The organism is Nonomuraea sp. NPDC049419 (assembly GCF_040676995.1).
Classification (GTDB): domain Bacteria; phylum Actinomycetota; class Actinomycetes; order Streptosporangiales; family Streptosporangiaceae; genus Nonomuraea; species Nonomuraea salmonea.
Genome location: NZ_JBFAQB010000002.1, coordinates 1 through 115343, shown reverse-complemented (window position 1 = coordinate 115343; position 115343 = coordinate 1). Strand labels below are relative to the sequence as shown.

Sequence of the window (115343 nt, the reverse complement as noted above, 5' to 3'; positions counted from 1 at the left end):
GTCCAGGCGGGGTGCTTCTTCGCCGGGTGCCCGGCGGGCAGCTTGGCGATGCTGTCGTCGTAGGAGGCGCGGTAGGGGTTGAACCAGGCGTGGAACTCCATGCCGCGCTTGTGCGCCTCGTCGATGAGGAACGGCAGCGGGTCCCAGCCGGGGTCCTTGCCCGCGGTGCCGGTCAGGTATTGCGACCAGGGCTCCAGCGAGGACTTGTAGAGCGCGTCGGAGGCGGGCCGCACCTGCACGAAGACCGCGTTGAAGTTGCGCTTGGCGGCGCTGTCGAGGATCTTCACGTATTCGGCCTGCTGCCTGGCCTTGCTCAGCCCGGTCTTCGACGGCCAGTCGATGTTGGTCGTCGTGGCGATCCACACCCCGCGCAGCTCGCGCTTGGGATAGCGGGCGTCGGGCTTGCAGGCGGCCGCGGGCGCGGCGGCGGTGGCCGTCTTCTTCGAGCTCGCCGCGTTGCCCGGCTTGGCGTCGGGGCCGAAGGCGTAGGCGGCGCCGGTGGTGGCGATCGCGAGGGCGGCGGCGGCTAGGAGTGGGCGTCCAGTTCGCATAGTGCCACCCAGTGTGACAGCTTCGCGGGCATGCTCGGGACGGAAACCGCAATCAAAGCGTGATACGTTTGTGACAAAAGTAAAAAGCTGTGCCGGGAGGGACGAACGCCCTCCCGGCACAGCCAACGGCTCAATCCGCGGCGGCCACCTTGCTAGCGAGGTTCGGCGGCAGCGGTTCGTAGCGCAGGAACGTCCTGGTGAACGTGCCCGTGCCGTGTGACATGGATCGCAGGTCGATGGCGTACCGCGTGATCTCCAGCTCGGGCACCTCGGCCTTGACGAGCGTACGTCCGGTGCCCACGGGCTCGGTGCCGAGCACGCGCCCGCGCCGCGACGACAGGTCCGACATCACCGAGCCCACATAGTCGTCGGCCACCAGCACCGAGATCTCGTCCACCGGCTCCAGCAGCAGCGTCGGCACCTTGGACGCGGCCTCCTTCAGCGCGAGCTGGCCCGCGATCTGGAAGGCCATGTCGGAGGAGTCGACCGAGTGGGCCTTGCCGTCGTACAGGGTGACGCGCACGTCCACCATGGGATAGCCGGCGACGACGCCGCGCTCCATCTGCGCGCGCACGCCCTTCTCCACCGACGGGATGAACTGCCGCGGCACCACGCCGCCCACGATCTTGTCGACGAACTCGAAGCCCCCGCCCGACGGCAGCGGCTCTACCTCCAGGTGGCAGATGGCGTACTGGCCGTGGCCGCCGGTCTGCTTGACGTTGCGGCCCATCGCCTGGCACTTGCCGCCGAACGTCTCGCGCAGCGGCACCCGCAGCTCGACGCGCTCGACCTCGACGCCGTGCCGCTTGGCCAGCCGGTCGAGCAGCACGTCGGTGTGGGCCTCGCCCATGCACCACAGGACGAGCTGGCGGGTCTCTGCGTTGTTCTCCAGGCGCAGCGTCGGGTCCTCGGCCACCAGCCTGCCGAGGGCCTGCGACAGCTTGTCCTCGTCGGCCTTCGACCTGGCCCTGATCGCCACCGGCAGCAGCGGCTCCGGCATGCTCCACGACGTCATCAGCAGCGGGTTGTCGACCTCGGAGAGCGTGTCGCCGGTCTCGGCGCGCGACAGCTTGGCCACGGCCACGATGTCGCCCGCCATCGCCTTGGCGGCGGCGCGCTGGTGCTTGCCCAGCGGGCAGGTGAGGGTGCCGATGCGCTCGTCCACGTCATGGTCCTCGTGCCCGCGGTCGGCCAGGCCGTGGCCGGAGACGTGCACGGTCATGTCGGGGCGCAGCGTGCCGGAGAAGACGCGGACGAGGCTGATGCGGCCCACGTACGGGTCGCTGGTGGTCTTGACGACCTCCGCCACGAGCGGCCCGTCGGGGTCGCACGTGATGCCCTTGACCGGCTTGCCCGACAGGTCGGTGATCTCCGGCATCGGGTGTTCGAGCGGCGAGGGGAAGCCCTGCGTCATCAGCTCCAGGATCTCCTGGGCGCCCACGCCGAGCCCGCTGCACAGCACCGGGTAGAAGCTGCCGCGCGCGACGGCCTTCTCCAGGTCCTCGATGAGGACCTTGGTGTCGATGGGCTCACCCTCGAGGTAGCGCTCCATGAGCGACTCGTCCTCGCTCTCCTGGATGATGCCCTCGATCAGGGTGCCGCGGTACTCCTCGATCTGCGTCTCGTACTCGGCGCCCGGGTCCTTCTCCGCGCGGGTGCCGGTGGCGTAGTTGTAGTACTTCTGGGTGAGCAGCCCGATGAGTCCGTTGACGTGGCCGTTGGTGATGACCGGGAGGTAGAGCGGTGCCACGCCGTCACCGAAGACGTCCTGGCAGGTGGTCAGCACCTCGTCGAAGTCCGCGCGCTGGTGGTCGATCTTGGTGATGACGACCGCCCGCGGCATGCCCACCTGCGAGCACTCCTCCCAGAGCATCTGGGTGAGGCCGTCCACGCCTTCGGACGCCGAGACCACGAAGAGCGCCGCGTCGGCCGCGCGCAGCCCGGCGCGCAGGTCGCCCACGAAGTCGGCGTATCCGGGGGTGTCGAGAAGGTTGATCTTGATGCCGTTGTGCACCAGCGGCGCCACGGCGAGGTTGACGGACCGCTGCTGCCGGACCTCGACCTCGTCGAAGTCGCTGACCGTGTTGCCGTCCTCGACCCGTCCAGGGCGCTGGATGGTGCCCGTCGCGGCCAGCAGCTGTTCGACGAGGGTCGTCTTACCCGCTCCTGAGTGGCCGACCAGCACGACATTGCGTATCGCGTCGCACCTGTCGGCCGCGGGTGCCCTGCCCGCGGCTCCTACGGCGCCGCCAGAGTTCCTTTCCGCCACATCGCCTCCCGCTACGCTTCCCGTCTCATCGCGTGAGACGGCTCGGTCGATGGGGGGACGCCGTCCAGCCGCGTCCGGCAGCTCGCTCCCGTCGCTCCTCGGCCCAGGCGGCGTCGCTCCCTTCGCGTTGGTCCGTCTGCCAACGCCGCGCCCGCGCGGAGGGTGTCGGAAACCGCATGGACGCGGTGTGTTCACCAAATACCCCTGTGGCGGATATCACAAGGGGTCCGGGGCAAAGAAAGTTGTCAGGCCCTTCATGGCCTACGATCGGACCGCGATGCTCAAACTCCTGCGCCCGGCCATGACCCGGATACTCACCCCGCTGGGCAGGGCACTCGCCGGCCGCGGAATAGGCCCGAACGCCGTCACGGCGGTCGGCACCCTCGGCACGGTCGTGTCGGCCCTGCTCTTCTTCCCCCTGGGCCAGCTCGCCTGGGGGGCACTCGTGATCACCGTCTTCGTGCTGTTCGACCTGCTCGACGGCGTGGTCGCCCGGCTCGGCGGAAAGGGGGGCAGCACCTGGGGGGCCTTCCTCGACTCCACCTTCGACCGGGTCGCCGACGCCGCCATCTTCGCCGGCCTGATCCTCTACTTCGTCGGCCGCGACGACGTCGTGTCGGCCTCGGTGACGCTCGCCTGCCTGATCCTCGGCACCCTGGTGTCCTACGCCAAGGCCAGGGCCGAGGGGCTCGGGCTGACGGCCGACGTCGGGCTCGCCGAGCGCCCCGAGCGGCTGGTGGTGGCGCTGGTCGCGGCCTTCCTCGCCGGGCTCGGCGTCCCCTACGTCCTGCCGGCCGGCATGTGGCTGCTCGCCCTGGCCAGCCTGATCACGGTGGGCCAGCGCGTGATGATCGTGTACCAGCAGACGAGACAACAGACCGGCCACCAGACGGGCCATCAGACTGGGGAGAGATGAGCGACAAGGCATCGTTCGCCGACCGGGTCGTGGCCGCCGGGTTCGCGGCCGGGTGGAAGCTCGTGCCGCTGCTGCCCGAGCGCCCGACGGCCGCGGTCTTCCGGTTCCTCGCGGACCGGGTCCACGCCAGGCGCGGCAAGTCCGTACGCCGGCTGGAGTCCAACCTGGCCAGGGTGACCGGCCTCGACCCCGGCGGCCGCGAGCTGCGCGCGCTGACCAGGGCCGGCATGCGCTCCTACTTCCGCTACTTCCACGAGATCTTCCGCCTGCCCACGATGGACCGCGCCGAGGTGGTGCGGCGCACCCACGTCATCGGCGCCGAGCACATCCACGGCAACGTGGCGGCCGGGCGCGGCGTGGTGCTGGCGCTGCCGCACATGGGCAACTGGGACCAGGCGGGCGCCTGGCTGGTGGGCGTCGGCCACCCGTTCACCACCGTCGCGGAAAGGCTGCGTCCCGAGTCGCTGTTCCGCCGCTACGTCGCCTTCCGCGAGGGCCTCGGCATGGAGGTGCTGCCGCTGACCGGCGGCGACGGCCACAACTTCGGCACCCTCGCCATGCGGGTGCGCAAGGGCGGCGTGGTCTGCCTGCCGGCCGAGCGCGACCTCACCAAGAGCGGCGTGGAGGTGCGCTTCTTCGGCGCGGCCACCAAGATGCCCGCGGGGCCGCCGCTGCTGGCCGTGCAGACGGGGGCGGCGCTGCTGCCCGCCACCGTCTACTTCGTGGGCGACGACTGGGGCATCCACATTCACGAGGAGCTGCCCGTGCCCGCCGAGGGCACCCGGCAGGAGAAGGTCGCGGCGCTGGCCCAGGGCCTGGCCGACGTGTTCGAGAAGGGCATCTCCGAGCATCCCGAGGACTGGCACATGATGCAGCGGCTCTGGCTGGACGACCTGGACCCCCGATGAGGGTCGGCATCGTCTGCCCCTACTCCTGGGACATGCCGGGCGGGGTCAAGCAGCACATCGACGACCTGGCACAGGCGCTCATGGCGCAGGGCCACGACGTCTCCGTGATCGCGCCGGCGGCCGACGACGACGAGCTGCCCCCCTACGTGACCGGCGCGGGCCGGGCCATCCCCGTGCCGTACAACGGGTCGGTGGCGAGGATGTCGTTCGGGTTCCTGTCGGCCGCGCGGGTGCGGCGCTGGGTGCGTACGGGCGGCTTCGACGTGCTGCACATCCACGAGCCGCTGATCCCGAGCCTCGGCGTGCTGGCCTGCTGGGCGGCCAAGGGGCCGATCGTGGCCACCTTCCACGCCTCCTTCACCCGCTCGCGGGCGATCGCGGTGGCCGAGCCCTTGCTGCGCAGCGCGCTGGAGAAGCTGAGCGGCCGCATCGCGGTCTCCGACGCGGCCCGCAAGAGCCTGGTCGAGCAGTTCGGCGGCGACACCGTGCTCATCCCCAACGGCGTCACCGTCGCCCGCTACACCGACGCCGAGCCGCTCGACGGCTGGGGCCCCGACGGCGCCACGATCGGCTTCCTCGGCCGCATGGACGAAGAGCGCAAGGGCCTGCCGATCCTGCTCGACGCGTTCGCCGTGCTGGCGGCGCAGCGGCCCGACGTGAAGCTGCTGATCGCCGGTCCCGGCGACGAGAAGGACGTCTACGAGCGGGTGCCGAAGCAGTTCAGGGACCGCGTGACGGTGCTCGGCATGGTGAGCGAGGCCGACAAGATCCGCGCGTACCACTCGGTCGACGTGTTCTGCGCGCCCAACACCCGCGGCGAGAGCTTCGGCATCGTGCTGGCCGAGGCCATGGCGTCGGGGGCGACGGTGCTGGCCAGCGACATCCCGGCCTTCCGCAGGGTGCTGGGCGACGGGCAGGCGGGCGCGCTGTTCGCCAACGGCGACCCCGCCTCGCTCGCGCGCGAGGCCGGGTCGCTGCTCGACGCGCCGGAGCGGCGGGCCAAACTGGCGGCCGAGGCGCTGGTGGCGGTCAGGAAGTACGACTGGTCGACGGTGGCGCGCGACGTCGTACGCGTCTACGAGACCGTCACCACGAGCGGCGCGGGCCGCGTGGAGGAGGACCTGTGACGCGCATCGCGGGTGATGCGGCGCGGGTGGAGGAGGACCTGTGACGTCCACCATGATCGTGCTGATCGTGGGCATCGTGGTGGTGCTCACGGCCGTCTACATCTCCTGGCGGGCCGGCCGCCTAGACCGGCTGCACATCCGCCTTGAGCTGGCCCAGGAGTCGCTGGACGCCGCGCTCATGCGGCGCCGCGCGGTGGTGCTGGAGCTGGCGGGCTCCCGCCTGCTCGACCCGGCGACGTCGCTGGTGCTGGCCGCGGCGGCGCACGAGGCCCGCTCGGCGGGCCCCGACGAGCGCGAGCACGCCGAGAGCGACCTGTCGCGCACGCTGCGCGCGGTGGTGGACCAGGAGCGTTTCAGGGAGAAGCTGGCGGAGTCGCCCGGCGGCCGCGAGCTGCTGGAGGAGCTCGACGCGGCGGTGGCGAAGGTCGTCTACTCGCGCCGGTTCTACAACAACGCGGTCGGGGTCACGCGTACGGCGCAGCGCCGCTGGCTGGCCAGGACCCTGCGGCTGGCCGGGCACACCGAATACCCCCAATTCTTCGAGATTGATGACAATCCGCCCGCAGCTATGGCAACCGAATGACCTGATTTGGGGAAGCCAGTAAGCTTCATCCCGTTTTCGGGCTGAAGCGAGGAGAAGTGCACGTGCGGCTACCCCGGTTGATCACCCTCTGGCTGGCGGGAGCGGCCGTCCTGCTGCCCGTCGCGGCCTGTTCGTCCGACGAGCCGGCCGCCGGTTCCGCGCCGCAGGCCACGACGGACGCGCCGGCCGAGGCGCCGCAGGAGGAGGAGGTCAACGCCCACCCCTTCACCGGCAAGCCGTACGAGAAGCTGAGGCCGGTGCTCGCGGTGAAGATCGAGAACACCGCGGCGGGCAAGCCGCAGCTCGGGCTCAAGAGCGCCGACATCGTCTACATCGAGCAGGTCGAGGCCGGGCTGACCCGCCTCATGGCGATCTTCTCCTCGAAGCTGCCGGCCAAGGTGGGCCCTGTGCGCAGCGCGCGCATCTCCGACCTGCACATCGCCCCGCAGTTCGGCAAGCCGGCCTTCTCCTACTCGGGCGCGCAGACCAAGATGCTGCCGCTCATCGCCGAGGCGTCGCTGTTCGACGTGGGCGACTCGCACAACCCGGGCGCGTACTTCCGCCAGCCGGGCCGCTTCGCCCCCTACAACCTGTTCGCCAACACCAAGCAGCTGCTGGCCAAGGCGCCCAAGGCGAGCAAGGCCAAGGACATCGGCTTCACCTTCGGCGACGCGCCCGAGGGCGGGACGCCGCGCAAGTCGTACACGGTCAAGTGGCCCGCCGCGCGCTTCACCTTCGCCTGGTCGGAGGCCAAGCAGCAGTGGCTGATCTGGCAGGACGGCAAGAAGGACATGGCGGCCGAGGGCGGCCAGCTCAGCGCGCCCACGATCGTCGTGCAGTACACCAAGACCGAGCGCTCGCAGTTCCACGACAAGAACCAGAGCTACACGCCGCTCGTGCACACCACGGGCAAGGGCTCGGCGATCGTGCTGCGGGACGGCAAGGCGTTCAAGGCGAAGTGGGAGCGGGAATCAGAGGACAGCGGCACGACGTTCACCACTGAGAGCGGCGAGCCGATGAACTTCGCCCCCGGCCAGGTCTGGGTGGCCCTCGCCAGCCGCAAGCCCGTCATTCCGTAGCCGCCGTACCTTGACGAACCTGTATAGGTATGGCGCTAAATCCTGACATCTTGGCATGTCGGGGGAGGGGTCGTTCAGGACCTACGATGGGCTTGATAACTTACAGATTCGCCGTTGAGAGCCCGTGAGGATGACCGTGTCCAGCAGCACGCCAGAAAGCACCCCCGTCACCGGAACCGCCCGCGTCAAGCGCGGCATGGCCGAGATGCTCAAGGGCGGCGTCATCATGGACGTCGTCACCCCCGAGCAGGCCAAGATCGCTGAGGACGCCGGCGCGGTCGCCGTCATGGCCCTCGAGCGCGTGCCCGCCGACATCCGCGCGCAGGGTGGCGTCTCCAGGATGAGCGACCCCGACATGATCGACGGCATCATCAACGCCGTCTCGATCCCCGTGATGGCCAAGGCCCGCATCGGCCACTTCGTCGAGGCCAAGGTGCTGCAGTCGCTCGGCGTCGACTACGTCGACGAGTCCGAGGTGCTCACCCCGGCCGACTACGCCAACCACATCGACAAGTGGCAGTTCACCGTGCCGTTCGTGTGCGGCGCCACCAACCTCGGCGAGGCCCTGCGCCGCATCACCGAGGGCGCGGCCATGATCCGCTCCAAGGGCGAGGCCGGCACCGGCGACGTCTCCAACGCCGTCACCCACATGCGCACGATCCGCGCCGAGATCAAGCGGCTCACCTCCCTGCCGGAGGACGAGCTCTACGTCGCGGCCAAGGAGCTGCAGGCGCCGTACGAGCTGGTCGCCGAGGTCGCCCGCACCGGCAAGCTGCCGGTCGTGCTGTTCACGGCGGGCGGCATCGCCACCCCGGCCGACGCCGCGATGATGATGCAGCTCGGCGCCGAGGGCGTGTTCGTGGGCTCCGGCATCTTCAAGTCGGGCGACCCGGCCAAGCGCGCGGCGGCCATCGTCAAGGCCACCACGTTCTACGACGACCCCGACGTCATCGCCAAGGTCTCGCGTGGCCTGGGCGAGGCCATGGTCGGCCTCAACGTCGACGAGATCCCGCAGCCGCACCGCCTGGCCGAGCGCGGCTGGTAAGCGCCGGCGTGTCGGCGCAGGTCAGCGGCCTGCGGGCGTGAAACGATCACTTCCGGGTGAACGTCACGCGACGACGGATATTTCCGGAAAAGGCGGCATCCGTGAAGGATGTCGCCTTTTTCATGTCTGACGTTCACCGCGAAGTCATGCTGCTGAGTCAGGCTACGGGGGTCCTCGCCCTTGATCGTCACAGGGAGCTCCCAGGTGTCCAAGCTGAACCGCAGACACTTCCTCGTCACAGGGTTAGCGGCAGGCGCCGCATCGGCCATCCCCGCCGTCGTCCCCGCTGTCGTCCCGGCAGCCGCGCACGCCGACCCCGACCATGAAACGGCTTCGCGCGGGCTGCGTACCGACCCCTTCACGCTCGGCGTCGCGTGCGGCGACCCCGACCACGAGGGGTTCGTGCTATGGACCAGGCTCGCCCAGCAGCCGCTGGCCGAGGACGGTCTCGGCGGCATGCCGCAGCGGCCCTTCCCCGTGCAGTGGCAGATCTACGCCGACGAGCGGGCCCGCCGCGTCGTGCGCTCCGGCGTCACCGTCGCCGCCCCCGAGTGGGGCCACAGCGTGCACGTCGAGGTGCAGGGGCTGAGCTCCGACCGGGACTACTGGTACCGCTTCCGCGTCGGCCCGTACGTCTCCCCGCTCGGCCGCGCCCGCACCGCCCCGCACCCCCTGTCGTACGGCGGCGCCCTGGCCATGGCGTTCGTCTCCTGCGCCCAGTACGAGCACGGCCACTTCACCGCCTACCGCCGCCTCGCGGAGGAGCACCCCGACCTGGTGCTGCACCTCGGCGACTACCAGTACGAGTACACCAGGGACACCTACACGATCCCCGGCGGCAACATCCGCCACCACGAGGGCCCGGAGACCGAGACCCTCGCGAACTACCGCCAGCGTCACGCCCAGTACAAGGCCGACCCCGACCTGCAGGCCGCGCACGCCGCCGCGCCCTGGCTGGTCGTGTGGGACGACCACGAGCTGGACAACAACTGGGCCGGCGAGGTGCCCGAGAAGCCCGAGGTGCCGCAGCCGAACTTCCGCGAGCGGCGCGCCGCGGCCTTCCGCGCGTACTACGAGAACATGCCGCTGCGCCGCACCTCGATCCCGCGCGGCATCGACATGCAGCTCTACCGGCGCATCCGCTGGGGCAGGATGGCCACCTTCCACATGCTCGACACCCGCCAGTACCGCGACGACCAGGGCTGCGGCGACGGCTACAAGGACTGCCCCGCCGCCGTCGACCCCGCCCGCTCGATCACCGGCGCCGAGCAGGAGGAGTGGCTGCTGCGCGGCTTCCACCAGTCGCGCGCGCAGTGGGACATCCTGGGCCAGCAGGTCTTCTTCGGCCAGCGCGACAACAATGCCGGGCCCGCCAAGATCACCTCCCAGGACGCATGGGACGGCTACGCCGCCTCCCGCCGCCGCATCACCCAGGGCTGGATCGACGCCGGGGTGCGCAACCCCGTGGTGCTGACCGGCGACGTGCACGCCCACTGGGCCGGCGACCTCAAGCTCGACTACGACGACCCGACAGGGCCCAGCGTGGGCTCCGAGCTGGTGACCACGTCGATCTCGACGGGCGGCGACGGGGGCGACTCCGACCCCGCGCAGCACCCGTTCCTGCAGATCAACCCGCACCTGAAGTTCTACAACAACCAGCGCGGATACGTGCTCACCACGATCGAGCGCGACCAGATGACGGCCGACTTCAAGGTCGTGCCCCGGGTCCAGACGCCCGATGCCGAGGTCTACACCCGGGCCACGTTCGTCGTTGAGGACCGGGTGCCGGGGGTGCAGCAGACGTACCTGCGGCCGCTCGACCCGGCGCGCCGGCTCCAGCAGATCACGATCGAGGACACCGTCCGCCTGGAGACCGAACGCCCGTAGCGGCTCTCATCGCAGCCCTTGTCCGCGAGCCCGGCCCCTGATCAGGGGCCGGGCTCGTCGCGGTCAGCGCGTGATCGACGGGCCCCCGTCGGAAGACGACGGGGTGTTCTGGTGTTGAATTGTCGGAAACCCGTACTCGGACGGAAGGATCGCCCGTGCCCACGATCGGTGTACTCGCCCTCCAGGGAGACGTGCGCGAACATCAGCGCATGCTTCAGGAGGCGGGCGCGACGGCCGTCGCCGTACGCCGCCCCGCCGAGCTGGACGCGGTCGACGCCCTGGTCATCCCCGGCGGCGAATCGACCACCATGTGGAAGCTCGCCGACACCTTCGACCTGCTGCAACCTCTGCGCGTCCGGGTCAAGGAAGGCATGCCCGCCTACGGCTCGTGCGCCGGCATGATCATGCTGGCCGACCGCATCGAGGACGGCATCGCCGGCCAGCAGACCATCGGCGGCATCGACATGGTGGTCAGGCGCAACGCGTTCGGCCGCCAGGTCGACTCCTTCGAATCCGACCTCGACTTCGCCGGACAGCAGGTGCACGCGGTGTTCATCCGCGCTCCCTGGGTCGAATCCGTCGGCGCGGACGTCGAAGTGCTGGGCAGGTGCGAGCCTGGGGATAGGATCGTCGCGGTCCGTCAAGGTCCTTTGCTCGCTACGTCGTTCCACCCCGAGCTCACCGGGGACGTACGCGTGCACCGTTACTTCGTAGACATGGTGAGGGAGCTCTAGGTAATGTCCGGCCACTCCAAATGGGCGACGACGAAGCACAAGAAGGCCGCACTCGACGCCAAGCGCGGCAAGCTGTTCGCCAAGCTCATCAAGAACATCGAGGTGGCGGCACGGACCGGTGGCCCTGACCCGGACGCCAACCCCACGCTCTTCGACGCCATCTTCAAGGCGAAGAAGAACTCCGTGCCCAACGACAACATCGAGCGGGCGCGCAAGCGCGGCGGCGGCCTCGAAGCCGGCGGCGCCGACTACCAGACGATCATGTACGAGGGCTACGCGCCCGGCGGCGTCGCGGTGCTCATCGAGTGCCTCACCGACAACCGCAACCGCGCCGCCTCCGAGGTCAGGGTCGCGCTCACCCGCAACGGCGGCTCTCTGGCCGACCCCGGGTCCGTCTCCTACATGTTCAACCGCAAGGGCGTCGTGATCGTGCCCAAGAACGGGCTCGACGAGGACACCGTGCTCATGGCCGTCCTCGACGCCGGCGCCGAGGAGGTCAACGACCTCGGCGACTCCTTCGAGGTCGTCTCCGAGGCCGGTGACCTGGTGCCGGTCCGCAAGGCCCTCCAGGACGCCGGCATCGACTACGACTCGGCCGAGTCCAGCTTCCTGCCGACGATGAGCGTGCCGCTCGACGAGGAGGGGGCCAAGAAGGTGTTCCGGCTCATCGAGGCGCTGGAGGACAGCGACGACGTCCAGAACGTCTTCGCCAACTTCGACGTCTCCGACGACGTCCTCGCCGCCCTCGACTGACCTTCGTCAGGGCCTGGGCGTCGGTGTCCGGGCCCTGCCCTTTCCGCGGGTCCACCCGGCTCGCAGGGGTGTACCGGCGATCCCCCACCCGTCCTGTCGGCTTCGGGATCGTCCAGCCCAGACGGCCACTGCCGCGCTCCTCCGCGTCGCGTCCGGCGACGGCGAATCCTTCGGGGGACGGTCTGTCGGCGTGCGGGGGAGGGGGCCGGCCGCGTAGGGTCGGGCGACGTGACTTCCCCCAACCCCCCAGGATCCGGCACCCGGCTGGTCGGCCTGCTGCTCGCCGTACCGGCGCTGGTCGGCACCCTCATCACGCTGGTGCTGCCGACCGCGCAGACGATCTGGCTCAGCTTCCAGAGCGGCGGCGTGCTGCGGAAGAGCACGTACGCGGGGACCGCGAACTACGCCGAGCTGCTCGGTGACGACGCCTCCTGGCGGGCGCTGGGGTTCACGGTGTCGCTGGTCGGGTTCCCGCTGCTGGTGGCGTTGGTGGTGGGCCCGCTGCTGGCCCTGGCACTCGACCGGGCGGGCCCGTGGCCGCGGCGGGCCGGGCGCGTCCTGCTGTCGCTGGCCGTCGTCACGTTCTCGCCGGTGGCCGTGGCGGCGTCCTGGCTGCGCGGCCTGATGCCCGAGGAGTCGGGCCTGGTCGCCCTCGCCGAGGGGCTGCGCGACCCGGCCACCGCGCCTGGAACGCTCCGGCTCATCGTGGCCGCCGGCACGTTCGGGCTGGTGTGCGCGCTGGCCGTCGTCGCGTTCCTGCCCGCCCTGCGCGGTCACACCCCGGGCCCGGCGACCGTGGTGGTGGGCGTCCTCGTAGCGTTCGCCGTCGTGGCGGCCGGGCTGCAGACGTTCGCCCTCAGCCAGGTGCTCACCGGCGGAGGCCCTCAGCGCGCCACACAGACGCTCGCGGGCCTCCAGTACGACTACGCCTTCAGAACGGCCGAATTCGGCCTCGGTGCGGCCGTGGCGACGCTCACGGGGGCGGTCCTGGGCGTGCTGGGCATCGCCGCCACGATCATCGCCGCCGCCTCCGGCCTCCGCATCACCCTCACCCCCGAAGCCGGCCTCCCCGACCCACCCGCCTTCGCCCCGGAAAACGCACCCGCCCAACCCGGACCGCCCGCCTTCGGCTCGCAGGGACCCATGGCTTTCGGCCCGCAGGGCGGCGGCGCCCACGGCTCTCAGCCGCCCTCTGGGCACGCCCAGGAGGGTGCCGCGGCGGTCCACGTCGGTGGGGCGGGTGGGGTGACGTCGCCGTACCTGCCTGGGAGCGGGCAGCCCGAGAAGGCGCGGCAGGCCCCCGCCAGGCGCGCGGCCACACCGGCGGGCGTGGCGATCGGGATCGCCGCGTCAGCGGTGGTCGTGGTGGCCGCGTTCATGCTCGCCTGGCCGTGGATGGACGGCGTGCTGGCCTCCAGGGCGGGCGCGGCGAGCAGCCTCAGAGCCCAGGTCAACACCTGGATCCCGGCCGTCATCGGCGCAGTGGTCTCGGTAGGGGTGGCGTACCTGGCCGCCCTCGGCATCGGCGGCCTGCGCCCGCTCGGCCGCGCCAGCGAGTGGCTGCTGCTGATCTTCGCCCCCTGGCTGTTCGTCGGCGCAGGCCCGTTCAGCGTCGCCAACTGGCAGAACGTCCGCAACCTCGGCCTCATCGACACCTTCCCCGCCCTCATCCCGCCGCTGCTGGTGAGCGTCCCCGCGCTGCTGGTGCTGACCCTCCTGTGCAAGGGCCTGGCCGGACGCACCGACAGGGACTTCTTCTCGGGCGTGTTCCTGCCGTCGCTGCCCATGGCGGGCATCCTGGCCGGCGCCGTCACGCTGGTGAACGCCCACGACGTCCAGTGGCCGCTCCTGGTCGTCCAGCACACCGACCTGTTCACCGCCCCGGTCGCTCAGATGGCCCAGGTGGGCGGCTTCTCCCGGGCCGCCGCCGACGTCGGCGCCGCGACGCCGCTGGTCGTGGTGGCCGTCGCGCTGGCCGTCCTGGTGACGGCCCAGCTCCTCTACCTCGACAGGCTCGTCATCGCGACAAAGGATTCGCGGGTACGTACACCGGTTTCATAGGTTTGCTGCTTGTGGAAATACGCGACATAACGCCCGACGACCTCAACGACGTCCTCGACCTGCGCCGGCGGGCGTTCGGCCCGATGAGCCCGAGCAGCAAGGAGAAGTGGCGCAAGTCCGTGCTGCCCGCGCTGGCCGAGGGGCGCTACCTCGGGATGTTCGACGGCGGCAGGATCGCGGCGGCCGCCCGGCTGCGCCGCTTCACCCAGTGGTGGCACGGCCGGCCGCAGCCGATGGCGGCGATCGCGGGCGTCACGGTCAGCCCCGAGGACCGCGGGCGCGGCGTCGGCACCGGCATCATGCGGGCCGTCCTCGACCGCGCCACCGAACTGGGCGACGCGGTCTCCGCGCTCTATCCGGCCACCACGGCCATCTACCGCAACCTCGGCTACGAGCACGCGGGCGCGCAGCACATCATCCGCCTGCCCGCCGAGTCGCTGCGCGGCATCCGCCCGTCCGGCCAGGTCAAGCTGCGCAGGATGGGTCCCGGCGACGCCCCCCAGCTGATCTCCGTGCTGCACCGCGTGCACGGCGCGGCCCGCGCCAGCGGCCCGATCTCGTACGACGAGGACACCTGGAACCTGTGGCTGGCCAACGAGGACGACTTCCTCTACCTGGCCGACGACGGCTACGCGGTCTACCGCTGGCGGGGTGACGACATGGAGGTCGAGAACGTCGTCGCCGCCTCCTCCGGCACCCTGCGGGCACTGTGGGGGCTGGTCGGCAGCGCCTCCTCGGTGGCCCGCGAGGTCGTCGCCGCCGTGGCGCCCGACGACCCGGTGCTGTGGATGCTGCGCGAGCGTACGAAGGAGCAGGTCACGCGGGTGCGGTGGATGTTCAGGGTGCTGGACGTGGCCGCCGCCGTCGAGCGCAGGGGCTATCCGGCGCACGCGAGCTGCGAGGCCGTCGTGACCGTGGACGACCCGGTCAGGGGCGGGGGCACGTGGCGCCTGGACATCTCCGGCGGAACGGGCACAGCGACCCCCGCCTCCGGGACCGGCGTCACGCTCCCGGTGAACGGCCTGTCCGCTTTGTATGCCGGGATCCCCACCTCGACGCTGCGGCTCAGCGGTCTCATGTCCGGAGATGACCGATACGACGAGGCACTCGACGCCGCCTTCGCCGCCAAGTCGTACATGCTCGACTACTTCTAGCCGCCGCTTCCCGGTGCGCGCCCTCCCCGGCCACGGTAAAGTCTCGTGCCGAACAGATGTTCGGCGGCGCGGTCTCGGGAGGGCATGCCGGTGCGGGTGATGGGCGTCGATCCGGGGCTGACCCGGTGCGGGCTGGGCGCGGTCGAAGGGCGCCCAGGAGCGCCGCTGTCACTCGTGGCCGTCGGGGTGGTGCGCACGGGGGCCGACGAAGAGCTCGGCGCCCGGCTCGTGGGCATCGAGGCCGGCATCGAGCGCTGGCTCGACGAGGTGCGCCCCGACGCGGTGGCCGTCGAGCGCGTCTTCAGCCAGCACAACGTCCGCACGGTGATGGGCACGGCGCAGGCCGCCGGCATCGCCGTCCTGTGCGCCGCCCGGCGTGGCCTCCCGGTGGCGCTGCACACGCCGTCCGAGGTCAAGGCCGCCATCACGGGCAGCGGCACGGCCGACAAGAAACAGATCGGCGCCATGGTCACCCGCCTCCTGCGCCTCACCGAGATGCCCAAGCCCGCCGACGCCGCCGACGCCCTCGCCCTGGCCATCTGCCACGTCTGGCGCGGCGGCGCCCAACACCGCCTCGCCACCGCCCTGGCCAAAGCCAGAAACCCCCACCGATGACCTCCACCTCCCCAAACCCGCCCCGCACCCCCGGCCCCCAGCCCGCCGGCACACGAGCCGGCCACAGCCCGGCCCTGGGGCTGAGCGGCGTAGCGACGCCAAGCATGGTGGCTCCGGGCGTGGCGGTGGTGGGTGCGGGGGTGGATCTGCGCTATGACAGGGGACCAGGTGTGACAGTGGTGACGGAGACGGGAGGCCGAGCGTGATCGCGTCGGTGACGGGCAAGGTGACGGCGATCGCCCCTGACGGGGCCGTGATCGAGGTCGGCGGCGTCGGCATCCTCACCCACTGCACGCCGGGCACGCTCGCCACGCTCCGGCTGGGCGAGGAGGCCAGGCTGGCCACGTCCCTCGTGGTGCGGGAGGAGTCGCTCACCCTGTACGGCTTCGCCACCGACGATGAGCGGGCCGTCTTCGAGCTGCTCCAGACGGCCAGCGGCGTCGGCCCCAAGCTGGCGCTGGCGATGCTCGCCGTCCACACGCCCAACGCGCTCCGCATGGCCGTGGCCTCGGCCGACCTCAAGGCGCTCACCCAGGTGCCGGGCATCGGGCAGAAGGGCGCCCAGCGCATCGTCCTGGAGCTCAAGGACCGGCTCGGCACCCCTGAGGAGACCGTCAACGCCGCGCTCAACGGCGACCGCCGCGCGGCCGTGTGGCGCGAGCAGGTCCACTCCGGTCTCGTGGGGCTCGGCTACTCCAGCAAGGACGCCGACGACGCCATCGCCGCCGTCGAGCCCGAGGCGGAGGCCGACCTCGCCGCCGGCCGCCAGCCCCAGGTCGCCGCCCTCCTGAAGGCCGCACTCCGCTCTCTGAGCATCCGATGACCCACCACCGCCCCGACACCCCCAAGCCGCCGCGCCCCGCACATCTCGGCGCCGTGCATGACGCGCGGATGCATGGCGCGCCCACGCACCGCGCAGGGCAGGGAAGTGGGGGTTCGGCTGAACTCCGGGTGAGGGTGCCGAGGAGTGTCCTGGGGTGGGGCGAGGGTGTGTGGTGGCGGGGGAGAGGGGTGGCGTGATACGTGAGGGCGGGGTGGGCCATGACGGCCGCCCGGGCGGGCGTTCGGTGACTGAGGAGAGGAGGCGCTGGGATGGGATATGAGCGGGACGAGATCCTGTCGGCCGCCGCCGGTGGCGACGAGCTGCAGATCGAGGCCGCACTCAGGCCCAAGCGCCTCAGCGAGTTCATCGGCCAGGGACGCGTCCGCGAGCAGCTGTCGCTGGTGCTGGAGAGCGCGTTGCGGCGGCAGCGGCCGCCGGATCACGTGCTGATGAGCGGCTCGCCCGGCCTGGGCAAGACGACGCTGGCGATGATCATCGCGGCGGAGCTGAACGCGCCGCTGCGCATCACGTCGGGGCCGGCGCTGGAGCGGGCGGGCGACCTGGCGGCGATCCTGTCGACGCTGACCGAGGGCGAGGTGCTGTTCATCGACGAGATCCACCGGATGGCCAGGCCCGCCGAGGAGATGCTCTACCTCGCGATGGAGGACTTCCGGGTCGACATCGTCGTCGGCAAGGGGCCGGGGGCGACCGCGATTCCGCTGGAGATCGCGCCGTTCACGCTGGTGGGCGCCACCACCAGGGCCGGGCTGCTGCCCGCGCCGCTGCGCGACAGGTTCGGCTTCACCGCCCACATGGACTTCTACGAGGTCCCCGAGCTGGAGCAGGTGCTGCACAGGTCGGCGCAGCTGCTCGGCGTCGGGCTGCCGGACGAGGGCGCCCATGAGATCGCCCGCCGCTCCAGGGGCACCCCGCGCATCGCGAACCGGCTGCTGCGCCGGGTGCGTGACTTCGCCGACGTGCGCGCGGGCGGCGTGATCGACCGCGACGTCGCCTCGGCGGCGCTCAACCTCTACGAGGTCGACGGCGAAGGGCTCGACCGGCTCGACCGGGCGGTGCTCGGCGTGCTGCTGCGCAAGTTCGGCGGCGGCCCGGTGGGGTTGTCCACGCTCGCGGTGGCCGTGGGGGAGGAGCCCGAGACGGTCGAGGTGGTGGCCGAGCCGTTCCTCGTACGCCAAGGACTGCTGGCCAGGACCCCGCGCGGCCGGGTGGCGACCGCGGCGGCGTGGACCCATCTCGGGATGACGCCACCGCCGGATGCGTTCGGAGCGTCGCTTTTCGACTGATCACAGATCGGTTGCAACCGTTTCAATATGGGAACTTCCCCGCGCGCCGAAACGCTGCTTCGTTGCCGCGTTTCGCAACAAGCGCCTACACTCCGTGGCTTGGCTGGCTGTGTAGGCTGACGGGCTGAGCGGCGCGGCCCGGAGCAACGCACGGAATTTCCGGCGCGAGGCCGGTGTCAACTCGTTGTACGACTATGGAAGGTCGCCCCTTATGGACATGGGACAACTCGGAAGCATCCTGCCGCTGATTCTTCTGGTGGTGGTGTTCTACTTCCTGCTGATCCGCCCCCAGCGCAAGCGCCAGCAAGAGGCGATCCAGATGCAGAACTCCCTGACGCCGGGCACCCGGGTCATGACCACGACCGGGCTGTTCGCCACCGTCGTCGCGATAGACAATGAGGACGTCGTCCTCGAGATCGCGCCAGGGATCGAGACCCGCTGGGTGAAGGCCGCCATCGGCCGCGTCGTCACCCCCGGCGACGCTCCGGCGAGTGACGAGCCGGCCGCTGACCAGGCCGAGCTCGGCGAGGAGGGCAAGACGGAGTCCGAGGCCACCGTGGAGCGCAACGGCGACCAGGACTCCAGCACGAAGAAGTCCTGACTAAGCTCTGCCACAAACCTCTATCTGAAAGAACTGACGACCAGTGGCCCGACCGACCAGCCGCCACAGCCGACCGGGGCGTACGCTCCTGGTGCTGCTGGCGCTCATCCTCGCCCTGGGCGGGACGATGTTCCTGCAAAAGGCGTTCACGCCCAAGCTGGGCCTCGACCTAGCGGGCGGCACGACGGTGACGTTGTCCCCGGTGACCCAGAACAACGCGGCGCCGCCCGAGGAGATCCTCGACCGGGCGGTCAACATCATCCGCGACCGGGTCAACGGCACGGGCATCTCCGACGCCGAGGTCGCCAAGTCCGGCGACAACATCATCATCTCCATCCCGGGCGTGGGCCAGAACGAGGCCATCAAGCTGGTCGCGACCACCGCGGAGCTGCGTTTCCGTCAGGTGCTTGCCATGGAGGCCACGCAGGCCCCCGCCGACCTGGCCACCAACGCGCCGACGCCCGGCCCGTCGGGCAGCCCGTCGGCCCAGCCGTCCACCCGGCCCTCCCAGTCGGCAGCGACGCCGAGCGCGTCCCCGACCGGCAAGGCGCTCTCGTCCGCGCTGACCTCCCCGACCGCCCCGCCCTCCGCGGGCGCGCCGCGGTCGGCCACCGAGACCGGTGACGGGCAGAAGAGCCAGGGCGACGGACAGGCCCGGCAACAGGACCCCGATGGGCAAGGCGACGGTGACGGCAAGGCCCGCACCGGCACCCAGAACAACCAGACCGGCCAGAACAACCAGGACAACACCAAGGGCCAGAACGCCAAGGCGTCGCCGTCGGGCGCGCCCACGGCCAGCACGCCGCCCGTGCAGCCCCCGCAGCAGAACCCCGACATCAACACCGCCGGCATCGACCCCAAGGTGCTCGAGCAGTTCAACAAGCTCGACTGCGCCGACCCGGCCAACCGCGGCCAGGGCGTCCAGGACGACCCGAACAAGCAGTACGCCGCCTGCGAGACCGACGGCAGCTTCAAGTACGTCCTCGACGTCGCCAAGGTCGTCGGCACCGACATCGACACCGCCTCGGCCGGCGTCCGCCAGGGCACCACCGAGTGGATCGTCCAGCTCGACTTCAAGAGCAAGGGCGCCGGCGAGTGGAGCAAGCTCACCACCGCCGCCTACAACTCGCCCGAGCCGCGCAACAAGGTCGCGGTCGTGCTCGACGGCGTCGTCATCACCGCCCCCAACATCATCAGCCCGATCCCCGGCGGGCGGGCTGAGATCACCGGCGGCTTCGACCAGATCAGCGCCACCAACCTGGCCGACCAGCTCAAGTACGGCGCGCTGCCGCTGAAGTTCAACCGCAGCTCGGTCGACACGGTCTCCTCGACGCTCGGCCAGGACCAGCTGCAGGGCGGTCTCATCGCCGGCCTCATCGGCCTGGCGCTGGTGGTCGTCTACTGCATGCTCTACTACCGGGGCCTCGGCATCGTCGCGGTGCTGAGCCTCGTGGTGGCGACGGTCCTGACGTACACCGCGGTGGTCGTGCTCGGCCACAACGCCAACTTCCGGCTCTCGCTGCCGCACATCATCGGCCTGGTGGTCTCGATCGGCATCACCGCCGACTCCTTCATCGTCTACTTCGAACGCATACGTGACGAGATGAAGGAGGGCAGGCGCTCGCTGCGGGCGGCCGTCGAGGTGGCCTGGGTCCGGGCCCGGCGCACGATCCTGATCGCCGACGCCGTCATGTTCATCGCCGCCATCGTGCTGTACTTCCTGGCGGTGGGCGGTGTCGCCGGCTTCGCGTTCGCGATGGGCCTGACCACGCTGATCGACGTCGTGGTGGTGTTCCTGTTCACCAAGCCGTTCATCGCCATGCTGGCGAAGCTCAAGTTCTTCGCCAAGGGGCATCCGCTGTCGGGGCTCGACTCCGAGCGCATGAGCGAGGCGGCCGGCCACAAGACCACTCCGCAGGAGGCCTGAGATGGGACTGGGGCGTCGCCTCTATCGCGGCGAGATCGACGTCGACTTCGTCGGCAAATGGCGGCTGTGGTACAGCCTGTCCGGCCTGCTGCTGCTGGTGTCGCTGGCCGGGCTGATCATCCACGGGCTCAACCTGGGTGTGGAGTTCAAGGGCGGCACGATCTTCTCGTTCAAGGCCCAGCACGCCACCGTCGAGCAGGTGCGTACGTCCGTCCAGGAGGAGGGCGTGCACCAGGTGATCGTCCAGCAGGCCGGCACCGACGGCTGGCGGGCGACCACCGAGAGCCTGCCGGAGGACACCAGGTCGCAGGTGCAGAGCGCCATCGCGAAGGACTTCAGCGTCCCGGCCGACCAGGTGAGCATCCAGGCCATCGGCCCGTCCTGGGGCGGTGAGGTGTCGCAGAAGGCGTGGATCGGCCTGGGCGTGTTCATGCTGGCGATCATCCTGTACCTGTCGATGGCGTTCGAGCCGAAGATGGCGCTGGCGGCGATCGTCGCGCTCATCCACGACCTCGTCATCACGGCCGGCATCTACGCCTGGTCGGGCTTCGAGGTCACGCCGGCCACGCTGCTGGGCTTCCTGACCATCCTCGGTTATTCGCTCTACGACGCGGTCGTGGTGTTCGACATGATCAAGGAGGTCACGGCCAAGCTGGGCCACACCTCGAAGCAGACCTACTCGATGGCGGCCAACAACGCGCTCAACCACACGCTGATCAGGTCGCTGAACACCTCGCTCGTCGCGATCCTGCCGGTGGCGGCGATCCTGTTCATCGGCACCACGCTGCTCGGCGCGGGCACGCTGAAGGACCTGTCGCTGGCGCTGTTCGTCGGCATGATCGTCGGTACGTACTCCTCGCTGTGCGTCGCCACGCCGCTGCTGGTGACGCTGAAGGAGCGCGAGCCGAAGTACCAGGCCATCGCCAAGAGGCTGGCCTCCACCGGAGGCGGCAACAAGAAAGGCCCCAAAAGCGCGGCCGTAGCCAAGGGCTGACCCGCTCGTACGACGGGCTCAACAGGCGCCCTCGCCCCGGCAAGGGGCGGGGGCGCCTCTGCCTGTGCGCCACGAGGCCGCGAGGGCCTCACAGGGCCGCTGAGAGCTCCGCGTACGGGTCAGGGCCCGATATGCACCATCATGGAGCCCGGCACACGGCCGGCGGAGAAGGGATGACCATGAGCGAGCTGAGCACGACGATCCTCGACCGGATCAGGGACGTGCCCGACTACCCCAAGCCGGGGGTCATGTTCAAGGACATCACCCCGCTGCTGGCCGACCCGGTGGCGATGGCCGCCGTGGTGGACGAGCTGGCCGGGCTGCACCAGGCGGACAAGATCGTGGGCATCGAGGCGCGCGGTTTCATCCTGGCGGCGCCGGTGGCCTACCGGGCGGGCGCGGGATTCGTACCGGTGCGCAAGAAGGGGAAACTGCCCGCCGCCACGCTGGAGGAGTCCTACGATCTGGAGTACGGCTCCGCGACGATCGAGGTGCACCGCGACGCGTTCGCGCCCGGCGACCGGGTGCTCGTGGTCGACGACGTGCTGGCCACGGGCGGCACCGCGAAGGCGGCCGTCGAGTTGGTGAAGAGGGCGGGCGCCGAGGTCGTCGGCATCGCCGTGCTGATGGAGCTGGCCTTCCTGAAGGGACGTGAGCGCCTCGGGGGAGAGCGGTTGCACTCCCTTGTGATCGTCTGAGCCCGCCCGCGGCGGCCCAGGTTTCCTGCCTGGATACACTGGGGGGATCTGGACTCGAACGTGAGGAGCCACTGCGTGAGGAGTCTGTGTGCCCCGTGATGTGGTCGCGCCCGACGTAACCGACTCCGGCAATGCGGAGACGCCCGGTGTACCGTCGGTGCGCCGCAGGCGTTTTGGGGGTGGGGCGATGAATCCCGTGCTGGAGCCGCTGTTCCGTACGGTCCGCGCCACCCACCCCAAGGCCGACCTGCGGGTGATCGAGCGCGCCTACGACGTGGCCGCCTACCACCACCGCGACCAGAAGCGGAAGTCGGGCGACCCCTACATCACCCACCCGCTGGCCGTCGCGACGATCCTGGCCGAGCTCGGCACCGACGACGAGACGCTGTGCGCAGCGCTGCTGCACGACACGGTCGAGGACACCGCCTACTCGCTCGACGAGCTGCGGGGCGACTTCGGCGACACGATCGCGTCGCTGGTCGACGGCGTCACCAAGCTCGACAAGGTGAAGTTCGGCGACGCGGCGCAGGCCGAGACCGTGCGCAAGATGGTCGTGGCGATGTCGCGCGACATCCGGGTGCTGATCATCAAGCTGGCCGACCGGCTGCACAACATGCGCACGATGCGCTACCTCCCCGAGCACAAGCGCCACCAGAAGTCGCGCGAGACGCTGGAGATCTTCGCCCCGCTGGCCCACCGCCTGGGCATGAACACGATCAAGTGGGAGCTTGAGGACCTCGCGTTCGCCATGCTCTACCCCAAGCGCTACGACGAGATCGCGCGCATGGTCTCGGAGCGGGCGCCGCGCCGTGACCTGTTCCTGCAGGAGGTCATCGAGAAGGTCTCGGGCGACCTGCGCGAGGCGAAGATCCGCGCGGTGGTCAAGGGCCGGCCGAAGCACTACTACTCGGTCTACCAGAAGATGATCGCCCGCGACGTCGCGTTCGACGACATCTACGACCTGGTGGGCATCCGCGTGCTGGTCGACTCCGTACGCGACTGCTATGCCGCGCTCGGTACCATCCACGCGAGGTGGAACCCGGTGCCAGGGCGGTTCAAAGACTACATAGCGATGCCCAAGTTCAACATGTACCAGTCGCTGCACACCACGGTGATCGGTCCCGAGGGCAAGCCGGTCGAGCTGCAGATCCGCACCCACGCGATGCACCACAGGGCCGAATACGGCGTCGCCGCGCACTGGAAGTACAAAGAGGAGGTCGGCAGCCCGGGCCCCACGGGCAAGGTCAAGCCGGGCAGCGACATGGCCTGGCTGCGCCAGCTCCTCGACTGGCAGAAGGAGACTTCCGACCCGGGCGAGTTCCTCGAGTCGCTGCGCTTCGACCTGTCGGTCTCCGAGGTCTACGTCTTCACCCCCAAGGGCCAGGTCATCGCGCTGCCCGAGGGCGCCACGCCGGTCGACTTCGCCTACGCGGTGCACACCGAGGTGGGCCACCGCTGCATCGGCGCCCGGGTCAACGGCCGGCTGGTGCCGCTGGAGTCGCGGCTCGGCAACGGCGACACGGTGGAGATCTTCACCTCCAAGTCGCCCGACGCGGGGCCGTCGCGCGACTGGCTGAAGTTCGTCAAGTCGGGCAGGGCCCGCAACAAGATCCGGCAGTGGTTCTCGAAGGAGCGCCGCGAGACCGCGATCGAGGCGGGCAAGGAGGCCATCGGCCGGGCGATGCGCAAGCAGGGCCTGCCGCTGCAGCGCCTGATGTCCGGCGAGGCGCTGCTGGCGCTGGCCCGCGACCTGCGATATCCCGACGTCTCCGCGCTCTACGCGGCGGTCGGCGAGGGCCACATCGCGGCCCAGTCGGTGGTGCAGAAGCTGGTGGCCTCGATCGGCGGGGTCGACAGCGCCGAGGAGGACATCGCCGAGACCTCGCTGCCGACCCGGCTGCGCGGCCGCCCGCGCGGCGGTGGCGGCGCCGGCGTGGTGGTGGCGGGCGACGCCGACGTCTGGGTACGCCTGTCGAAGTGCTGCACCCCCGTGCCGGGCGACGAGATCGTCGGTTTCGTCACCCGTGGCCACGGCGTCTCGGTGCACCGGGCCGACTGCACGAACGTGCAGCAGCTGCGGGAGCAGCCCGACCGGCTGGTCGAGGTGAGCTGGTCGCCGAGCGACGACAGCGTGTTCCTGGTGGCCATCCAGGTCGAGGCGCTCGACCGGCCCCGGCTGTTGTCCGACGTCACCCGCACGCTCTCCGACCAGCACGTCAACATCCTGAGCGCGTCGGTCACGACCTCGCGCGACCGGGTGGCGATCAGCAAGTTCACCTTCGAGATGGGCGACCCCAAGCACCTCGGCCACGTGCTCAAGGCCGTGCGCAGCATCCAGGGCGTCTTCGACGTCTACCGGGTCAGCGGCGCGGGCAACTGACGGCTCGGCGTTGACGGCTCGGCGTTGACGGCTCAGCGTTGGCGGCTCGGCGTTGGCGGCTCAGCGGCGCAGGCCCGGCAGGTTGACCACGATGGCCTCCTGCGTGCTGCGCGCGATCACCACGACCGCTTCCCGCGAGGGGTCGGGATTCTCCTCTCGGTGCGGCACGTAAGGCGGCACGAACACGTAGTCGCCGGGCCGCGCGTCGATGCGGGTCTCCCTGTCGTCCTCCAGGAACACGAACGACGGCGTGCCGCTGACGACGTAGATGGCGGTCTCCGAGGCGCCGTGGTGGTGGTCGGAGGAGCGGGTGGCGGGCGCGACGTGCGTCTGGCCCATCCACAGCCGTGAGGAGCCGGTGGTGGCGCCGCTGACGGCGGCCAGGCGCCGCATGCCTGAGCTCTGCGCCGTCTCACCGGAGAGCTCTCCTGCGGCCACGTGACGCAGGGTCTGGTGGAAGGGGTCACCCTGGTCCCGGTAGCCCTCCCAGAGGCGTCCTCCGGCCCGTTCGAGCACACGCGTGGCGACGGCGGTCAGGCGTACGGGGTCGTCGTGCACCTTCAGCAGCTCGTCGGCCAGCTCGGGGTCGTGGGCGCGCAGCTCGCGCAGCAGCCACTTGCCGGTGCCCTGCCACCTGCCGCCCGCGCCGAGCGCCGCCCTGGCGGTGGCCTGCACGACCTCCCAGCCGATGAACGCCGCCTCGCCCGGGTCGGTGGCGCCGGCCAGGTCGTCGAGCAGGTCGGACAGCACGTAGCGGGCCCGCTCCGACTGCCCGGCGGGCTGACCGCCGGGACCGGCCGAGACCCGCTCGCCCAGGGCCGCCTGCAGGTCGCTGGCCCGGCCGCCGGTCCTGTCGGTCAGCACCGCGCCCTCGGAGCAGATGCGGGCCAGCGTCGGCCTGCGGGCCGCGAAGTCGCGCTCGATGTAGGCCGCCAGGCTGGTCTCGCTGTGCGCGAACAGCTCGATCGGCCAGGCACGCCAGCGCAGGCTCTCGCGGTAGGGGCGGTCGAGACCGTCGAGCACCACGATGATGTCGAGATCGGAGGTGCTGGTGCGGCGCTCGGTGAGCACGCTGCCGCCGACGAAGGCGTACAGGGCTCCCGGGAACGTCTCTTCGACGAAGGCGCGCGCGGCGGTGACGGGATCCATGCCGCACAGCCTAGATCGCGGGCCCCGTCGCACGCCGCCCGATTCGGCGACGGCGGCCCGCATGGCGACCGGCGAGGGGCCCTCGTGAGCAGGGACCCCGCGCCGGATCAGCTGAACTCGGCCAGCGTGCGCTCCGCCTCCGCCAGCCAGGAACGGCGGGCGGTGAGCGCCTCCTCGGCCTCCTTGACGTCCTTCGCCCGGCCCGCGGCCTGCGCCTTGTCCAGGCGCTTCTCCAGCTGCTCGATGGAGGTGCGCAGCTGGTCGACGGTGCTCTGGGCGCGCGCCCTCGCCTCGGGGTTGGAGCGCTTCCACTCGGCGTCCTCGGCCTTGCGCACGGCCTCGTCCACCCGGCGCAGCCCGCCCTCCAGGCGGTCGCGCTGGTCGCGCGGCACGGGGCCCGCGGCCTCCCAGCGCTCCAGGATGCTGCGCAGCGCGGCCCTGGCGGTGCGCGCGTCGGTCACCGGCAGGATCTTCTCGGCCTCGGCCAGCAGTTCCTCCTTGACCACCGCGTTGGCCGCCAGCGAGGCGTCGCGCTCGGCGAACACCGCCGAGCGCGCCTGGAAGAACTGGTCCTGGGCGGCCTTGAAGCGGGCCCACAGCTCGTCCTCGGCCTCGCGCGAGGCCCGCCCGGCGTTCTTCCACTGCTGCATGAGCTCGCGGTAGACCGCCGCCGTGGGGCCCCAGTCGGTGGAGCCGGCCAGCGCCTCGGCCTCGGCGACGATGCGCTCCTTCTCCGCGCGCACGCCTTCGCGCTGCTCGTCGAGCCCCGCGAAGTACGCCTTGCGCCGCTTGGCGAACGCCGTGCGCGCCGCCGACAGCCGCTTCCACAGCGTGGCCTCGGTGGCGCGGTCGATGCGGTCGGCCGCCTTCCACTCCTCCACGAGCTGGCGCAGCCGTTCGCCGCCCGACTTCCAGTGGGTGGTCTCCTCGGCGATGCGCTCCGCCTCGCCGACGATCCGCTCCTTGACCGCCCTGGCCTCGGCCCGTGCCTGCTCGCGCGCCGCCTTGACCTCCTCGCGGCGCTGGGCCACCAGCTCGGTCAGCCCGTCGAGCCTGGCCGTCAGCGCGGCCAGGTCGCCGACGGCGTGGGCGTCGGCCACGGCTTCGCGCAGCTTGGCGATGCCGGACTCGGCCTGGGCCGGAGCGAGGTCGGTGCCCCTGACGCGCTGTTCGAGGAGCTGGACCTGACCGGCCAGCTCGTCGTACTTGCGATGGAAGTAGGCCAGTGCCTCTTCGGGTTCACCGGCCTGCCAGGAGCCGACGGCCCGCTCTCCCTCAGCCGTACGCACGTAGACGGTGCCGTCGTCGTCTACCCGGCCCCACGGGTCGGTGCTCACCGTGTCCTCCCGCACTATCCATCAGACCCTTCGGGACTACTTCGTCCCTAGTTTGTATTACGTCAGCTCTTGCCGGCGATTGTCACGTCTTTGATTTCGACGGTTTGCTTAGGTGCTCCTGTCCCATCTCCCGCGTCGGCGATCACGCCTGCTTTGTTCACCTTGTCCAGGATGTCGAGCCCCTTGGTGATCGTACCCACCGGCGTGTAATCCGGGGTGAGGCCGATGTCGCCGTAAACGAGGAAGAACTGGCTGCCCGTGCTGCCCGGCGCGGAGGTTTTGGCCATCGCCATCACGCCGCGCTTGTACTGGGCGCCCTGGAGGTTCTCCTCGGCCATGACGTAACCGGGGCCGCCCGAGCCGTCCTGGCTCTTGCCGTCGGCCTTGGCGGTCGGGTCGCCGCACTGCAGCATGGGGAACTTGTCGCTGCCGAGCCGGTGACACTTGCTGCCGTCGTAGTACTTCTTCTTCGCCAGGAACTCCAGCGAGTTGGTGGTGCAGGGAGCCTTGGCGTTGTTCAGTTCGACGACGATCTCACCGAGGTTGGTGTCGATCGTCATCTTCTTCGTGGCGGGCTCGGTCGTGACCTTGGCCGGCGGCATGCCGACGTCCTTGACCTGACCGCCTGAGGTGTCCTTGACGTAGTCGCACGTGCCCGTCGCCGCGTCGTAGGGCTTCGGCCCCGTGTTCTCCGACGCCGGTGCGGTCTCCGCGGCCGTCGCGGACGGCGAGGCGGCCGCCTCGGTGCCCGGGTCGTTGCCCCCGAGCAGCGCGACCGCGGCCACGATGCCGCCGACCACGACCACCACGCCCGCGGTGGAGCCGATGATCGCCGTGCGCTTGGCCTTCTGCTCGCGCTCGATGCGGCGCTGCATCTGCCGCTCGTAGTGCTCGCGTGCCAGCTGCTTCTGCCGGTCCTTCCCCGTGGCCACCGCTTTGCCTCCCATAGTCAATCAACTGAGGTGGGCGAATCGTATCGGCCAACGGGTAATGATTCGCAGCCCGGCGACCCGCACCGGTACCCTTCGGTTACATTCCCATTGGCTTTTCGACGAGATCACCTGAGGCAGATGCTCATCGCCGGCTTCCCCGCAGGGGCCTTCCAGACCAATTGTTACGTAGTCGCGCCCGCGGCCGGCGAGGAGTGCGTCATCGTCGATCCTGGTCAGGACGCCGTCGAGGGGCTCGACGAGCTGCTGCGCGAGCACCGGCTCAAGCCCGTCGCCGTCCTGCTCACCCACGGCCACCTCGATCACGTCTGGTCGGTGGCCCCCGTCTGCGGCGCGCGCGACGTGCCCGCCTGGATCCACCCCGACGACCGCCACCTGCTGAGCGACCCGGCCGCGGGCTGGTCCGACACCAGCGCGTCGCTGTTCGGCGGCCTCACGCTGAGCGAGCCCGACGACGTGCGCGAGCTGTCCGACGGCGCCGTGCTGCCGCTCGCGGGGCTGGAGCTCGTGGTCGATCACACGCCAGGCCATACCAGGGGGTCGGTGAGCTTCCGGCTGCCCGGCGACGAGATCATGTTCTCGGGCGACCTGCTGTTCGCCGGCTCCATCGGCCGCACCGATCTTCCCGGCGGCGACTACACGACCATCCTGAGCAGCCTGGCTACCAAGTGTCTGCCGCTGCCGGACGATACGGTCGTCCTGCCGGGCCACGGACCACAGACCACGATCGGCCGCGAGCGCGCGACCAACCCATATCTCAAGGAAGCAGCGCCGCACGCCGGTCCCACACGAGGGATCTAATGAGCTTCCAAGCACCGAAAGGCACCTTCGACTGGCTGCCACCCCGCTCCGAGCGGGTCCTCGCCGTACGCGAGGCGCTGGCCGCGCCGCTGCGCCTCGCCGGCTACGGCTACATCGAGACGCCGGTCTTCGAAGACACCCAGCTGTTCGCCAGGGGCGTAGGCGAGTCGACCGACATCGTCTCCAAGGAGATGTACACCTTCCCCGACAAGGCGGGCCGCTCGCTGACGCTGCGCCCCGAGGGCACCGCCTCGGTGGTCCGTGCGGTGCTCCAGCACAACCTGCACACCGGGCAGCTGCCGGTGAAGTTGTGGTACTCCGGCAGCCAGTTCCGCTACGAGCGCGCCCAGAAGGGCCGCTACCGTCACTTCTGGCAGGTCGGCGCGGAGGCGCTGGGCGCCGAGGACCCCGCGCTCGACGCCGAGCTGATCGTGCTCGGCGCGCGCGGCTTCGCCTCGCTCGGGCTGCGCGACGTGCGGCTGCTGCTCAACTCGCTCGGCGACAAGAACTGCCGGCCCGCCTACCGCGCAGCGCTGCAGGAGTTCCTGCGCGGGCTCGACCTCGACGCCGACACCAGGGCCCGCATCGAGATCAACCCGCTGCGGGTGCTCGACGACAAGCGGCCCGAGGTGCAGGCCCAGCTGGCCGGCGCGCCGCTGGTGGTCGACCACCTGTGCGCCGAGTGCCGGGCGTACCACGAGGAGGTGCGCGCCCTGCTGAGCGCCTCCGGCGTCGCCTTCGAGGACGACCCGCGCCTGGTGCGCGGCCTCGACTACTACACCCGCACCACGTTCGAGTTCGTCCACGACGGGCTCGGCTCGCAGTCGGCCGTCGGCGGCGGCGGCCGCTACGACGGGCTCAGCGAGATGCTCGACGGGCCGCCGCTGCCCAGCGTCGGCTGGGCGCTCGGCGTCGACCGCACGTTCCTGGCCATGGAGGCCGAGGGCCTGCTCGGCGACGACGCGGCACACGAGCGCGTGCAGGTGTACGGTGTCCCGCTGGGTGACGACGCCCGGCGCCGCATGTTCCTGCTCATCGACGAGCTGCGCGCGGCCGGGCTCAGCGCCGACATGGCCTTCGGCGGCAAGGGGCTCAAGGGCGCGATGAAGGGCGCCGGCCGCTCGGGCGCCGCGTTCGCGCTGATCCTGGGCGAGCGTGACCTGGCCGCCGAGGCCGTGCAAGTGAAGGACCTGGCCACCGCCGAGCAGACCGAGGTGCCGCTGGCCAAGGTCGTCGACGTCTTGAAGGGGAAGGTGCAGTGACCGGCGAGCCAGGGCCGCTGCCTCCCCTCACTCATCCGCATGAAGGGAAAGTGCAGTGATCCGCACGCATACCGCCGGGTCGCTCCGCGAGGAGCACGCCGGGCAGCAGGTGACGCTCGCAGGATGGGTGGCGCGCCGCCGTGACCACGGCGGTGTCGTCTTCATCGACCTGCGCGACGCCTCGGGCTCGGCGCAGGTGGTCTTCCGCGAGGAGGACCACGCCCACGACCTGCGCGCCGAATACTGCGTGCAGGTCGTCGGCAAGGTCAGGGTGCGGCCCGAGGGCAACGAGAACCCCGAGCTGCCCACCGGCGCCATCGAGGTGGTGGCCGACACGGTCGAGGTGCTGAGCGAGTCGGCGCCGCTGCCGTTCCCGATCGAGGGCAACGTGGGGGTGTCGGAGGAGGCGCGGCTCAAATACCGCTACCTCGACATCCGCCGGCAGCAGGTGGCCAAGGCGATGCGCACCCGCTCCAAGGCGACCTACCTCGCCAACGAGGTGATGCACGAGCTCGGCTTCGTCTACGTCGAGACGCCCACCCTGACCCGCTCCACGCCCGAGGGCGCGCGCGACTTCCTGGTGCCGGTGCGCCTGCAGCCGGGCAACTGGTACGCCCTGCCGCAGTCGCCGCAGCTGTTCAAGCAGCTGCTGCAGGTGGCCGGCCTCGAGCGCTACTACCAGCTGGCCAAGTGCTACCGCGACGAGGACCTGCGGGCCGACCGGCAGCCGGAGTTCACCCAGATCGACGTCGAGATGTCGTTCGTCGACCAGGAGGACGTCATCGAGGTCGGCGAGAAGCTGATCGGCCGGCTGTGGAAGGAGATCGCCGGCTACGAGCTGCCGACCCCGCTGCCGCGCATGACGTACGCCGACGCGATGGCCCGCTACGGCTCCGACAAGCCCGACCTGCGCTTCGGCCAGGAGCTCGTCGAGATGACCGACTACTTCTCCGGCACCTCGTTCCGCGTCTTCCAGGCCGACTACGTCGGCGCCGTCGTCATGCCCGGCGGGGCCTCGCAGACCCGCAAGGAGCTCGACGGCTGGCAGGAGTGGGCCCGCTCGCGCGGCGCCAAGGGCCTGGCCTACGTGCTCGTCCAGGAGGACGGCACGCTCGGCGGCCCGGTCGCGAAGAACCTGTCGGAGCAGGAGCTGTCCGGGCTGGCCGGCAAGGTCGGCGCGCAGCCGGGCGACGCCATCTTCTTCGCCGCCGGCGCCAAGAACGCCGCCCGCGACCTGCTCGGCGCGGCCCGGCTGGAGATCGGCCGGCGCTGCGACCTGATCGACGAGTCGCAGTGGTCGTTCCTGTGGGTCGTCGACGCGCCCATGTTCGAGGAGGACGGCGAGGGCGGCTGGACGGCCGTGCACCACCCGTTCACCGGGCCGAAGCCGGAGTGGGCCGACAACTTCCAGGACCACCCTGGCGAGGCGCTGGCCTACGCCTACGACATGGTCTGCAACGGCATGGAGATCGGCGGCGGCTCGATCCGTATCCACCGGGCCGAGATGCAGCAGCGCGTCTTCGACGTGCTCGGCATCTCCAAGGAGGAGGCGGAGAGCAAGTTCGGCTTCCTGCTCGAGGCGTTCAAGTACGGCCCGCCCCCGCACGGCGGCATCGCCTACGGCTGGGACCGCATCTGCATGCTGCTGTCGGGCGGCGACTCGATCCGCGACGTGATCGCGTTCCCGAAGACGGCCTCCGGCTTCGACCCGCTGACCGGCGCGCCCACGCCGATCACGACGGAGCAGCGCAAGGAGGCGGGCGTGGACGCCGCGCCCAAGCAGGCGTAGTCCCGCGAATGAGGACGGCCCGGGCGCCCCGCGAAGGGGCGCCCGGGCCGTTTTCCCATGCGGGCGAGGACCGCGCGTCAGGAGAAGGTGATGCGCTTGATGATGACCGGCTTGCGCGGTGCGGTGGTGCCGCCGTCGCCGGTGATGTCGGCCTCGTTGACGATCAGGTCCTTGGGGCTGGTGGCCAGGCCCTCCAGCATCTCCATGCCCTCGCTGACCATGCCGACGACCGAGTAGCCCGAGCCGATCTGCATGTTCTCGTTGGACAGCGAGATCGCGAACTGGCTGTTGTTCTGCCCGGCCGCGTCACCCGGCTGGGTCATGAACACCACGCCCTTGCCGACCGGGATCTCGAAGTTCTCGTCGCCGTAGACGTAGCCCGCGGTGCCCTGGCCGTCGGTCGGGTTCTTGCCGTCGGCCTTGGCCAGCGGGTCACCGCACTGCAGCATGTGCACGCCGGACACCTCGGGCGTCACCAGCCGGTGGCACTTCATGTCGTTGTAGAACTTCTTCCGCGACAGGAAGTTCAGCGAGTTGACCGCGCACGGCGCCTCGTTCGTCATCAGGTCGACGACGACGGTGCCGCGGTTCAGCTCGATCGTCATCTTCTTGAGCTTCAAGTTCGGCTTCTTGGGCGGCAGGCCCACGAACTTGTTGGGCACCGACTTGTCCCGCTTGTACGTGCACGTCACGGGGCCGGTCCTGGTCGGAGTGGGCGTCTCGGGCGTCGCCGGAGTGCTGGCGCTGGCCGAGGGGCTCGCCTGCGCCGAAGCCTCGTCGGGCTCGTTGTCGACCAAGGTGGTCGCCGCGAAGATGCCGCCCGCGACCACGACGACAGCCACGGCCGCGCCGATGAAGGTGTTCCGCCTCGCCTTGGCGGTCGTCGCGGCGGCGCGCTTCGCCTGCCGTTCCTTGTGCTCCCGCGCCAGCTCTTTCTGGCGGTCCTCTTCGCTCTGGCGGTCGTCGCCGCTCACCGCTATGTCCTCTCGTCTTTGCCAAGGTATGACCAAACAACTCCGCGAATGCTACCGGCCTTCGATATGTGACGGACGTAAGTGGCGAAAGCCGAGCGAAGCGACCGCTGAGGCCGCGAACCAGCAGGCGGCGCGGACCGTAAGTGAAGGAGAACCAAGGAGTCCCCATGTTCGACGAGATCCTCGGCCTTCCGGCCCACCCCCTGATCGTCCACTTCGCCGTCGTGCTCACGCCGCTGCTCGTCGTCGTCGCGCTCGCGTACGCGCTCGTGCCCCGCTGGCGTCCCTCCACCGCGTGGGCCGTCGTGCTGCTCTCCCTGGCGGCGCCCGCTGCCGTGTTCGTCGCCAGGCAGAGCGGCGAGAGCCTCAAGGAGGCCAGGTTCGGCGAGGTCGAGGGCGAGATGGCGGCGCGCATCTCCGCGCACGAGGGCTTCGCCCTGCCGCTGCTGCTGTCCGTGCTCGGGCTCGGCGCGTCCGCGCTGCTCCTCGTGTACGCCTCCCGCCCCGCCCGCGCCTCCCTGTCGGGCGACCGCTTCGGCCGGCCCGTCACGATCGTCCTCGCGGCGCTGACGATCGTGCTGGCCGCCGTGGCCGCCTCCTACGTCTTCCAGGCCGGGGACTCGGGAGCCAGGGCCGTGTGGTCCTAGCGGGCCTGCCGCAGCGTGTAATCTCGCGTTGTGGATAGCCTGTTCGATTCGGCGGCCGAGGAGGCCACCCCGCAGCCGCTCGCCGTGCGCATGCGTCCGCGCACGCTCGACGAGGTGATCGGCCAGCGGCATCTGCTCGGGTCGGGCACCCCGCTGCGGCGCCTGGTCGAGAGCGAGGCTCCTATGTCGCTGTTCCTGTGGGGGCCGCCCGGCACCGGCAAGACCACGCTCGCCTACGTGGTCTCCAATGTCACCGAGCGCCGCTTCGTCGAGGTCTCGGCCGTCTCCGCCGGGGTGAAGGACGTCCGCGCCGCCATCGACTCGGCGCGCCGCGAGCTCGGCATGACCGGCCGCCAGACCGTGCTGTTCGTCGACGAGGTGCACCGCTTCAACAAGGCCCAGCAGGACGCCCTGCTGCCGGCCGTGGAGAACCGCTGGGTCACCTTCATCGGCGCCACCACGGAAAACCCGTTCTTCTCGGTCATCTCGCCGCTGCTGTCCCGCTCGCTGCTGCTCACGCTGGAGTCGCTGACCGACGACGACGTGCGGACGGTGCTGAAGCGGGCCGTGTCAGACCCGCGCGGGCTCGGCGGGCGCAACACGCTCGCGCCCGAGGCGCTCGACCACCTCGTGCGCCTGGCGGGCGGCGACGCGCGGCGCTCGCTCACCTACCTGGAGGCGGCGGCGCTGCTGGCCGACGACATCACCGTGGAGGTGGTGGAGAAGGCCGTCGACAAGGCCGCCGTACGCTATGACCGGCAGGGCGACCAGCACTACGACGTCATCAGCGCGTTCATCAAGTCGATGCGCGGCTCCGACGCCGACGCGGCGCTCCACTACCTCGCCCGCATGATCGAGGCCGGCGAGGACCCGCGCTTCATCGCCCGCCGCATCGTCATCTTCGCCTCCGAGGACGTCGGCCTGGCCGATCCCACCTGCCTGCAGACCGCCGTGGCCGCCGCGCAGGCGGTGCAGCTCATCGGGCTGCCCGAGGGGCAGATCAACCTGGCCCACGCGGTCATCCACTGCGCCACCGCGCCCAAGTCCAACGCCGTCGTCAAGGCCATCGGGGCGGCGATCGGCGACGTCCGCAAGGGGCTGATCGGCCAGGTGCCCGGCCACCTGCGCGACGCCCACTACGCCGGGGCCGCCAAGCTGGGCCACGGCGACGGCTACCGTTACCCCCACGACTACGACCATGGGCTCGTGCGCCAGGACTACGCGCCCGAGCAGGTGCGCGAGCGGCGCTACTACCAGCCGACCCGCCACGGGGCCGAGGCGCCGGTGGCCGAGCGGTGGGCGAAGATCCGCGACTTCCTCAGGGGGTCGTGACACCTTCGCCGGCGAATCGTCCAAAGTGGTACTAAGTCTGGCGATCACGGGGAATCACGATCGTTGTGAAGCCGACCGTGACCCCCGGCGGCGGCCTGTTCGGCCCCCGATCGATCACCTGGCGTGTCCACGCCGAGACGCCCACCTGGCCGGCGGCCGTACGCGCCTTCCAGCTCCAGGCCCTGCACCCGCGCACGATCCGCGGCGTCGTCCAGAACCACCTGCTCGACGACGCCGAGGCGGTCAGGGCGCACCTGCGGCGGCGGCTCGGCTTCGTCGCCCTGCGCACGTTCGGGACGCGTGAGCAGGCCGAGGAGGCGTACGAGCGGGCCCGCGAGGTGCACGCCCGCCTCGTCGGGCTCGACACCGCGACGGGCACGCTGTTCCGGCTGGACGAGCCGGAGAACCTGCGCTGGGTGCACTGCGCCGAAGTGGCGTCCCACCTGCAGGTCGCCCGGCTGTCGGGGGTGGCGCTGACGGCGGGGGAGCGGGACGCGTACGTGGCCGAGCAGCGCCGCGCCGCGTCCCTCGCCGGCCTCACCGACGTGCCGGGCACCGCAGGCGAGCTGGACGACCACCTCACCGGGATGCGCGCCCACCTGTCCGCCACCGACGAGGCACGCGAGCTGCTGCGCCTCGTCGTCACCCCGCCGCTCTCGCTGCGGCCCGGCACCCTGCCCGCCGTCGGCGCGCTCGCGTTCGCCACGCTGCCCGGCTGGGCCAGGAGCATGTACGGCTGCCCCGGCGACGCGGCCGCCGGATATGCGGCGGGCGCGGCGCTCAGGGCGCTGCGCGCGGCGGCCATGGCGATGCCGGAACGGCTGGTGGCGCCCGAGATCCGGGCCGCGCGCGCCCTCATGCGAGCGGCGGCGCGGACCCGGGGAGCCGACGTGGCTGCCTGATCGGGGGAGCTTTCCGCACTAACGTTGTCACCCGAACGCGATAGGGTCTTGACGTTCCGGCCCAGCGTACGTAGGGAGATGCGCGGATGCTTACCGCTGGAGAGGTCGCCGGGCTGATCGCCGCCACGGGCTGGGTGGTCCTGGTGTGCGTCATGGCCATGGTGCTCGTCAAGCTCGCCCGGCTGCTCAACGAGACCACCAAGGCGGTCTCCGACCTGAACAAGCGCCTGGCGCCGCTGCTCGACGACGTCAGCGTGACGGTCAACGAGACCAACAGGCAGCTCGTCGCCGTCGAGGCCATCGCCAAGGACGTCAAGCAGGTCAGCGGCCACGCGGCCAAGCTGAGCGCGGTCACGCAGACCATCTTCACCGGTCCGCTGATCAAGGTGTCCTCCCTGAGCTACGGCCTGCGCAGGGCCATCGAGGCCCGCCGGCCGCGCCGCCCCGTGCGGACGAGCAGGAGCCGGGTTCAGGAGCGCGCACGATGATCAGACGCATGTTCTACGTCTCGCTGGGCGCGTTCCTCGCCTTCTGGGTGATGCGCCGCCTGCAGGCCCTCCACCCCGACCACGTCGCCCGGCGGACGGCCGACGGCGCCGCGGGCATGCTCCGGCAGGTGAGAGACTTTACTCACGACGCGCTCGGCGAGGCCGCGGAGCGCGAAACCGAGTTGCGCGCCCGGTTCGGCCTCGACAAGGCTGAAAACGCCGGATGACGCTCGCCCGCCGACGGCGGGCGGCTCGACGAACACGACAACACGACTGACTACAGCAAAGGATGGCCACCATGGAGTCGGCAGAGATCGCGCGCCGCTTCCTGCGCTTCTTCGAGGAGCGTGGGCACACCATCGTGCCCTCGGCCAGCCTGATCGCTGAGGACCCGACGCTTCTCCTGGTCAACGCGGGTATGGTGCCGTTCAAGCCGTACTTCCTGGGGCAGCGCAGGCCTCCGGGGTCACGGCTTGCCACCGCCCAGAAGTGCGTCCGCACGCCCGACATCGACGAGGTCGGCAAGACCACCAGGCACGCGACGTTCTTCCAGATGCTGGGCAACTTCTCCTTCGGCGACTACTTCAAGGCCGAGGTGATCCCCTACGCGTGGGAGCTGCTCACCAGGTCCGAGTCCGACGGCGGCTTCGGCTTCCCCGAGGACAAGCTGTGGGCGACGGTCTACCTCGAGGACGACGAGGCGTACGACATCTGGCGCAACAAGGTCGGCCTGCCCGAGCACCGCATCCAGCGCCGCGACCTCGAGGACAACTACTGGCACATGGGCGTGCCCGGCCCGGGCGGCCCGTGCTCGGAGATCTACTACGACCGCGGCCCCGAATACGGCAAGGAGGGCGGCCCCGTCGCCGACGAGGACCGCTACCTCGAGGTCTGGAACCTCGTGTTCATGCAATACCAGCTGAGCGCGGTCCGGGCCAAGACCGACTTCGACATCTCCGGCGAGCTGCCGAGCAAGAACATCGACACCGGCATGGGCCTCGAGCGCATGGCGGCGATCCTGCAGGGCGTCGACAACATCTACGAGATCGACACCACCTACAAGATCCTCGACAAGGCGGCCGAGCTCACCAAGACCCGCTACGGGCGCGACCAGCGCGCCGACGTGAGCCTGCGGGTCATCGCCGACCACGTGCGCACCGGCACCATGCTGGTCGCCGACGGCGTGCTGCCCGGCAACGAGGGCCGCGGCTACGTCCTGCGCCGCATCCTGCGCCGCTCGATCCGCAACCTGCGCCTGCTCGGCTCCGGCGACGAGCGCTACATGCACGAGCTGACCGACGTCGCGATCAACGTGATGGGCGAGCAGTACGACCAGCTCAAGGCCGACGCGCCGCAGATCCACGCGGTCATCGACGCCGAGGAGGCGTCGTTCCTCGGCACGCTGCGCACCGGCACCGCGATCTTCGACGTCGCCGTCGAGGAGACCAAGCGCAAGTCGGGCACCACGATCCCCGGCGACCAGGCGTTCAAGCTCCACGACACCTACGGCTTCCCCATCGACCTGACGCTGGAGATGGCGGCCGAGCACGGTCTCAAGGTCGACGAAGAGGGCTTCCGCCGGCTCATGAAGGAGCAGCGGGCGGCGGCCAAGGCCGACGCGGCGGCGAAGAAGACCGGCAACGCCGACATCTCCGTGTTCGGCCAGATGCTGGAGTCCGCCGGCAAGGTCGACTTCCTCGGCTACGACGAGACCGAGGCCGACACCCGCATCGTCGGCATCCTCGTCGACGGCCTGCCCGTCCCCGCGGCGGGCGCGGGCAGCACGGTCGAGGTCGTGCTGCAGCGCACCCCGTTCTACGCCGAGGGCGGTGGCCAGCTCGCCGACCAGGGCGTCATCCGTACGAGCGGGGCCGAGGTCGAGGTCGTCGACGTGCAGTCGCCGCTCAAGGGCCTCATCGTGCACCGCGGCAAGATCCGCAGCGGCGAGCTGCGGGTCGGCGACGAGGCGCAGGCGGAGATCGACATCGAGCGGCGCCGCGCGATCTCGCGCAGCCACAGCGCCACCCACCTCGTCCACCGCGGCTTCAAGAACGCGCTCGGCGAGACGGCGGCGCAGGCCGGCTCTGAGAACTCACCCGGCCGCTTCCGCTTCGACTTCACCGCGGCGGGCGCGGTGCCGCCGAGCGTGCTGCGCGACGTCGAGGACGAAGTCAACGCCGTGCTCATCAACGACCTCAAGGTCAACGCCTTCTACACCTCCCAGGCGGAGGCGCGGGCGATGGGCGCGCTGGCCATGTTCGGCGAGAAGTACGGCGACGAGGTCCGCGTGGTCGAGATCGGCGACTACTCCCGCGAGCTGTGCGGCGGCACCCACGTCCACAGCTCCGGCCAGCTCGGCCTGGTCAAGGTGCTGGGCGAGCAGTCGGTCGGCGCGGGCGTGCGCCGCGTCGAGGCCCTCGTCGGCATCGACGCCTTCCGCTTCCTCGCCCGCGAGAGCGTGCTGGTCAACCAGCTCAGCGAGCAGCTCAAGGCGCGCCGCGAAGAGCTGCCCGAGCGCATCGAGGGCATCGTCACCCGGTTGCGCACCGCCGAGAAGGAGCTGGAGCGGCTGCGCTCCGCCCAGGTGCTCCAGGTGGCGGGCGAGCTGGTGTCGCAGGCCCGTGACCTGGGCGGCGTCTCCGTCGTGACACACCGCGCGCCTGATGGCACCGGCGCCGATGACCTGCGTAAGCTCGCGCTTGATGTACGAGGCAGGTTCCCGGCCGACCGGCCGGCGGTCATCGTGATCGTCGGCGTCCCCTCCGACCGGCCCGTGGTGGTTGCCGCGGTCAATGAGGCGGGGCGCGAGCGGGGGCTCAAGGCCGGACGGCTGGTCGGCGTCGCCGCCAAGGCTCTTGGGGGTGGCGGTGGCGGCAAGGACGATGTCGCGCAGGGCGGCGGCACACGACCGGAGGCGATCGGCGACGCGCTGCGCCTGGTTGACGACGCGATCGTGGGGCAGCTCGGCTGACATGAGGTTCGGTTCACGGATCGGCGTCGACGTCGGTTCTGTACGCATCGGCGTGGCGCGCAGCGACCCGTCCGGGTTGCTGGCCACGCCGGTCGAGACCGTGCGGCGGGGCAAGGGCGACCTCGACCGCATCGCCGCGATCGCCGCCGAGCACGAGGCGATCGAGGTCGTGGTGGGGTTGCCCACCTCGCTGTCCGGGCGTGAGGGGCAGGCCGCGGGGCTGGCGCGCGAGTTCGCCGCCAGGCTCGCCGCGCGGCTGGCGCCCACGCCCGTCCGCCTGTTCGACGAGCGGCTGACCACGGTCACCGCGCAGCAGGGCCTGCGGGCCAGCGGCGTGCGGGCGAAGAAACAGCGCGGCGTCGTCGACCAGGCGGCGGCCGTCGTGCTGCTGCAGGACGCGCTCGACTCCGAGCGCGCCACGGAGAGACCACCAGGCAGGCCCGTCGAACCGCCCCGCGCGGCCGACGGACCTGCCTCATGAGCGCGCCCACGCCCACATCCCGTGACGGGTGGCCCGCTGCTCGGGCCATCACTTTCGCGCTGCCCTCTTCCGAGCACGCCCGCCACTCCTTCCGAGACGCACACCGGGCCTCCGGGAACGCGCGGCGCCGCGTGGCGAGTGACTCTGCCGGGACGTGCCGTCCCGAGGCCGCTGTTCGCGGCTCTTTGGAGCGTTCCGATCGGGTGTCCGATGAGGTGGTCGCATGAACAGGACACCGGGCGACGAGGACGACCTCGGCGACATGATCCCCTTCCAGGACGGCGAAGACCTGCCCGAGGGCACAGAGCCAGAGCCCGAGGCCCGAACCGCGCCCGAGGAGCGGCCCGGCTACGAGGAGCGGCGCGCGGCCGAGGCCGGTCGAGACGGGATGGCCGAGCCCGATCGGCAGGTCGCAGCCGCGGCGCAGCCGGACCCCGAGGAGCGGGTTGCCGCTGGGGCGGAGGCGGCGTCTGAGCCGGATCCCGAGGAGCGGGTTGCCGCTGCGGCGGAGCCGGGGGCTGAGCGGTGGGCGGCTGCTGGGGCGGAGCCGGGGGCCGAGCGGGGGAGCGCCTCTGATGAGCAGCCTCCTTCCCAGCCCTCTTCTCGGCCTCCTTCTCGTTCCCCTTCCGAGGAGGCCGCTGGGGACGATGTGGCTGCGGGGCGGCGGAAGGCTTGGCGGAAGGCGGGGGTGCTGTCGGCTGGGTTGCTGGCCGGGGTGCTGGCGCTTGGTGTGGGGGCCATCACGGTCGTGAAGCCGTACCTGAGCCCTGATGACTTCGAGGGGCCGGGCAACGGCGCGGTGACGGTGCGGATCACGCCGGGGTCGAGCGCGTACGCGATCGGGGCCGCGCTGGCCGAGGCCGGGGTGGTGGCGAGCGCGCAGTCGTTCGTGAACGTGACCGAGCAGCGCGCGGTGAGCGACCGGCTGCGGCCGGGACACTACCGGCTGCGCAAGGGCATGGCCGCGGCGGCGGCGCTCGACCTGCTGCTCAAGCCCGCCTCGCGGGTGGTGCGGCGGGTGACCGTGCCCGAGGGGCTGCGGGTCCAGGAGGTGTTCAGCCGGCTGGCCAAGCTGGCCGGGCTGCCGGTAGAGGAGCTGCGCAAGGTGGACAAGGCCCTCGTCGGCCTGCCCAAGTACGCTCCCGGGCTTGAGGGCTTCCTGTTCCCCGCCACGTACGAGATCGAGCCCGGCGACACCGCCGTGGACGTGCTGGCGGCGATGGCCGAGCGGTTCGAGGCCGCGGCCCGTCACGTGGGCCTGGAGGAGCAGGCCGCGCAGGTGAACCTGACGCCGCTCGAAGTGGTCACGGTGGCGAGCATGATCCAGGCCGAGGGCGGCACTGACGAGGACTACCCGAAGATCGCTAGGGTGATCTACAACCGGTTGGCGAAGGGCACCCCGTTGGAGATCGACAGCACGGTGCTGTACGCGCAGAACCGGCGGACGCTGAAAGTCACGGAGAGCGACACCAAGGTGAACTCTCCCTACAACACCTACCGGCACAAAGGGCTGCCCCCAGGCCCCATCGCCAATCCGGGCGAGAAGGCACTGATGGCGGCCCTGAACCCGGCTGAAGGCGATTGGCACTGGTTTGTTACCACGGATCCCGCGCATAGAATCACCAAATTCACCAACGAAGAGAGCGAGTTCGTGAGATACCGGGAAGAGTTGAACAAGAACCTCGGGACACGCTGATGTTCGTTGGGACCCGCACTGTCCCCGCGCAAAAGCCCCAAAACGGGGCATGCGTCCTCTTTCCGTCCCCTAGCATGGCTACCCAGAGTGATCCCCGTCGGCCGGAGTGGTGCGTCCGGCGGATTCCCCCGTTTCGCTCGGTGACTCCAGCCGGTTGGGCAGTTCCGCTTGACGCCTGGCGGGCAGTGCCGGGAGATTGGCCAGCGCATCTATGAACGATCTCGATCTGAACACTCTGCTCGGCCCCGAGGATGACGAAGGCTCGCCTCGGCGCCGCTCCCGGGGCGCCGGCAAACGCGGCGGCGGCCGCCGCCGTCGCCGGCGCCGCAACCGGGGCGGCTTCCTCGCGCCGATGCTCGCCTTCATCGTCTTGGCCGGCATCCTCGGCGGCGGTGGCTACTTCGCCTACACGCGGATCGGCGACGCGCTCACTCCCGATGACTACTCCGGCGCCGGCTCCGGCGAGGTCGTCATCGAGATCAAGGACGGCCAGAGCGCCTCCGACGTGGCGCAGGAGCTGGAGCGGCGGGGGGTCGTGGCCAGCGCCAGAGCGTTCACCAACGCCATCGCCAACGCGAAGAAGAGCGGCTCGCTGCAGCCGGGTGAGTACAAGCTGCGCAAGAAGATGTCCGCCGCCCGCGCCGTCGAGATGCTCGACCACGACAAGCGGCTGCGCGACACCTTCACCATCGCCGAGGGCCTGCGGCTGTCGCAGACGCTCTCCCAGCTCGCGGAGAAGACCGGCAAGCCGCTTGAGGAGTTCAACGCGGCGGCCAAGGACGTCGGGAGCCTCGACCTGCCGAAGTACGCCAGGGGCAAGCTGGAGGGGTACGCCTTCCCGGCCACGTACGAGTTCCAGCCCAACTCGACGCCGAAGCAGATCCTGACGGCCATGGTCAAGCGCTACAACCAGACGGCCGAGAAGTACGACATCGAGTCGGGCGCCAAGGACCTCGGCTTCACGCCGCACGAGCTCATCACCATCGCGAGCATCGTGCAGGCGGAGGCGGGCCGGCAGGAGGACATGGCGAAGATCGCCCGCGTCATCTACAACCGGCTCAAGCTGCCGATGAACCTGGCGATGGACAGCACGGTCATGTACGCGCTGAAGAAGCATGGCACGTACGCGACCTTCGCCGAGACGCGGAACACCAAGTCCCGGTACAACACGTACAAGTACGCTGGGCTTCCGCCGGGGCCCATCGCCAACCCCGGCGACCACGCCATCGAGGCGGCGCTCAACCCCGCCAAGGGGCCGTGGCTGTTCTTCGTCGCCACCGACCCCAAGAGCCAGGTCACCGAGTTCGCCACCACGGAGGCCGAGCACAACGCGCTGGTGGCCAAGTGCAAGGCGAACGGCGGCTGCGGCGGCTGACCGTCTAAGGCGCCCGCGCACGCAACGCGCTGCGCGGGCGCCGCAAGCGGATGCGCCCCGGGCCGATGGGTCGTGAGCTGGTGGGGCTGGAGGACGTTTCCCCCGTGCGCCCGTGGCGCGTCCGTGTGGCGTGGTGGGCGGCGGTAGGGTGCTGCGTGGTTGGAAAGGACGTGCGTGATGCGAGCTGCCGTGATGGGGTCGCCCATCGGCCATTCGCTCTCGCCCCACCTGCACCGGGCCGCCTACCGGGCGATGGGGCTCGACGGGTGGAGCTACGAGGCGTTCGAGTGTGACGAGGCCCGGTTGCCCGGCCTGCTGGCCGAGCTGACCCCCGTACGCGGGCAGGGCGGCGACGACGGCCGCGCCTGGGCGGGGCTGTCGCTCACGATGCCGCTCAAGCGGGCCGTGCTGCCCCTCCTCGACACGGTCTCCGACCTGGCCGTCGAGGTCGGCGGCGCCAACACGGTGGTCTTCCGCGACGGGCGGCGCCACGGCGACAACACCGACGTCTACGGCATCGAGCGGGCCCTGGCCGAGGCGGGGGTGCCCGCGCCGCGCTCGGCGACCGTGCTGGGCGGCGGCGCCACGGCGGCCTCCGCGCTGGCGGCGCTGCGCGGCCTCGGGCTCTACTCCGCGACGCTGCTCGTCCGCGACCCCGCCAGAGCGGGGGAGACAGCCGCGGTGGCCGAGCGGCTGGGCGTGGCGCTGGCGGTGGAGACGTTCGCCAAACTCGACGCCCGCATCGACGTCGACCTGGTGATCTCCACGCTGCCGAGCGGCGCCGCCGACGCCTTCGCCGGCCGGCTGGCGCGCGTGCCGGCCCTGTTCGACGTGATCTACGCGCCCTGGCCGACCGCCGCGGCGACGGCCGTGCGGGCCGCGGGCGGCATCGTGGTCGGCGGGTTCGAGATGCTGCTGCACCAGGCGGTACGCCAGGTGCAGCTGATGACCGCCGTGACGGACGTGCCCGTCGAGGCCATGCGCGCCGCCGGCGAGGCGGAGCTGCTCCGCCGCTGAATGCCCGCGTCATGGGAGTGATGCCCGCCGCAGGTAAGGTGAGCTGCTCCGACGCTGAATCTCCGTGTCATGGGAGTGTTGCCCGCTGCCGGCGAGGTGAGCTGCTCCGGCGCTGAGTCTCCGCGTGGCGGGGATGATTCGAGCAGGCTTCGGTGTTGTGGTAATGTAGCTCTCTGATCGGTCCGGCATGCCTTGCTGGACGCGCAAGCGGAGGTCTCCCTCCCACCTGAGTCGCCGCGAGGTGGCCGGGTCCAGGATCACGCCGGACTACTCCGGGGAGCTCGAGGCCACGAAAGCCACAGAGCTCAGTGGCCCCGCATGCGCGACGTGCGGGGCTTTTCGCGTTCATGTGAGAAGCCCCGATACGACGAGCACGTAGGGATCGCAAACCTAGGAGGCCCCATCAGCACTGAGCCCCGCATCAACGAGCGTATCCGAGTTCCCGAGGTTCGCCTCGTGGGCCCGAACGGCGAGCAGGTAGGCATCGTCTCCATTCATGACGCGCTGAAGCTCGCCCAGGAGGCCGACCTCGACCTCGTCGAGGTCGCGGCCACGGCTCGACCGCCCGTGTGCAAGCTCATGGACTACGGCAAGTTCAAGTACGAGTCCGCGATGAAGGCGCGCGAGGCGCGCAAGAATCAGGCGCACACGATCATCAAGGAGATCAAGCTCCGGCCGAAGATCGACCCGCACGACTACGAGACCAAGAAGGGTCACGTGGTGCGGTTCCTCAAGGCGGGGGACAAGGTCAAAGTCACGATCATGTTCCGCGGACGCGAGCAGTCCCGGCCGGAGCTCGGTTTCCGGCTGCTGCAGCGGCTGGCGGACGACGTCCAGGAGCTCGGCTTCGTGGAGTCCCACGCCAAGCAGGACGGCCGTAACATGATCATGGTGATCGGTCCGCACAAGAAGAAGGCCGAGGCAAAGGCCGAAAAGGCCGCAGCCAAGGCGCAGCGTGGCGGCGAGGAGCCTTCCCCACCGGAAGCGTGACCCGCAGTTGGGGTTAGCCTTACAGCACCCCAGCAGCCACCGGCAGACGAAGACGCCGCGACCGGGCCGGACACGCACCGGCCCGGCCACCGGCACGACCGAAACGAGGAGAGACGGCGACATGCCGAAGATGAAGACGCACAGCGGTGCGAAGAAGCGGTTCCGGCTCACCGGCACCGGCAAGATCAAGCGTCGCCGTGCCAACCGCGCGCACTACAACGAGTGGAAGTCGTCCACGCTGACGCGCCGTCTCAAGAACGAGGTCGTCCTTTCCGACGCCGATTCCAAGAAGATCAAGAAGCTGCTCGCCAAGTAGCGCGAACCCCCGGGGAGAAGAAACATGGCACGCGTGAAGCGGGCGCTCAACGCCAAGAAGAAGCGCAAGGTCGTCCTCGATAGGGCGAGCGGTTACCGTGGCCAGCGGTCGCGGCTCTACCGCAAGGCCAAGGAGCAGATGCTCCACTCGATGACGTACGCCTACCGGGACCGCAAGGACCGCAAGGGCGCTTTCCGTCGTCTGTGGATCCAGCGCATCAACGCCGCGGCCCGGCAGAACGGCATCACCTACAACCGCCTGATCCAGGGTCTGCGCCTGGCCAACATCGAGGTCGACAGGAAGATCCTGGCCGACCTCGCGGTCAACGACAGCCAGACCTTCGCCACGCTCGTCGAGGCCGCCAAGAAGGCGCTCCCGGCGAACGTGAACGCTCCGGCCGCGAGCTGAAGCGCTCGATTTGAACGAGGGGCCCACCGATGACGGTGGGCCCTTTGCTGTCTGCACGCACTGGCCGGTGGCTGCAGGCGTCCGTACGACTGGGGGAGACGATGGCCGGGTCCGAGCTGACCAACGTGAGATCGCCGCGGGTCAAGGCCGCGCGGCGGCTCACCAAGCGGGCCTTCCGCGAGCAGGACAGGAAGTTCCTGGCCGAGGGGCCGCAGGCGGTGCGCGAGGCGCTCAAGCTCGACGGCGTGACCCTGGAGCTGTTCAGCACGGCCGAGGCCGAGCTGCGCCACCCCGAGCTGATCACCGAGGCCACGCTCAAGGGCGTCCCCGTCCACCGGGCGAGCGGCGAGGTCATGTCCGAGCTGTCACAGACCGTGACGCCGCAGGGGCTGGTGGCCGTCTGCCGGCTGGTGCACGTGCCCCTGGAGGAGGCGCTGGCGGGCGAGCCGCGGCTGGTGGCGGTGCTGGCGCATGTCCGCGATCCCGGCAACGCGGGGACCGTCATGCGGGCGGCCGACGCGGCGGGGGCGGACGCGGTGGTGTTCACGGACGCGTCGGTGGACCCGTACAACGGCAAGTGCGTACGCGCCAGCGTCGGCAGTCTTTTCCATCTTCCCGTCACGATCGGTGCACCGGTGGGCTCCGCCGTGCGTCAACTCAGGGAGCGGGGCCTGCGCGTGCTGGCGGCCGACGGCGCGGGCAAGCACACGCTCGACGACGTCGATCTCTCGGGACCGACGGCGTGGATCTTCGGAAACGAGGCCTGGGGACTGCCGGAGGAAATACTCACCGAAGCGGATGATGTGGTCAGAGTGCCCATCTACGGACAGGCTGAAAGTCTGAACCTGGCCACCGCCGCGGCGGTATGCCTTTACTCCTCGGCCAGGGCGCAGCGGGTGCCCTAGGCGACGGGAAACCCGCTATTGTCGGCGTTGTAGGCGGAGGAGGCGAGGCGTGCACGGCGCAGACACCGACGGGCGAGTGGTCGCGGCCGCGTGCACGATAGCCATCGACGATCTCCCCGACGGCCTCATCATGACCGACCGATATGGGCGCGTGCTGGCCGTCAACCGGGCCGCCGCGCGGCTCACCGGCATCGCGGCGGAGCGCGCCGTCGGCCGGCACATGAACGACGTCTACCCGTTCCGCGACCACGACGGGCGCGACTGGTGGAAGGCGCTCGACCCCGAGGGCGGGCTGCGCACCCGCACCCGCGTGCCGGAGCGGCCGCTGCACCTGCCGGGCGGGCAGGAGCTCTACGTCGCGGCCAGGCTCGTCCGCGAGCCTGAGCGCGGCGGCGAGGTCGAGCGCGTCGCGATCACGCTGCGTGACGGCGGCGCCCGCTCCCGGCTCGAGCGCAGCCGCGCCGACCTGGTCTCCACCGTCGCCCACGAGCTGCGCTCGCCGCTGACCAGCGTCAAGGGGTTCACCGCCACGCTGCTGGCGAAGTGGACCCGCTTCACCGACGAGCAGAAGCTCGTCATGCTCGAGACGGTCAACAACGACGCCGACCGCGTCACCCGGCTCATCACCGAGCTGCTCGACGTCTCCCGCATCGAGTCGGGGCGCCTCGAGGTGCGCCGCCAGGTCGTCGATCTGCCCGCCAGGGCGCGCCGCCTCATCGCGGGCCGGGTCGCGGCCGGCGAGGGCGAAGGCCGCTTCCGGCTGATCGCCGACGACGAGCTGCCCGAGATGTGGCTCGACCAGGACAAGATCGACCAGATCCTGGGTAACCTGGTGGAAAACGCGCTGCGCCACGGGCGCGGCACTGTGACGATCGAGATCGAGTCCATCGAATGGGGAGTGGCCGTGTCGGTGCGCGACGAGGGCGAGGGCATCGAGCCCGAGCTGGCTCCGCGCGTCTTCAGGCAGTTCTGGCGGGGCGGCAACAGCCGCCGCCGGGGCGGCACGGGGCTCGGCCTGTTCATCGTCAAGGGCCTGGTCGAGGCGCACGGCGGCACGATCACGGTGCAGCGCGCGCCCGAGGGCGGGGCTGAGTTCCGATTTACCTTGCCCACCGGCACCCCCGACTTCGCCGGCGTCTAGTCGCCGCGTTCGGGCCCGGTGGGCGGGTCCCACTAGACTCTTTTCCGCTCAAGCCCTGGATACGGAGCTCACTCTTGTCTGACTACGATCCCGTCGAGGTGACACCGTTGCATGCCGACGAGGTGTCCCGGATGGAGGCCGACGCCATCGAGGCGATCAAGGCGGCCGGCGACCTCGACGCACTCAAGCAGGCCAGGCTGGCGCACGCGGGTGACCGCTCGCCCATCGCCCTGGCCAACCGCGAGATCGGCGCCCTGCCGCCGGCCGCCCGCGCCGAGGCCGGCAAGCGCGTCGGCGCGGCCCGCAAGGCCATCAACGAGGCGCTCGCCGCCCGCCAGGCCGAGCTGGAGGCCGAACGCGACGCCCGCGTCCTCATCGAGGAGGCCGTCGACGTCACCCTGCCGTGGGACCGCCGGCCGCGCGGCGCCCGCCACCCGCTCACCACGCTGCAGGAGCGCATCGCCGACGCCTTCGTCGCCATGGGCTACGAAGTGGCCGAGGGGCCTGAGCTCGAAGGTGAGTGGTTCAACTTCGACGCTCTCAACATCGCCAAGGACCACCCGGCGCGCTCCGACCACGACACGTTCTTCGTCGGCTCCACCGACTCCGGCATGGTGCTGCGCACGCAGACCTCGCCGGTGCAGATCAGGGCGCTGCTCCAGCGCGAGCTGCCGGTCTACGTCATCTCGCCGGGCAAGACGTTCCGCACCGACGAGCTCGACGCCACGCACACCCCGGTCTTCCACCAGACCGAGGGCCTGGCCGTCGACGAGGGCCTGACCATGGCACACCTCAAGGGCACGCTCGACCGGTTCGCCGAGGTCATGTTCGGCAAGGGCATCACGACGCGGTTCCGGCCCAACTACTTCCCGTTCACCGAGCCGTCCGCGGAGATGGACCTCAAGTGCTTCGTCTGCCGCGGCGCCTCCGCGGTGCCCGGCAACCCGCCCTGCCGCACCTGCAAGTCGGAGGGCTGGATCGAGTGGGGCGGCTGCGGCATGGTCAACCCGCGCGTGCTCATCGCGTGCGGCGTCGACCCGTCGCGTTACTCCGGGTTCGCCTTCGGCATGGGCATCGAGCGGACGCTGATGTTCCGCCACAACGCCGAGGACATGCGTGACATGGTCGAGGGAGACGTGCGCTTCACGCTCCCGTTCGGAATGGAGATCTGATGAGGGTCCCGCTTTCCTGGCTGCGGGAGTATGTCGATCTCCCGGCGGTCACCGCCCACGAGGTGGCCGACAAGCTCACGGCCGCCGGGCTCAAGCTCGAGTCGATCACCTCGCACGGCCACGACGTCAAGAACGTCGTCGTCGGCGAGGTGCTCGAGGTCGAAGAGCTGACCGGCTTCAAGAAGCCGATCAGGCACTGCAAGGTCGAGGTGGGCGAGGCGACGCCGCGCGAGATCGTCTGCGGCGCCACGAACTTCGCCGCCGGCGACCGGGTGCCCGTCGTGCTGCCCGGCGGCGTGCTGCCCGGCGGGTTCGAGGTCGGGGCGCGCAAGACGTACGGGCGGATGTCCGAGGGCATGATCTGCTCCGAGCGTGAGCTGGGGCTGGGCGACGACCACAGCGGCATCATGGTGCTGCCCGAGGGCACGCCCATCGGCACCGACGTGGTCGAGCTGCTCGGGCTGCGCGACGACGTCATCGAGCTGGAGATCACCCCCGACATCGGCTACGCGCTGTCGATCCGCGGCGTGGCCCGCGAGGTGGCCACGGCGTTCGGGGTGGCCTTCCGCGACCCCGCCGACGTCGAGGTGCCCGCCGAGACCGCGCCGTCGTGGCCGGCCTCCATCGCCGACCCGACCGCCTGCGACCGGTTCGTGCTGCGCGAGGCGCACGGCTTCGACCCGGAGGCGCAGACGCCGCTGTGGATGCGCGTACGCCTGCACCGGGCCGGCATGCGCCCGGTCTCGCTGGCCGTCGACATCACCAACTACCTGATGCTGGAGCTCGGGCAGCCGCTGCACGCCTTCGACCGCGGCAAGCTCACCGGCGAGATCGTCGTCCGCAGGGCCGCGGCGGGCGAGCGGCTGGAGACGCTCGACCACGTCGTACGCGACCTCGACCCCGACGACATCCTCATCACCGACCAGTCGGGGCCGATCTCCATGGCCGGCACCATGGGCGGCCTGGAGACCGAGATCTCCGGCTCCTCGACCGACATCGTCATCGAGGCCGCCCACTTCTCCGCCACCGGCATCTCCCGCGAGTCCCGGCGGCACGGGCTGGTCTCCGAGGCGTCCAAGCGGTTCGAGCGCGGCGTCGACCGCGAGCTGCCGCTCGTCGCCTCGTGGCGGGCCGTGCGGCTGCTGGCCGAGCTGGGCGGCGCCACCGTGCAGCCCGGCGTCACGCACGCCGAGGTCGAGGTGTCGCCGGCGCGCATCGCGATCCCGGCCGGCTATCCGGGCCGGGTGGCCGGCGTCCCCTACTCCAAGGAGACCGTGGTCACCCGCCTGCGGCAGGTCGGCTGCGTCGTCACCGACGGCGCCGACCCGGCCGTGCGGCAGGGCGGCGTCGCCCCGACCGGCGTGGTGACCGGCGGCGAGCTGGCCGCCAGGCTGGCGGTGACCGGCGACGACATGATCACCGTGACCCCGCCGTCCTGGCGGCCCGACCTGACCGACCCCAACGACCTGGCGGAAGAGGTCATCCGGCTGGAGGGCTACGCGAACCTCCCGTCGGTGCTGCCCTCCGCCCCGGCCGGCGCCGGGCTCACCGAGGGCCAGCGGCTGCGCCGGCGGGTCGGGCGGGCGCTGGCCGAAGGCGGCTACGTCGAGGTGCTCAGCTACCCGTTCATCAGCCCCGACGACTTCGACCGCATGCAGCTGCCCGCCGACGACGCGCGCCGTCGCGCCGCGCGGCTGGCCAACCCGCTGTCGGAGGACGAGCCGCTGATGCGGACGACGCTGCTGCCGGGGCTGCTGAAGACCCTCGTACGCAACGTCGGGCGCGGCTTCACCGACGTCGCGCTGTTCGAGTCCGGCGCCGTCTACCGGCCCCGCGAGGACGCGCCCGAGGTCGCTCCGGTGCTCGGCGTCGAGCGGCGGCCCACCGCCGACGAGCTGGCCACCATCGAGTCGGCGCTGCCCGACCAGCCGCTGCGGGTCGCGGTCGTGCTGGCCGGCGAGTTCGAGCGGTCCGGCTGGTGGGGCGCGGGGCGGGCGGCCTCGTGGGCCGACGCCGTGCAGGCGGCCCGGCTGGTCGCCGCCGAGGCGCGGCTCGAGCTGTCCATCAGCGCCGACCAGCACGAGCCCTGGCATCCCGGCCGGTGCGCCGCCCTCTACGTGGGCGACACGCTGGTGGGGCACGCCGGTGAGCTGCACCCGCGGGTCATCGAGGCGTACGGGCTGCCGGCCCGCACCGCGGCGATGGAGCTGGAGCTGTCGCGGCTGGAGGCGGCCATGCCGGGGCCTGTCGACACGCCCGCCGTGTCCGCCTACCCGGTGGCCACCCAGGACGTCGCGCTGATCGTGCCCGACTTCACGCCGGTCGCCGACGTCGAGGCGGCGCTGCGCGACGGGGCGGGGGAGCTGCTGGAGTCGATCAGGCTGTTCGACGTCTACGCGGGTGAGCAGGTGGGCGAGGGGAACAAGTCGCTCGCGTACTCGATGAGGTTCCGCGCGGCCGACCGTACGCTGACCGTCGAGGAGACGACGGCGGCCCGCGACGCGGCGGTGGCCATGGCCGCCGACCGGGTGGGCGCCCAGCTCCGCGGCTGACCCGGTCGTTTCAGAGGGCCGGTGCGCTGCCGCACCGGCCCTTTCTGGCGTCAGGGTTCGTAGAGTGTGGTGACGTCGAAGTCGATGGGGAACGGGACCGAGAGTTTGAGCCGGTCGTGGTGGATGCCGGTGACGACGTAGGACCTGGTGGTCGGGCTCAGCTCGTGGACGACGACGGTGGCCTTGCCCTGGGTCTCCTCCACCAGCCAGAAGTGGGGGATGCCTGCCTCGGCGTAGAGGACGGGCTTGCGCTTCGTGTCCCGCAATGCGGACTCCGGTGAGATCACTTCGACGGCGAGGACCACGTCTGCGGCATCGAAGTAGGTGACCTCGCTGCCGGTGAAGGTGCCGGGTGCGAGGACGATGAGGTCAGGCTCGGGGCGCTGCCTGGGGCCGAGCTTGACGCTCATCTCCTGGCGCACTTTGTGATCTGCAGGTGCGAACCTGTCCAGCTCGACGTGTAGCCGGTAGAGGACCAACGAATGGAAGTCGCGCTGGGGGGCCACGAAGACCAAGCTTCCATCGATCAACTCTGTGTGCGCAGGCAAATCCGGAAGGTGATCGAGATCTTCTGCTGCGAAGCCCTGTGGCGGAGGAAAAACCCAGTCCGGGAGCGAGGATGACGTCATCTCGGCGATCACCGCTTCGGCAGTCATGGTTGAACGCTACCAACCTATTGTGATCACGCTAGGTGAAAGTCAAGACACCGTTAAGAGCCTGAGAGGGATGGGAGATGGCGGAGCTGCTGGTGTTCGGGGAGCGGGAGGACGCCGAGGAGGTGGCGGAGACGCTGGGGGAGTGGTTTCCGGAGGTGGGGGTGCCGCGGGTGGTGCGGGAGACCTTGGCGGGGGAGGACGATGCCGAGGATGCTCAGTGGGTGGTCGTGGTCGAAGGGCTCGACGGCGCGGCCTTGAGCAAGGTCGATGAGCTGGTCGAGCGGTATGACGGGTGGCGGGAGGCGGGCTGACGGCCTCGGTCGGCCCCCTCGGTCGGCCCCCTCGGTCGGCCCCCTCGGACGGCCCCCCTCGGACGGCCCTCTCGGGCGGCCCCCTCGGACGGCCGTCTTCCGGTCAGGCGAGGGTGGCGGCTTCGCGGCGGGTTTTCTCCGCCAGGGCATGTTCGTCGGTTGTGGCGTCGTAGCGGCGGAACTTCGGCAGGGCGGTGGCCAGGCTCAGTACGGCGGCCACGCACAGCACGCCGCCCGCGCCGAGTGCGAAGCGGGTGCCGCCGAGCTGGGCCATCATGCCGGCCCGCGCGTTGCCCAGCATGGGGCCGCTGGCGTACGAGAGGAGCTCGATGCCGGCCAGGCGGCCGCGCAGCTCCGGCGGGATGGTCTGGTTCCACATCGTCATGCGGAAGATGCCGCTGATCATGTCGGCGGCGCCCGCGAACGCGATGCAGACGACGATGAGCCAGATGTTCGGGGCCACGGCGGTCAGCGCCACGGCGACGCCCCACAAGGCGGCGGCCACGATCACGCCGAGGCCGTGGCGGCGTACGCGGGCCGTCCAGCGGCCGGTGAGCGAGGCGATCAGCGCGCCGACCGCGGAGGCGGAGTAGAGCAGCCCGAGCGCCTGCGGCGCCCGCAGCTCCTCGGCGAGGAACGGGAACAGCGCGTTCGCCATCGCGAACACCATGGCGGCCATGTCCACCAGGTACGTGCCCACCAGGTCCTTGCGGCTCATCGCGTACCGCATGCCCTCGACCAGCGACGTGATCGAGGCGGGCGCCGCGTCCTCGGCAGGGGGCAGCGACCTGACCCGCCAGAGCAGGAACATCGACAGCAGGAAGGTCAGCGTGTCGAGGACGTACGCGGAGGTGACGCCCCACGACGCGACCATCAGGCCGCCCAGGGCGGGGGCCACGATGGCGCCGAAGTTCCAGCGCAGGCTCGACAGGACGGCGGCGGCGGCCTGCTGGTCGTGCTTGACGACCTGCTGCATCACCGCCTCCAGGCTGGGGCGCTGGAGTGAGCCGATGCCGGTGGAGACCGCGCCCACGACGTACAGGACCCAGATCTGCGGACTCGGCAGCATCGCGTTGATCATGAGCGCGGCGGAGGTGACCAGCAGGCCCAGCTCGCTCATCGCGATGATCTTGCGGCGGTCGAGCGCGTCGGCGATCGCGCCGCCCCACAGCCCGCACACCACCATCGGCACGAACTCCGCCAGGCTCACCAGGCCCACCGCGAGGTAGGAGTCGGTCAGCTGCTTCATCTGGTACGGCACCGCGACCATCGTGATCAGCGTGCCGAACATGGTGATGACGCCGGACCCGAAGAGCAACCGGTAGTCGCGGGAGTCGCGGAGCGGGCTGAGGTCGAGCGCGAGGTGGCGGAGCAGGCGCTTCAATGCTGATGGCACGAGTGGCAATTGTCCGTGATGGCGGCTGGCGTGGGCAAATCAATTTGGACGTCGATGCGGAAAGGCCCCGGCGACGACTCGACGGCCTCCGGGAGGCTCCCGGAGGCCGTCGCGAGGAGGGGTCAGGACGGGATCTTGTCCAGGAAGCCCAGGACGCTGCGGATGCGGCCGTCCTCGGCCAGCTCCACCGCGTCGAAGCCGGTGGCGATCGGGTCGCCGCCCTCCGGGCCGAGGTGCCAGGTGAAGCGGGCGACGTGGTGGTGGCTGTCGTACAGCTCGCCCGGGGTGAAGACGAGGCCGGGGAACATGGACTGCGCGCCCTCGATCACGGCGGCGATGGCGGCGTGGCCGGTGACGTCGGCGAGGGGGTCGGTGTAGGTGCCGTCCTCGGTCCACAGCTCGGCCACGGCCTTGGCGCGGGCCTCGGGGTCGGTCTCGTTCCAGCAGGCGAGGTAGCGGTCGACGAGGGTCATGATGGTTGTCTCCTTATTGCAGGGTCGGCATGGAAGGGTCAGCGGCTCTTGCGCAGGCCGGTGAGCTGGAGTTCGGCGAAGACGGCCACCACGAGGGCCTGGGCGACGGCCCAGACCGCGCCGATCGTGGTGAGGCCGAGTGCGCCGGTGACGACGGCGGCGACGCTGCCCAGGGTCCAGGCGACGTTCAGGGCGATGACGGCCCTGGTGCCGGTGCGGCTGATGTCGCGGCGGGTGGCGATGACGGCGACGGCGGCGCCGTACGCGAGGAGGAAGGCGCCGATGCCGCGCAGCAGGGCGGCGTCCGGGCCGAGCAGCGCGGCGACGGGGCCGGCGAAGGCGAGGTAGGCCAGCCCGTTGACGCCCGTCACGGCGGCGTCCGCGGCCAGCGCCAGGCGCAGGAACTTCGTACGGTCGGTGGTGATGGGCAGGGCGGTCATGTCGGGCTCCTTCTCGGCGACCACGGTCGTGCTGACACCGGGAACGATGTCAGGACGCGGGTAGGTGCCGCGATTACCCGGTGGGTAAGCGGGAGCGGGGAAGGGGCGTCCGAGCAGGGGGAACGCGGATGCTGTGAAGGCCGTCACACGACGACGGCTCCCCGGAGAGCACCGGGGAGCCGTCGCGGGAGCGGGTCAGGCGCCGAGGATCTCGCGGCGCAGGTGGGTCTTGAGGATCTTGCCGCCGGGGTTGCGGGGCAGCTCGCCCTCGCGGAACCAGACGTGCACCGGGATCTTGAACTTGGCGATGCGGGAGGACAGGAACTCGCGCAGCTCGTCCGGCGTGAGCGAGGCGCCGGGCGCCAGGCGGAGCACGGCGCCGACCTCCTCGCCCAGCTCGTCGTGCGGTACGCCGATCACGGCGGCGTCGTCCACCGCCGGATGCTCGAACAGGGCGGCCTCGACCTCGGCGCAGTAGACGTTCTCGCCGCCCCTGATCACCATGTCCTTGGCGCGGTCCACGATGTAGACGAAGCCGTCCTCGTCGATCTTGGCCAGGTCGCCGGTGTGCAGCCAGCCTCCGACGAACGTCTGCGCGGTCGCCTCCGGCTTGTTCCAGTAGCCGAGGATGACGTTGGGGCCGCGCACGCACAGCTCGCCGACCTCGCCGCGGGGCAGCTCGTCGCCCAGGGGATCGACGACCCGCACGTCCACCACGGGCGAGGGCAGGCCGATGCTGTCGGGCCTGGCGTGGTAGTCGGCGCCGCCGTTGCCGATGGCCAGGGCGCTGGTCTCGGTCATGCCGTAGCCGTTGGAGGGCGCGCGGTCGGGCAGGTTCGTCTTGATGCGCTCCAGCAGCTTGGGCGGGGCGGGGGCGCCGCCGTAGCCGAGGGTGGACAGCGAGGACAGGTCGTACTTGCCGAAGTCGGGGTGCGACATGAGCTGCCAGGCGTTGGTGGGCACGCCGATCATGGCGGTGACCCGCTCGCGCTCGATGAGCTGCAGCGCCTTCTCCGGGTCCCACTTGTACATCAGCACCAGGCCGCCGCCGCTGAACATCGTGGTCGTCATCGCCGAGAAGCAGCCGGTGACGTGGAAGAGCGGCACGGTCAGCAGGGTGATCCTGCGGGTGCCCGCCGCCGTGCCGACGTCCTTGCCCGCCAGGGCGACGGCGCGCATGAGGCCGTAGGCGACGGTCATGGGGGACTGGCCGATGTTGCGGTGGCTGCCGAGCGCGCCCTTGGGGTTGCCCGTCGTGCCGGAGGTGTAGAAGATCGTCGCGGGGTCGTCGGGGGCCGGCTCGACCTCGGGGAGGGAGACGTCCGCCGGGATCTCGCCGAGCACGTCGTCGAACGCGCGCGCCCCGTCCGGCACGTCGCCCCTGGCGACGATCATCGGCACGCCCGTGGAGGCCAGCCTGACCGCGCGCTCACCGTCCGCGATCAGCACCTTGGCTCCCGAGTCGGTCACGCCGTAGGCCAGCTCGGCCTCCGTCCACCAGGCGTTGAGCGGTACGGCGATGGCCCCGGCGGCCAGCACGGCCGAGAAGGAGATCACCCATTCCGGGTAGTTGCGCATGGCCACGGCCACCCGGTCGCCCTTGCTCACGCCGTAGTCCTCGACCAGCCGGCGGGCGAGGGTGGCGACGCGGCGGAAGTGGTCCTCGAAGGTGATGTGCTCGTCCTCGTAGACGAGGAAGACCTTGTCGCCGTGGAACCTGCTCATCTCCAGCAGGGCCCGGTAGTGCGGCGGGGCGTGCTTCCACGTGCGTACGCCGGTGCCGCCGATCTCCTCCATCTCGAAGAGCTGGCCGGGACCGGTGAGCTGGGCCTGGACCTGGGCGTGCGAAAGAGACATCCGCAGTACTCCCGCAGTGGACGATTGTTCCGGACAATCACAGTACCGACCGGCCGGTACGTGCGCTAGACGCTCGATCTCGGCCACTGTGGCTATGAAAGTTTCATGGCTTTGCCGATACTTTCTGCCTGCCAACTGCTCGTTTGGTCCCGGCGCCACCGCCTGGTTGACCCGCTCGCGCGCATGTCAATACCGTCTGCACCATGGTCCCATCGGGGCCGAAACTTTCGGAATCGAGTGCCTGCCTCCGGAGGTAGATGCCCGTGCGTTCGTCCTCGCTCCTCAGACCCCTCGCGTTAGTGGGGTTGCTCGCGACCTTCCTCCTCCCCACCGTCCCGGCGGAAGCATCGGCGCCGCTGCGTACGCACGCGGCCTCCAAGGGCAAGTTCATCGGTGCGGCGCTCGCCACCAGCCCCCTGTCGAACGAGACCGCCTACCGCAACATCGCGGCCACGGAGTTCAACCAGATCACCGCCGAGAACGCGATGAAGTGGGACGCCACCGAGCCCAACCAGAACCAGTTCAACTTCTCCGGCGCCGACGCCATCGTCAACTTCGCCACGCAGAACAACCAGCAGGTCCACGGCCACACGCTGATCTGGCACCAGCAGACCCCCGGCTGGGTGCAGGGCCTCGGCGCCAGCGCCATGCGCAGCGCGATCCAGAACCACATCTCGCAGGTCGTCGGCCGCTACGCCGACAACCCGGCCGTGGTCTCGTGGGACGTGGTCAACGAGGTGTTCGAAGAGAACGGCAGCATGCGGAGCTCGTTCTGGTACAACACGCTCGGCCAGAGCTACATCGCCGACGCCTTCAGGGCCGCGCGCGCCGCGGACCCCGACGCCCGGCTGTGCATCAACGACTACAACGTCGAGGGCATCAACGCCAAGAGCACGGCGATGTACAACCTGGTCTCCTCGCTGCGCCAGCAGGGCGTGCCGGTCGACTGCGTCGGCTTCCAGGGCCACCTCGCCATCCAGTACGGCTTCCCGAACGACCTGCAGCAGAACCTGGAGCGCTTCGCCGCGCTCGGCGTCCAGGTGCGCATCACCGAGCTCGACATCCGCATGCAGATGCCGCGCAACTCCTCCAAGGACGCCACCCAGGCCACCTACTACCGCAACGTCATCAACGCCTGCCTGGCGGTCACGGCCTGCGCCGGCGTGACGATCTGGGGCTTCACCGACAAGTACTCGTGGGTGCCGGACACGTTCGGCGGTGAGGGCGCCGCGCTCATCTACGACGAGAACTACCAGCAGAAGGCCTCCTACACCGCCGTGCACGACGCGCTGGCGGGCGGCACGGGCGGCAACGACACCACGCCGCCGACCACGCCGGGCACGCCGACGTCGAGCAACGTCACCTCCAACTCGGCGACGCTGTCCTGGAGCGCCTCGACCGACAGCGGCGGCAGCGGCCTGGCCGGCTACAACGTCTACCGCGAGCAGGGCGCCACGGACACGCTGCTCGGGCAGAGCACGACCGCCTCGATCAACCTGACCGGGCTGACGCCGGACACGCAATACCAGGTCTACGTGCGCGCCCGTGACGGCGCCGGCAACCTGTCCGGCAACTCGCCGGCCGTCACGTTCACGACCTCCGAGGGTCCCGTCGGCGGCGGTGGCTGCACCGCCACCGGCACCGTGCAGACCCAGTGGCAGAACGGCTACGTCGTCCAGCCGGTGACCGTCACCAACACCGGCACCTCGGCCGTCAACGGCTGGACCGTCACCTTCACGCTGCCCTCCGGGCACACGCTGGCCGGCTCGTGGAACGCGTCCCTGACCGTCAGCGGGCAGACCGTCACGGCCAGGAACGCCGGCTACAACGGCAACCTGGCGCCGAACGCCAGCACCACCTTCGGCTTCCAGGTGAACCGTCCGAACGGGAACACGCAGACGCCTTCCGGCTACACCTGCGCCTGATCGGGGATCCCCTGGGGCCTGCCCGACTGCCCGCCCGGCACCGGTAACCGCCCCAGGGGATTCTCTCCCCTTTTGAGAAGAGGGGGTGGCTTTGCCGGAAATGATGGGGATGCATAACGTGCTGTTGGCGCCCGCCCTGCCAGCGGCCGCCGTTCTCCATCTGCTGAGGAGCCTGCCTGATGCATGACGACCGCACCCTGGTCGAAGCCCGTCTGAAGCGCGTACTGACCGAGCGGATCCGCCCCGCGGTCTATCCCGAGTCGGTGCCGCTGGAGGTGGGCGTGTGGCACGCGCCGGGCGAGCCGGTGCCGGTGGCCGAAGGCCTGGCCGCGCCGCGCGAGCCGATCGCGGTCGGCACGCCGTGGGGGCCGCCGTGGGGCACGAGCTGGTTCACCGTGAGCGGCACCGTCCCCATGGAGTGGACGGGCAAGATCGTCGAAGCGGTGCTCGACCTCGGGTTCAACCCGGACAAGACGGGCTTCCAGTGCGAGGGGCTGGTCTACCGGCCCGACGGCACCCCCGTGAAGAGCCTCAACCCCCGTCAGCAGTGGGTCCGCATCGCCGGGCCCGCCGAGGGCGGCGAGGAGGTGCGCCTGCACATCGAGGCCGCCTCCAACCCGGTCATCCTCGACTACCACCCCTTCCTGCCGACCCAGCTGGGCGACAAGGAGACGGCCGGCACCGAGCCGCTCTACCGGCTGGCCCGCATGGACCTCGCCGTCTTCGACAAGACGGTGTGGGACCTGGTGATGGACCTGGAGGTGCTCGGCGAGCTGATGCAGGAGCTGCCCGTCGAGGGCGCCCGCCGCTGGGAGATCCTCCGGGCGATCGAGCGCGCGCTGGACGCCGTCGATCTGCAGGACGTGAACGGCACCGCCGCCGCGGCCAGGGCCGAGCTGACCGGTGTCCTGGCCGCGCCGGCCGTGCCGTCGGCGCACCGGATCAGCGCCGTCGGGCACGCCCACATCGACTCGGCCTGGCTGTGGCCGCTGCGCGAGACCGTGCGCAAGGTGGCCCGCACCGCCTCCAACATGACCACGCTGCTGGAGGAGGACTCCGACTTCGTCTTCGCGATGTCGCAGGCCCAGCAGTGGGCCTGGCTGAAGGAGCACCGGCCCGAGGTGTGGGCCAAGGTCGTCAAGGCGGTGGCGACCGGCCGGTTCGTGCCCGCGGGCGGCATGTGGGTGGAGTCCGACACGAACATGCCGGGCTCCGAGGCGATGGCCCGGCAGTTCGTGCACGGCAAGCGCTTCTTCATCGACGAGTTCGGGGTGGACAACGAGGAGGTGTGGCTGCCCGACACGTTCGGGTTCGCGGCCGGGCTGCCGCAGATCATCAAGGCGGCCGGGTCGAAGCGGCTGCTCACCCAGAAGATCTCGTGGAGCCAGACCAACACGTTCCCGCACCACACCTTCCTGTGGGAGGGCATCGACGGGACCAGGATCTTCACCCACTTCCCGCCCATCGACACCTACAACGCCTCCCTGCGCGGCGGCGAGCTGGCGCACGCGGCCCGCAACTTCAAGGACAAGGGCGTGGCCAGGCACTCGCTGGCCCCGACCGGGCACGGCGACGGCGGCGGCGGCACCACCCGCGAGATGGTGGCCAGGGCGGCCCGCGTCCGCGACCTGGAGGGCTCGCCCACCGTGACGTGGGAGACGCCCGCCGAGTTCTTCGACAAGGCCGAGGCCGAGTACCCGAACCCGCCGGTCTGGGTGGGCGAGCTCTACCTGGAGCTGCACCGGGCCACGCTGACCAGTCAGGCCAAGACCAAGCAGGGCAACCGGCGCAGCGAGGCGCTGCTGCGGGAGGCCGAGCTGTGGGCGGCCACGGCGGCGGTGCGGGCGGGGGCGGACTATCCGTACGAGGCGCTCGACCGGCTGTGGAAGACGGTGCTGCTGCACCAGTTCCACGACATCCTGCCCGGCTCGTCGATCGCGTGGGTGCACCGGGAGGCGCGCAGGACGTACGAGCTGGTGACCGAGGAGCTGAACGGCATCATCGGCACCGCGCAGCGCGCGCTGGCGGGCGAGCCGTCCGGCGGCACGCTGGTCTTCAACGGCGCCCCGCACGCCCGCCACGGCGTGCCCGCGGGCGGCGCCGCCCCCGAGACCCCGGCCGCCGCCGTGCGGGCGGCGCCGCGGCCCGAGGACGGGTTCGTGCTCGACGACGGGCTGCTCAGGGTCGAGATCGACGGGCGCGGGCTGGTCGTGTCGGCCTACGACCTGCGGGCCGGGCGCGAGGCCGTCGCGCCCGGGCGGGCGGCCTGCCTGCCGCAGCTGCACCCGGACTTCCCGAACAAGTGGGACGCCTGGGACGTGGACGAGTTCTACCGCAACACGGTGACCGACCTGACGGAGGCGGACGACGTGCGCCTCGACGGGGTCACGGTCGTGGTCGAGCGCTCGTTCGGGGCCTCGTCGATGGTGCAGCGGCTCACGCTCGCCGAGGGGCGGCTGGAGATCGACACCGAGGTCGACTGGCACGAGACGGAGAAGTTCCTCAAGCTGGCCTTCCCCCTCGACGTGCGCGCCGACCGGTACGCCTCCGAGAGCCAGTACGGCCACACCTTCCGCCCCACCCACACCAACACGAGCTGGGAGGCCGCCAAGTTCGAGGCCTGCAACCACCGCTTCGTGCACCTGGAGGAGCCCGGCTGGGGCGTGGCCATGGTGACCGACTCGACCTACGGCCACGACGTCACCCGCGACGTGGACGAGCACGGCACCACGACCACGCTGCGCGTCTCGCTGCTGCGCGCGCCGCGCTTCCCCGACCCCGAGACCGACCAGGGCGCGCACCGCTTCCGCCACGCGCTGGTGCCGGGCGCGGAGATCGGCGACGCCGTGCGCGAGGGGCACTTCATCAACCAGCCCGAGCGCCGCGTGCCCGGCTCCGCGCCGGTCGAGCCGCTGGTCACGGTGGACGACGACGCCGTGGTGGTGACGGCGGTGAAGCTGGCCGACGACGGCAGCGGCGACGTGGTGGTCCGCTTCCACGAGTCGCGCGGCGGCCGGGCCCGCGCCACGCTGCGTCCCGGTTTCCCCGTCGCGGAGGTCGTCAGGACCGACCTGCTGGAGCGGCCGACGGGCGAGCCCGAGCGGCCCGGCGACGCGATCGCCGTGGCGCTGCGCCCGTTCGAGCTGGTCACACTGCGCATGAAGCGGGCCTGAGCGTCCGGCGGATTCAGCCGCTGAGCAGCGTGCCGAGGCGGGGTGCGTAGGTGGCGTGGAAGACGAGGGAGGCCGCACCGATCGCGGCGGCGTCGGCCGCGATGGGTGAGGTCTCCACCCGTACGGCGTGCAGCCGCCTGGCCATCGTCCGCCCCGCCACGGCCGCCGCGATCGCCTCCCGGTAGATGCCGCCGACCTCGCGCAGCGCGGGCCCGCCCAGCACGAGCAGGTCGATGTCCAGCATGTTCACCACGCTGACGGCGGCCACGGCGAGGCGGTCGGCCACCCGCTCGATCACCGCGCGCGCCGCCGGCTCGCCGCGCGCCGCGGCCGCGCAGACGCCGGCGTGGTCGGCGCCGCCCGCGGCCGCCTCGATCGCGCTCGGGCAGCACACCGCCTCCACGCAGCCCCGGTTGCCGCAGTAGCACGCGGGCCCGTCGGGCTCGACGGTGATGTGCCCGAACTCGCCGGCGTTGAGCGAGCGCCCGCGATAGATCTGGTTGTCGAGGAACAGCCCGCCGCCGATGCCGGTGCCGAGGTAGAGGTAGGCGAAGCTGGGCGTCGAGCGCGCGATGCCGGCCCACCGCTCGCCGATCGCCGCCGCCGTGGCGTCGTTGTCGACGGTCACCGGGAAGCGGGTGTACTCCTGGAGTAACTCCTTGATCGGCGTGCCGGCCCACGCGGGCAGCCGGGGCGGGCTCACCATCACGCCGTCGCCGTCGAGCGGCCCCGGGCAGGCCAGCCCCAACCCGAGCACCTTGCCGTCCGGCACCCCCGCTTCACGCAGGATGCGCCTGGCCGCCCGCGCCATCTGCCTGACCACCGCGTCGGGCCTGGCCCGCGGGCGTACGGGCAGGTGCAGCCGGGCGACCGGGCGGCCCGCCAGGTCCGCCAGCACACACGACAGCGCCTTGGGATCGAAGTGCACGCCGACCGCGTAGCCGGCGCCGGCGTCGACCCGCAGGATGGTGGCCGGCTTGCCGCCGCGCGACGGCGCCGAGCCGTCCTCGACGACCAGGCCCTCCTCCAGCAGCCTGCGTACGATCACCGACACCGTCTGCGCCGTCAGCCCCGTCACGGACGCGACCTGGACGCGGCTGATCCCGTCGGAGGCCTGGATGGCCTCCAGCACCACGGCCCGGTTGTAGCTGCCGACCTTGGGCAGGTTGGTGCCCTGCTGCATGTGAGTCATATCACCACAGAGTGTTGACTTAGTAAATCAAAAAGACTTACGTTCTCCGCAACCCAAAGGAAACAAGGGGAGGCCGTGATGACACGTAGGCTGGCCGGTTCCCTCCTGCTGTTGACAGCGCTGACAGCAGCCGGTTGCGGCGGTGGCGCCGCCGAAGAAGCCTCAGGAACCAAGGAGCTCGAGGTTCTCTACAAGGTCGAGCCCACGTGGCCGCACCTGGAGAAGATGCTCACGGACGCGAAGAAGCAGTACGAATCCAGCCATCCCGGCGTCACGATCAAGCTCACCGGGGTGCAGGGCAACAACGAGGCCTACTACACGAAGCTGGCGCTGCTGAACCGCTCCGCGGACTCGGCGCCCGACATCTACTACCACGACACCTTCCAGGTGAACGCCGACGTCGCCGCGGGCAAGCTGGCCCCGCTCGACGAATACCTGACCAAGTGGCCCGACTGGAGCTCCCAGTTCCCCGACTCGGTCAAGGAGGCAGCGAAGGGCGCCGACGGCAAGATCTACGGCGTGCCGATCAGCACCGACACGCGCGGCCTCTGGTACCACAAGGACGTCTTCGCCAAGGCGGGACTGCCCGTGCCGTGGGAGCCGAAGACCTGGAACGACGTGCTGACCGCGGCCCGCACGATCAAGCAGAAGGTGCCGGACGCCGTCCCCTTCAGCATGTACTCCACGAAGATCCACGGCGAGGCGTCCACCATGCAGGGCTTCGAGATGCTCCTGTACGGCACCCCCGGCGGCACCCTGTACGACACCGCCCAGCAGAAGTGGGTGAGCGGCGGCAAGAACTTCACCGACGCGCTGGCCTTCATCAACACGATCTACCGCGAGGAGCTCGGCCCCAAGCAGGCCGACGCCCACAACGCCAAGCTCGCCGACAAGGTCAACCACGAGTGGTTCCCGTCCGGCAAGATCGGCATCTCCCTCGACGGCGCCTGGACGCCGTCGGCCTGGAAGGAGACCAGCACCAAGCCGTGGCCTGCCTGGCAGGAGAAGATCGGCTGGACGGCCATGCCGACGCAGAACGGCGAGGAGCCGGGCGCGGTCAGCATGTCGGGCGGCTGGGTCATGGCGATGAGCTCCTACACCAAGCTCAAGCAGGAGGCGTTCGACTTCATCACCGTGGCGATGAACAAGGAGAACGCGATGACGTACTCCGTGAGCACCGGTGACCTGGCCGTCCGCAAGGACGTCGCGGCCGACCCGAAGTACACCGCCGACAACCCGTCGGTGAAGTTCTTCACCGAGCTCGCCGAGGTGACGCACTACCGGCCCGCCTACGAGGCGTACCCGAAGGTGTCGGCGCAGATCCAGGAGGCCATGGAGGCCGTCACCACCGGCTCGCAGACGCCTGAGGAGGCCACCGCGGCCTACGCCAAGGCGCTGCCCGGCGCGGTCGGAGGCCCCGACAAGGTCGTCGCCAAATGACGGTCGCCACGGCGCCGTCCCCGCCCGTGACGGGCACGCCTGCGGGCGGCCCGTCACGGCGGCGGGTCATGCGCTGGCTGCTGCCCCTGGGCCCGGCGCTGGTGCTGCTGGCGCTGTTCCTCGCGGGGCCCATCCTGTGGAGCGTCTACATCGCGTTCACCAACGAGACCCTGACCGGCTCGGCCTCGGTGAACTCGCAGTTCGTCGGGCTGGACAACTTCGTCAAGCTCTTCGACGACCCGAACTTCATCAACTCGTTCCTGCTCACGTTCGTCTTCGTGATCGGCTCGGCCGTCATCGGCCAGAACACGCTGGGCCTGATCATCGCGCTGCTGATGCGCGGGCGCGGCAGGGTGACGCGCAGCACGGTCAACGGCGTGGTCATCGCGGCCTGGGTGATGCCCGAGATCGTGGCGGCGGCCTGCTGGTTCTCCTTCCTCGCCGAGGAGGGCACGCTCAACACCGTGCTCGGCATCTCGCAGGAGTGGCTCTACACCGCGCCGATGCTGGCGGTGATCCTGGCCAACGTCTGGCGCGGCACCGCGTTCTCGATGCTGGTCTACTCGGCGGCGCTGTCGGAGGTGCCGAAGGACCTCGTGGAGGCGGCGGCGGTGGACGGCGCGGGCCCCGGCAAGCGGCTGCTGCACATCACGCTGCCGCTGATCCGGCGCTCGATCATGTCGAACCTGATGCTGATCACGCTGCAGACGCTGGCCAGCTTCGGGCTCATCTACGCCCTGACCGGCGGCGGTCCTGGCACGGCCAGCCAGACGACCCCGCTCTACATGTACGAGCAGGCGTTCCGCTACTTCGAGATCGGCTACGGCTCGGCCATCGCGCTGGTCATGCTGGTCATCGGAGCCCTGTTCTCGCTGATCTACCTGCGTCTGATCAAGGTGGAGGACGCATGACCAGACTCGCCGCGAGGGGCGCGGCCACGCTGTCGCTGCTGGTGATCGCGCTGGCGTTCCTGGGGCCCTTCATCTGGGTGCTCATCGCCTCGGTGCAGCCGGAGGCGACGCTGGCCGCCGCGCCGACCCTGACCTTCTCCCTCGCCAACTTCAAGGCCGTGCTGACCTGGGAGACGATCGTGCTCCCGCTGATCAACTCGGTCGTCATCTCGGGCTCGACGGCGCTGCTGACGGTGGTGGTGGCCGGGCTCGCGGCCTATCCGCTCTCGCGCTACCAGCTGCGCTACCGCCGCCACTTCATGCTGACGCTGCTGTTCACCACGGGCCTGCCGATGACGGCGATCCTGGTGCCGGTCTACGCGATGTTCTTCCGGTTCAACCTGTACGGCTCGGTCCCGGCGATGGTGCTGTTCCTGACCGCCAGCTCGCTGCCGTTCTCCATCTGGATGATGAAGAACTTCATGGACGGCGTGCCGGTCAGCCTGGAGGAGGCCGCCTGGGTGGACGGCGCCGGATGGGTGCAGTCGCTGCGCGCCGTGGTGGGGCCGCTGATGGCGCCGGGCATCGCGGTGGTGGCGATCTTCGTCTTCGTCGGGCAGTGGGGCAACTTCTTCGCGCCGTTCGTGCTGCTGGACGCGCCGGACAAGCAGCCGGCCGCGGTGACCATCTACACGTTCTTCTCGCAGTACGGGCAGGTCGCCTACGGGCAGCTGGCCGCGTTCTCGATCCTCTACACGGCGCCCGCGGTGATCCTCTACGTGGCGGTCAACAAGTACCTCGCGGGGTCGTTCAACCTCGGCGGTGCGACGAAGGGGTAGCTGGCGGATTCACGACAAGTCAGGATGTGGCCACCTCCATTTCATGGACACCGCAGTTCGGGACCACTAGAAATCCGGTATTCGTGCTTACCGATTCTCTGGAGGTCGTCCCATGCTGCGTGGCTTAAGCCGGTTGAAGTGGGGGTCGGCGCTCGCGCTCCCCACGGTCATGGCGGCCGCGCTGCTCGCGGCGCCCGCCGCGTACGCCGAAAGCGCCGGGCCCTTCACGGCCGCGGCGGCGAGCGACGAGATCACCCTGATCACCGGCGACCGGGTGCGGGTGCGCGAGGTGGACGGCGGCCACCACGCGGTCACCGTCACGCCCGTCCCGCGCGCCGACGGCTCCGTGCCCACCTTCCAGGTGATGGAGACCGAGCGCGGCGTCACCGTCATCCCCGACGACGTCGCGAGCCTGGTGCCGGGCCGGCTCGACCCGGCGCTGTTCGACGTGACGGCGCTGGCCGAGCAGGACTTCGGCGCCGCCATCCCGCTCATCCTCACCTACGGCGCCAACGCCCCCAAGGCGGCCGTGCCCGCCGCCCGGCAGGAGCGCACGCTGGAGAGCATCGGCGGCGCCGGTGTGTCGGTCGCCGCGTCCGACGCCCCCGCGTTCGGCGCCCGGCTCGCCGCGCTGGCCGCCCCATCGCCGCAGGCCCGCGCGGCGGGGGCGCTGGCCGGCGTCGAGAAGATCTGGCTCGACCGCAAGGTCAAGCCCGCGCTGACGGAGAGCGTGCCGCAGATCGGCGCCCCCGCCGCGTGGGCCGCCGGGCACGACGGCGCCGGCACCACCGTGGCCGTGCTCGACACCGGCGTCGACGCCACCCACCCCGACCTCACCGGCAAGGTGGCCGGGCAGCGCGACTTCACCGGCGAGAACGCCACCGGCGACCCCCACGGCCACGGCACCCACGTCGCGGACACGATCGCGGGCGCGGGCGTGGACGGCGGCAAGGGCGTCGCGCCGGGCGCGCGGCTGCTCAACGGCCGCGTCCTGGCCGCCGACGGCTACGGCCAGCTGTCCTGGATCATCGACGGCATGGAGTGGGCGGCCGGCGAGCAGCACGCCCAGATCGTCAACATGAGCCTCGGCAGCCCCGAGGCGGGCGGCCCGCTCACCGAGGCGCTGTCCACGCTGACGCGGGAGTACGGCACCCTGTTCGTGGTCGCGGCCGGGAACGACGGCTGCGAGTCCTGCGTCGGCTCGCCCGGCGACGCCCCCGAGGCGCTGACCGTCGGCGCCGTGGACAAGCAGGACAAGCTGGCCCCCTTCTCCAGCCGCGGCCCGATCACCGCCACCCAGGCGGTCAAGCCCGAGGTGACCGCGCCCGGCGTGGACATCATCGCCGCCAAGACCGGCGGCGGGCTGGTCTCCATGTCCGGCACCTCGATGGCCACCCCGCACGTCGCGGGCGCGGCTGCGCTGCTGCGCCAGGCCCGTCCCGGCCTCACCGGCGGCGAGCTGAAGGCGCTGCTCACGGCCACCGCCAAGCCGGGCCAGGACATCCCCGTGGACGCCCAGGGCCTGGGCCGCATCGACGTGGCCGCCGCGCTGCAGAGCACGGTCGTCGCCTCGACCGGCACGCTCGACTTCGGCAGGAACGACGAGGGCGCGGCCAAGACGCTCACGATCGGCTACCGCAACCTCGGCGACCAGCCCGCCGACCTCGACCTGAGCGCCGGTGACGCGTTCACCGTCGAACCCGCCAGGCTCACCGTCCCCGCCGGCGGCACCGCGGAGGCCAAGGTCACGCTCAAGGCCGACCGGCCCGGCGTGCTGCGCCAGGAGCTCGTCGCGGGCGCCGCCCGCACGCTGCTGACCGGCAGCGTCGAGGAGGAGAAGGTCGAGCTGCGGGTACGCGGCATCGCCAGGGACGGCAGGACAGGCCGCGGCGGCTTCACCGTGCTCAACCTGGACGAGGGCACCCTCGTCGGCCGCGTACTGCCCGGCGACCCCGCCCAGCCCTGCACCGACGCCAAGTACGGCTCGGGCACCTGCCTGCTGGTCAAGCCCGGCACCTACTCCGTGCTCGGCCACATCTTCACCATGCCCGCCACGCAGGACAGCACCGCCACCGGCGACCCGCTCAACGAGAGCCTGGTCGGCGACCCCGAGATGAAGATCACCAAGGATACCGAGGTCGTCCTGGACGCCCGCAAGGCCGTCGAGGTCAAGGTCGAGACCCCCGACCACGAGACCAAGCGCAACACCGGCGCCGCCGCCGCGATCAAGTGGTACCGGGCCGGCGAGCAGGGCACCGCGCTGCGCGGCGGCACCACGATCACGCCCGGCGGGCAGATCGAGGAACGCCTGTTCATCCAGCCCACCAGGAAGGTCACCAAGGGCACGTTCGTCGTCGCCACCCGCTGGCGGCTCACCGCGCCCGAGATCGCCTTCTCCACCCTCGGGCTGAAGCTCGACCCCCAGTACGTCGACCCCGTGCAGTTCAGCGACTACGCCACCGAGTACCCCCGGCTCGACGGCACCCGCCTGCTCCTCGCCGTGGACGCCGGACGCGGCAGCGCCGCCGAGATCAAGGCCCGCGACCTGCGCGGCAAGCTCGCCGTCATCCGCCGCACCGCCGGCGTGCCGGTCTCCACGCAGGCCAATGCCGCCGCCGCGGCCGGCGCCGCGATGGTCGCCGTCTACAGCGACCAGCCCGGCCCCGACGCCACCACCGGCGGCAACGGCGTCAAGCTGGCCGTCCCGACCGTGCGGCTCACCCACGAGGAGGGGCTGCAGCTCGTCCAGCGGGCGCGCCACCTGCCCGTGCTGATCGTCGCCAAGGGCATCGTGGCCAGTCCCTACGTGTACGACCTGTACCTGCGCGAGAAGGGGCGGGTGCCGGACAAGCTCACGTACAAGGTGAGGTCGAAGTCGCTGGCCAGGATCGAGACCGGCTACCACAGCCAGCTCTCCGACGACGTGACCGTCAACGAGGCGCGCTTCGTCTTCGAGCCCTGGGACACCTCGTCCATCTCGACGAACCACCCCATGGCGAAGACGCCGCGCACCCGCACCGAGTACGTCACCCCGGACCCTGAAGTGGTGTGGACCTCGTCGGCGATCACGCCGGAGCGGGCGTACAACAACCTGTGGCCGCACCCCGACACGCCGCGGATCTCGCTGTCGTCGCCGGAGTTCCGGGCGTACAAGGCGGGGGAGCGGGTCAGCCGCACCGCGTTCAAGCAGCCGCTGCTGCCCGGCTTCAACCCGCGCAACCCGACGCGCAGGGAGGGCGACAAGCTGTACCTGTCGCCGCAGGGCTTCGTGGACGCCCAGGGCAACTTCGGCGACGCGTACACCAGCGACTTCGAGCACGGGCTGAAGACCGACTTCCGGCTCTACCAGGGCGACGAGCTGCTGTGGCAGACCAACTACCTGCCCTCGGGGTCGGGGACGCTGCCCGCCGAGAAGGAGACGTACCGGATCACGTACGACGTCGCCAACGAGGCCGAGTGGGCGAAGCTGGCCGTCCGGACGCGCGGCGAGTGGACGTTCGGCTCCGAGCACGCCGCCGAGCCGGCCGTGGTGCCCCTGCTGCTGGCCTCCTTCGACGCACCGGTCGACCTGAAGAACCGGGCCGGAGCCCGCAAGCTCGGGCTCACCCTGCGCCACCAGGAGGGCGCCGAGCGGAGCGCGATCAAGGACGTGTCGCTGGAGGTGTCGTACGACGACGGCGCCACCTGGAAGAGCGCCCGGCTGCGCGCCAAGGGCGAGGGCCGCTACGAGACGTCGCTCAGCCAGTCGCGGTCCGGGTTCGTCTCGCTGCGGCTGCGGGCCTCCGACGTCGAGGGCAACGCGGTGGCGCAGGAGGTGATCCGCGCCTACGCCCTGCGCTGATCCGTGGAAAGGGGAGCGCCTGACGGGCGCTCCCGGTTGAGGGGGAGCGCCGCACCGGCGCTCCCCCTTTCGTCATGCCCGGCTCTTCTCGATGACCTCCTCCGTCGTCAGCGGCGACTTCGGGTGCCACGTCAGGCACATCGGGACGCGCGTCTTGGTGAACGCGCTCTCCTCGGACGCCACGTAGAACTGGCCCGCGCCGAGCCGGGAGATGTCCGGCACGTCGCCGCCCTTCTGCTTGGCCATCTCCTTGGCCGCCGTGATCTGGATCGGGGCGTTCAGCAGGCCGAAGAACTGCGTGGCCGCGTTGCCCGGGATCTGGTTGTGCAGGCCCTTCGGGGCCTGGGTGGCGAAGACCAGGCCGAGGCCGTACTTGCGGGCCTGCGAGGCCAGCAGCACCGTGCTGCGGGTGGAGGCCGCGGTGCCCGTCGCCGGGGCGAACGTCTGCGCCTCGTCCGTCACCAGCAGCGCGCCCAGCGGCCGGTCCTGCGCCGGGTGCCGCTTGAACCAGACGAACAGCTCCATCTGCAGCTGGCTCACGAAGCTCTGCCGCTGCTCCAGCGACGGCAGGCCGACCAGGCTGATCACCGACACCCTGGCCCGCCTCCCCTCGGGCGGCGTGATCAGCAGGCCCGGGTCCACCGGCGTGCCCGTCCCGCCGAACAGCGGGTCGTTGTCCATCGCGGCGGTCAGCGACTGGGCCAGCTCGGCGCCGATGCGCTGGGCGCCGGCCAGCTCGCTCACGCCGTCGGGCAGGTCGGACAGCAGCGCGGCCAGGCCCTTGAGGCTGGTCGCGCCCCGGCGGCCGTAGTACGCGAGCGCCTTGCGCAGCACCGCCTGGCCGCGCTGCGCCTTCTCCGTACGGGCGTCCAGCCTGATGCGCGGCACGATGAACGACACCGCCGCCTCCACCGCCTCCGCGAACTCGTCGGGGTCGTTCGCGAGGCCCGTGAAGTCGGGCAGCGGCTGGAAGGCCAGCGGGCGGCCGCCCGCGCGGCCCGGCGTCCACACCACCACGTCGGTGTTGTCCAGGTACTCCCGCGCCCGCTCCCGGTCACCCGCCTCCCACCCCGGCGGCTCCTCCGGCCAGGGGTCGCCGAGTCTGGCCAGGTCGTTGTTCGGGTCTATGACGATGGCGGACACGCCGCGCAGCGCACACTCCTCGACCAGCCGCCGGATGAGCACGGTCTTGCCGGACCCGGACCCGGCGAAGATCGTCACATGCTTCCTGAGCGCTTCCAGCCCCACACTCACGGCCACCCCATCGGGGATCCGCCGCCCGACGCTCAAGGACAGCGCGCCGCCCCCGTCCCCTGGCCGCGCGCGGACCGGGCCCGCGGCCGATTCCGCTGTTGGCCCCGCCTCCGGGCCCTGCGGTGTGGTCTGTGAGGGTGCGGTATGTGAGGGTGCGGTCTGTGAGGGTGCGGCGGGAACGGTCCAGTGCCCGGTCAGGGCCTCGGTGAGGAAGGGGATCGCTTTCGTGGGGCGGCGGGATGTGAGCCAAGCTCGCAGGTCCGGGGGGTTCTCCGCCAGCAAAGCCTTCAGGGCCGCGAGGACGCGGAGGTCGTCGGCGGTCCAGCTCAGGGTGCGGCCGCCGGCTCGTTCGAAGGCGGCGATCGCGGCCTGGGTGGCCGCGCCCTTCGACCAGGGTGCGTTGCGGAGCAGGAACAGGTGGCGTTTCGGGACGTCGGCGTCCAGGCCGGCGGCCACGCACGCCTTGCGCACCCGGTTGAGCGCCGCGTTGCCGTGCCCCGCGGTGACGGCGCGAAAGGCCCAGTGGACCTCGTCCTCCCTGGCCTCGTCCAGCGTGCGGCGCAGCCGGGCGTGCAGGGGCGGCTTCTGGCTGGGCGGAGGGTCCACGCCGAACGCCGTCCCCGCCTCGCCCCGCTCGGCGATCCAAGCCGCCAGCCCGGCCGCGAGCAGCGGGGGCATGGCGGTGTCCTCGCTCGCCTGGTCGATCACCGGGGCGGGCCCGGCGTCGCGCAGCTCGGCGAAGCGGGCGTCGATCGCGGCCAGGGCGCCGGAGGAGGGCGGCGCGGGCACGGGCGCCGGCTCAGGCCGGTCGGTGGTGAAGCCGGTGAGCTCCCTGACCTCGCCGTCCTGGACGCAGGCACGTACGTGCTGGTCGATGCGGATGAGGAGCTGGCGCGGCGTGAAGCCGGGAGCCTGCTCGAACGCCTCGGGACGCACCGGCCACGTCGGGTAGGGCGGCTTGACGCCGGCCTCGCCGTACTGCACCTCGAACCGGCGCGCCACGAGGGCCCGCGCGGTGCCGGTGTCGGGGATGGTCATGAGCTGGACGGCCTGACGGAACCGGTCGCGTACGGTGTCGACGGCCACGTTCTCGATGAGCGCCCACGTGGCGGGGATGCAGGTGACCACGGTGAGCGTCCGCCGGGCGACCTCGCGCAACGCCATGAGCCCGCCCGCGATGCGCTCGATCAGCAGCGCCTCGCCCGGGTCGAGCCCGCCGCTCTGAGTCGCCGTCGAGGACTGCGCGACCAGCGGGTCGATCTGGTCCACCGCGATGACCGTCGGGCCGGTGAGCGCGAGCAGGCGGGAGACGTCCCTGACGATCTCCTGCGGTGTCCTGCCGACCTGGCGGATGCCCCACCGCGCCCGCTCGCCCGGCTCGCCCTCGGGAGCCGACGACAGGAACGCCTCGCCCAGGTCCTGCAGCGCGAGGTCCTCGCCGGCCAGCAGCACCAGCGCCCGCGCCGCGTCCTGGCAGTCCTTGCCGACCTGGGGGTGCGACTGGCGCAGCCGGGTGATGAACGTGTCGAGCTCCTCCCTGGTGATGCGCCGCTTGCCGGTGACGGCGCGGCGGGTCATGCGGGAGACGCCCACCTGGCCGGCCAGCCGGTCGAGGAACACCGCGAGCTGCACCTGCCCGTCCTCGCGCGGCCGGAACAGGCTGTCCAGGATCGACACCACGGTGCTCTCCCAGAAGCCCTTGGCGTCGAGCAGGCTCACCAGCACGAAGTAGCCGCCCTGGCGCTGGGCCTGCTCGCGTACCCAGCCGAGCAGGTGCGTCTTGCCGGTGCCGCGCTGCCCCTGCACGACGACGCCGATGGGGCTGCCGTCCGCGCGTCCCGCCGCCTCGGCCAGGCCGTCCAGGACGATCTGGGCGGACGCGCCGTGCAGCCCCTCCACGTGGTACTCGGAGCGGCGCCACACGTCGTCGGCGCTCTCGGTGTAGTTGAAGCTGAGCGCGGCGAGGTCCTGTGCGCCGCCCGTCACCGCGGACCGATCCAGAGCAGGTGCTTGGCCTGGTCGCCGATGACCACGGCGGCGTCGCGGTCGCGCGGGCCGAGCGTCTTCTGGTTCGACTCGGGGACGAGGTTGACGTCGGGGAGGCGCTCCATGCGGACGAGCGTCGCGTCCACGTCGGCGCGCGGCACGCCGGGCAGGCGGTCGCGGACGTCCGTCAGGCTGACCCACGCGCCGGGCCGGGCGGCGATCGCGGTGTACGCGGCCCTGATGCGCTCCTCGACGTCAGCGGCCTCGGCCGGATCGTCGGGCTGGAGCACGTCGGCCAGGCTCTGATCGGTACGCCGCATGTAGCGCGGCAGCCACCCCAGTAACGCGATCGCCATCGCGCCGGCCGAGCCGCTCATCGCCGGGAACGTTCCCGTGCCGAGGTCCTCGGCGAGGCGCGCCCACCCGGAGTCGGTCAGCGTGTGGGAGTACCCCCGTCCCACCCGCCGGCTCTCGACCAGCTTCATGTCGTTGAGCCGCAGCCTTCGAGGCCCGTCGAGCGACAGCTTGTACCGCTGTTTCAGCTCGGTGTTGGGCACCTCGCGGGCCTCGACGGCCAGCACGACCAGGGCGGCGAATTCGGGAAGCGACAGCCCGTTGCTCGGCATCTTCATCCTTCCGTCCCGCGGCGGTTCCGCAGGAACCGCGCGATCGAGTTGATCACGGTAGTGGTGTCGGTCAACACCTGAACATCGAGGAAGCGCAGCACGGCGTAACCGTCGAGTTGCAGCCGCACGTCGCGGGCCCGGTCGGCGGCGAACTTGGCGGCCTGCCGGTGGTCGTCGCCGTCGATCTCCACGACGCACCGCTCCCGCTCCCACACCAGGTCGAGCCGGATCGGCACGGCCAGCGGATGCGGCTGGTACGTCTGATTCCACGCCCGCCCGTACGCCCACGCCTGCCGGGAAAGCGCCGCCTCCAGCGCCTGCTCACCGGGACTGCCGGGATGCGGCCGCCCGACCGGCGCCGGGTACGACACCCGCGGCGGCTCGGGGACGACGGGGACGGTGAGAGCCGGAAGAAGCGGCTTGACCGTCTCCAGCCGATCGACGGCATCCAGCGGCGCGCCCGTCAGCCACACCCCCAGTGACCCCCGGTGCGCCAGCCACTCGCATGCGGCGACCAGCACCTCCTGCCCGGCGGCGGTCAGCCCCTCGGGGACGCGGACCAGCAAGGCGGTGCGGCTCCTGCCGAAGCTGTCGGCCAGCGCCCTGGCGAGCCCGGCCGCCCGCGCCTCGGGGCGTAACCCGCTGGGCCCGCCCGTCAGCGCCCGCTCGGCCAGCTCGGCCAGGAACGGTCCATGATGCTCGCTCGCGGCGGCCCTGCGCAGCGCCAGGGCGCGGACGGCGGGCAGGTGCGCGCCGCCCGGCCCCTCGATGCCCTCGGCCCCCGGTAACCAGGCGGGGAACAGCGCGATCGCCGCCGCGTCCAGCTCGTCGAGCACGGCGGCGACCAGCCCGGAGACGGAGGTCACCGGGCCTGGCCGGTAGGTGAGGATGGCGGGGGCGTCCGGCGGCAGCGGGTCGATGCTCACGGCGATCGCCTCGGCGTCCGCGCCGAGGCGGACCACCCGGCCGACCGGCAGCTCTGACCACGACCGCACAGGACACCATTCCATCGAGCATTCAAGGGGCAGCAGCGACCGTATCGGGCCGCCGCCCCGGCTGTCAGCCCCTCAGTGTCAGCGGAAGCCGCGGGCCGCGCGGTCGGAGCGGAAGGCGTCCAGGCGGGCGAAGTCCAGCTCGTGGACCGAGACGGGCGCGTCGGGCGGGCCGGTGAAGAAGCCCGTGTGCGTCTCCGGGCAGGGGTTCGCCAGGCCGGTCACGCCCGCGCAGGGATGCCCGTGGTAGGTGGTCTCGTGGTGCCAGTCGCTGACCGCCACGTACGTCATGAACTCGTACGCCCGCGCCACGCTCATGTGCTGCCACAGCTCCCTGGCAGGGGCGGGGCCGTCCCAGCGGGTGACGGAGAAGGCGGGCACCAGCACGGCGTCGAGGCCGTCGCGCCCGGCCAGGCCGGCGGAATACCACAGGTCGGCGCAGAGCAGCACGTGCAGCCGGCGGCCGGCCAGCTCGAAACCGGCGCTCGGGCGGCCGGGCCGGATGCCGGAGCGCAGCTCCAGCCCGTACGGGTGCACCTTGTCGTACTCCAGCAGCAGCGTGCCGCCCGCGTCGAAGACCGCGCCCCGGTTGACCGGGCCGTCGTAGTGCGAGCCGCCGACGACCGCCATGCCGGTGCCGGTGGCGAGGTCGCGCACCCTGGCGAGGTAGTCGGCGCGGGGCAGGCTGGAGCCGGCCAGCTCGGGCAGCAGCAGCACGTCGGCGGGGGAGCCGGAGGAGCCGATCAGGGTCTCGGCGGCGTCGAAGTTGGCGTGACCGTCGGGGGACCAGTGCGGGGGCTGGACTAAAAGGATCTTCACGTGACTACTGTGGCTCGTGCACGCGCAGCGCGGCCATGTCCTCGGCCTGCACCGGCTTGTTGCAGCTCGCGCAGACCGTGACGGGCTCCAGCACCTTGCCGCAGTTGTGGGCCCAGACGGTGGGCGGCGGGCCGTCGGTGGCGTAGCGGTCGCCCCACGACATCAGCGTCAGCAGCACCTCGTGCAGCGCCCGGCCCGACTCGGTGAGCACGTACTCGTGGCGTGGCGGACGCGACGCGTACGGCCGGCGTTCGAGCAGACCGGCCTCCTCCAGCTTGCGCAGCCTGGCGGTCAGGATGTCGCGGCTGGCGCCGGTGTTGCGGGCGATCTGGTCGAAGCGGCGCACGCCCAGGAAGATCTCCCGCAGCGCCAGCAGGCTCCACCGCTCGCCGACGACTTCGAGCGCGTTGGCGATCGAGCATTGTCTGGGCATGACCACCCCTCCCACCTGTAAGTCCGGAATTCCAACTTACCTGCTGCCGGGGATCGCGGCGAGCAGCTCCTGGGTGTAGCCGTCGGACGGGCGGTCGAAGATCTCTCCGGCCGTGCCGCTCTCCACGACGCGCCCGCCGCGCATGACGTGCACCCGGTGCGAGATCATCCGCACCACGGCCAGGTCGTGGCTGATGAACAGGTAGCTGAGCCCCAGCTCCCGCTGCAGCTCGGCGAGCAGCTCCAGGATCTGCGCCTGCACCAGCACGTCCAGCGCCGAGACGGCCTCGTCCAGCACGACCAGCTCGGGCGACAGGGCCAGGGCGCGGGCGATGGCCACCCGCTGGCGCTGGCCGCCGGACAGCTCGTGCGGCAGCCGCCCGGCCATGGAGGCGGGCAGCGACACCTTCTCCAGCAGCTCGGCGGCCGTCTTCTTCCGCTCGGCCGGGGTGCCGACGCGGTGCACGCGCAGCGGCTCGGTGATCGACTTCTCCACCGTGTAGCGGGGGTCGAGCGAGGCGTACGGGTTCTGGAAGACCGGCTGCACCCGCCTGCGGAAGGCGAACAGCTCGCGCCGCCCGAGCCCGGCGAGGTCCGTGCCGTCGAAGCGGATGCTCCCCGCGGTGGGCTCGTCCAGGCCGAGCAGCAGGTTCGCGGTCGTGGACTTGCCGGAGCCGGACTCGCCGACGATCGAGACCGTCTGCCCGCGCGGAATCGTGAACGACACCTCGTCCACGGCGGTGAAGTCGGGGTCGCCGTCCCTGCCGGGGAACACCTTGCGCAGCCCGTCCACCACGACCAGGTCGGGCGCGTCGCGGGACGGCTCCAGCACGCGTACGGACGACAGGCTCGGCACGGCGCCGAGCAGCCGCCGGGTGTACTCGTGCCCGGGATCGCCCAGGATGCCCGCGGCGGGCCCGGTCTCCACGATCTCGCCGTGGTACATCACGGCCACCACGTCGGCCCGCTCCGCGGCGAGCGCCAGGTCGTGCGTGATGAGGAAGACGGCGGTGCCCATCTCGGCGGTGAGCTGTTCGAGCTGGTCGAGGATGCGCCGCTGCACGGTCACGTCGAGCGCGGAGGTCGGCTCGTCGGCGATGAGCAGCTTGGGGCGGCAGGCCAGCCCCATGGCGATCAGCGCCCGCTGCCGCATGCCGCCGGAGAACTCGTGCGGGTACTGCCTGGCCCGCCGCCGCGCGTCCTGGATGCCCACCATGTCCAGCAGCTCGGCCACCCGCTCGCGGGCCGCCTTGCCGGCGGCCACGCCGTGCACCTCCAGGGCCTCGGCGATCTGGTCGCCGATGCGCATGAGCGGATTCAGGTTCGACATCGGGTCCTGCGGCACCAGGCCGATGCCGGCGCCGCGGATCCCGGTCATCTCCCGCGCCGACGCCTTGACCAGGTCCCGGCCGTCGAACACGACCCGCCCGCTCGTGATGCGGCCGTTGTCGGGCAGCAGCCGGTTGACCGCCGCCGCAGTGGTGGACTTGCCCGAGCCCGACTCGCCCACGACGGCGACGGTCTGGCCGGGCAGGATGCTCATGGAGACGTTCTTGACGACGGTGACGTCCTGCTTGCGCGTGCGGAAGGCGACGGAGAGGTCGTCGATCTCCAGAAGCGGGGTCGTCATGCGGTCCTCGATCGCTGTTCGACGGCCTGCAGCAGGCCGGCCCAGAGGGCGTCCGTGGGGGTGGGGGTGCCCTCGACGAGCAGGCGGTTGCTCGCCAGGGCCAGCACGATGTCGCGGCCGGGCACGAAGCCGACCGCGCAGCCGACGTAGCCGGGGTGCCCGAGCACCGTGACGGTCTCGCCGGGCAGGTCGAGCGCGTACCTGCGGAAGCCCAGCGCCTGCTCGGGGTCGGGGCCGGGGGAGAGGAACTCGCGGACGACCTCCGGCCGCCACAGGTGGTCGTGCTCCTCGTACCTGGCCAGGGCGGCGCCGTACTTCAGCAGGTCGGGCACCGTCGAGAACAGGCCCGCGTGGCCCGCCACGCCGCCGAAGGCGTGGTGGGCGTTGCCGTCGGCCACCTCGCCCAGCACCGGCCCGGTACGCCAGCCGGCGAAGTCGCCGCTGCGATACGGCACCGGGTACGGCCGGCCGGTGTCCAGCATGGTCATCTCGACCCGGTCGTCCAGCGCGCTCATGGCGGCCTCGGAGCCGGCCGGGCGGGCGTACGTGGTGGAGGTCAGGCCGAGCGGCCTGGTGACCAGCTCGGCCAGCGCCCGGTCCAGGCGCAGTCCCGTGACGGCGGTGACGATCCGGCCGAGCAGGACGAAGCCCAGGTCGGAGTAGTGGCGGGCGCGGCCGGGGCGATAGCGCGGCGGCGGCAGCCGGTGCTGGACGTAGAGCGGCCACCACTCCCACAGGCCGCCCCGGTGCAGCAGCAGGTCGCGCACCGTCATGGCCTCGTACGAGTGCGGCAGGTACGCGCTGAGCGGCGCGTCCAGGTCCACCAGCCGGTCGGACACCAGCCGGATGAGCATCGTGGTCGTCGCCATGACCTTGGTCACCGAGGCCAGGTCGTGGTAGGTGTCCAGGGTCATCCTGGCCACCCCCTCAAGCCCGGCGTCGGTCGCGCGCACCGTGCGGTGACCGGTGACCTCGGTGAGCTCGAACCACGGCGTACGAGCCGCCATGATCAGGCCAGGCGGCGGCTCCGCGGTGACGGTCATCGGGTGAGCACCAGCGAGCGCGGCGCCGCCGCGAGCGGCGCGGGCAGCACCAGCGGGCCCGCGCCCGGGGTGAGCGTGCCGAGGACGCGGGCGGCGCTCGCGCCCGTGCCGCCCGGGACGGTGCCCGGCAGACCGTGCGCGGTCAGCCAGCCGATCAGCGCGAACGCGATGGCCTCCTTGTCGTCGGCGGGCGCGCCGTACTCGTCGGACGGCGCCACCCGCACGCCGGGCAGCGCGGCGCGCAGCCCGTCCATGATCACCGGGTTGCGGGCGCCGCCGCCGGAGACGACCAGCGCGCCCACGCCCGCCGCGCGCACGTCCTGGGCGACGGTCCGCACGGTCAGCTCGGTCAGCGTGGCCACCAGGTCGGCGTCGCCGACCGGCGCGGCGGTCCGCGCCAGCGCCTGCTCGACGTAGCCGGGGTGGAACAGCTCCTTGCCGGTGCTCTTGGGCGGGCCGAGGCGGTAGTAGGGCTCGTCCAGCAGCACCGCCAGCAGGCCCTCGTGCACCTGGCCGGATGCGGCGATGCGGCCGTCCTCGTCGAAGCCGCGCGGGTGCAGGCCCCTGCCGGTCACCACGGCGTCGATCAGGGCGTTGGCGGGGCCGATGTCGTAGGCGTACAGGTCGTCGCCGCGTACCACGGTCATGTTGGAGATGCCGCCGAGGTTGAGCGCCGCCGCGCCGCCCTCGTGCGCGCCGAGCAGCAGCCCGTCCAGCACCGACACCAGCGGAGCGCCGTGCCCCCCGGCGGTGATGTCCCTGATGCGCACGTCCGACAGCACGGGCGCGCCGGTGCGCTCGGCGATCCAGGCGGGCTGGCCGATCTGCAGGGTGCCGCGCGCGTGCGCGCCCTCCACCCAGTGGTAGACGGTTTGCCCGTGCGAGACGATCAGGTCCACGGGCCCGCCCGCGGCGACGGCCGCCGCGGCGGCGTCGGCGAAGCGCTGCCCGATGAGCGTGTCCAGCTCGCACACCTCGGCCAGCGTGGTCGGCGCCGGCGGCAGCGCCGCGATCAGCCGCGCCCGCAGCTCCTCCGGGTACGGCGTGCTCGCCGTGTACCCGACCCTGCCTTCGAGCACGCCCCCGGTGAGCTCGAAGTCCGCCGCGAAATCCACGATGGCGGCGTCGATCCCGTCGTGCGAGGTGCCGGAGATCATCCCGAGAACTCTCATGCCGTCTCCCCCAGAGCGACCCGCAGCCGCCCGCCGGCCGCGGCCAGCCGGGCCGCGGCGTCCTGCGGTGACAGGTCGAAGCGCGAGGCCACGACCGCCTGTTTGACGTTGAAGCCGTTGGCGTCGAGCGCGGCCAGCGCCTCGTCGCGGCCGGTCCCGGTGATCGTGGTGACCATGCGCACGGCCCGCTCGCGCAGCTTGCCGTTGCTGGCCTTCACGTCGACCATGAGGTTGCCGTACGTCTTGCCGAGGCGCACCATCACGATCGTCGAGAACATGTTGAGCACGAGCTTCTGCGCGGTGCCCGCCTTGAGCCGGGTGGAGCCGCTGATCACCTCGGGCCCGACGAGCACCTCGATGCCGTGCTCGGCCGCCGCGCTCAGCGGGGTGCCCGCGTTGCACGACAGCCCCACGGTCAGCGCGCCCAGCTCGCGGGCCCGCCGCACGGCGGCCAGCACGTACGGCGTCCGCCCGCTGGAGGCGATGCCCACCACGGTGTCCAGCGGTCCGATGGCCGCCGACTCGACGGCGGCGGCACCGGCCGCCTCGTCGTCCTCGGCGCCCTCGCACGGCGAGACGATCGCGCTCTCGCCGCCCGCGATGATCGCGAACACCTGGCCGGGCGGCGTGGAGAAGGTCGGCGGGCACTCGGAGGCGTCCAGCACGCCCAGCCTGCCCGGAGTGCCCGCGCCCACGTAGACCAGCCGCCCGCCGGTCTCCATGCGGGCCGCGGCGGCCTCGATGGCGGCGGTGATGCTGGGCAGCGCCGTCTGCACCGCGGCGGGCACGCTCGCGTCGGCCGCGTTCATGGTCGCCGCCAGCTCGCCCACGCTCATGGTGTCGATGCCGGCGAAACGCGGGTCGGCCGACTCGGTCGTCAGTTCGGAGAGATTCACCGCTTTCCTCAGGTTCCTCGGTGTCCGCGGTTTCTGGGGTCGAGAGTGTCGCGCAGGCCGTCGCCGAGCAGGTTCAGCCCGACGACGAGCAGCACGACGACCGCGCCTGGCGCGATCAGCGTCCACGGGGCGATGAACACCAGGCTGCGCGCCTCGAAGATCATCGAACCGAGTGACGGTGCGGGGGGAGGGGTGCCGAGGCCCAGGAAGCTCAGCGACGCCTCGGTCAGCACCGCCCACGACAGCGAGAGCGCGACCTGGACGACGATGATCGAGGTGATGTTCGGCAGCACGTGGCGCAGCATGATCTGCCAGCGGCTCTGGCCGGTCGAGACGGCCGCCCTGACGTACTCGATCTCCCTGAGCGAGAGCACGGGCCCCCTGGTGACCCTGATGAAGATCGGCACGTAGACGATGGCGATGGCCACGGCGATGGTGAACCAGTTGCGGTTCAGCACCGAGGCCAGCGACAGCGCGAGCAGCAGCGGCGGGAACGCGAACAGCACGTTCGTCACCCCGCCGATCGCGCCGTCGGCGAAGCCCCGGTAGAAGCCCGACACCAGCCCGCCCAGCGTGCCCACCACGGTCGCGAACGCCACCGCGACCACCGCGATCAGCGCCGAGTTGCCCACGCCCGCGGCCACCCGGGAGAACACGTCGCGCCCGAACTGGTCGGTGCCGAAGAGATGCTCGCCCGACGGCCCCAGGAAGCGCGACGGCGGATGCTGCGCGATCGGGTCGTAGGGCAGCATCCCCAGGTACGACAGCACGGCCACGACCGCCAGCACCGCCAGGATCACGATGCCCGCGAGGGCGGCGGGACTGCGCCTCATGACGCCCTCACCCGCGGGTCGATCACCCGGTAGAGCAGGTCTGTCAGCAGGTTGACCAGCACGAACGCCAGCGCGATCACCAGCACGGTGCTCTGCACGACCGCGTACTCCTTCTGCTGGATGCCGAGCAGCACCTGCCGCCCGATGCCCGGCACGGAGAAGATCTGCTCCACCACGACCGCGCCGCCGAGCAGGTAGCCGAACTGCAGCCCGGTCATGGTCACGATCGGCACGAGCGCGTTGCCCAGCACGTGCCTGACCTGCAGCCGCCGCTCGGGCACGCCCTTGGCGCGGGCGGTGCGCACGAAGTCGTCCGAGCGCACCTCCAGCACCGCCGTACGCGTGGTGCGCAGGATCGGCGCCGCGATGCCGAAGCCGAGCACGAGCGCCGGCAGGAACATCTGCTGCAGGTTGAGCAGCGGGTTCTCGAAGAGGGTGGCGAAGCCCTGCCCGTTGGGGTTGAACCCGAACGACGCGGCGAAGACCGACAGCAGCGTGGTGGCCAGCAGGAACGCCGGGATCGACAGGCCCGCCAGGCTCACCACCTGGCCGGCGGCGTCGCGCACCGAGTTCGCCCGCGATGCCGACAGCATGCCCAGCGGCACCCCGATCAGCAGCGCCAGCACGATCGAGAACACGGCCAGCTCGAACGTGACCGGCAGGGCGTTCATGGTCAGTTCCAGCACGCTCTGCTGGGAGCGGGCCGAGTAGCCGAAGTTGCCGGTGAACATGTTGCCGAGCCACGAGAAGAACTGCGTGACCAGCGGCTGGTCCAGGCCGTAGTACTGCTCCAGGGCCTGCCGCTGGGCAGGGGTGAGCGCGGCGGCCTCCGTGCCCAGCCCGGCCGTGATCTGGTCGCCGGGCAGCGCCCGCAGCATCACGAAGACGACCACGGCCACCCCGAACAGGATCCCGATCGTCTCCGCGACGCGGCGCAGCGCCCGGTTGCGTACGAACCTCATGTCAGCTGACGGACGTCGTCCGCAGGTACTGCAGGGAGCCGCTGGCCATCGGCACGAAGCCCTGCACGTTCTGGGTGGTCGCGGTGTAGGTGTAGCCGGCGAACAGCCAGATCCAGGCGGCGTTGTCCTCCAGCTCGGCGGCCACCTTGTCGTAGATCGCCTTGCGGGCGGCCTGGTCGTCGGTGGCCTTGCCCTCCGCGAACAGCTTGTCCAGCGCGGGCGAGCTGTAGCCGGCGACCTTGTTGAGGTTGCCGTCGCTGGTGAAGTAGCGGCCGTAGGAGCCGTCGGGGTCGGGCCTGCCGCCGTTCAGGGCCACGGCCGCGTCGAAGTCGGCGGCGACCCAGCGGTCCACGAACGCGCCGGACTCCAGCACCTCCAGGTCCAGGTTGATCTTGGCCTCGGCGAGCTGGGCCTTGAGGTTCTGGGCCTCGTTGACGGAGGTGGCGTACTCGCCCTGGGAGACGATCGTCTTGACCGTCACGCCGCCCGGCTTGCCGGCCTTGGCGAGGTAGTCGGCGGCCTTGGCCAGGTCGCGGGTGGGGCAGGGGCGCTTGTTCGGGTCCGACTTGAACGCGGGCGCGGTCATCGGCCCGGTCACCTCGCCCTCGCCGAGCGCGGCGGTGTCGAGCACCTGCTTGCGGTCGATGGCGCACTGCATGGCCAGGCGCACGTTGACGTCCTTGAGCTCGCCGCGCTGCGCGTTGAGCTGCAGGACGTGGTAGTTGAGCTGCGGCGTCTTGGCCACGCTGATCGTGCCGCCGCCCTCGGCGGTCTGCGCGACGAGCGGGTCGTTGAAGACCGCGAGCTGGACGTTGCCCGACTGCATGGCCGAGACGATGGACGACTCGTCGGGGATGACCCGGAACTCGACCGAGCCCACCTTCGCCTTCTCCGTGCCCCAGTACTTGTCGTTCCTGGTCAGCGTGAGCGACTGGCTGGGCACCCGCTTGCCGAGGGTGAACGGGCCGGTGCCGTTGGGCGTGGTGGTCAGCTTCTCCTCGGTGTCGTCGGAGGAGAGCATGGCCATGTTGACGGTGGCCAGGTTGGCCGGCAGCGCGGCGTCGGGGCCGCTCAGCTCCAGCACCACGGTGTTCTTGTCGGGCGCCTTCACCGACTTCACCGATGCCAGGGAGGCGCGGGCGACCGCGGCCGTCTTCTCGTCCATGATCTTGTCGAGGGACGCTTTGACGTCCTCGGAGTCGAACGCGCTGCCGTCGGCGAACGTCACGCCCTGGCGCAGCTTGAGCGTCAGCTCCTTGCCGTCCTTGCCGGTCTCCCAGGATTCGGCCAGGCCGGGGACCACGTTGAGGTCCTTGTCGAACTCGGTCAGCGTGCCGTAGAGGTTCTGCAGCACGTTGACGGCGGTGAACTGGGTGGCCTTCCAGGGGAAGAGCGTGTCAGGGTCGGAGGTGACGCCGACGACGAGGGAGCCGCCGCCCTGGGCGGCGGCGCCCGGGTCGGAGGCGGGGGCTCCGCCGGAGGACGAGCAGGCGGTCAATGCGACGGACAGCGCAGCGGCGACGCCGACCGCGGAGAAGGCGCCACGGGGCATGTGCTCTCCTTGGGGCAGTAGGTCATAAAATTACACAGACCCTACCACCTGGGTATTTATTTTCCTTCGACGGGGATGAGTGATGACGGGCGAGGACGCGGAGACCCTGCTGATCCGGATCCGCGCGGCCATGCCCGCGCTGCGTCCCTCCGAGCGGCGCATCGCCGAGGAGTTCACCGGAGAGCCCGCCGCCGCGGCCAACCTGTCGATCGCCGAGCTGGCCGCGCGCTGCCAGACCTCCACGACCTCCGTCGTCCGCTTCTACCGCCGCATGGGCTACAGCCACTACCGCGACTTCAGGATCGACCTCGCCCGGGCCGTCGCCAGGGAGGAGCTGGCCATGGCCAGCCTGCCCGAGGTCTCCGGCGACATCGACAGGAACGACAGCCTGGCCGGCATCGTCTCCAAGGTCGCCATGAACGAGACGCTCTCCATCGCCGACACCGCACGCTACCTCGACATGGACGCCCTCGGACGGGCGGTCGAGCTGCTGCTCGGGGCCCGCAGGATCGACACCTTCGGCGTCGGCGCGAGCGCGCTCGTGGGGCTCGACCTGCAGCAGAAACTGTCGCGCATCGGGCGTACCGCGATCAACTGGCATGACTCGCACTCCGCGTGGACCTCCGCAGCCACGCTCGGCCCCGGCTGCGTGGCGGTGGCCGTCTCCCACACCGGCGCCACCGTGGACACCGTCGAGTTCCTCGCCATCGCCCGCAAGCCGGGCGCCGCCACGATCGCGATCACCAACTTCGGCGACTCGCCGCTGGCCCGCGCGGCCGACGTGACGCTCACGACGGCCGCACGGGAGACCAGGTTCCGCTCAGGCGCGCTGGGCAGCCGCATCGCCCAGCTCATGGTGGTGGACTGCCTGTTCACCGGGGTCGCGCAGGCTTCCTACGACGCGTCGATGGAGGCGCTGCGCAACACGTACGCGGTGGTGCACGACCGGCGCGTCACCCGCGAGTGAGCTAGCGGGTTCGTCCACCGGAATCCGGTGCGGCCGACCACGTAGGCGTGCAGGGCGGAAACGCACTGCTTGCCGGTTCTGATGTTCCCCTGCCCGGCCATGAACTGAAGGCTCCGCCCCGGTCCGGTCCCGTAAGGACCGGTGGCAGGCGATCCGGTTCACCCGTAACGCCCGGTTCCAGAGTCGAGCTGGAGCAGGCCGCCGGCGACCCGGACCGACCCGGACCGACGCGGACGAGGCGCCCGCCGCGCGCACAGGTGCACGGATGAGCTGTCATCTCGGCGACACCTTCACAGCCCCGATTCACCTGCGGTTCACGGGCGGCCCCTACCTTGTGGGGCCATGAACTGGAGGTATCGGGCCAACGCCACGCTCGAAGGGCTGACGGGATACACGCTCACGCGCCGGCCGCGCAGGAAGCCGCAGAAGCCGCCGCCACCGAAGCCGCCGCTGGAGCTGCAGCGCCTGCCCGGCGACCAGGTGCGACCGCCGGTGGACCCGGCTCACGACCGGCTGCTGCGCGCGCCGGTCTTCCTGCTGTCGTCCGTACGCTCGGGCTCCACGCTGCTGCGCGTCATGCTGAACAGCCACTCCCAGGTGCACGCGCCCATCGAGACCCACTTCAGGCGGGTCAGCGTGGGCCTCGGCACCGACCCCGTACGCCAGGCCATGGAGCTGCTCGGCCACACCCACAGCGACATCGAGCACCTCGTCTGGGACCGGCTGCTCCATCGCGAGCTGGCCCGCAGCGGCAAGCCGGTGCTGGCCGAGAAGACGCCGAGCAACGTCTTCGCCTGGCGGCGCATCGCCACCTGCTGGCCGGATGCCCGCTTCGTCTTCCTGCTGCGCCACCCCATGTCGATCGTGCAGTCCTGGCACGAGGCCGACCCCGGCAAGCGGCCCATGGAGGAGGCCGTGCCGCGCACGCTCAGCTACATGACCTACCTCCAGGAGGCCCGCACCCACCTGGAGGGTCTCACCCTGCGCTACGAGGACCTGGTCGCAGGCCCCAAGGCCGAGCTGCGCCGTCTGTGCGCGTTCCTCGGCCTGGAGTACGAGCCCGCCATGCTCGACTACGGCCGCCAGGACCACGGCGGCTTCGTCAAGGGCATCGGCGACTGGCGCGACAAGATCCGCGCGGGCACCGTCGTCGAGGGCCGCCCGCTGCCCGAGCCGGAGGAGATCCCCGAGGAGTTGCACGGCATCTGCCGGACATGGGGATACCTTTCGTAATGGTGTGACAGAGTTCGCCGGTCATTCGCCCACCATTCGCCATGGCCTCCGGTATGTTGCCCTTCGTGATCAACGGGCCTTCGCGCCGCGCCTTATTCGCCGGTACCTTCGCCGGCCTCGCCCTGCCCGCGGCCACCTCCGCGGGTGCCCCGGCGAGCGCCGAATCGTCCATCAGCCGCGGCACCCTGCCCGAGCGGCCGAACATCCTGCTCGTCCTGGCCGACGACCTGGGATGGGGAGAGATCGGCAGCAACGGGCAGCGCTCCATCCGCACCCCCAACCTCGACCGGCTCGCCGCCGAGGGGGTGAAGTTCGCGACCGCGTACTCGGGGGCGCCGCTGTGCGCGCCGTCCCGCTGCGCCCTGCTCACCGGCCTGCACGCCGGGCACGGCACCGTACGCGAGAACCCGGAGGGCGGGCCGCAGCACGCGCTGACCGACGCCGACCTCACCTTCGCCGAGCTGCTGCGGCTGGCGGGCTACCGGACGGCGTGCATCGGCAAATGGGGATTCGGTCCCGAGGAGCCCGACCACGTCTCGCACCCGAACGCCCGCGGCTTCGACGAGTTCTACGGCTACATCGGCCACAAGCACGCCCACCAGTACTTCCCCACGTACCTGTGGCACAACGGCAAGAAGGTGCAGCTCAGCGGCAAGTCGTACGCGCCGCACCTGTTCCGCGAGCGCGCCGTCGAGTTCATCAACGACGACAGCGACAAGCCGTTCCTGCTGTACTTCGCCACCAACCTCCCGCACGCCCCCAGCGTCATCCCCGGCGACGCCGGACCCTACGAGAGCCGCCCGTGGAGCGCTCCGAACCGGCGGCACGCCGCCCAGGTGGCCCGCCTCGACACCGACGTGGCCGCGCTCATCAGGGCGCTGCGCGACGCGGGCGTGGCCGAGCGCACGCTGGTGCTGTTCACCAGCGACAACGGGCCGCACCACGAGAAGGGCGTGACGCCCGAGCTGTTCAACTCCAACGGCCCCTTCCGCGGCGACAAGCGCGACGTGTACGAGGGCGGCATCCGCATCCCCATGATCGCCTGGTCGCCCGGCCTGCGGCACCGCGTGGTCAGGCAGCCGGTCGCGTTCTGGGACGTGCTGCCCACCCTCGCCGACCTGGCCGAGGTGCCGGTGCCCGCGCGCATCGACGGCCTGTCCTTCCGCGGCCTGCTCACCGGCGGCAGCGCTCCCAAGCACGACCACCTGGTGTGGAACCGCCCGCGCAAGGCCCAGGCCATCCGCAGGGGCCGGTGGAAGGCGGTCAGGTTCAACCCGCACATCGCGGGGGCCGGCCCGCACGGCAGGATCGAGCTGTACGACCTCGGCACCGACCCGTACGAGCGGCACGATCTGGCCCAGGCGCGTCCCGAGCTGGCCAGGCAGCTGCTGGCCAGGCTCGACCGGTCGATCGGCCCCGACCCGCGCCTGCCGTACGGGCTGCGCACGGAGGTGACGGGGGACCAGGTCGTGGTCACCCTGCACAACGGCTCCGCCGAGCCCTGGAGGGACGTGCGGCTCAGCCTCGACGGCGAGCGGGACGCGCGGGCGCGCAAGGTGGCCTCGGTGGCCCCCGGCATGGCGATCTCGGTGGGCTTCCCGGTGCCGTCCGGCCGGATCACCGCGCGCGCCGACTTCAGGGCCGCCGGCAGGAAGCAGGTCTTCCGGCACGCCCACAGGGCGCTCACGCCCGGCTGACCACTCTCACCTGGACGGCAGCCCACTCTAGTCACGAAGAGTGATGACACAACTACAGAAAGTTGACATTCTGGTGACCAGGACATTCCTGCGAAGAGAGGCCCGCATGAACCTGGTCACCAGAGCCGAATGGAACGCCAAAAAGCCGAGCAGCCCCTACACCCGCCTGCGCTCCACCAAAGGCGTGAAGATCCACTACACCGGCGGCAAGGTGCCCGCCGACCTCGCCGACGCCGGCAACCACGACCGCTGCGCCGACCTCGTCCGCGACATCCAGCGCATGCACATGGCGGGCGGGCGCGGCGAGCGCTACATCGACCTCGGCTACAACATGGTCTGCTGCCCCCACCGGCAGGTCTTCGTCGGGCGCGGCCCGCACCACCTGCCGGCCGCCAACGGCGCCGGCCTCAACTCGGGCCACTACGCGGTGCTCGCGCTGCTCGGCAGCTCGGGCCTGACCGAGCCCAACGACGACCTGCTGCACGCCCTGGTCGACGCCATCGAATACCTGCGCGAGCACGGCGACGCCGGCCGCGAGGTCAAGGGACACCGCGACGGCTACGACACCTCCTGCCCCGGCGACCCGCTCTATCGCTGGGTCGAGGCCGGGGCGGAGCGTCCCTGATCTCAGACCAGCCGGCCCACGTGGGCCAGCGCCTGCTTGAGCAGCACGCCCTGACCGTTGGCCATCTCCTGCTGCACCACCGGCGAGGCCGCCTCCTCCGGGGTGAACCACACCAGGTCGAGCGCGTCCTGACGGGGCCGGCAGTCACCGGCCACCGGCACGATGTAGGCCAGCGAGACGGCGTGCTGGCGCGGGTCGTGGTAGGGGGTGACGCCGGGCGTCGGGAAGTACTCGGCCACCGTGAACGGCTGCGGCGAGGCCGGGATGCGCGGAAGGGCCACGGGGCCGAGGTCCTTCTCCAGGTGACGCATGAGGGCGTCGCGGATCCGCTCGTGGTGCAGCACCCGGCCGGAGACCAGTGCCCGGCTGACCGTGCCGTCCGACGAGATGCGCAGCAGCAGCCCGACGTGGGTCACCACGCCGGTGTCATCGACGCGCACCGGCACGGCGTCGATGTAGAGGATCGGCATCCGGCCCCGCACCGACTCCAGGTCCTCGGGTGCGAGCCAGGCGGGCGTCGTTTCGGTCTTTTCGGTCATCTGCTGATCGTAAGGCCAGCGGGCTCAGCGCCGTACCCTGGCCTTGCCCCACGGGATGCCCCACGGGACGCCCTCCGGCGGCGTACGGCCCGCCAGCCACGACGCCGTGCAGACGACGAACACGATGCCGAAGAACGGCAGATATTCCGCGACTTTCCGCTTCATGTGAGATCACGCTCCGCTCTCGCCTTGGCCAGCCGCCTGCGCTGCGGCTGGACGGTGTAGCGGGGGTCGCGGGCCGACTCCATCCCCGCCTGGAAGATCCCGAACCGGGTGCACGCCGACCCTGCCAGCAGCGCCGCGCCCGCCGCCATCGCGGCGACCCTGCTGCGCCGGCCCACGGTGGCCCCCGCGACCGCCCCCGCCACCGACAGCGCCTCGCCCAGCCGCAGCAGCCTGCTGCGCTTGAGCGGCTCGGCCAGCGGCCCCAGCCTGCGCTCCATGCGCAGCGCGGCCACGCACTCCACCGCCGCGCCCAGCACCGCCGCCCGCCGCGCCGGCCCCGCCTCGTCCAGCGGCGCCGCGAACATGCCGAGCCCGCCCGCCGAGGCCGTCGCCGACCCGGCGAACAGGAACGGCATCTCCCGGTAGCCCTCGTGCCAGGCCGGCACCGCCGTGTCGCAGATCAGCGCCGCCGTGTACGTCGCCACCGCCGGCCCCACCAGCCCCGCCCCCACGGTCGCCGCCCGGCCCACGCCCGGCGCCACCCCCGTGAGGCTCGCCGCCGCCGCGAGCCCGGCCTGCGGCCCGTACGCGCTCAGGAGCCACGTGCCGACGCTCATCGGCGAGGTCACCTTGAACACCCGCAGCATGTTGACGAACCGCTCTGGCCTGCCCAGGTCGTGGATGAGCGCGTACAGCGAGCCGCCCAGCGCGCACACCGCCCCCACCTTGCCCACTCTGGCCAGGCGCGGCCTGCCGGTCAGCTCAGCGGCGGCGGCCAGCGTGGACGACGCGCCCGCCAGGCCGCCGAGGAACAGGTAGCCGGCGATGTCGGGCGCCTGCCAGGTCGGCTCGTGCAGCACCGGCCGCCCGTAGTAGGAGTCGAACTCCGCCTTCGGCACCAGCAGCCGCTCACGCCTGCGGCCCGCCGAGCCCGGCGTCGCCTCGCGCTCGCCGCGCAGCTCAGCCGAGCCGTCCATCCGCACGTCGGTCTGGCTCATCCGCGCCGCCCTCCCCATGTCACCGCCGCGATGCCCGCGACCAGGCCCAGCGCCGCCACGGCCGCGTGCCGCCACATCGACGGCAGGTCCCTGGTCGTCACCACCGGGTCCGGCGGCAGGCCGTACACCTCGGGCTCGTCCAGCAGCAGGAAGAACGCACCCGTGCCGCCCACGCCGTCGTCCGGGTCGTGGCCGTACAGGCGGGCCGACGTCGTGCCCGCCTCCCGCAGCTGCGCGAGCCGCCGATCGGCGCGCTCGCGCAGCTCGTCGAGGTCGCCGAACTGGATCGAGTCGGTCGGGCACGTCTTCGCGCAGGCCGGCTCCTCACCGGCGCCCAGCCGGTCGTAGCACATCGTGCACTTGGCCGCCGTGCCGCTCGTCTCACGCTTGCCGATCACCCCGAACGGGCACGCCGGCACGCAGTAGCCGCAGCCGTTGCAGACGTCCTCCTGCACCACCACCGTGCCGAACTCGGTGCGGAACAACGACCCCGTCGGGCACACGTCGAGGCAGGCCGCGTGCGTGCAGTGCTTGCACACGTCGGAGGCCATCAGCCAGCGGAAGTCCATGTCGCCGACGCCGGGCTCCTGATGGCCGAGCGGCCTGCGCTGCTCCACGAACGCCACGTGCCGCCAGGTGTCGGCGCTCAGCCCCACCGTGTTGTCGTAGGACATGCCGGTGAACTCCATGCCGTCGTCCGGCACGGCGTTCCACTCCTTGCAGGCCACCTCGCACGCCTTGCAGCCGATGCAGATGCTGGTGTCGGTGAAGAAGCCGACCCTGCGCCCGTCGAGCTGCTCCCTCAGGTCGAAGGCCACGGCTCACACCTCCGTTCCTGTGCGCTCGTCGATGCCGGCCCGCCGCTGGTACGCCTTCACCAGCTCGGGCAGCGCCGGACCCCGGGGACGGCGGCCCGGCCTGATGTCCGCCGACAGCGCCTTGACCTCCTGGATGTGCGAGTTGGGGTCGAGCGAGATCGACGACAGCTCGTTGGCCGCGTCGCCCGTGACCACCCCGTTGGGCCCGAAATGGAACGGCAGCCCGATCTGGTGCAGCACCCGCCCGTTCAGGTGCAGCGACGGGATGCGGTCGGTGACCAGCACCCGCGCCTCGATGGCGTTGCGCGCCGTGATGATCGTCGCCCAGTCGCCGTGCACCAGCCCCCGCTCGGCCGCGAGCGCCGGCGACACCTCGCAGAACATCGCCGGCTGCAGCTCCGACAGGTACGGCGTGAACCGGCTCATCCCGCCCGCCGTGAAGTGCTCGGTCAGCCGGTACGTCGTCACCACGTACGGGTAGACCGACGCCCCCGGCTCGTCCCCGCTCGGCTGGTAGCGGTTGTGCTCGTGCGGATAGACCTTGCGCACCGGGCTGCGCTGCCGGCCGTACAGCGGGTTGACCACCGGCGAGTCCTGCGGCTCGTAGTGGGTGGGCAGCGGCCCGTCCACCACCCCGGTCGGCGCGAACAGCCAGCCCTTGCCGTCGGCCTGCATGATGAACGGGTCGATGCCCGACAGCGCCTCCACGCCCTGCGCGCCCGGCGGCGGCCGGTAGCCGGGGCTCTTGCCGGCCTCGAAGTCCGGCACGTCGTGGCCGGTCCAGCGCTGCGCCTCCTCGTCCCACCACACCAGCCGCTTGCGCTCGCTCCACGGGCTGCCGTCCGGCCGCGCCGAGGCCCGGTTGTAGAGGATGCGGCGGTTGGCCGGCCAGGCCCACGCCCACTCGGCGGAGATCCAGTCCTGCTCCGACGCCGGCTTGCGGCGGGCCGCCTGGTTGACGCCGTCGGCGTAGACGCCGCAGTAGATCCAGCAGCCGCACGCGGTGGAGCCGTCGTCCTTGAGCGCGTGGTAGCCGGGCAGCGGGTCGCCCTGGGCGTCCCAGCCGTTGATCTCGGCCAGCACCGCCTCGGCCGACGGCTCGGCCGTCTCGCCCTCCACCGGGTAGTCCCAGGTGAGGTCGAGCACGGGCTGGTCCATCGGGTCCTGCGAGCCGGCCAGCTTGCGGCGGATGATGCGGCCGAGGTGGTACATGAACCACAGGTCGCTGCGGGCGTCGCCGTGCGGCTCGACCGCCTGGTGGTGCCACTGCAGCAGCCGGTTGGTGTTGGTGAAGCTGCCGTTCTTCTCCGTGTGGCTGGCCGCCGGCAGGAAGAACACCTCCGTACGGATGTCCTCCGTCTTCAGCTCGCCCGTCTCGATCTCCGGGCCGTCCTTCCACCAGGTGGCGCTCTCGATCAGGCTGAAGTCGCGCACCACCAGCCAGTCGAGGTTGGCCATGCCGAGCCGCTGCATCTTGGAGTTGGCCGACCCCACCGCCGGGTTCTCGCCCAGCAGGATGTAGCCCTTGCAGGCGCCCTCCAGCTGCGCCAGCACCGTGTCGTACGTGCTGTGCGAGCCGGTCAGCCTGGGCAGCCAGCCGAAGCGGTAGTCGTTGTCCGGCTGCGCCGACTCGCCCCACCACGCCTTGAGCAGGCTGATGAGGTAGGAGGGCATGTTGGCCCAGAAGCCCTTGTGCGGCGCGTCGGCCAGCAGGAAGTCGTGCAGCCGCTCGTTCTCGTGGGCGTGCGGCATCGGGATGTAGCCGGGCAGCAGGTTGAACAGCGTCGGCACGTCACTGGAGCCCTGGATGCTGGCGTGCCCGCGCAGCGCCTGGATGCCGCCGCCCGGCCGGCCGATGTTGCCGAGCAGCAGCTGCAGGATGCTCGCCGCCCTGATGAACTGCGAGCCGTCGCTGTGCTGCGTCCAGCCCACCGCGTAGACGAACTCCGCCGTCTTGTCGGGCCCCGAGTTCTCTGTCAGGTGCCGGCAGACCTCCTCGAACAGGTGGCGCGGCACCCCGCACACCCGCTCCACCATCTCCGGCGTGTAGCGGGCGAAGTGGCGGCGCAGCACCTGCAGCACGCAGCGCGGGTGCCGCAGCGTCTCGTCGCGCTGCGGCGAGCCGTCCAGCGGCATCCCGGTGGAGCCCTGCACCTCGGGCCGGCCCGGCGGGGTGCGGCCCTCGCGCCGCTCGAAGTCGGCGTCCCGATCGCCCGACGCGGCCACCGTGGACATGCCCTCGTACTGCCAGGAGTCGGTGTCGTAGGTGCGGCTCTCCTCGCCGAAGCCGGAGAACAGGCCGTCGAGGTCCTCGGCGTCGCGGAAGTCCTCGCGCAGGATGGTCGCGGCGTTGGTGTAGTTGACCACGTACTCGTGGAAGTACAGCTCGTTCTCCAGGACGTGGTTGATGATCGCGCCGAGGAAGGCCACGTCGGAGCCGGCCCTGATCGGCACGTGCACGTCGGCGACGGCGCTCGTCCTGGTGAAGCGGGGATCGACGTGGATGACGACCGCGCCGCGCGCCTTGGCCTCCATCACCCATTGGAAGCCCACGGGATGGCACTCGGCGAAGTTCGAGCCCTGGATGACCACGCAGTCGGAGTGCTGCAGGTCCTGCATGAACGTGGTGGCGCCGCCGCGCCCGAACGACGTGCCGAGCCCCACCACGGTCGAGCTGTGGCAGACGCGGGCCTGGTTCTCGATCTGCACCACGCCGAGCGCCGTCAGCAGCTTCTTGATGAGGTAGTTCTCCTCGTTGTCCAGCGTCGCGCCGCCCAGGCTGGCGATGCCCATGGTCCGCGCGGTGCGCCGCCCGCCGTGCTCCCACTCCCATGTCTCGCGGCGGGTCGCGATGATCCGGTCGGCGATCATCTCCATCGCCGTGCCCAGGTCGATCTCCTGCCAGCCGGCGCCGCCCGGCGGCCGGTAGAGCGCCTTGTGCATGCGGCCTTCGCCGGTGGTGAGCTGGAGGCTGGCCGCGCCCTTCGGGCACAGCCGGCCCAGGCTGATGGGGGAGTCGGGGTCGCCCTCGATCTGGATGACCTTCTCATCCCGTACGTACACGTTCTGGCCGCAGCCCACCGCGCAGTACGGGCAGACCGACTTCACCACCCGGTCGGCCGTCGTCGTACGGGCCCGCAGCGCCTCCGTCTTGGCCGACTTGGCCGCCGGACCCCGTGCCGTGCGGTCCGCCCCCGTGAGCTGCCGCAGCAGCGGCCACGCGAGATCCATGGCATCCCCCCGATGTCCCCGGCCCGAGTCCTGCCCTGGACAGGCCGGGGGAAAACCGGCAGGTCAGAACAGCCGGGAAGCCGCCTCGTCCCAGGCGCGCAGGTCGCCGGACGGCTCGTAGCGGCGCAGCGGCTGCGTCCCGGCGACCAGCGCGCGCATCTCGCCGAGGTCGGAGACGAGCCCGGCCGCGCGCGCCTGGACCAGCACGTTGCCGAACGTGGTCGCCTCGGCGGGCCCCGCCACCACGGGCAGCCCGCAGGCGTCGGCGGTGAACCGGCACAGCAGCTCGTTCCGCGACCCGCCGCCCACGAGGTGCACCACCTCGACGTCGCGTCCGGACAGCTCCATGGCCTGCCGCACCGCCGTCCTGTGCCCGATCGCCAGGCTCTCCAGCACGCACCGCACGTAGCCGGCGGGGGAGGAGGGCGGCCGCTGGCCGGTGCGGCGGCACTCGGCGGCGATCCTGGCCGGCATGTCGCCCGGCGGCAGGAAGACCGGCTCGTCCGGGTTGACCACGGCGGCGAACGGCGGCTCCTGGGCCGCGGCGGCCAGCAGCTCGCCCAGGTCGGAGCCGGGCCAGGCGCGCAGGCACTCCTGCAGCAGCCACAGGCCCATGACATTGCGCAGGTAGCGGACGGTGCCGTCGATGCCGGCCTCGTTGGTGAAGTTCGCCGCCCGGCTCTCGGGGGTCAGCACCGGGCCGGGCAGCTCGACGCCGGCCAGCGACCAGGTGCCGCAGGAGACGTACGCGAAGGCGGGGCCCGCGGCGGGCACCGCGGCGACGGCGGATGCGGTGTCGTGCGAGCCGACCGCCCTGACCGGCGCCGACCAGCCGATCTCGGCGGCCACGTCACGCCGCAGCCCGCCCACCGCGTCGCCGGGGTCGCGCAGCGGCGGCAGGATGCCCGCGGGCAGGCCGAGCTGCTTGACCAGCGGTAACGCCCACGACCTCGTACGGACGTCGAGCAGCCCCGTCGTGGAGGCGTTGGTCACCTCGGCGCCGGTCTCGCCGGTCAGCCAGTAGCCGATCAGGTCGGGGATCAGCAGCATCGTGGCGGCGTCGTCGAGCCGGTCGGCCAGCAGCTGGTAGAGGGTGTTGAACGGCAGCACCTGCAGGCCGTTCACGTCGTACAGCGCCTCGGCGCCGACCGCCCGCGCCACCTGCTCGGGCACGCCGCGCGTGCGGTCGTCGCGGTAGTGCACCGGGTTGCCCAGCATGTTTCCCGACGCGTCGAGCAGCGCGTAGTCGACGGCCCACGAGTCGACCCCGATGGAGGAGACGGGCCCCGCCGCGCGCAGCCCCGCCAGGATCTCCCGGTAGAGGCCGAGCACGTCCCAGTGGAGGCGGTCCGCCACGCGTACGGGACCGTTGGGGAAGCGATGGGCCTCGGTGAGCGCCAGCCCGTCGGACAGATCGGCGAGCATCACCCGCCCGCTGGAGGCCCCCAGGTCGACGGCGGCGAAACGGCGGCTCGTCCTGCTCATTGCGTGGACTCCCTGGCGATGAGCTCAGGCTGGAACATGATGTGCTGGTGCGCGTGCGTGTCGGGGTTGTCGCACTCGTCCAGCAGCAGCTCGGTGGCGATGCGCCCGAGCTGGTACGTCGGCTGCCGCATCGAGGTGAGCGACACCGTCGAGGCGGCGGCGAAGTCGATGTCGTCGTAGCCCATGAGCACGACGTCCTCGGGCACCCGCACCCCCGAGCGCAGCAGCGCGCGCAGCACGCCGAGCGCGAGCAGGTCGTTGGCGCAGAAGATGGCCTCGGGCAGCCCGGCGGCGACCAGCTCGCCGGCCGCCTTCTCGCCCGCCTTGGCGGTCATCGTGGCCGCCTCGACCACCCGTAGCGCGGCGGGGTCGAGCCCGGCGCCGGTCATGGCCATCTTGGCGCCCTCGCGGCGCTCCACGCACTGCCGGATGGTCAGCGGCCCCGTCACGTACGCGAGGCTGCGCGCGCCCTTGCCGAGCAGGTGGGCCACGGCCGCGCGGCCGCCCGCGACGTCGTCCACGGCCACCGCGCACTGGTCGGGCCGGTGGGCGGGATGGTCGACCAGTACCACGCTGATGCCGTGCTCGCGCAGCCGGTCGAGCCTGGCAGGGTCCTCGCCCGAGGGGGTGATGAGCACGCCGCGCACCCGGTGCTCGGCCAGCACGCGCAGGTTGCGGTCCTCCTTGTCGGTGGAGCCCGCCGAGTTGCCGAGGATCACCGCGTAGCCGAGCTCGCTGGCGACGTCCTCGACGCCGGCGGCGACCTCGGTGAAGAACGGGTTGCCGATGTCGATCACGCTCAGGCCGATCGTCCTGCTGTGCCCCGCGCGCAGCGTGGAGGCCGAGCCGTGCCGGACGAACCCCAGCTCGCTGATGGCGGCCTCCACCCGCTCCCGGGTGGCGGGCGCGACTTTGCCCGGCCGGTTCAGTACGTTGGAGACCGTGCCCGGGGAGACGCCGGCGAGCGCGGCGACGTCCTTGATGCTGACCATGGCCATGAAGAGCAATTAAAACGTACAAACGGGCGCTTGGCCAGTCGCGCCGCCGCTAGGAGCGTGGATCTCCGCCGCGAGTCGGCGGCGATTGAGCGGTGAGACTAAAAACGTTCAATCGAAATCGCCCCGCGAGGCCACGCGTCCCGCCCGCGCGCGTGGACACCACCGCCCGACAGGCCCCGCCACCCCGCTTGAGCAGCGCCGACCATCGCAAGGCGCTTGACGGGACTTGTGCCTCACGCTGTGGAAACGTTTTAATCCCCAGGTACACCACCCATCGAAAGGCAGGCTTCATGCCGGATGTCATCGCGTACGGCGGCGACTGGAACCCCGAGCAGTGGCCAGAGGAGATCTGGGAACAGGACGTCGCGCTGATGCGCGAGGCCGGCGTCAACAGGGTCAGCCTCGGCATCTTCTCCTGGTCGCTGCTCGAACCCGTCGAAGGCGTCTTCGACTTCGACTGGCTCGACCGGGCGATGGACCTGCTGGCCGCGAACGGCATCCGGGCCAACCTGGCCACCCCCACCGCCTCGCCGCCGCCCTGGTTCGGCGACGCCTACCCCGAGGCGCTGCCGGTGGACGCCGACGGCCGGCGGCTGCACCACGGCAGCAGGCAGGGCTTCTGCCCCAGCTCGCCGATCTACCGGGAGAAGGCGCTGCGCATCGCCGAGCAGGTGGCCGCGCGCTACCGCGAGCACCCCGCGCTGGCCCTGTGGCACGTGCACAACGAGTACGGCTGCCACAACGCCCGCTGCTACTGCGACACCTCCGCCGCCGCCTTCCGCGCCTGGCTGCGCTCCCGCTACGCCACGCTCGACGAGCTGAACGACGCCTGGGGCACCGCGTTCTGGTCGCAGCGCTACAGCGACTGGGCGCAGATCCTGCCGCCGCGCGCCACCCCCAGCTTCCCCAACCCCGGCCAGCTGCTCGACTTCCGCAGGTTCAGCTCCGACGCCCTGGTCGAGCTCTACCTGGCCGAGCGCGACCTGCTCAGGCAGCTCACCCCCGGCGTGCCCGCCACCACCAACCTCATGGCCGGCGCCCACTGGGACATGGACTGCTGGGCCTTCGCCGCCGAGCTGGACGTCGTCTCCACCGACCACTACCTCATCGGCGCCCGCGCCGAGCCGCACATCGACCTGGCCTTCGCCGCCGACTACGCCCGCTCGCTCAACGGCGGCCGGCCCTGGCTGCTCATGGAGCACTCCACCAGCGCCGTCAACTGGCAGCAGCCCCGCAACCTCGCCAAGACGCCCGGCGAGCTGCGCCGCAACTCCCTCGCCCACCTCGCGCGGGGCGCCGACGGCATCATGTTCTTCCAGTGGCGCCAGTCCAGGGCGGGGGCCGAGAAGTGGCACTCGGCGATGCTGCCGCACGCCGGGCCCGACACCAAGGTCTTCCGCGAGGTGAAGGCGCTCGGCGCCGAGCTGGACGGGCTCGCCGAGGTGGCGGGCAGCCGGGTCGAGGCCGAGGTGGCGCTGCTCGTCGACCACTCCAGCGTGTGGGCCCAGGACCACCCCGCGCAGCCCAGCTCGGAGCTCGACCCGGTGGAGGAGGCCAAGCGCTGGCACGCGGCGCTCTGGCGGGCCGGAGTGACCTGCGACATCGCGCACCCCGAGGGCGATCTCAGCGCGTACCGGCTGGTGCTGGTGCCGCAGCTCTACCTGGTGAGCGACGCGGGGGCGGCCAATCTGGAGGCGTTCGCGCGGCGGGGCGGCGTCGTGCTGGTGGGGCCGTACAGCGGGGTCGTGGACGAGCACGACCGGGTGCGGCTCGGCGGCTACCCCGGCGCCTGGCGGGAGCTGCTCGGCGTGAGCGTCGAGGAGTTCTTCCCCCTGTCCGCGCCGATCCGGCTGGCCTCGGGCGCGACGGGCCGGGCCTGGAGCGAGGCGGCGCGGGTCACGACGGCGAAGGTGCTGGACACGTACGCGAGCGGGGAGCCCGCCTGGACCCGCAACGAGTTCGGCGACGGCGCCGCCCACTACCTGACGACCCTGCTCGACGACGCCGCGCTGGCCGAGGTCGTCGCCACCGTGTGCGGCGAGTCGGGGGCCGCGCCCGCCGCCACGGCGGAGCCGGGCGTCGAGGTGGTCCGCCGCGCGCACGAGGACGGCCGCTCGTTCCTGTTCGCGATCAACCACACCGCCGCCGACGCCACGGTGACCACCCGCGACGGCCGCACCGTGACGGTCGCGGCCGGCGACGTCGCCGTGCTGCGGGGCTGAAACGTGTCAAAGCCCTGGTCAGGCCCCGCCTCCCGAGGCCGGGGCCGGGCCGCGCATTGACAGCGGGCAACGGGAATCATAGTTTCCTGCACAGAGGATTAAAACGTTTTGAAAGGAGTGTCAGTGCAACGCGTCTGCTTCCTGCTGAAAGTCCGCCCGGAGCGGCTGGCGGAATATCGCGAGCGGCACCGCGACGTCTGGCCGGAGATGCGCGCGGCGCTGTCACGCACCGGCTGGCACAACTACTCGCTCTTCCTCAGGGACGACGGCCTGCTCGTCGGCTACCTGGAGACCGACGACTTCGAGGCCGCCAAGAAGGCGATGGCCGAGACCGAGGTCAACGCCCGCTGGCAGGCGGAGATGGCGCCGTTCTTCGAGGACCTCGACGGCCGGCCCGACGAGGGCATGACACCGCTGACCGAAGTGTTCCACCTGGACTGATCGGGGAGTAATGACTGACATCAAGGCCGTGCTGCGGGCGCAGCACATCGAGACGCCGTCCTGGGCCTACGGCAACAGCGGCACCCGGTTCAAGGTGTTCGCACAGCAGGGCGTGCCGCGCGACCCGTACGAGAAGCTCGCCGACGCCGCCCAGGTGCACGCCCACACCGGCATCGCCCCCACGGTCGCCCTGCACATCCCGTGGGACAAGGTGGACGACTACGCCGACCTGGCCAGGCACGCCCGCGAGCTGGGCGTCGGCATCGGCGCCATCAACTCCAACGTCTTCCAGGACGACGACTACATGCTGGGCAGCGTCACCAACCCCGGTGCCCGCGTCCGCCGCAAGGCCACCGACCACCTGCTCGAGTGCGTCGACATCATGGACGCCACCGGCTCCGACACGCTCAAGCTGTGGTTCTCCGACGGCATCAACTACCCGGGCCAGGACGACATCAGGGCCCGCCAGGACCGCCTGGCCGACTCGCTCGCCGAGGTCTACGACCGGCTCGGCGACGGCCAGCGCTTCCTGCTGGAGTACAAGCTGTTCGAGCCCGCCTTCTACGCCACCGACGTGCCCGACTGGGGCACCGCCTACGCCCACTGCCTCAAGCTCGGCCCGAAGGCCCAGGTCGTCGTGGACACCGGCCACCACGCGCCGGGCACCAACATCGAGTTCATCGTGGCGTTCCTGCTGCGCGAGGGCAAGCTCGGCGGTTTCGACTTCAACTCCCGCTTCTACGCCGACGACGACCTGATGGTCGGCGCCGCCGACCCGTTCCAGCTCTTCCGCATCATGTACGAGGTCGTGCGCGGCGGCGGGCTCGACCCCGAGGCGGGCGTCGCGTTCATGCTCGACCAGTGCCACAACATCGAGCCCAAGATCCCGGGCCAGATCCGCTCGGTCATGAACGTGCAGGAGGCCACCGCCAAGGCGCTGCTGGTCGACCGCGACGCGCTGGCCGCCGCCCAGGCCGCGGGCGACGTGCTGGGCGCCAACGCCGTCTTCATGGACGCCTTCAACACCGACGTACGGCCGCTGCTCGCCGAGCTGCGCGAGGAGATGGGCCTCGCGCCCGACCCGATGGCCGCCTACGCGAAGTCCGGATACTTCGAGAAGATCGCCGCCGAGCGCGTCGGCGGCGAGCAGGCCGGCTGGGGGGCCTGAACCGTCATGTCCAACGTCATCAACGAGCTGCTCGACCGCTCACACCGTCTGGGCGCCGACCCGCGCAACACCAACTACGCCGGCGGCAACACCTCCGCCAAGGGCGCCGCGCCCGACCCGGTCACCGGGGCCGACGTCGAGCTGCTGTGGGTCAAGGGCTCCGGCGGCGACCTCGGCACGCTCAAGGAGTCCGGCCTCGCCGTGCTCCGCCTCGACCGGCTGCGCGCGCTCAAGGACGTCTACCCGGGCGTCGAGCGCGAGGACGAGATGGTCGCCGCGTTCGACTACTGCCTGCACGGCAGGGGTGGCGCCGCCCCGTCGATCGACACCGCCATGCACGGCCTGGTCGAGGCCGCCCACGTCGACCACCTGCACCCCGACGCGGGCATCGCGCTGGCCACCGCCGCCGACGGCGAGGAGCTGACCAGGCGCGTCTTCGGCGACCGCGTGGTGTGGGTGCCGTGGCGCCGGCCCGGCTTCCAGCTCGGCCTCGACATCGCCGCCATCAAGGACGCCAACCCGCAGGCCATCGGCTGCGTCCTCGGCGGGCACGGCATCACCGCGTGGGGCTCGACCTCCCAGGAGTGCGAGGAGCGCTCGCTGGAGATCATCCGCACGGCGGAGGCGTACCTGGCCGAGCACGGCCGCCCCGACCCCTTCGGTGCGGTCGTCCACGACACGCTCCCCGAGGCCGAGCGGCACGCGCGGGCCGCCGCGCTGTTCCCGATCGTGCGCGGCCTGGCCTCCACCGACGTGCGCGTGGTCGGCCACTACACCGACACGCCCGAGGTGCTCGACTTCGTGGCGCGGGCCGAGCACCCGAGGCTGGCGGCGCTGGGCACGTCCTGCCCCGACCACTTCCTGCGCACGAAGGTCGCGCCGCTGGTGCTCGACCTGCCGCCGGACGCGCCGCTGGAGCAGGCCGCCGAGCGGCTGCGCGACCTGCACGCCGCCTACCGCGCCGACTACACCGCCTACTACGAGCGGCACGCCGAGCCGAACTCGCCGCCCATGCGCGGCGCCGACCCGGCGATCGTGCTGGTGCCCGGCGTCGGCATGTTCTCCTTCGGCAAGGACAAGCAGACCGCCCGGGTGGCCGGCGAGTTCTACGTCAACGCCATCAACGTCATGCGCGGCGCCGAGTCCGTCTCCACCTACGCCCCCATCCCCGAGTCGGAGAAGTTCCGCATCGAGTACTGGGAGCTGGAGGAGGCCAAGCTCCGCCGCATGCCCAAGCCGAAGCCGCTGGCCACCAGGGTCGCGCTGGTCACCGGCGGCGGCTCGGGCATCGGCGCGGCCACCGCGCGCCGGCTGGCCGCCGAGGGCGCCTGCGTGATCGTGGCCGACCGCGACCTCGCCGCAGCCGAGAAGGTGGCCGCCGAGATCGGCGGGCACGCCCACCGGGCCTCCGACGTCGCCGTGGCGGTCGGCGTGGACGTCACCTCCGAGGAGCAGATCGCCGCCGCCGTACGCGCGGGCGTGCTCGCCTTCGGCGGCGTGGACCTGGTCGTCAACAACGCCGGCCTGTCGCTGTCGCGCTCGCTGCTGGAGACCACGGTCTCCGACTGGGACCTGCAGCACGACGTCATGGCGCGCGGCTCGTTCCTGGTCTCCAGGGAGACCGCCAAGGTCATGATCGACCAGGCCATGGGCGGCGACGTCGTCTACATCTCCTCCAAGAACTCCGTCTTCGCCGGCCCGAACAACGTCGCGTACGGCGCCGCCAAGGCCGACCAGGCCCACCAGGTCCGGCTGCTCGCGGCCGAGCTGGGCGCCCACGGCATCAGGGTCAACGGCGTCAACCCCGACGGCGTCGTGCGCGGCTCCGGCATCTTCGCCTCAGGGTGGGGCGCGAACCGGGCGGCCGTGTACGGCGTGGAGGAGGAGAGGCTGGGCGAGTTCTACGCCCAGCGCACGCTGCTCAAGCGCGAGGTGCTGCCCGAGCACGTGGCGGCGGCCGTCTTCGCGCTCACGGGCGGCGAGCTGACCCACACCACCGGCCTGCACATCCCGGTGGACGCCGGCGTCGCCGCCGCGTTCCTGCGCTGATCACGCGCTGATTCCGGCGGGGTGAGCGAAGCCCCGGGCCATACGGCTCGGGGCTTTTTACGTGTGGCCGACCGGAAAACGGACAAGTACTGGTGCATGGCTTGCATCGGGCCCGCATGTTTTCGGCCCCCAACGGCGGGTGACAAGTCTCACGATACGGTCAATAGTCCCAGCCTGGCTTGCATGCTCATCCTCTAGAGTGCATCATCTTCACAAGCAAGGTCATAAGCTATGATGCATATTCATGCAGCAGGAGGAAGTCGGATGAGGGTAGCGGTCGCGGGGGCCAGCGGCTACGCGGGAGGGGAGCTGCTCCGCCTCCTCCTCGGCCACCCCGAGTTCGAGATCGGCGCGCTCACCGCCGCCTCCAGCGCCGGCAGCCCGCTCAGCGCCCACCAGCCCCACCTCGCCCCGCTCGCCGACCGCGTCATCGAGGAGACCACCGCCGAGGCGCTCGCCGGGCACGACGTGGTCTTCCTGGCCCTGCCCCACGGCCACTCCGCCGCCGTCGCCGCCCAGCTCGGCGACGAGACGCTGGTGGTCGACTGCGGCGCCGACCACCGTCTCGCCGACCCCGCCGCCTGGCAGGAGTTCTACGGCGGCGAGCACGCCGGCACCTGGCCCTACGGCCTGCCCGAGCTGCCAGGCCAGCGCAAGGTGCTCATGGGCGCCACCCGCATCGCGGTCCCCGGCTGCTACCCGACCTCCGTGCTGCTCGCCCTCGCCCCCGCCTACGCCGCCGGCCTGGCCGGACCCGACGTCGTCGTGGTCGCCGCCAGCGGCACCAGCGGAGCCGGCAAGTCGCTCAAGCCCCACCTGCTCGGCAGCGAGGTCATGGGCTCGGTCAGCGCCTACGGCGTGGGCGGCGTCCACCGCCACACCCCCGAGATGGAGCAGGGCCTGTCGGCCGTCGCCGGGCAGCAGGTCCGCGTCTCGTTCACGCCGACGCTGGCCCCCATGAGCCGCGGCATCCTCGCCACCTGCACCGCGCCCGCCGCCCCTGGGCTCACCAAGGAGGCGCTGCGCACCGCGTACGAGGTCGCGCTCAAGGACGAGCCCTTCGTCCGCCTGCTGCCCGAGGGCACCTGGCCGGCCACCTCCATGACCTACGGCGCCAACACCGCCGCACTGCAGGTGACGCTCGACGAGCGCGCGGGCCGCGTGGTCGCCGTCATCGCCATCGACAACCTCACCAAGGGCACGGCCGGAGGCGCGATCCAGAGCGTCAACCTCGCCCTCGGCCTGCCGGAAGAGCTCGGCCTCCCCACGACAGGAGTTGCTCCGTGAGAGAGCGCAGCGAAGGAAGCAGCAAGCACGGGTGCCCGGCATCCCTGCCGAAGGCGGGGGAGGAGGCATGAGCGTGACCGCCCCTCTGGGCTTCAGAGCGGCCGGCGTCGCCGCGGGCATCAAGTCCGGCGGCTCTCGTGACCTGGCCCTCGTCGTCAACGACGGGCCGAGCCGTGCCGCCGCGGGCGTCTTCACCGCCAACCGCGTGCAGGCCGCCCCCGTGCTGTGGTCGCGCCAGGTCCTGTCCGGTGGCCGGCTGCGCGCCGTCGTGCTCAACTCCGGCGGCGCCAACGCCTGCACAGGGCCCGAGGGCTTCCAGGACACCCACGCCACCGCCGAGAAGGTGGCCGAGGTGCTCGACGACTCCGCGGGCGAGGTCGCCGTCTGCTCCACCGGCCTCATCGGCGAGCGGCTGCCCATGGACGCGCTGCTGTCCGGCGTCGAGACCGCGGCGGGCCAGCTCTCCCGCGACGGCGGCCTGGCCGCCGCCGACGCCATCCGCACCACCGACACCGTCTCCAAGATCTCCTTCAAGCGCGGCAGCGGCTACATGGTCGGCGGCATGGCCAAGGGCGCCGGCATGCTCGCCCCCGCCCTGGCCACCATGCTCTGCGTGATCACCACCGACGCCGAGGTCAGCGCGGAAGAGCTCGACACCGTGCTGCGCGCGGCCACGTCCAAGACCTTCGACCGGCTCGACACCGACGGCTGCATGTCCACCAACGACACCGTGCTGCTGCTCGCCAGCGGCGCAGCCGAAGTGCGTCCCGACCTCGCCGAGTTCGAGGAGCGGGTCACCGAGGTCTGCGCCGACCTCGCCAGGCAGCTGCTCGTGGACGCCGAGGGCGCGTCCAAGGCGATCGCCATCGAGGTGGTCGGCGCCGCCGACGAGGACGACGCCGTCAAGGTCGGCCGCGCGGTCGCCCGTTCCAACCTGCTCAAGTGCGCGATCCACGGCGAGGACCCCAACTGGGGCCGCGTGCTCGCCGCCGTCGGCACCACCGACGCCGAGTTCGAGCCCGACCGGCTCAACGTCGCCATCAACGGCATCTGGATCTGCCGCGGCGGCGCCGTCGGCGACGACCGCTCGAAGGTGGACATGCGTCCCCGCGACGTCACCATCACCATCGACCTGTCGGCCGGGCCGCACACCGCGACCGTGCACACCACCGACCTGACCGCCGACTACGTCCACGAGAACTCGGCGTACTCCTCATGAGACTCACCACCGCGCAGAGCAAGGCCCAGGCGCTCATCGAGGCGCTGCCCTGGCTCACCCGCTTCCACGGCGCCACCATCGTCGTCAAATACGGCGGCAACGCCATGACCGACGAGTCGCTCAAGCACCGCTTCGCCGAGGACGTCGTCTTCCTGCACCACGCCGGCCTGCGCCCGGTCGTCGTGCACGGCGGCGGCCCGCAGATCAGCAGCGCCCTCGACAAGCTCGGCATCGAGTCCACCTTCACCGCCGGGCTGCGGGTCACCACCCCCGAGGCCATGCAGGTCGTCAGGATGGTGCTCACCGGCCAGGTCAACCGCGAGATCGTCGGCATGATCAACAACCACGGTCCGTTCGCCGTCGGCATGTCAGGCGAGGACGCCCACCTGTTCACCGCCGTGCGCAAGCACGCCCTCGTCGACGGCGAGCCCGTCGACATCGGCCAGGTCGGCGAGATCATCAAGGTCGAGCCCGGCGCCGTGCGCGCGCTGCTCGACGACGGCCGCATCCCCGTCGTCTCCAGCGTCGCCAGAGGCGACGACGGCGAGATCTACAACGTCAACGCCGACACCGCCGCCGCCGCGCTCGCCGTGGCGCTCGAAGCGCACAAGCTGATCGTGCTGACCGACGTCGAGGGCCTCTACGCCAACTGGCCCGACGACACCGACGTCATCGACCAGCTCACCGCCGACGAGCTCGCGGCCCTGATGCCCACCCTGTCCAGCGGCATGGTGCCCAAGATGGAGGCGTGCCTGACAGCCGTGCAGGGCGGGGTCCCGCAGGCCCACGTCCTCGACGGCCGGGTGCCCCACTCGCTGCTGCTGGAGCTTTTCACCAATGAAGGAATCGGAACGATGGTGATCCCGTCATGAACCTGCACGAGCGCTTCGGCAACGCCTTCATGCCCAACTACGGCGTCCCGCCGATCGCGCTGGCCCGCGGCGAGGGCACCCGCGTCTGGGACGTCGACGGCAGGCCCTATCTCGACTTCATCGCCGGCATCGCCACCAGCTCGCTCGGCCACGCCCACCCGGCGCTGGTCGAGGCGGTCTCCCGGCAGGTCGCCACCATCGCCCACACCAGCAACCTCTTCCTGCACGAGCCCGAGGTGCGCCTGGCCGAGAAGCTGCTCGACCTGCTCAACGCGCCCGCCCGCGTCTTCTTCGCCAACTCCGGCACCGAGGCCAACGAGGCCGCCTACAAGCTGGCGCTCAAGTACGGCCGCCGCGAGGGCCGCTCCTACTTCGTGGCCGCCGAGAACGGCTTCCACGGCCGCACCATCGGCGCCCTGTCGCTGACCGGCAAGCCCTCCATCCGCGACCAGTTCGGACCGTTCCCGGTGGACGTGCGCTTCGTCCCCTACGGCGACGCCGCCGCGCTCAAGGCGGCCGTCACCGGCGACTGCATCGCGGTCTTCCTCGAGCCCACCCAGGGCGAGGCCGGCGTCGTGCCGCCGCCCGAGGGCTACTTCGAGGCCGCCCGCGAGATCTGCGACTCCACCGGCGCGCTACTGGTCGCCGACGAGATCCAGTCGGCCATCGGCCGCACCGGCCACTGGTTCGCCCACCAGGCCGAAGGCGTCACCCCCGACATCGTCACCCTCGCCAAGGGCCTCGGCGGCGGGCTGCCCATCGGCGCCTGCATCGGCTTCGGCGAGGTCGGCAGGCTCTTCGAGAAGGGCGACCACGGCTCGACGTTCGGCGGCAACCCGGTCTCGTGCGCCGCCGCGCTGGCCGTGCTCGACACCCTCGACCTCGACCACGTCAAGTCCGTCGCCGCCCGGCTGCGCACCGGCCTCGAGTCCGCGAGCCACCCCCTGCTCAAGGGCGTCCGCGGCCGCGGCCTGTGGCTGGCCGCCGTGCTCGCCGAGCCGCGCTCGGCGCAGGTGCAGCAGGCCGCCGCCGAGGCCGGCTTCCTGGTCAACGCGCTGCAGCCGGACGCCGTACGCATCGCGCCGCCCCTCGTGGTGAGCGCGGACGAGGTCGACGCGTTCGTCACCGCGTTCCCGTCGATCCTGGCGGAGGCCGCGAAGTGAGCACCAGGCACTTCCTGCGCGACGACGACCTGAGCCCCGCCGAGCAGGCCGAGGTCCTCGACCTGGCCGCCGCCATGAAGAAGGACCGCTTCGGCTACCGCCCCTTCGAGGGGCCGCAGACCGTCGCCGTGTTGTTCGACAAGCCGTCGGCCAGGACCCGCGTCTCCTTCCACACCGGCATCGGCGAGCTGGGCGGACTGCCGCTGGTCGTCGACAACGTCTCGGTCCTCATGGGCCGCGGCGAGCCGGCCGCCGACATCGCCCGCGTGCTCGACCGCCAGGTGGCCGCCATCGTCTGGCGCACCACCGGCCAGGAGCTCATCGAGGAGATGGCCGCCCACTCCAGGGTGCCCGTCGTCAACGCACTCACCGACGACTTCCACCCCTGCCAGATCCTCGCCGACCTGCAGACCGTGCGCGAGCGGCTCGGCCGCACCGCCGGCCTCACCTTCACCTACCTGGGCGACGGCGCCAACAACATGGCGCACTCCTACCTGCTCGGCGGCGCCACGGCAGGCATGCACGTCCGCATCGCCGCGCCCGCCGGCTACCAGCCCGACGCCGTCATCCTCGACCAGGCCGCGGCCATCGCCGCCAAGACCGGCGGCTCGGTCATCGCGCTGTCCGACCCCGAGGCCGCCGTCCAGGGCGCCCACGTCGTCGCCACCGACACCTGGGTCTCGATGGGCCAGGACGGCAAGGAGCAGCGCGTCGCCGCGCTCAAGCCGTACCAGGTGAACGACGAGCTGCTCGAACACGCCGCGTCCGACGCGATCGTGCTGCACTGCCTGCCCGCCTACCGCGGGCTGGAGATCACCAACGAGGTGCTTGAAGGACCCCGCAGCGTCGTGTGGGACCAGGCCGAGAACCGCCTGCACGCCCAGAAGGCGCTGCTGCACTGGCTGGTGTCCCGGCGATGATCCCGATGACCAAGGCGGCCCGGCAGGCGAAGATCACCGAGCTGCTGCAGCGCAAGGCCGTACGCTCCCAGCCCGAGCTGGCCAAGCTGCTGTCCGAGAGCGGGGTCGAGGTCACCCAGGCCACGCTCTCCCGTGACCTCGACGAGCTCGGCGCGCTCAAGCTGCGCGCCGACGACGGCTCGCTCGTCTACGCGCTGCCCGGCGAGGGCGGCGGCCGCATCCCGCTCGCCCGCCTCGGCACCGGCGAGACGCCCGCCGCCCGGCTGCACCGCATCGCCGAAGAGCTGCTGGTCGGCGCCGAGGCGTCGGCCAACCTGGTCATCGTGCGCACGCCGCCGGGCGCCGCGCAGTTCCTCGCCTCCGCCATCGACCACGCCGACTGGGAGTCCATCCTCGGCACGGTGGCGGGCGACGACACCATCCTGGTCATCAGCCGCGACCCCAGCGGCGGGCAGGCCGTCGCCGACGCACTGCTCAAGGTCGCCGACCGGCGCGCCTAACCCCCGGACGCCCGCCCGCGGCTAGGATCGCGGCGGCCCACGAGGCGACACGACGCCAAGCCGGACCGACTTGCACTACGACCGACTTGCACTAAGGTCGCGCAGGAGCTCGGGGGGAGCGCGCGAGGGCACGCCCGGCCACCGATGCCGGGACCACCGGCGCGGGCGCGTCCAGCGAAAACGTATATGGAGGACACAACGGTGAGTGATGGCAAGCCGATGCGGCTGTGGGGCGGACGCTTCGAGAGCGGCCCGTCCGACGCGCTGGCCCGGCTGTCGGTGAGCGTGCACTTCGACTGGCGGCTGGTGCCGTACGACCTGGCGGCGTCCAGGGCGCACGCCCGCGTGCTGCACCGGGCGCAGCTGCTGACCGCCGAGGAGCTCGAGCGCATGATCGGCGCGCTCGACGACCTCGAGCAGGCCTGCAAGGCCGGCGAGTTCCGCCCGACGGTCGCCGACGAGGACGTGCACACCGCGCTCGAACGCGGCCTGCTCGAACGGCTCGGCTCGCTCGGCGGCAAGCTGCGCGCCGGCCGCTCGCGCAACGACCAGATCGCCACCGACCTGCGGCTCTACCTCCGCGACCACGCCCGCTCGATCGTCTCCCGCCTGGTCGAGCTGGAGACCGCGCTCATGGCGCAGGCCGAGCAGCACGCCGAGACCGCCGCGCCCGGCATGACCCACCTGCAGCACGCGCAGCCCGTCTCGTTCGGCCACCAGCTGCTGGCCCACGTCCACGCCTTCGCCCGCGACGTCGACCGGCTCACCGACTGGGACAAGCGCGCCGCGATCTCCCCGCTCGGCTCCGGCGCCCTGGCCGGCTCGTCGCTGCCGCTCGACCCGCAGGCCGTGGCCGAGGAGCTGGGCTTCTCCGCCGCCGCGCCCAACTCGATGGACGCCGTCGCCGACCGCGACTTCGCCGCCGAGTTCCTCTTCGACGCCGCCATGATCGGCGTGCACCTGTCGCGGCTGGGCGAGGAGATCGTCCTGTGGGCCTCGCAGGAGTTCCGCTGGATCGAGATGGACGACGCCTACTCCACCGGCTCGTCGATCATGCCGCAGAAGAAGAACCCCGACGTGGCCGAGCTGGCCCGCGGCAAGTCGGGCCGCCTCATCGGCAACCTGATGTCGCTGCTCACCACGCTCAAGGGCCTGCCGCTGACCTACAACCGCGACCTGCAGGAGGACAAGGAGCCGGTCTTCGACGCCGTCGACACCCTGCTGCTGGTGCTGCCCGCCATGGCCGGCCTGGTCGCCACCATGCGCGTCAACACCGCCCGCATGGAGGCATCCGCCCCCGACGGCTACGCCCTCGCCACCGACCTGGCCGAGCTGCTGGTGCGGCGCGGGGTGCCGTTCCGCGAGGCGCACGAGGCCGTCGGCCACCTCGTCGTCTGGTGCCAGGTCAACGACAAGGACCTCGGCGAGCTCACCGACGACGAGCTCGGCAAGGTCTCGCCCCACCTGACCCCCGACGTGCGCGACGTGCTCAGCGTGCCCGGCGCCCTCGCGGCCCGCAAGGCCCACGGCGGCACCGCGCCCGACCGCGTACGCGACCAGCTCATCGCCCTCCGCGAGGCGGTCGACGCGCAGGCGGCATGGGCAGCGGGCAGCTGAGCTCCGCACCGCTGCCGCGGAGCTTCTTCGACCGGCCGTCCCACGAGGTCGCGCCCGACCTGCTCGGGCGCGTGCTCGTGCACGGATCGGTCGCCGTACGCCTGACCGAGGTCGAGGCGTACGGCGGCCCCGGCGAGGACCCGGCCGCCCACACCTACCGCGGCAAGACCCCGCGCAACGCCGTCATGTTCGGCCCGCCCGGCCACATCTACGTCTACTTCACCTACGGCATGCACTTCTGCGCCAACCTCGTGTGCCTGCCAGAAGGCTCTGGCTCGGCGGTGCTGCTGCGCGCGGGCGAAGTGGTCGAAGGGGTGGCCGAGGCGCGCGCCCGCCGCTCCGCCGGCCGCCCGGTCGCCGACCGCGACCTGGCCCGCGGGCCTGCCAGGCTGGCCGTCGCCCTCGGCCTGCTGCGCGAGCACAACGGCCTCGACGCCGTGCTTGACGGCTCGCCCGCGGGGCGCCCCCGCCAGTCGGCCACCGTGCTCGCCGGCCGCCCCGCCGACCCCGCGACGATCAGGTCAGGCCCTCGCACCGGCGTCTCGACCGCCAAGGAGACCCCATGGCGGTTCTGGATCGACGGCGACCCGAGCGTCTCCCCCTACCGCGCTCACGTGCCACGGCGCCGCAACGCCGCGGCCACCTCCGTCGGCGAGGCGCCCAAGTCGTGAGGGCTGAAGATGTGCAGGTAGTCGCCGGTGTCGATCTCCAGCATCTCGCTGCGCAGCCCCCACCGCCTGCGCACGTCCACCTTGATGTCCCAGATCGACTCCCACGGCACGTGCCGCCGCCCCGCGAACCCGTGCACCACCGTGATGCCGCTCTCGTCGGCCGCCAGCCGCACGGGCGCCAGCACGTCACGCAGCCCCATCGCGGCCAGCAGAACCGTCGCGGGAACCGCCAGGAGCACGCCGCGGAAATCGTCCCCCGCCCACCAGTGAACGCCGAGCCCGGCACACACCAGAGCCCCTAAGATCTTGAAAACGGCCAGCTCGCGACGGACCCTCCACATGGGCACCCAGCGTATCCAAGTGGCGCGCATCCGCACCGATCGGGCAGGCTAAAGGCACCGACATCCGACAGGAAAGCCAGATCACCGTGACCGACTTCCTTGACGACCTCGCGTGGCGAGGCCTGATCGCCCAGTCCACCGACCTCGACGCGCTGCGCGCGTCCATGGCCAAGGGACCGATCACGCTCTATTGCGGTTTCGACCCGACCGCACCGTCCCTGCATGTCGGTCACTTCGTGCCGCTGCTGACGCTGCGCCGCTTCCAGCAGGCGGGCCACCGCCCGATCGGCCTGGTCGGTGGCGCCACCGGGCTCATCGGCGACCCCAGCGGCCGCAACACCGAGCGCTCGCTCAACGCCGCCGAGGTCGTCGAAGGCTGGGTCGAGCGGCTGCGCGGCCAGGTCGGGCGCTTCCTCGACTTCGACGCCCCGTCCAACCCCGCCCTCATGGTCAGCAACCTCGACTGGACCGGTGAGCTGAGCGCCATCGGCTTCCTGCGCGACATCGGCAAGCACTTCCCGGTCAACCGCATGCTCGCCAGGGAGTCCGTCTCGGCGCGGCTGGCCGGCGAGGGCCTCAGCTACACCGAGTTCAGCTACCAGATCCTGCAGTCCAACGACTTCCTCGAGCTCTACCGCCGCTACAACTGCACGCTGCAGATCGGCGGCAGCGACCAGTGGGGCAACATCACCGCGGGCGCCGACCTGATCCGCCGCGTCGAGGGCGGCCACGTCCACGTGCTGACGCTGCCGCTCATCACCAAGGCCGACGGCACCAAGTTCGGCAAGACCGCCGGCGGCGCGCTCTGGCTCGACCCCGAGATGACCTCGCCGTACGCCTTCTACCAGTACTTCCTCAACTCCGACGACCGCGACGTGATCCACTACCTCAAGGTGTTCACGTTCCGCGGACGCGAGGAGATCGAGGCGCTGGAGAAGGCCGTCGCCGAGCGGCCCTTCGCCCGCGAGGCCCAGCGCGCGCTCGCCGAGGACCTCACCGAGCTGCTGCACGGCAAGGAGGAGCTCGACGCCGTCGTCGCCGCCTCCAAGGCGCTGTTCGGTCAGGGCTCGCTGGAGGAGCTGCCGGCCGCCACGCTCGGCGCCGCGCTGGCCGAGGTGCCCAAGGCCGGCATCCCGGCGCTCGGGGTGCCCTTCATCGACCTGCTCGCCGACAGCGGTCTCGTCGAGTCCAAGTCGGCGGCCCGCCGGGCGGTCAAGGAGGGCGGCGCTTACCTCAACAACCGCAAGATCACCGACGAGGCGTACGTGCCGGGCGCCGAGGACCTGCTCGCCGGGCGGTACATGGTGCTGCGCCGTGGCAAGAAGTCGATCGGCGGCGTCGAGGTCGGCTGACCTCTACGTTCGCGGGGCGGGCGCTTCATTGAGAGCGCCCGCCTGGCTTTCCGCCTGGCCTGCGCTGTTCCGTCCTCTTCTTCTCCGGGGTCTTCGTGGCGGTTCTGCGGGTCGCCCGGGTGGGCTGCTCGGTGCGGGTGAACAGGGCGACCGTCAGGCCGGGCAGGTCGGCCGAGTGCTTGGCCATCTCCAGCTCGTACCCGGCCTGCCGGACTTCCTCGACCCGCGGCAGCCCGTCCTCCTCGAGCCCGGAGTCCTCCGTCCCGCGCCACACCACCCAGACCCGCTCGCGCCCGGCCAGCGCCGCCGCGACGTCGGGCTGCTCCGGGTAGCCGAACCCCTCGGGGTCCGGCGCGTCTCCCGAGCGCAGGACGTCCACCGGCATGAGCGAGTCGGCGTAGTAGTCGAAGCCGGCACGCAACTGGCTCTGCCCGTAGACGAGGGCGTCGTCCGGCTCCGCCTTGATCACCCGCAGCGCCCAGGGGATGTTCTCCATCCGCCCGTTCTCCTCGCGTACGTCCACATGCTCGGGCAGCGCGACCAGGCAGCCCAGCACCACGACCGCCACCCCGGCCACCACCTGGAGCCGCGGCAGGCTCGCCACCGCCAGCCCGGCGAGCAGCGCCAGCGCGGGTGCGGTGACGAAGAGGTAGCGGTCCACGTACACGGGAGTGACGAGCCAGGAGACCGCCAGCAGCAGCACCGGCGGCAGCACCAGCCACCCCGCGAGCGCCGCGGCCCAGGCACGCACGCCGTTCGCCCGCCACAACAGCACGGCGCCGGCCAGGGCGATCGCGAACAGCGCGACGCCCAGCACCTCCGCCTCCGCAGCCATCTTCGGGAACGTCAGCAACACCTCGGGCCCGCGCTGCGGGATCCAGCTGATGGCGTGCCGCTCTCCGTAGCCGATCAGCCCCAGCACCGCCGCGGGCACGCACCCCACGGCGAGCGCGGCCGCCATCCTGCCCAGCACCTCCCGCCGCACCAGCAACGCGTGGGCGGGCAGGACGAGCACCGCGAACAGGTGCGTGCAGCACACGAGCGCCACCGCCACCCCGTACGCCACCCACCTGCGCCCGCTCGGCCGCTCCAGCGCTCGGTGCAACGCCCAGAACGCGAACACCACCGCGGCCGCCGCGAACGCGTACGACCTGGCGAAGGCCCCGTAGTAGGACACCGACGGCAGGATCGCGAACACCCCCGCCGCCACCACGCCCGCGCGCGTGCTGTGCAGCCGCCGCCCCAGATCCACCAGCAGCCACGCCGCCACGCCGATCGCCACCGCCGAGGGCAACCGCAGCCACAGCTCCGCCGTGCCTGCCTTCATCCAGAGGTGCATGAAGAGGTAGTAGGGCAGGAAATGCCCGTCGATGTGGCGGGCCAGCTCGACCATGCCGGCGAGCGAGCGCGAGGCGGCGCTGATGGTGGCCAGCTCGTCGCCGTTCAGGGTGCTGACGCCGGTGCCGGAGAAGGCGGCGAGTCCGCCGAACAACCCCATCCACCAGGCGGTGAACCTGCGCCTGTGTGCGGCTGGACGTGCTGGAGGTGTGAGAGTGGCGACGGAGTTCACCCGAGCCAGGATACGTCCGGTTATGGTCGGAGACATGGCGAATGTGATCGTTTTCGACCTGTACGGGGTTATCGCTCGTACGCAGGGGGACGCGGCCAGGCGACGGATCGAGGAGCTCGCCGGGGTGGCGGGGGAGCCGTTCTGGGAGGCGTACTGGGGCTGCCGGCCTCCGTACGACGCCGGCCAGGACGGCACCGCCTACTGGACCGCCGTCGCCGACCGGCTGGGCGTGCGCTTCGCGGACGTCCCCGCGCTCATCGCCGCCGACCTCGACAGCTGGTGTCACGTCGATCCCGCGATGGTCGAGGTGGTCCACGAACTCGCCGACCGGGGGCACCGCCTGGGGCTGCTGTCGAACATCATCGCGGAGCTGGTGCCCGTCTGGGAGTCCCGGCACAGCGGGTGGCTCGATCGCTTCGAGTCGCTGACGTTCTCGTGCCGGGTGGGGGTGGCGAAGCCGGATCCGCGGGCGTACGAGATCTGCGCGGAGCGGATGGGGGTGGCGCCGGGGGAGGTGCTGTTCATCGACGACCGCGAGGAGAACGTGGTGGCGGCGCGGGCCGCGGGCATGAAGGCCGAGGTCTTCGTATCGGCTGAGCAGGTACGCGAGCTGGCCGGCGCCCCCGCCCGGTGACGCCGCCCTTACCCCCGTGTCGGCCTCTTCTCACCTCCCTGGGCGGGGCGATTTGACGAGTCGCGGATCGCCACCTAATCTTTCACTTCGCCCCGGGGAGTGAGCCGGACGCCGGTCAGGCGGACGGGCCTCCAGGGCAAACCCCTTGAAGTAACGAGCCAACTCGGCGAAGCCGCTTCGGCGTGCTGTCGCATGGGTTCGTCTTCGGGCGCGCCGACATCACCGAAAAACCGGTTGATTCGACACGGGCCTGATGACACGGTAAGTTACGAGGGTTGTCCCAGATCGGGGCAGACAATCTTGGAAGTTCGAACCACTTCCCGTCAAGTCGCAAGATTTGACACGGATCCGGGCGAGCTGATAAGATTGAGTGAGACGAGATAGCGCCTTCTGGCCGAGATTCACCGCAAGTGAGTCTTCAGTCAGATGTACGCGTCCGTTTCTTGAGAACTCAACAGTGTGTTAAAAGCCAGTGCATGATGCACAACCCCGTCATTTTTGACGGATTCCTTTGGTTGACATTCATGTGGACATGAGTGTTGGCCAGGACTTCTTTTCAAGCATTGTTTGGAGAGTTTGATCCTGGCTCAGGACGAACGCTGGCGGCGTGCTTAACACATGCAAGTCGAGCGGAAAGGCCCTTCGGGGTACTCGAGCGGCGAACGGGTGAGTAACACGTGAGCAACCTGCCCCTGACTCTGGGATAAGCCCGGGAAACTGGGTCTAATACCGGATACGACCGCCTCCGGCATCGGGTGGTGGTGGAAAGTTTTTCGGTTGGGGATGGGCTCGCGGCCTATCAGCTTGTTGGTGGGGTAGTGGCCTACCAAGGCGACGACGGGTAGCCGGCCTGAGAGGGCGACCGGC

97 protein-coding genes and 1 rRNA gene (1 of these 98 running past the window's edge) are annotated in these 115343 nt (G+C 71.2%); 65 read left to right on the top strand and 33 right to left on the bottom strand.

The features are described from left to right. A protein-coding gene (locus AB0K12_RS05800) for a family 10 glycosylhydrolase (RefSeq protein WP_364555919.1) crosses the window boundary here: on the bottom strand, positions 1–551 show its start. It extends 1012 nt beyond the left edge of the window; only the first 551 of its 1563 coding nucleotides appear in the window; it begins with the start codon at positions 549–551; its stop codon lies beyond the left edge, outside the window. 130 nt (positions 552–681) lie between these two features. Continuing rightward, the gene (locus AB0K12_RS05795; protein WP_364555917.1) at positions 682–2820 is read right to left on the bottom strand and encodes an elongation factor G-like protein EF-G2; all 2139 of its coding nucleotides are present in this window, start codon (positions 2818–2820) and stop codon (positions 682–684) included. A 256-nt stretch (positions 2821–3076) separates the two neighbouring features. Here AB0K12_RS05795 and pgsA point away from each other — a divergent pair, with 256 nt between their 5' ends. The 19 genes from pgsA to AB0K12_RS05700 all read left to right on the top strand — a co-directional run bounded on the left by pgsA (position 3077) and on the right by AB0K12_RS05700 (position 24409). Beyond that, the gene (gene pgsA, locus AB0K12_RS05790) at positions 3077–3736 is read left to right on the top strand and encodes a phosphatidylinositol phosphate synthase (protein ID WP_364555915.1); all 660 of its coding nucleotides are present in this window, start codon (positions 3077–3079) and stop codon (positions 3734–3736) included. Beyond that, on the top strand, positions 3733–4644 hold the full coding sequence (locus AB0K12_RS05785; protein ID WP_364555913.1) for a phosphatidylinositol mannoside acyltransferase: 912 nt from the start codon (positions 3733–3735) through the stop codon (positions 4642–4644). The genes pgsA and AB0K12_RS05785 overlap by 4 nt, the downstream gene beginning before the upstream one ends. Then, a complete protein-coding gene (locus tag AB0K12_RS05780; RefSeq protein WP_364555912.1) occupies positions 4641–5771 on the top strand; it encodes a glycosyltransferase family 4 protein in 1131 nt (376 codons plus the stop codon). Before AB0K12_RS05785 ends, AB0K12_RS05780 begins: the two co-directional genes overlap by 4 nt. A 40-nt stretch (positions 5772–5811) precedes the next feature. After that, the gene (locus tag AB0K12_RS05775; protein WP_364555910.1) at positions 5812–6354 is read left to right on the top strand and encodes a hypothetical protein; all 543 of its coding nucleotides are present in this window, start codon (positions 5812–5814) and stop codon (positions 6352–6354) included. 62 nt (positions 6355–6416) lie between these two features. Beyond that, complete coding sequence (locus tag AB0K12_RS05770) at positions 6417–7433, top strand: DUF3048 domain-containing protein (RefSeq protein ID WP_364555908.1); 1017 nt, start codon at positions 6417–6419, stop codon at positions 7431–7433. Positions 7434–7563: 130 nt separating this feature from the next. After that, positions 7564–8478, top strand: coding sequence for a pyridoxal 5'-phosphate synthase lyase subunit PdxS (gene pdxS / locus AB0K12_RS05765; protein ID WP_364555906.1), 915 nt, complete (start codon positions 7564–7566; stop codon positions 8476–8478). A 204-nt stretch (positions 8479–8682) separates the two neighbouring features. Then, positions 8683–10365 carry an alkaline phosphatase D family protein gene (locus AB0K12_RS05760; RefSeq protein WP_364555905.1) on the top strand — a complete coding sequence of 561 codons (1683 nt, stop codon included), beginning with the start codon at positions 8683–8685 and terminating at the stop codon, positions 10363–10365. A 155-nt stretch (positions 10366–10520) separates the two neighbouring features. Then, positions 10521–11099, top strand: a complete 579-nt coding sequence (gene pdxT, locus AB0K12_RS05755; protein ID WP_364555903.1) for a pyridoxal 5'-phosphate synthase glutaminase subunit PdxT — start codon at positions 10521–10523, stop codon at positions 11097–11099. Between the two features lie 3 nt (positions 11100–11102). Further along, entirely contained in the window at positions 11103–11852 is a 750-nt protein-coding gene (locus AB0K12_RS05750) for a YebC/PmpR family DNA-binding transcriptional regulator (RefSeq protein WP_355414364.1), read from the top strand. 228 nt (positions 11853–12080) lie between these two features. Beyond that, the gene (locus tag AB0K12_RS05745; protein ID WP_364555901.1) at positions 12081–13913 is read left to right on the top strand and encodes a sugar ABC transporter permease; all 1833 of its coding nucleotides are present in this window, start codon (positions 12081–12083) and stop codon (positions 13911–13913) included. Positions 13914–13924: 11 nt separating this feature from the next. Further along, on the top strand, positions 13925–15067 hold the full coding sequence (locus AB0K12_RS05740) for a GNAT family N-acetyltransferase (RefSeq protein WP_364555899.1): 1143 nt from the start codon (positions 13925–13927) through the stop codon (positions 15065–15067). Between the two features lie 90 nt (positions 15068–15157). After that, on the top strand, positions 15158–15682 hold the full coding sequence (ruvC, locus tag AB0K12_RS05735; RefSeq protein WP_364557695.1) for a crossover junction endodeoxyribonuclease RuvC: 525 nt from the start codon (positions 15158–15160) through the stop codon (positions 15680–15682). Positions 15683–15884: 202 nt separating this feature from the next. Continuing rightward, positions 15885–16505: a Holliday junction branch migration protein RuvA gene (gene ruvA, locus AB0K12_RS05730; protein ID WP_364555897.1), complete on the top strand. Its 621-nt coding sequence runs from the start codon at positions 15885–15887 to the stop codon at positions 16503–16505. A 269-nt stretch (positions 16506–16774) separates the two neighbouring features. Then, positions 16775–17809, top strand: coding sequence for a Holliday junction branch migration DNA helicase RuvB (gene ruvB, locus AB0K12_RS05725; protein WP_364555895.1), 1035 nt, complete (start codon positions 16775–16777; stop codon positions 17807–17809). 217 nt (positions 17810–18026) lie between these two features. Beyond that, positions 18027–18410: a preprotein translocase subunit YajC gene (gene yajC, locus AB0K12_RS05720; RefSeq protein WP_355414374.1), complete on the top strand. Its 384-nt coding sequence runs from the start codon at positions 18027–18029 to the stop codon at positions 18408–18410. Positions 18411–18453: 43 nt separating this feature from the next. Then, the gene (gene secD, locus AB0K12_RS05715) at positions 18454–20337 is read left to right on the top strand and encodes a protein translocase subunit SecD (protein WP_364555893.1); all 1884 of its coding nucleotides are present in this window, start codon (positions 18454–18456) and stop codon (positions 20335–20337) included. A gap of 1 nt (position 20338) precedes the next feature. After that, positions 20339–21331: a protein translocase subunit SecF gene (secF, locus tag AB0K12_RS05710; RefSeq protein WP_364555891.1), complete on the top strand. Its 993-nt coding sequence runs from the start codon at positions 20339–20341 to the stop codon at positions 21329–21331. Between the two features lie 179 nt (positions 21332–21510). Next, entirely contained in the window at positions 21511–22029 is a 519-nt protein-coding gene (locus AB0K12_RS05705) for an adenine phosphoribosyltransferase (RefSeq protein WP_364555889.1), read from the top strand. 187 nt (positions 22030–22216) lie between these two features. After that, positions 22217–24409: a bifunctional (p)ppGpp synthetase/guanosine-3',5'-bis(diphosphate) 3'-pyrophosphohydrolase gene (locus AB0K12_RS05700; RefSeq protein ID WP_364373694.1), complete on the top strand. Its 2193-nt coding sequence runs from the start codon at positions 22217–22219 to the stop codon at positions 24407–24409. Positions 24410–24469: 60 nt separating this feature from the next. Here AB0K12_RS05700 and AB0K12_RS05695 read toward each other — a convergent pair whose 3' ends face one another. The 3 genes from AB0K12_RS05695 to AB0K12_RS05685 form a co-directional block, all read right to left on the bottom strand. Then, positions 24470–25558, bottom strand: coding sequence for a cupin domain-containing protein (locus tag AB0K12_RS05695; protein ID WP_364555886.1), 1089 nt, complete (start codon positions 25556–25558; stop codon positions 24470–24472). A gap of 107 nt (positions 25559–25665) precedes the next feature. Next, a complete protein-coding gene (locus AB0K12_RS05690; protein WP_364555884.1) occupies positions 25666–26895 on the bottom strand; it encodes a DUF349 domain-containing protein in 1230 nt (409 codons plus the stop codon). Positions 26896–26957: 62 nt separating this feature from the next. Beyond that, positions 26958–27827 (bottom strand): peptidylprolyl isomerase, encoded by an 870-nt coding sequence (locus AB0K12_RS05685; protein WP_364555882.1) that lies wholly within the window; start codon positions 27825–27827, stop codon positions 26958–26960. A gap of 138 nt (positions 27828–27965) precedes the next feature. Here AB0K12_RS05685 and AB0K12_RS05680 point away from each other — a divergent pair, with 138 nt between their 5' ends. Genes AB0K12_RS05680 through aspS form a run of 3 tightly spaced genes read left to right on the top strand, consistent with a single transcriptional unit; the run spans position 27966 to position 31697 of the window. Beyond that, a complete protein-coding gene (locus AB0K12_RS05680) occupies positions 27966–28646 on the top strand; it encodes an MBL fold metallo-hydrolase (protein WP_364555881.1) in 681 nt (226 codons plus the stop codon). Next, positions 28646–29908 (top strand): histidine--tRNA ligase, encoded by a 1263-nt coding sequence (hisS, locus tag AB0K12_RS05675; RefSeq protein ID WP_364555879.1) that lies wholly within the window; start codon positions 28646–28648, stop codon positions 29906–29908. The genes AB0K12_RS05680 and hisS overlap by 1 nt, the downstream gene beginning before the upstream one ends. 55 nt (positions 29909–29963) lie before the next feature. Beyond that, complete coding sequence (aspS, locus tag AB0K12_RS05670; RefSeq protein ID WP_364555878.1) at positions 29964–31697, top strand: aspartate--tRNA ligase; 1734 nt, start codon at positions 29964–29966, stop codon at positions 31695–31697. A gap of 77 nt (positions 31698–31774) precedes the next feature. On the opposite strand, the gene AB0K12_RS05665 is transcribed toward aspS, so the two are convergent. Beyond that, a complete protein-coding gene (locus AB0K12_RS05665) occupies positions 31775–32671 on the bottom strand; it encodes a peptidylprolyl isomerase (protein ID WP_364555876.1) in 897 nt (298 codons plus the stop codon). A 167-nt stretch (positions 32672–32838) separates the two neighbouring features. Between AB0K12_RS05665 and AB0K12_RS05660 the strand changes: the two genes are divergently transcribed. The 17 genes from AB0K12_RS05660 (at position 32839) to AB0K12_RS05580 (ending at position 51064) form a co-directional block, all read left to right on the top strand. Next, positions 32839–33318, top strand: a complete 480-nt coding sequence (locus AB0K12_RS05660) for a DUF2231 domain-containing protein (RefSeq protein ID WP_364555874.1) — start codon at positions 32839–32841, stop codon at positions 33316–33318. Positions 33319–33348: 30 nt separating this feature from the next. Beyond that, the gene (locus tag AB0K12_RS05655) at positions 33349–34650 is read left to right on the top strand and encodes a replication-associated recombination protein A (RefSeq protein ID WP_364555872.1); all 1302 of its coding nucleotides are present in this window, start codon (positions 33349–33351) and stop codon (positions 34648–34650) included. A gap of 65 nt (positions 34651–34715) precedes the next feature. Further along, complete coding sequence (locus tag AB0K12_RS05650) at positions 34716–35552, top strand: oxygenase MpaB family protein (protein WP_364555870.1); 837 nt, start codon at positions 34716–34718, stop codon at positions 35550–35552. An 86-nt stretch (positions 35553–35638) separates the two neighbouring features. Further along, positions 35639–36040, top strand: a complete 402-nt coding sequence (locus AB0K12_RS05645; protein ID WP_345386310.1) for a DUF948 domain-containing protein — start codon at positions 35639–35641, stop codon at positions 36038–36040. 8 nt (positions 36041–36048) lie between these two features. Continuing rightward, positions 36049–36267 (top strand): hypothetical protein, encoded by a 219-nt coding sequence (locus tag AB0K12_RS05640; protein WP_355414407.1) that lies wholly within the window; start codon positions 36049–36051, stop codon positions 36265–36267. Between the two features lie 71 nt (positions 36268–36338). Next, positions 36339–39011, top strand: a complete 2673-nt coding sequence (gene alaS, locus AB0K12_RS05635) for an alanine--tRNA ligase (RefSeq protein ID WP_364555868.1) — start codon at positions 36339–36341, stop codon at positions 39009–39011. Position 39012: 1 nt separating this feature from the next. Next, a complete protein-coding gene (gene ruvX, locus AB0K12_RS05630) occupies positions 39013–39492 on the top strand; it encodes a Holliday junction resolvase RuvX (RefSeq protein WP_364555866.1) in 480 nt (159 codons plus the stop codon). A 223-nt stretch (positions 39493–39715) separates the two neighbouring features. Next, a complete protein-coding gene (mltG, locus tag AB0K12_RS05625; protein ID WP_364555864.1) occupies positions 39716–41188 on the top strand; it encodes an endolytic transglycosylase MltG in 1473 nt (490 codons plus the stop codon). Between the two features lie 211 nt (positions 41189–41399). Continuing rightward, positions 41400–42563, top strand: coding sequence for an endolytic transglycosylase MltG (gene mltG, locus AB0K12_RS05620; protein WP_364555861.1), 1164 nt, complete (start codon positions 41400–41402; stop codon positions 42561–42563). Positions 42564–42740: 177 nt separating this feature from the next. Continuing rightward, positions 42741–43580, top strand: a complete 840-nt coding sequence (locus tag AB0K12_RS05615) for a shikimate dehydrogenase (protein ID WP_364555859.1) — start codon at positions 42741–42743, stop codon at positions 43578–43580. Positions 43581–43982: 402 nt separating this feature from the next. Beyond that, positions 43983–44570, top strand: coding sequence for a translation initiation factor IF-3 (gene infC, locus AB0K12_RS05610; protein ID WP_364116687.1), 588 nt, complete (start codon positions 43983–43985; stop codon positions 44568–44570). 121 nt (positions 44571–44691) lie between these two features. Further along, positions 44692–44886 (top strand): 50S ribosomal protein L35, encoded by a 195-nt coding sequence (gene rpmI, locus AB0K12_RS05605; RefSeq protein WP_043622108.1) that lies wholly within the window; start codon positions 44692–44694, stop codon positions 44884–44886. A gap of 24 nt (positions 44887–44910) precedes the next feature. Beyond that, a complete protein-coding gene (rplT, locus tag AB0K12_RS05600) occupies positions 44911–45294 on the top strand; it encodes a 50S ribosomal protein L20 (RefSeq protein ID WP_345386295.1) in 384 nt (127 codons plus the stop codon). Positions 45295–45395: 101 nt separating this feature from the next. Further along, complete coding sequence (locus tag AB0K12_RS05595; protein ID WP_364557691.1) at positions 45396–46199, top strand: RNA methyltransferase; 804 nt, start codon at positions 45396–45398, stop codon at positions 46197–46199. Positions 46200–46248: 49 nt separating this feature from the next. After that, positions 46249–47340: an ATP-binding protein gene (locus tag AB0K12_RS05590; RefSeq protein ID WP_364555857.1), complete on the top strand. Its 1092-nt coding sequence runs from the start codon at positions 46249–46251 to the stop codon at positions 47338–47340. Between the two features lie 131 nt (positions 47341–47471). Further along, positions 47472–48512, top strand: coding sequence for a phenylalanine--tRNA ligase subunit alpha (pheS, locus tag AB0K12_RS05585; RefSeq protein ID WP_364557688.1), 1041 nt, complete (start codon positions 47472–47474; stop codon positions 48510–48512). Beyond that, positions 48512–51064 (top strand): phenylalanine--tRNA ligase subunit beta, encoded by a 2553-nt coding sequence (locus tag AB0K12_RS05580; RefSeq protein ID WP_364555855.1) that lies wholly within the window; start codon positions 48512–48514, stop codon positions 51062–51064. Before pheS ends, AB0K12_RS05580 begins: the two co-directional genes overlap by 1 nt. A gap of 50 nt (positions 51065–51114) precedes the next feature. Here the strand turns inward: AB0K12_RS05580 and AB0K12_RS05575 are convergent, their stop codons facing one another. Next, a complete protein-coding gene (locus AB0K12_RS05575) occupies positions 51115–51720 on the bottom strand; it encodes a Uma2 family endonuclease (protein ID WP_364555853.1) in 606 nt (201 codons plus the stop codon). A gap of 77 nt (positions 51721–51797) precedes the next feature. Between AB0K12_RS05575 and AB0K12_RS05570 the strand changes: the two genes are divergently transcribed. Further along, positions 51798–52031 (top strand): hypothetical protein, encoded by a 234-nt coding sequence (locus AB0K12_RS05570; protein WP_364555851.1) that lies wholly within the window; start codon positions 51798–51800, stop codon positions 52029–52031. Positions 52032–52134: 103 nt separating this feature from the next. On the opposite strand, the gene AB0K12_RS05565 is transcribed toward AB0K12_RS05570, so the two are convergent. From AB0K12_RS05565 to AB0K12_RS05550, 4 genes are all read right to left on the bottom strand, one after another. Further along, the gene (locus tag AB0K12_RS05565) at positions 52135–53427 is read right to left on the bottom strand and encodes an MFS transporter (protein WP_364555849.1); all 1293 of its coding nucleotides are present in this window, start codon (positions 53425–53427) and stop codon (positions 52135–52137) included. A gap of 122 nt (positions 53428–53549) precedes the next feature. Further along, entirely contained in the window at positions 53550–53900 is a 351-nt protein-coding gene (locus AB0K12_RS05560) for a nuclear transport factor 2 family protein (RefSeq protein ID WP_364555847.1), read from the bottom strand. Positions 53901–53938: 38 nt separating this feature from the next. After that, positions 53939–54340 carry a hypothetical protein gene (locus tag AB0K12_RS05555; RefSeq protein ID WP_364555845.1) on the bottom strand — a complete coding sequence of 134 codons (402 nt, stop codon included), beginning with the start codon at positions 54338–54340 and terminating at the stop codon, positions 53939–53941. A gap of 195 nt (positions 54341–54535) precedes the next feature. Next, positions 54536–56197, bottom strand: a complete 1662-nt coding sequence (locus AB0K12_RS05550) for a class I adenylate-forming enzyme family protein (protein ID WP_364555843.1) — start codon at positions 56195–56197, stop codon at positions 54536–54538. A 299-nt stretch (positions 56198–56496) separates the two neighbouring features. Between AB0K12_RS05550 and AB0K12_RS05545 the strand changes: the two genes are divergently transcribed. Both AB0K12_RS05545 and AB0K12_RS05540 read left to right on the top strand, forming a co-directional pair. After that, positions 56497–58122 (top strand): endo-1,4-beta-xylanase, encoded by a 1626-nt coding sequence (locus AB0K12_RS05545; RefSeq protein WP_364555841.1) that lies wholly within the window; start codon positions 56497–56499, stop codon positions 58120–58122. 179 nt (positions 58123–58301) lie between these two features. Beyond that, positions 58302–61295, top strand: a complete 2994-nt coding sequence (locus AB0K12_RS05540) for a glycoside hydrolase family 38 C-terminal domain-containing protein (protein ID WP_364555840.1) — start codon at positions 58302–58304, stop codon at positions 61293–61295. Between the two features lie 13 nt (positions 61296–61308). Here the strand turns inward: AB0K12_RS05540 and AB0K12_RS05535 are convergent, their stop codons facing one another. Then, positions 61309–62487, bottom strand: a complete 1179-nt coding sequence (locus AB0K12_RS05535; RefSeq protein WP_364555838.1) for an ROK family transcriptional regulator — start codon at positions 62485–62487, stop codon at positions 61309–61311. A gap of 78 nt (positions 62488–62565) precedes the next feature. Between AB0K12_RS05535 and AB0K12_RS05530 the strand changes: the two genes are divergently transcribed. The 4 genes from AB0K12_RS05530 to AB0K12_RS05515 all read left to right on the top strand — a co-directional run bounded on the left by AB0K12_RS05530 (position 62566) and on the right by AB0K12_RS05515 (position 69497). After that, positions 62566–63927, top strand: coding sequence for an extracellular solute-binding protein (locus tag AB0K12_RS05530; protein ID WP_364555836.1), 1362 nt, complete (start codon positions 62566–62568; stop codon positions 63925–63927). Beyond that, entirely contained in the window at positions 63924–64838 is a 915-nt protein-coding gene (locus AB0K12_RS05525; RefSeq protein ID WP_364555835.1) for a sugar ABC transporter permease, read from the top strand. Before AB0K12_RS05530 ends, AB0K12_RS05525 begins: the two co-directional genes overlap by 4 nt. Continuing rightward, positions 64835–65656: a carbohydrate ABC transporter permease gene (locus tag AB0K12_RS05520; protein ID WP_364555833.1), complete on the top strand. Its 822-nt coding sequence runs from the start codon at positions 64835–64837 to the stop codon at positions 65654–65656. The genes AB0K12_RS05525 and AB0K12_RS05520 overlap by 4 nt, the downstream gene beginning before the upstream one ends. A gap of 112 nt (positions 65657–65768) precedes the next feature. Next, the gene (locus tag AB0K12_RS05515) at positions 65769–69497 is read left to right on the top strand and encodes a S8 family serine peptidase (RefSeq protein WP_364555831.1); all 3729 of its coding nucleotides are present in this window, start codon (positions 65769–65771) and stop codon (positions 69495–69497) included. A gap of 72 nt (positions 69498–69569) precedes the next feature. Here the strand turns inward: AB0K12_RS05515 and AB0K12_RS05510 are convergent, their stop codons facing one another. The 12 genes from AB0K12_RS05510 to AB0K12_RS05455 all read right to left on the bottom strand — a co-directional run bounded on the left by AB0K12_RS05510 (position 69570) and on the right by AB0K12_RS05455 (position 83694). Beyond that, a complete protein-coding gene (locus tag AB0K12_RS05510; protein ID WP_364555829.1) occupies positions 69570–72737 on the bottom strand; it encodes a DUF87 domain-containing protein in 3168 nt (1055 codons plus the stop codon). Beyond that, on the bottom strand, positions 72734–73363 hold the full coding sequence (locus AB0K12_RS05505; protein ID WP_364555827.1) for a hypothetical protein: 630 nt from the start codon (positions 73361–73363) through the stop codon (positions 72734–72736). The genes AB0K12_RS05510 and AB0K12_RS05505 overlap by 4 nt, the downstream gene beginning before the upstream one ends. A gap of 2 nt (positions 73364–73365) precedes the next feature. Beyond that, positions 73366–74358: a DUF559 domain-containing protein gene (locus AB0K12_RS05500; RefSeq protein WP_364555825.1), complete on the bottom strand. Its 993-nt coding sequence runs from the start codon at positions 74356–74358 to the stop codon at positions 73366–73368. Between the two features lie 78 nt (positions 74359–74436). Next, on the bottom strand, positions 74437–75174 hold the full coding sequence (locus tag AB0K12_RS05495) for a carbon-nitrogen hydrolase family protein (RefSeq protein WP_364555824.1): 738 nt from the start codon (positions 75172–75174) through the stop codon (positions 74437–74439). 4 nt (positions 75175–75178) lie between these two features. Next, positions 75179–75607 (bottom strand): helix-turn-helix domain-containing protein, encoded by a 429-nt coding sequence (locus AB0K12_RS05490; RefSeq protein WP_364555822.1) that lies wholly within the window; start codon positions 75605–75607, stop codon positions 75179–75181. A 36-nt stretch (positions 75608–75643) separates the two neighbouring features. After that, a complete protein-coding gene (locus AB0K12_RS05485) occupies positions 75644–77236 on the bottom strand; it encodes an ABC transporter ATP-binding protein (protein WP_364555820.1) in 1593 nt (530 codons plus the stop codon). Further along, a complete protein-coding gene (locus AB0K12_RS05480) occupies positions 77233–78279 on the bottom strand; it encodes a serine hydrolase domain-containing protein (protein WP_364555818.1) in 1047 nt (348 codons plus the stop codon). Before AB0K12_RS05480 ends, AB0K12_RS05485 begins: the two co-directional genes overlap by 4 nt. Next, positions 78276–79451: an anhydro-N-acetylmuramic acid kinase gene (locus AB0K12_RS05475; RefSeq protein WP_364555817.1), complete on the bottom strand. Its 1176-nt coding sequence runs from the start codon at positions 79449–79451 to the stop codon at positions 78276–78278. The genes AB0K12_RS05480 and AB0K12_RS05475 overlap by 4 nt, the downstream gene beginning before the upstream one ends. Beyond that, positions 79448–80347, bottom strand: coding sequence for an N-acetylmuramic acid 6-phosphate etherase (gene murQ, locus AB0K12_RS05470; RefSeq protein WP_364555816.1), 900 nt, complete (start codon positions 80345–80347; stop codon positions 79448–79450). Before murQ ends, AB0K12_RS05475 begins: the two co-directional genes overlap by 4 nt. 8 nt (positions 80348–80355) lie before the next feature. Continuing rightward, entirely contained in the window at positions 80356–81180 is an 825-nt protein-coding gene (locus AB0K12_RS05465; protein WP_355429204.1) for an ABC transporter permease, read from the bottom strand. Beyond that, on the bottom strand, positions 81177–82142 hold the full coding sequence (locus AB0K12_RS05460) for an ABC transporter permease (protein WP_364555813.1): 966 nt from the start codon (positions 82140–82142) through the stop codon (positions 81177–81179). The genes AB0K12_RS05465 and AB0K12_RS05460 overlap by 4 nt, the downstream gene beginning before the upstream one ends. 1 nt (position 82143) lies before the next feature. Beyond that, positions 82144–83694: an ABC transporter substrate-binding protein gene (locus AB0K12_RS05455; protein ID WP_364555811.1), complete on the bottom strand. Its 1551-nt coding sequence runs from the start codon at positions 83692–83694 to the stop codon at positions 82144–82146. Positions 83695–83776: 82 nt separating this feature from the next. Between AB0K12_RS05455 and AB0K12_RS05450 the strand changes: the two genes are divergently transcribed. From AB0K12_RS05450 to AB0K12_RS05435, 4 genes are all read left to right on the top strand, one after another. Further along, complete coding sequence (locus tag AB0K12_RS05450) at positions 83777–84661, top strand: MurR/RpiR family transcriptional regulator (protein ID WP_364555809.1); 885 nt, start codon at positions 83777–83779, stop codon at positions 84659–84661. Positions 84662–85003: 342 nt separating this feature from the next. Continuing rightward, the gene (locus AB0K12_RS05445) at positions 85004–85894 is read left to right on the top strand and encodes a sulfotransferase (RefSeq protein WP_364555807.1); all 891 of its coding nucleotides are present in this window, start codon (positions 85004–85006) and stop codon (positions 85892–85894) included. 65 nt (positions 85895–85959) lie between these two features. After that, positions 85960–87591 carry an arylsulfatase gene (locus AB0K12_RS05440; protein ID WP_364555806.1) on the top strand — a complete coding sequence of 544 codons (1632 nt, stop codon included), beginning with the start codon at positions 85960–85962 and terminating at the stop codon, positions 87589–87591. Between the two features lie 106 nt (positions 87592–87697). Beyond that, positions 87698–88216, top strand: coding sequence for a peptidoglycan recognition family protein (locus tag AB0K12_RS05435; protein ID WP_364555805.1), 519 nt, complete (start codon positions 87698–87700; stop codon positions 88214–88216). 2 nt (positions 88217–88218) lie between these two features. Here the strand turns inward: AB0K12_RS05435 and AB0K12_RS05430 are convergent, their stop codons facing one another. The 7 genes from AB0K12_RS05430 to AB0K12_RS05400 form a co-directional block, all read right to left on the bottom strand. Further along, a complete protein-coding gene (locus AB0K12_RS05430) occupies positions 88219–88755 on the bottom strand; it encodes an NUDIX hydrolase family protein (RefSeq protein WP_355429228.1) in 537 nt (178 codons plus the stop codon). A 24-nt stretch (positions 88756–88779) separates the two neighbouring features. After that, positions 88780–88920 (bottom strand): hypothetical protein, encoded by a 141-nt coding sequence (locus AB0K12_RS05425; protein ID WP_364555804.1) that lies wholly within the window; start codon positions 88918–88920, stop codon positions 88780–88782. Then, entirely contained in the window at positions 88917–89918 is a 1002-nt protein-coding gene (gene nrfD / locus AB0K12_RS05420) for an NrfD/PsrC family molybdoenzyme membrane anchor subunit (RefSeq protein WP_364555803.1), read from the bottom strand. Before nrfD ends, AB0K12_RS05425 begins: the two co-directional genes overlap by 4 nt. Beyond that, positions 89915–90736 carry a 4Fe-4S dicluster domain-containing protein gene (locus AB0K12_RS05415; protein ID WP_364555802.1) on the bottom strand — a complete coding sequence of 274 codons (822 nt, stop codon included), beginning with the start codon at positions 90734–90736 and terminating at the stop codon, positions 89915–89917. The genes nrfD and AB0K12_RS05415 overlap by 4 nt, the downstream gene beginning before the upstream one ends. Before the next feature lie 3 nt (positions 90737–90739). Then, on the bottom strand, positions 90740–93967 hold the full coding sequence (gene fdh, locus AB0K12_RS05410; RefSeq protein WP_364555800.1) for a formate dehydrogenase: 3228 nt from the start codon (positions 93965–93967) through the stop codon (positions 90740–90742). Between the two features lie 63 nt (positions 93968–94030). Further along, entirely contained in the window at positions 94031–95452 is a 1422-nt protein-coding gene (locus AB0K12_RS05405; protein WP_364555798.1) for a rhamnulokinase family protein, read from the bottom strand. Continuing rightward, complete coding sequence (locus AB0K12_RS05400) at positions 95449–96450, bottom strand: substrate-binding domain-containing protein (protein WP_364555796.1); 1002 nt, start codon at positions 96448–96450, stop codon at positions 95449–95451. Before AB0K12_RS05400 ends, AB0K12_RS05405 begins: the two co-directional genes overlap by 4 nt. Positions 96451–96740: 290 nt before the next feature. On the opposite strand from AB0K12_RS05400, the gene AB0K12_RS05395 reads away from it, so the two are divergent. The 12 genes from AB0K12_RS05395 (at position 96741) to AB0K12_RS05340 (ending at position 110579) form a co-directional block, all read left to right on the top strand. Continuing rightward, positions 96741–98672 (top strand): beta-galactosidase, encoded by a 1932-nt coding sequence (locus AB0K12_RS05395; RefSeq protein WP_364555795.1) that lies wholly within the window; start codon positions 96741–96743, stop codon positions 98670–98672. Between the two features lie 123 nt (positions 98673–98795). After that, positions 98796–99113, top strand: a complete 318-nt coding sequence (locus AB0K12_RS05390; protein WP_345386222.1) for an L-rhamnose mutarotase — start codon at positions 98796–98798, stop codon at positions 99111–99113. 10 nt (positions 99114–99123) lie between these two features. Beyond that, positions 99124–100281, top strand: a complete 1158-nt coding sequence (gene rhaI, locus AB0K12_RS05385; RefSeq protein WP_364555794.1) for an L-rhamnose isomerase — start codon at positions 99124–99126, stop codon at positions 100279–100281. A gap of 6 nt (positions 100282–100287) precedes the next feature. After that, positions 100288–102330 carry a bifunctional aldolase/short-chain dehydrogenase gene (locus tag AB0K12_RS05380; RefSeq protein ID WP_364555792.1) on the top strand — a complete coding sequence of 681 codons (2043 nt, stop codon included), beginning with the start codon at positions 100288–100290 and terminating at the stop codon, positions 102328–102330. 264 nt (positions 102331–102594) lie between these two features. After that, positions 102595–103617, top strand: a complete 1023-nt coding sequence (argC, locus tag AB0K12_RS05375) for an N-acetyl-gamma-glutamyl-phosphate reductase (RefSeq protein ID WP_364555790.1) — start codon at positions 102595–102597, stop codon at positions 103615–103617. A gap of 67 nt (positions 103618–103684) precedes the next feature. Beyond that, positions 103685–104836, top strand: coding sequence for a bifunctional glutamate N-acetyltransferase/amino-acid acetyltransferase ArgJ (gene argJ, locus AB0K12_RS05370; protein WP_364555788.1), 1152 nt, complete (start codon positions 103685–103687; stop codon positions 104834–104836). Further along, positions 104833–105708 carry an acetylglutamate kinase gene (gene argB, locus AB0K12_RS05365; protein WP_364555786.1) on the top strand — a complete coding sequence of 292 codons (876 nt, stop codon included), beginning with the start codon at positions 104833–104835 and terminating at the stop codon, positions 105706–105708. Before argJ ends, argB begins: the two co-directional genes overlap by 4 nt. Beyond that, a complete protein-coding gene (locus tag AB0K12_RS05360) occupies positions 105705–106871 on the top strand; it encodes an acetylornithine transaminase (protein ID WP_364555785.1) in 1167 nt (388 codons plus the stop codon). Before argB ends, AB0K12_RS05360 begins: the two co-directional genes overlap by 4 nt. Continuing rightward, complete coding sequence (gene argF, locus AB0K12_RS05355) at positions 106868–107791, top strand: ornithine carbamoyltransferase (protein WP_364555783.1); 924 nt, start codon at positions 106868–106870, stop codon at positions 107789–107791. The genes AB0K12_RS05360 and argF overlap by 4 nt, the downstream gene beginning before the upstream one ends. Then, positions 107788–108291, top strand: coding sequence for an arginine repressor (locus tag AB0K12_RS05350; protein WP_345386209.1), 504 nt, complete (start codon positions 107788–107790; stop codon positions 108289–108291). The genes argF and AB0K12_RS05350 overlap by 4 nt, the downstream gene beginning before the upstream one ends. Before the next feature lie 186 nt (positions 108292–108477). Further along, complete coding sequence (gene argH / locus AB0K12_RS05345) at positions 108478–109908, top strand: argininosuccinate lyase (RefSeq protein ID WP_364373843.1); 1431 nt, start codon at positions 108478–108480, stop codon at positions 109906–109908. Further along, a complete protein-coding gene (locus tag AB0K12_RS05340) occupies positions 109890–110579 on the top strand; it encodes a DNA-3-methyladenine glycosylase (protein WP_364555781.1) in 690 nt (229 codons plus the stop codon). The genes argH and AB0K12_RS05340 overlap by 19 nt, the downstream gene beginning before the upstream one ends. Here AB0K12_RS05340 and AB0K12_RS05335 read toward each other — a convergent pair. Continuing rightward, entirely contained in the window at positions 110519–110920 is a 402-nt protein-coding gene (locus tag AB0K12_RS05335) for a PH domain-containing protein (RefSeq protein ID WP_364555779.1), read from the bottom strand. The two genes, AB0K12_RS05340 and AB0K12_RS05335, sit on opposite strands and share 61 nt — an antisense overlap. 86 nt (positions 110921–111006) lie before the next feature. On the opposite strand from AB0K12_RS05335, the gene tyrS reads away from it, so the two are divergent. Then, the gene (tyrS, locus tag AB0K12_RS05330) at positions 111007–112272 is read left to right on the top strand and encodes a tyrosine--tRNA ligase (RefSeq protein WP_364555777.1); all 1266 of its coding nucleotides are present in this window, start codon (positions 111007–111009) and stop codon (positions 112270–112272) included. A 25-nt stretch (positions 112273–112297) separates the two neighbouring features. Here the strand turns inward: tyrS and AB0K12_RS05325 are convergent, their stop codons facing one another. Further along, positions 112298–113770, bottom strand: coding sequence for a glycosyltransferase family 39 protein (locus tag AB0K12_RS05325; RefSeq protein ID WP_364555775.1), 1473 nt, complete (start codon positions 113768–113770; stop codon positions 112298–112300). A 106-nt stretch (positions 113771–113876) separates the two neighbouring features. Here AB0K12_RS05325 and AB0K12_RS05320 point away from each other — a divergent pair, with 106 nt between their 5' ends. Together AB0K12_RS05320 and AB0K12_RS05315 are read left to right on the top strand one after the other, a co-directional pair. Further along, entirely contained in the window at positions 113877–114476 is a 600-nt protein-coding gene (locus AB0K12_RS05320) for an HAD family phosphatase (protein WP_364555773.1), read from the top strand. Between the two features lie 564 nt (positions 114477–115040). Next, a 16S ribosomal RNA gene (locus tag AB0K12_RS05315) occupies positions 115041–115343 on the top strand; the annotation flags it as partial.

Excerpts from the sequence above, each read along its gene's own strand:
- AB0K12_RS05395 (WP_364555795.1), top strand. The coding sequence starts at position 96,741 with ATGCCGGATGTCATCGCGTACGGCGGCGACTGGAACCCCGAGCAGTGG.
- AB0K12_RS05485 (WP_364555820.1), bottom strand. The coding sequence starts at position 77,236 with ATGACGACCCCGCTTCTGGAGATCGACGACCTCTCCGTCGCCTTCCGC.
- argH (WP_364373843.1), top strand. The coding sequence starts at position 108,478 with ATGGAGGACACAACGGTGAGTGATGGCAAGCCGATGCGGCTGTGGGGC.
- AB0K12_RS05680 (WP_364555881.1), top strand. The coding sequence starts at position 27,966 with ATGCTCATCGCCGGCTTCCCCGCAGGGGCCTTCCAGACCAATTGTTAC.
- rhaI (WP_364555794.1), top strand. The coding sequence starts at position 99,124 with ATGACTGACATCAAGGCCGTGCTGCGGGCGCAGCACATCGAGACGCCG.
- AB0K12_RS05475 (WP_364555817.1), bottom strand. The coding sequence starts at position 79,451 with ATGAGAGTTCTCGGGATGATCTCCGGCACCTCGCACGACGGGATCGAC.
- AB0K12_RS05750 (WP_355414364.1), top strand. The coding sequence starts at position 11,103 with ATGTCCGGCCACTCCAAATGGGCGACGACGAAGCACAAGAAGGCCGCA.
- pgsA (WP_364555915.1), top strand. The coding sequence starts at position 3,077 with ATGGCCTACGATCGGACCGCGATGCTCAAACTCCTGCGCCCGGCCATG.
- AB0K12_RS05705 (WP_364555889.1), top strand. The coding sequence starts at position 21,511 with ATGAGCGAGCTGAGCACGACGATCCTCGACCGGATCAGGGACGTGCCC.
- AB0K12_RS05340 (WP_364555781.1), top strand. The coding sequence starts at position 109,890 with ATGGGCAGCGGGCAGCTGAGCTCCGCACCGCTGCCGCGGAGCTTCTTC.
- AB0K12_RS05425 (WP_364555804.1), bottom strand. The coding sequence starts at position 88,920 with ATGAAGCGGAAAGTCGCGGAATATCTGCCGTTCTTCGGCATCGTGTTC.
- argJ (WP_364555788.1), top strand. The coding sequence starts at position 103,685 with ATGAGCGTGACCGCCCCTCTGGGCTTCAGAGCGGCCGGCGTCGCCGCG.
- AB0K12_RS05640 (WP_355414407.1), top strand. The coding sequence starts at position 36,049 with ATGTTCTACGTCTCGCTGGGCGCGTTCCTCGCCTTCTGGGTGATGCGC.
- AB0K12_RS05645 (WP_345386310.1), top strand. The coding sequence starts at position 35,639 with ATGCTTACCGCTGGAGAGGTCGCCGGGCTGATCGCCGCCACGGGCTGG.
- AB0K12_RS05380 (WP_364555792.1), top strand. The coding sequence starts at position 100,288 with ATGTCCAACGTCATCAACGAGCTGCTCGACCGCTCACACCGTCTGGGC.
- AB0K12_RS05575 (WP_364555853.1), bottom strand. The coding sequence starts at position 51,720 with ATGACTGCCGAAGCGGTGATCGCCGAGATGACGTCATCCTCGCTCCCG.
- AB0K12_RS05595 (WP_364557691.1), top strand. The coding sequence starts at position 45,396 with ATGGCCGGGTCCGAGCTGACCAACGTGAGATCGCCGCGGGTCAAGGCC.
- AB0K12_RS05535 (WP_364555838.1), bottom strand. The coding sequence starts at position 62,487 with ATGACTCACATGCAGCAGGGCACCAACCTGCCCAAGGTCGGCAGCTAC.
- fdh (WP_364555800.1), bottom strand. The coding sequence starts at position 93,967 with ATGGATCTCGCGTGGCCGCTGCTGCGGCAGCTCACGGGGGCGGACCGC.
- AB0K12_RS05460 (WP_364555813.1), bottom strand. The coding sequence starts at position 82,142 with ATGAGGTTCGTACGCAACCGGGCGCTGCGCCGCGTCGCGGAGACGATC.
- argC (WP_364555790.1), top strand. The coding sequence starts at position 102,595 with ATGAGGGTAGCGGTCGCGGGGGCCAGCGGCTACGCGGGAGGGGAGCTG.
- mltG (WP_364555861.1), top strand. The coding sequence starts at position 41,400 with ATGAACGATCTCGATCTGAACACTCTGCTCGGCCCCGAGGATGACGAA.
- AB0K12_RS05400 (WP_364555796.1), bottom strand. The coding sequence starts at position 96,450 with ATGGCCATGGTCAGCATCAAGGACGTCGCCGCGCTCGCCGGCGTCTCC.
- AB0K12_RS05520 (WP_364555833.1), top strand. The coding sequence starts at position 64,835 with ATGACCAGACTCGCCGCGAGGGGCGCGGCCACGCTGTCGCTGCTGGTG.
- AB0K12_RS05450 (WP_364555809.1), top strand. The coding sequence starts at position 83,777 with ATGACGGGCGAGGACGCGGAGACCCTGCTGATCCGGATCCGCGCGGCC.
- AB0K12_RS05455 (WP_364555811.1), bottom strand. The coding sequence starts at position 83,694 with ATGCCCCGTGGCGCCTTCTCCGCGGTCGGCGTCGCCGCTGCGCTGTCC.
- AB0K12_RS05660 (WP_364555874.1), top strand. The coding sequence starts at position 32,839 with ATGTTCGACGAGATCCTCGGCCTTCCGGCCCACCCCCTGATCGTCCAC.
- ruvX (WP_364555866.1), top strand. The coding sequence starts at position 39,013 with ATGAGGTTCGGTTCACGGATCGGCGTCGACGTCGGTTCTGTACGCATC.
- alaS (WP_364555868.1), top strand. The coding sequence starts at position 36,339 with ATGGAGTCGGCAGAGATCGCGCGCCGCTTCCTGCGCTTCTTCGAGGAG.
- AB0K12_RS05560 (WP_364555847.1), bottom strand. The coding sequence starts at position 53,900 with ATGACCCTCGTCGACCGCTACCTCGCCTGCTGGAACGAGACCGACCCC.
- argB (WP_364555786.1), top strand. The coding sequence starts at position 104,833 with ATGAGACTCACCACCGCGCAGAGCAAGGCCCAGGCGCTCATCGAGGCG.
- rplT (WP_345386295.1), top strand. The coding sequence starts at position 44,911 with ATGGCACGCGTGAAGCGGGCGCTCAACGCCAAGAAGAAGCGCAAGGTC.
- AB0K12_RS05530 (WP_364555836.1), top strand. The coding sequence starts at position 62,566 with ATGACACGTAGGCTGGCCGGTTCCCTCCTGCTGTTGACAGCGCTGACA.
- yajC (WP_355414374.1), top strand. The coding sequence starts at position 18,027 with ATGGGACAACTCGGAAGCATCCTGCCGCTGATTCTTCTGGTGGTGGTG.
- mltG (WP_364555864.1), top strand. The coding sequence starts at position 39,716 with ATGAACAGGACACCGGGCGACGAGGACGACCTCGGCGACATGATCCCC.
- AB0K12_RS05360 (WP_364555785.1), top strand. The coding sequence starts at position 105,705 with ATGAACCTGCACGAGCGCTTCGGCAACGCCTTCATGCCCAACTACGGC.
- AB0K12_RS05700 (WP_364373694.1), top strand. The coding sequence starts at position 22,217 with ATGAATCCCGTGCTGGAGCCGCTGTTCCGTACGGTCCGCGCCACCCAC.
- AB0K12_RS05515 (WP_364555831.1), top strand. The coding sequence starts at position 65,769 with ATGCTGCGTGGCTTAAGCCGGTTGAAGTGGGGGTCGGCGCTCGCGCTC.
- AB0K12_RS05570 (WP_364555851.1), top strand. The coding sequence starts at position 51,798 with ATGGCGGAGCTGCTGGTGTTCGGGGAGCGGGAGGACGCCGAGGAGGTG.
- AB0K12_RS05465 (WP_355429204.1), bottom strand. The coding sequence starts at position 81,180 with ATGAGGCGCAGTCCCGCCGCCCTCGCGGGCATCGTGATCCTGGCGGTG.
- AB0K12_RS05445 (WP_364555807.1), top strand. The coding sequence starts at position 85,004 with ATGAACTGGAGGTATCGGGCCAACGCCACGCTCGAAGGGCTGACGGGA.
- hisS (WP_364555879.1), top strand. The coding sequence starts at position 28,646 with ATGAGCTTCCAAGCACCGAAAGGCACCTTCGACTGGCTGCCACCCCGC.
- AB0K12_RS05350 (WP_345386209.1), top strand. The coding sequence starts at position 107,788 with ATGATCCCGATGACCAAGGCGGCCCGGCAGGCGAAGATCACCGAGCTG.
- AB0K12_RS05785 (WP_364555913.1), top strand. The coding sequence starts at position 3,733 with ATGAGCGACAAGGCATCGTTCGCCGACCGGGTCGTGGCCGCCGGGTTC.
- AB0K12_RS05320 (WP_364555773.1), top strand. The coding sequence starts at position 113,877 with ATGGCGAATGTGATCGTTTTCGACCTGTACGGGGTTATCGCTCGTACG.
- AB0K12_RS05695 (WP_364555886.1), bottom strand. The coding sequence starts at position 25,558 with ATGGATCCCGTCACCGCCGCGCGCGCCTTCGTCGAAGAGACGTTCCCG.
- AB0K12_RS05580 (WP_364555855.1), top strand. The coding sequence starts at position 48,512 with ATGAGGGTCCCGCTTTCCTGGCTGCGGGAGTATGTCGATCTCCCGGCG.
- AB0K12_RS05480 (WP_364555818.1), bottom strand. The coding sequence starts at position 78,279 with ATGACCGTCACCGCGGAGCCGCCGCCTGGCCTGATCATGGCGGCTCGT.
- AB0K12_RS05555 (WP_364555845.1), bottom strand. The coding sequence starts at position 54,340 with ATGACCGCCCTGCCCATCACCACCGACCGTACGAAGTTCCTGCGCCTG.
- AB0K12_RS05780 (WP_364555912.1), top strand. The coding sequence starts at position 4,641 with ATGAGGGTCGGCATCGTCTGCCCCTACTCCTGGGACATGCCGGGCGGG.
- AB0K12_RS05550 (WP_364555843.1), bottom strand. The coding sequence starts at position 56,197 with ATGTCTCTTTCGCACGCCCAGGTCCAGGCCCAGCTCACCGGTCCCGGC.
- AB0K12_RS05325 (WP_364555775.1), bottom strand. The coding sequence starts at position 113,770 with ATGGGGTTGTTCGGCGGACTCGCCGCCTTCTCCGGCACCGGCGTCAGC.
- AB0K12_RS05505 (WP_364555827.1), bottom strand. The coding sequence starts at position 73,363 with ATGCCGAGCAACGGGCTGTCGCTTCCCGAATTCGCCGCCCTGGTCGTG.
- AB0K12_RS05430 (WP_355429228.1), bottom strand. The coding sequence starts at position 88,755 with ATGACCGAAAAGACCGAAACGACGCCCGCCTGGCTCGCACCCGAGGAC.
- pdxS (WP_364555906.1), top strand. The coding sequence starts at position 7,564 with ATGACCGTGTCCAGCAGCACGCCAGAAAGCACCCCCGTCACCGGAACC.
- rpmI (WP_043622108.1), top strand. The coding sequence starts at position 44,692 with ATGCCGAAGATGAAGACGCACAGCGGTGCGAAGAAGCGGTTCCGGCTC.
- AB0K12_RS05405 (WP_364555798.1), bottom strand. The coding sequence starts at position 95,452 with ATGAGCAGGACGAGCCGCCGTTTCGCCGCCGTCGACCTGGGGGCCTCC.
- AB0K12_RS05540 (WP_364555840.1), top strand. The coding sequence starts at position 58,302 with ATGCATGACGACCGCACCCTGGTCGAAGCCCGTCTGAAGCGCGTACTG.
- nrfD (WP_364555803.1), bottom strand. The coding sequence starts at position 89,918 with ATGAGCCAGACCGACGTGCGGATGGACGGCTCGGCTGAGCTGCGCGGC.
- AB0K12_RS05490 (WP_364555822.1), bottom strand. The coding sequence starts at position 75,607 with ATGCCCAGACAATGCTCGATCGCCAACGCGCTCGAAGTCGTCGGCGAG.
- AB0K12_RS05335 (WP_364555779.1), bottom strand. The coding sequence starts at position 110,920 with ATGTGGAGGGTCCGTCGCGAGCTGGCCGTTTTCAAGATCTTAGGGGCT.
- AB0K12_RS05525 (WP_364555835.1), top strand. The coding sequence starts at position 63,924 with ATGACGGTCGCCACGGCGCCGTCCCCGCCCGTGACGGGCACGCCTGCG.
- ruvB (WP_364555895.1), top strand. The coding sequence starts at position 16,775 with ATGGGATATGAGCGGGACGAGATCCTGTCGGCCGCCGCCGGTGGCGAC.
- pheS (WP_364557688.1), top strand. The coding sequence starts at position 47,472 with ATGGAGGCCGACGCCATCGAGGCGATCAAGGCGGCCGGCGACCTCGAC.
- AB0K12_RS05615 (WP_364555859.1), top strand. The coding sequence starts at position 42,741 with ATGCGAGCTGCCGTGATGGGGTCGCCCATCGGCCATTCGCTCTCGCCC.
- secF (WP_364555891.1), top strand. The coding sequence starts at position 20,339 with ATGGGACTGGGGCGTCGCCTCTATCGCGGCGAGATCGACGTCGACTTC.
- AB0K12_RS05435 (WP_364555805.1), top strand. The coding sequence starts at position 87,698 with ATGAACCTGGTCACCAGAGCCGAATGGAACGCCAAAAAGCCGAGCAGC.